This is a genomic window from Pseudomonas sp. 31-12, assembly GCF_003151075.1.
Classification (GTDB): Bacteria; Pseudomonadota; Gammaproteobacteria; order Pseudomonadales; family Pseudomonadaceae; genus Aquipseudomonas.
The window spans coordinates 1,260,920-1,375,198 of sequence record NZ_CP029482.1; the positions used below are offsets into that span (position 1 = coordinate 1,260,920).

A 114,279-nucleotide genomic window follows, 5' to 3' on the forward strand; every position below is an offset into this window, starting at 1 on the left:
CGAGCAACAAGGCGAAGCGCTCATGTTCGGTTCGCCGCAACTGGTCGGGCTGATCACCGCGGCATCGCTGTTTGCGGGACGGTTTGAACAGGCCGGGGATTGCATCGAGCAGTTGTCACGATTCACCCCGCAGCCGTCGGCGATTCTGCAACGGCAACTGATCGCGCGGTGGCAGGCTCAGCAGGGTTGGCTGTTGCATCTGCAGGGGCGGGCAGAGGGCTCACGCGCGCATTTTCTCGATGCGCTGAATGACCTCGGCCCCGAGCTCTGGACTGTGCGCGTGATGTGCTTGTCGGGGCTGACTCAGCAGGCCTTGCTGCGGGGCGAGCTGGATGTCGCTCAGGCGATGAATCGGGAAGCTTTATGCCTGGCGCGTGCACAAGGCTCGCTGGTTTTTGAAGGGCTGCTGGAGCTCGATCATGCGCAATTGCTCGAGCAGCGTGGTGCTCTCCAGCGTGCCGAACTCTTGCTCGCCAATGTTCACCTCATGTTTACCAGGCAGCAGCGCAATGCCGAACCATTGCTTGGTCGATTGGCGTTGCAGCGTGGCCGTTTGAATCTGTCTCAGGGACGGGATGCGCAAGCGGCCGAGTTGTTCGAGAGTGGCTTGCGGATTTGTTTGCGCAACCACGACAAACGGGTTTTGTATGGTTTTCTTGGCCTGGCGCAATTGGCGGCCAATCAGCGTGACTATGACTTGGCGTTTGCTCATCTACGCGACGCTGAGCGGCTGATGCAGCAGCGGCAGAGTCCTGACACCGTTTACCGCGGCGTGTTGTTGCAAATCAGCAGTCATTTCTGGCTACAGCAAGGCCGTCCCGAACTGGCTCGCGAAGCACTCACTCGAGTGCTGCGCCATTATCGTGGTCCGCAAGCGCGGCAAGCACCTCCCGCAACTTTGATGTTGATCGCACGGATCGAATATTTACTGGTGCTGGCGCAAGTTTATCTACACCAGGTCGACGACCCGATGATCCAATTTGAACAAATGCTTGAGCAGTCACAGAGGGCCGCAATCCCGACACTGGAAGTTGAACTGCTGTTCGCATGCACTGAAGGTGCCTGGTTGAAGGGGGACCTGGCTGGCGCCAGAGAATTCTTGCGCAAGGGCTTGAACCTCGCAGAGCGCTGTGGGCTGCGTCAGGCACTTCGTGAATTACAACTGCGTCAGCCGGGGTTACTGTCGTCGCTGGGTATTGCCGAAAATTTCACTGAAAACAGCACAGTGGTCATTGAAATCAATCCACTCAGTCAGCGTGAGTCTGAAGTGCTGAAGTTAATTGCCATGGGTAATTCCAATCAACAGATTGCAGAGCAGTTGTTCATCTCGTTACATACGGTGAAAACTCATGCTCGACGTATTCATGGAAAGTTAGGTGTCGAACGCAGAACTCAGGCGGTTGCAAAGGCCAAGCGATTGGGTTTGCTGGATTGAAGTCGCGTGTTGGTTTGTGACGGCGCTTTTTGCTTTTTTATTGCGATTAAACGTGTGTTGGACGCAGTTGGGTTGCGCGGTGAGGGTTGTTTAATATGCAGAAAAAAGTTTGATGTTTTTATCTTGGGAGAGGGGCGTTAGTGTTTGTTGGTAGAGCAATTGGCATGGTGCCATTGCTGTTGTCAACAAGGATGATTTAGTGAGTTTTAATAACAGTGTGCCTAGTAAACGAGAGATGCGACTGGATTACTGGCGTCAGAGTTTTTCGGAGCAACACGTTCAGCATTTTCTGGGGCTTGAAGCAGCGTTGGTTGAAAGTGAAAAGAATTTGAACGAAGCGTTAGGCCCACGCGCTTCTTTAAAGGCTTATGCACTGAATCGTGTTCGTTCATGGGCACGCATCGCCGCCGGTGTCGAGTGTGAGCCCGACCAGATTGTCGTGACGTCCCGACATACGCTCCGCGTTGCTGGCAAGGAGATCATTCAGGAGGATAAAAGATCGCTGACCGAGTTCGCGATTTTTGGTTTGCAAATTTCGACGCTTCAGGAATTGAGTTTTGCAGGTCCGGTTTACCCGGGGCTTACCAGCGCTGGCCTTCAACAATGGCTTGCCTCGGTCGACATTCGTTCTGACTTCGCCGTGATGATGACTATCGATGCAACCGAGGTTATCAATGAAGCGATGCAAGAGTATTTGGCCAGGCAGATAGAATTCACTCTTTTTTGCGCGAGTGTCGAGCGTGCTTACGAACGCTTGGACGACCACTGGGTGCTGCGATACCTGGCGGGTGATCCGGCATTGTTTGTCCGTGGCGTGGTGTTGCCGGGCACGGGCGCTGCAATGAAAGATCTGTTTGTCATCAGTGAGAGAGGGAACCCGCTGGGGCGAAACATCCTGTATGCGCCCGGTGCTCCCGATGAGAAGGTTTGGCACAGCTTTGACAGTGTCGTCGAGATGGGTAACGCAGTCGGTGATTGGGCCAGCAAGTCTTCGGATTTTATCGATGATCAGGTTGATAGCCGTTTTCGGGATTCGGCTCACTTGTTTTTTCGTGAGCTCGCGGCGAATAAACGCTTCTGGAAAAACGACGATGTACAACTGCGTGAGTTTATCGCGCCCAAGGCGGGACAGCCTTTGTTTGGTGTGGTGTCTGAAAGAATTCGTCGAGACAAAATTGAAGCGATCGAATTGGCCTCGGCAAACTATCGTTATGCGCCTGTCTTCTTGCGGGAGCAGTTTGCTCGACTCAATACCGAACTCAAGGCGTTGTATACCGTTGAGGCGCGTGATCATGCGTTGATTTCGTATTATCAGTTTGCGTACGACTTGATCAAGTATCAAGTTGAGCAGGTGCTGAAGTCTCGGGGGGAACATGTATCAGTTGATCCGGATTTGATAATTGTCGAGTTAAGTTCGACGGAAAAACTGTCTCTGACTTCCATAATTGTCAATGAGCATGTTTTCGACGCCAGAAATGAAGGCAGTGCAAAACCTTCGTACTACCCAAGATTCAGCCTGGCGGAGGGGCAGCCTGAATTCAAGGAGCTGGATATATACGAGTTGTCTTCGTGGTCCAAGGTGTTACGACCAGGTGAAAAATATATCGATATGTTGCGCGCGGTTTATCTGGATTCCACCGAGTTGAGTTACGCGTTCAGGCGCGGTGTTCATCAACAGCGTCAGCTGGCGGAAATGAACCGGGCTGTATTGTCAGAATACTTTCAGCAGCGAATCAACTATGAGCAACGCAATGGTCTTTTCAATTTAATCAGTTCGCTGGAGCATGTGCAGACACGCCATCCGTTGGGCGATTACCCCGCGATGGAAAACAGTATCTACCAGCTTCACCTTGGTCGGCTTCGTCCGGTGGAGGGGGTCTATGTATTCCGGCTCATGACCGCGGGGAAAAACGAGGATTGGTTGTATACCCCGCAAGCTCCGGACGGTTTATGGTTTCGCCCATTCAGCCATTTTGATACGTCGGTTCGTATCAAGGGGTTGAGGGAGTACTACTCTACGCGCGTTCATTTCAGGGATCGGCTCGCGGTCAGCAATTACTTTGATGGACTTGAGGCCTCGACTCGTAGCCTGCCTCCGCCGACATTGGAGCACGACAGTCGGGTCCGAGAGTTCGTCAGGTCTTACGACGACATGATCTGGCGCGTCATCAGGGATGTGGACGCGCAGACGACCAGTCTGGCCGAGATCATTGCGGGCCTGACGTACAACGCTGTCATCAACGCCGCACAGGTCATCAGCCTGATTATTCCTCCTCTAGGGCTCGCGGTCGCCGGAATACAAATCACCAAAAACATTCTTGAAGGCGCGCAGGCCTATCACGATGGGGACAAAAATAAAGCGATCACCCATTTCAAGGACGCATTGATTGATCTGGCCACGTTGGGCTATGGCAAATACAAAGAGCTGGGCAAGGGCGCAATCACCGCAGCGCAAAGAACGCTGATCGACCTCGCGGGTGATGCGAAGACACTTGCAGGCCTGGTTTCTGCAGCCACTGGGCAAGAGGTTCCGCACCAGGTACTGCAGCAAATTGTTCAGGATGTATTGGCCGACACGCAGGGACGGGGCAGCAAAACCATCGTCCGTTAACCCTGCTGATTAATCGCTGATCGGGCTCGCTGCATGGACGGGCTCATGGCCCATCCGCCAACTCACGGCCCGCGTCGCCGCCAGCAATCGCTGCGCCGCCGGGCCGTTTTCGTCGGCGTGAAATAACGAGGTAGGGCCGACAATGGTCATGACCGCCGCGACATTCCCTACTGCGTTGAATACCGGTGCTGACAAGGCGTCCACCCCCGGCATGAGCAAACCATGCACATGATGCAGGCCGCGCTCGCGGATCTGTTCGCACAAGGCCGCATAGGCTTGATCGTCCGCCAAGACGTGCTCGTTGGTGTTTTGCAGTTCCTGATCGCGCAAGTCCACGGTTTCGCGCTTCGGTAGAAACGCGCCAAACACCAGGCCAGTGGACGAGCTGAGCAACGGCAGCACCGAACCCAACTGCGTCACAACCGTCACCGCACGCACTGCCGGTTCGATGTGCACCACGGTCGCACCCTGATTGCCCCACACCGCCAAAAAGCAAGTTTCGTTCAGTTCATCGCGCAACTCGGCCAAGGGCAGGGCGGCAACTTTCAGCACGTCCATACTGTTGAGCGCGGCGAGGCCCACGCGCAGTGCTTCACGGCCGAGTCCGTAATGGTTGGTGGCGGTGTTCTGCTCGGCGAAACCGCTGGCGATCAGCGCCTGCAAATAACGATGAACCTTGCTCGCCGGCATCTGCACGTGTTCGGCCAGGCGCGACAACGAGGTCGAAGGCGACAACTCGGCCAGGGCCTTGAGGATGTCGGTACCGACCTCGGCCGAGCGGACTTTCTGTTTGTCGTTGTTGCGCGGCGTTTCCATGAAGGCAGTCTGATCCCGGGACGAATGGGCGTCTTTATAGCTTGACGGTCAATACCAATCAAATTACGTTATGCGTAATCGAATTACGACAAAAATAACCCGGGCGTGCCGAGACCTCTGCAGCAGAGCGACAGGCCATTGCCTACTCCCTGTTCAGGAGGCTCCATGAACCTCGATTCAACGGCGCCAGCGCTGGCTTATCAGTCAGGCTTCGGCAACGAATTCAGCAGCGAAGCGTTGCCCGGCGCACTGCCCGTCGGCCAGAACTCCCCGCAAAAAGCCCCTTACGGCCTCTACACCGAACTGTTCTCCGGTACCGCGTTCACCATGGCCCGCAGCGAAGCGCGGCGCACCTGGATGTACCGGATTCAGCCGTCGGCCAATCACCCGGCGTTCGTCAAACTGGATCGGCAATTGGCCGGTGGTCCGTTGGGTGAAGTAACCCCCAATCGCCTGCGCTGGAACCCGCTGGACATCCCGAGCGAACCGACCGATTTCATTGACGGGCTGGTGAGCATGGCCGCCAACTCGGGCGCAGACAAACCCGCCGGGATCAGCATCTACAGCTACCGCGCCAACCGCTCCATGGAGCGCGTGTTCTTCAATGCCGACGGTGAACTGCTGCTGGTGCCTGAGCAGGGCCGCCTGCGCATCGCCACCGAATTGGGCGTGCTGGAACTGGAGCCGCTGGAAATCGCCGTGCTGCCGCGCGGTCTGAAATTCCGCGTCGAATTGCTCGACCCGCAAGCGCGCGGCTATATCGCCGAAAACCACGGCGCGCCACTGCGCCTGCCAGACTTGGGGCCGATCGGCAGCAATGGCCTGGCCAATGCCCGGGACTTCCTGACGCCCGTCGCGCATTACGAAAACCTCAAGCAACCGACCACTCTGGTGCAGAAATTCCTCGGCCAATTGTGGGGCTGTGAGCTCGATCATTCGCCGCTGAACGTGGTCGCCTGGCACGGCAATAACGTGCCGTACAAATATGACCTGCGCCGTTTCAACACCATCGGTACGGTGAGTTTCGATCACCCGGATCCGTCGATTTTCACCGTCCTGACCTCGCCGACCAGCGTCCACGGTCTGGCCAATCTGGACTTCGTGATCTTCCCGCCACGCTGGATGGTCGCCGAGAAAACCTTCCGTCCACCATGGTTCCACCGCAACCTGATGAACGAATTCATGGGCCTGATCAAGGGCGAGTACGACGCCAAGGCCGAAGGTTTCGTGCCCGGCGGCGCGTCGTTGCACAGCTGCATGAGCGCTCATGGCCCGGACGGCGAAACCTGCACCAAGGCCATCAACGCCGAACTGGCGCCAGCGAAAATCGACAACACCATGGCGTTCATGTTCGAGACCAGCCAGGTGCTGCGCCCGAGCCGTTTCGCCCTGGATTGCCCGCAACTTCAACCTAATTACGATGCCTGCTGGGCCACGCTGCCCGCCACTTTCGACCCGACCCGGAGATAACCCATGACTCAGACTTCCATCACTCGTAGCTGGGTTTCTTCCGCCAACGGTCATGCTGACTTCCCGTTGCAAAACCTGCCACTGGGCGTGTTCAGCGTGAAGGGCTCTGCACCGCGCAGTGGCGTCGCCATTGGCGAACACATTTTTGATCTGGAAGCGGCGCTGGACGCCGGCCTGTTCGAAGGCCTCGCAAAAACCGCCGTAGAAGCCACCCGTGGCGGTCAGCTGAATGCGTTTTTCGAACTGGGCCGTGAGGCTCGCGTTGCTTTGCGCGAGCGTCTGCTTGAACTGTTCGCTGAAGGCAGCACCCTGCACGGCAAGATCGAAGCCCAAGGCGCAAAGCTGCTGCCACTGGCGGCAAACTGCGAGATGCACCTGCCGGCGAAAATCAACGATTACACCGACTTCTACGTCGGTATCGAGCACGCGCAGAACGTCGGCAAACTGTTCCGCCCGGACAACCCATTGCTGCCGAACTACAAGTACGTACCGATCGGCTATCACGGTCGTGCCTCGACCATACGCCCGTCCGGCACCGACGTTCGCCGTCCGAAAGGCCAGACCTTGCCAGCCGGTCAGACCGAGCCGACCTTTGGCCCGTGCGCACGCCTGGATTACGAACTGGAACTGGGCATCTGGATCGGTCAGGGCAACGAGATGGGTGACTCGATCGCCATTGGCGACGCGGCCGATCACATTGCCGGTTTCTGCCTGCTCAACGACTGGTCGGCGCGGGACATCCAGGCCTGGGAATACCAGCCGCTGGGGCCGTTCCTGTCGAAAAGTTTTATCACCAGCATCTCGCCGTGGGTCGTGACAGCCGAAGCGCTGGAGCCGTTCCGTCGTGCTCAACCGGCGCGCCCGGAAGGCGATCCGCAGCCGCTGCCGTACCTGTTCGACAAGCGTGATCAAGCCTTGGGTGCTTTCGATATCGAGCTGGAAGTGCTGCTGCTGACCGAAGGCCTGCGCGAGCAAAAACTGCCGGCCCATCGCCTGACGCTCAGCAACGCCAAACACATGTACTGGACCGTGGCGCAAATGGTCGCGCACCACAGCGTCAACGGCTGCCAGTTGCAGGCCGGTGACCTGTTCGGTTCGGGCACGTTGTCGGGACCGGAAAACGGTCAGTTCGGCAGCCTGCTGGAAATCACCGAGGGCGGGAAAAAGCCGATCGAGCTGGCGTCGGGCGAGGTGCGCAAGTTCCTTGAAGACGGCGACGAAATCATCTTGCGGGCGCGTTGCAGCCGCGACGGTTTTGCCTCCATCGGTTTCGGCGAATGCCGCGGCAAAGTCATCGCGGCGCGCTAAGAGGATCGGCTCATGGAGCTCTACACCTACTACCGTTCGACGTCGTCTTACCGGGTGCGCATTGCGTTGGCATTGAAGGGCCTGGATGTCCAGGCGCTGCCGGTCAATCTGATCGCACCGCCGGGTGGCGAGCATCGGCAAGCACCGTATCTGGCGATCAATCCGCAAGGCCGGGTGCCGGCCTTGCGCACCGATGAAGGCGAACTGCTGATTCAGTCGCCGGCCATCATCGAGTACCTGGAGGAACGTTATCCACAGGTGCCGCTGCTGTCCAAAGACCTGGTCGCGCGCGCTCATGAGCGTGGTGTTGCAGCCGTAATTGGTTGCGACGTGCATCCGTTGCACAACGTCAGCGTGCTCAACAAGCTGCGGCAATTGGGTCACGATGAGACGCAGGTGGTGGAGTGGATCGGCCACTGGATCAGCCAGGGTTTGGCGACGGTGGAGCAGTTGATTGGGGATGAGGGGTTTTGCTTTGGGCCGGAGCCAGGCTTGGCGGACGTCTATCTGATACCTCAACTGTACGCGGCCGAGCGGTTCAACATCTCACTTGAAGCGTATCCACGGATTCGCCGGGTTGCGGCACTGGCTGCGCAGCATCCCGCGTTCATCAAGGCACACCCGGCCAACCAGCCAGACACCCCTAAAACCTGACACCGCCATTCCTGTGGGAGCGAGCCTGCTCGCGATGAGGGTGTATCAGTCGACATTCATTTGGCTGATACGCCGCTATCGCGGGCAAGCCCGCTCCCACAGGGGATCTGTGATTAATGGACGATGGAATTGGGCGGCAGATGCCCCAGTCGTTCAGTCAGGCGAATCCGCTGGATCGGGTCGTCGCTGAGCAGCAATGCATGCTCCAGGTCGAAGCGCTCGGCGTTCGGGCAGTCCAGCCGTTGATAGAGGCTGGCCCGGGCCAGGTAATCGGAGGCGTTGGCGTTGCCCAGTTCCAGCACGCGTTCAGCGTCGATCAGCGCGCCGATGTAGTCATCGTGGGAAAGGTGCAACTGGCGCAGGTTGCGTGACAGCCGTTGCAGCATCTGCACCGGTTCGGCGGTCAGCAAATGCTCGGCGTTGATTTTCATGTTCGGGCCGTACTGACGTTGCAGCAATTCCCGGCAATCGTTGGGGTACAAGCGGCGCCCGCCGCACGGGTCCAGCAGGTGATCGGCACCTGGCACCCGCAGCAGGAAGTGTCCGGGGAAGTTGACCCCGGCCAACGGGATCTCCAGGCGTCTGGCCAACTCCAGCGCGATCAACCCCAAGGACAGCGGCTGGCCGCGCCTGAGTTCCAGCACCTTATTGACCAGTGCCACTTGTGGGCGCAGCGGGGTGAAGTCGTCCTGGGCGAACCCCAGGTCATTCATCCGCCGCAACAGCGGCTGGGCCAGTTCGCTCACCGGCAGCATCGGCAAGCCATAACTGACCCGCTGTTGCAGATCGCGAAAGTCTGCCAGCACCTTCTCGGGATTCACCTCTTTGTCATGCTCGGCCGCCATCCACAGCGCCGCCTCGAACAGCGCGGGCGGTGATCGTTGCAGGCAGTCAAAAAAGTGTTGGCGCGGGGTCATCAAAATCTCCGGGCAATGCCTCGTTTTAGCCCCGTCGCCGGCATTCGTCCAGTGCGGCACACATGCGGTATCAGGTTATGTCCGAAAGCCTGCATTGCGGCGCTGCTTATTCCGGTGCGCTTCTGCAATTTTTGGGCGCAAGCCTATACTGGCGACTACAAGAAGTGATTCGGGAGCCCTACGATGTTCGCTCTCATGCAAAGCACTCGCCTTGAATCGCTGCATCTGAGCGTCGACCCAGTCACCGGGTTGAAGGCGGTCATTGCCATTCATAACAGCCGCCTGGGGCCCGCCCTGGGGGGATGTCGTTACCTTGCCTATCCCAGCGACGAATCTGCAGTCGAGGATGCCATCCGCCTGGCGCAGGGCATGAGTTACAAGGCAGCGCTGGCCGGCCTCGCCCAGGGCGGCGGGGTGGCGGTGATTGTTCGACCGGTGCATGTGGAAAATCGTGCCGCGCTGTTCGAAGCCTTCGGCCGCTGCATCAATCAACTCGACGGGCGCTACATCACCGCGATCGACAGCGGCACTTCAGTGGCGGACATGGATTGCATCGCCCAACAGACCCAACACGTCACCAGCACCACCTCGGCGGGCGACCCCGCGCCACACGCCGCGATGGGGGTGTTCACCGGCATTCGTGCCACCGCCATGGCTCGCCTGGGCAGCGATAACCTCGAAGGCCTGCGGGTTGCGATCCAGGGGTTGGGCAACGTCGGTTATGCCTTGGCCGAACAGCTGCACGCCGCCGGCGCCGAACTGCTGGTCAGCGACATCGATCACGGCAAGGTGCAATTGGCGATGGAGCAATTGGGCGCTCATCCGATCGCCAACGATGCGCTGCTCAGCACGCCGTGCGACATTCTCGCGCCCTGCGGCCTCGGTGGCGTGCTCAACAGCCACAGCGTCACTCAACTGCGCTGCTCGGCAGTGGCCGGTTCGGCGAACAATCAGCTGACGCATCTGGACGTGGCCGATCAACTGGAACGTCGGGGCATTTTGTATGCGCCGGACTACGTGATCAATTCCGGCGGGCTGATCTACGTTTCGCTCAAACACCGTGGCGAAGAGCTCACGACCATCACCGCGCACCTGTCGAAAATCGCCTCGCGGCTGACCGAAGTCTTTGCCCATGCGCAGGCGGAAAAACGTTCGCCTGCACGGGTGGCGGACGAGTTGGCGGAGAAAGTGCTGTACCGCTGAATCCTGCTTTTACTCCAGACATGAAAAAGGCCCTGAGCCATTCGACTCAGGGCCTATTCAATTCGGGCATTGCTTACTTCGGTGTCTTGGCGGCTTTAGCTGGCTTGGTCGGCTCAGCGGTGGCAACTTCTTCAACCGGTTCAGACGTTTCAACCACTTCGGCCGGCGCATTCAGCAGTTCGGACAACGCATCCGGCTGGCTCTTGAATGCCTTGGCGAACACATCGCGATTCTTCGCCATGTAGATCCCGGCTTCTTCTACCTGCTGTTCGGTCAGGGACGGAACGGCTTTCTGCAACACTTCAGCCAGCAACTCAGCCAGTTCGAGCATTTTGTCATGACGGTCAGCTTCGGCTTTATCCATGAACAAGCGCTCCAGATCTCGGCTGCTGCGGTATACCACTTCGACGGCCATTCACCACCTCACATGCCTTCACATTAGTTGTCTGTTTCGACCACTGTATTTATATACAGCGAAAAGGATAAGCGAATCCCTGCGCTTTGGGTAGTGGCTTTTCAATGTAGACCGAAATCAGGGTTTGTCAGGTGGACCGAGTTGCTCCCTTCGCGAGCAGGCTGGCTCTCTCAGGTGCGACCAAACGCCACGGAGCGCGTTTTAGAGCATCTCGCCATCATGTGGCAGGCGCCTCTGGCCTTTTTTCTGCATGCAGAACAACCGTCACGTCAAACCCGCATCATCCGCTCGAACCGAGCTAAGGAAGAATCACCGTGAAAATCAACTGGGCCGAGAAACTGCGGCAGAACGTGCATCAATTGGCCGAGTCCCTGGGCAACCTGTTCGTCGAGACCTTCCATTACCTGGCGTTGTTCGCCATCGGTGCAGTGACCGCGTGGGCGGCGGTGATGGAATTTCTCGGGATGATCGAAGAAGGGCACATCAAGATCGATGACATCTTGCTGCTGTTCATCTACCTGGAACTGGGTGCGATGGTCGGGATTTACTTCAAGACCAACCACATGCCGGTGCGCTTCCTGATCTACGTGGCAATCACGGCGCTGACGCGACTGTTGATTTCCAACGTCTCGCACCACAACCCGCCGGACCTCGGCATCATTTACCTGTGCGGCGGGATTCTGCTGCTGGCGTTTGCGATTCTGGTGGTGCGTTACGCTTCGTCGCAATTCCCTTCGGTGAAGATCGAACACCCGCAACGCAAGGTCGGTGCGGGTTCCGGTGAACATCCCGAAGTGGAGAAGGGCGAAATCTAAAGTCCCATGGTGGGGCGGGGCTTGGCTTTGACTTGGGGTGGCGGCAGGTTGCGATTGTCGCCATCGGTCATGGCTTCGAGGATCGACATGGCGCTATGGCCCTGTTCGATGGCGATGCCGAACTGAATGCTTTGCACCAGGCGCTTGAGGCGCTTGGGGTCATTGCGCTGTTCGGCGCTGATCATCCGCTTGGCAACCACGTGGCCGCTGTTGGACAGGGTCAGCATGATGCGGCCGTCCAGCCCCTGAATGCTCAGGTTGATCTGATAGTCCGCTGCAAAGGCATCGGTAATGAGCTGAAAAGGGTTGTCCATGATGCGTCACCGCCTGATTGAACGTGCAGTTGTTGACCGGCCACGATCAGGTTGGTTCGCATTACCGGACCATTGGCAGGCCGCTCGCTGAGGTTTTCAAAAGTCCTTTTGCCTCAGACAAGACTTAGCAAGGGCCATGCCGAGAAAATTGTCGAACAATGATCACGGCAAAAAAGAGGCGGGCACTGAGGCCCGCCTTCTTTTGGCCTGCCCGATTCAGGGCAGGAATGAGTAGATGATCGCAGACAGTGCAATCAAACCGATCAACACCACGAACACGTTCGACGCCTGACCCGAGTACTGGCGCAAGGCTGGCACGCGATGGATGGCGTACATCGGCATCAAGAACAACAGGCAGGCAATGATCGGCCCGCCGAGGGTTTCGATCATGCCGAGGATGCTCGGGTTGAACGTCGCCACGGCCCAGCAACTGAGGATCATGAACAGCGCAGTGATGCGGTTCAGCCAACTGGCAGACATCACCCGGCCACGGCCGCGCAGGCTTTTCACGATCAGGCCCTGAAAGCCTTCGCTGGCGCCGATGTAATGGCCGAGGAAGGATTTGGTGATTGCCACCAGCGCAATCAGCGGCGCAGCGTATGCGATGACCGGCGTCTGGAAGTGGTTGGCCAGGTACGACAGGATCGAGATGTTCTGCGCCTTCGCCGCCGCCAAATCAGCCGGGGACAGCGCCAGCACGCAGCTGAAGCAGAAGAACATCACCGTCACCACCATCATGGCGTGGGCGATGGCAAGAATGCCGCTGCTCTTGCGTTCGGCCTGTTCGCCGTAACGCTGTTTCTGGTCAACGGCGAACGCGGAAATGATCGGCGAATGGTTGAAAGAGAACACCATCACCGGGATCGCCAGCCACAAGGTTTTGAAGAACAGCGGCAGCGGCATGCCTTCGCTGGCGGTGGCGAAGAACGCGCCGTTCCAGTTAGGGATCAGGCTGACTCCGAGCAGCAGCAACGCCGCGACGAACGGATAAACCAGCACGCTCATGCATTTGACGATGACGCCCTGGCCACAACGCACGATGGCCATCAGACCGAGAATCAGCACCAGCGACAAAATCGCCCGCGGTGGCGGGGCGATGTGCAGTTGATGCTCCATGAAGCTGCTCAAGGTGTTGGTCAGCGCCACGCTGTACACCAGCAGAATCGGGAAGATCGCAAAGAAATACAGCAGCGTGATCAGCTTGCCGGTGCCAATGCCGAAGTGTTCTTCCACCACTTCGGTGATGTCTCCGGAGCGACCGGACAGCACGAAGCGGGTCAGGCCCCGGTGAGCAAAGTAGGTCATCGGGAATGCCAGCACCGCCAGGATCAGCAGCGGCCAGAAACCACCCACGCCCGCATTGATCGGCAGGAACAGCGTGCCAGCGCCGATGGCCGTGCCATAGAGGCCGAGCATCCAGGTGGTGTCGTGTTTGCTCCAGCCTTTGGTAGCGGCTGCGGTGTCGCGTTTGAGTTCTACAGCTGGGTTATCGGCAGCAGGTGTACGTACATCGGTCATCGTTTGGCCTCGTTATTGTTCTTGCTCGGGCTCACGGTTACGGGCGGTCAGGGAATGCTCCTCAGCACTCCACCCAGCTGACAGCCAGGCCGCCCCGTGAAGTCTCTTTGTATTTGTCGTGCATGTCGGCGCCGGTATCGCGCATGGTGCGGATTACCCGGTCCAGGGAAATAAAGTGTTTGCCGTCGCCGCGCAGGGCCATTTGCGTGGCGTTGATCGCCTTCACCGCTGCAATCGCATTGCGCTCGATACACGGCACTTGCACCAGGCCACCGACCGGGTCGCAGGTCAGGCCGAGGTTGTGTTCCAGGCCGATTTCGGCAGCGTTTTCCAGTTGCTCGGGCGTGGCGCCGAGCACATCGGCCAGACCGGCAGCGGCCATGGCGCAGGCGGAACCGACTTCACCCTGGCAGCCGACTTCGGCACCGGAGATGGACGCGTTTTTCTTGCAGAGTATCCCTACGGCCGCCGCGCCCAAAAAGAACGCGACAACGTCATCGTCCGACGCGTCCGGGTTGAATTTCATGTAGTAGTGCAGCACCGCCGGAATGATCCCCGCTGCGCCGTTGGTCGGTGCCGTCACCATGCGCCCGCCCGCGGCGTTTTCTTCGTTCACGGCGAGGGCGAACAGGTTCACCCACTCCATGGCCGACAGCGTGGACGTGATGACATTCGGCTTGCCGATTTCCAGCAGGCTGCGGTGCAATTTCGCCGCGCGGCGCGGAACATTCAGACCGCCGGGCAGGATGCCTTCGTGACGCAAGCCTTGCTCGACGCACTCACGCATCACCGACCAGATGTGCAGCAAGCCCTGACGGATCTCGGCTTCGCTGCGCCAGGCCAGCTCGTTGGCCAACATCAACTCGGAAACCCGCAGGCCGTGCTGGTTACAGAGCTTGAGCAGTTCGCCAGCGCTGGAAAAATCGTAGGGCAGCACCACGTCGCTGGTCGGCGCGATACCGGACTCGGCTTCCGCCGCTTCGATGATGAAACCACCGCCAATCGAGTAGTACGTTTGCTCCGACAACTCTCCGGTTTCGCCGAAGGCTGTCAGGGACATGGCGTTGGGGTGGTAGGGCAAACTCTCGTCGAGCAGCAGGAGATCGCGTTGCCAGTTGAAGGCAATGGTTTTGTTGCCGGCCAGAGACAACTCGCCGGTTTCGCGCAGGGTCTGGATGCGGCTGTCGATGGTGGTCGGGTCGATGCTGTCCGGCCATTCGCCCATCAGGCCCATGACGCAGGCGCGGTCGGTCGCGTGGCCGACGCCGGTGGCCGAAAGGGAGCCGTACAGACGGATTTCTACCCGACGCACGGCGTCCAGCAAACCCTGGTCAATCAGTGCCTGGGCAAAGGTCGCCGCGGCGCGCATCGGGCCGACGGTGTGGGAACTGGACGGACCGATGCCGACTTTGAAGAGATCGAAAACACTGATAGCCATGCTAAAGCCTATACAAGCAATGGAAGAGAAATCGCTGCCATTTTTGTAGGACAAGCGCAATGTCGGCGATACTGCCTACCTCGGTCCTACGTGACCAACGAAACTTCCTAAGACAGCCTTTAGCAGGACTAAACAATGAGTCGCCAATTGCACGCCCAGACATACGTCTGGCTGCACGTGTTTTCCTGTGCCGCGCGGCACTTGTCGTTCACCCGATGTGCTGAAGAGCTGCACATCACGCCGGGTGCGGTCAGTCAGCAAATCCGTCAACTGGAAGAACGGTTGGGCTTTCGCTTGTTTCACCGCCGTGCCCGCGGTGTGGAATTGAGCGCCGAGGGCCAGCGACTGGCCATTACGGTCAACGAGGCTTACGGCAACATCGATGCGGAATTGCGACGACTGGACGCGGGAATGATCAGCGGGATTCTGCGGGTGCGGTCTATTCCATCGTTCCTGAGCAAGTGGCTGACCCCGCGCCTGCCGCGCTTGCAGCAGCGCTTCCCGGACATTCAGTTGCGCCTGGTGGCCGAGGACAGCAGCGTGCCGTTGCACGAAGGCGACTTCGATTTGGCGATCGACTTGAATGACGGCAGTTATCCCGGGTTGTTATCCACAACCCTGCTCGACGAACAGATCTTCCCGGTCTGCGCCCCGAGTCTGCTACGCGGCCGGCCACCGCTGCACGGCCCGGCGGGCCTGGTGCACTTTCCCCTGCTGCACGACATCACCGCCTGGCGCGGCAGTTACGAGTACGCGGAATGGGAGTTCTACCTCAATGCCATTGGCTTCGAGGGCGCGGACGTGCGGCGCGGGCATACCTTCAATCGCAATCACCTGACCATCGAAGCGGCGATTGCCGGCATGGGCGTGGCGATTGCGCGGCGAACCTTGCTGAATGACGAGCTGGAGCGAGGGACGTTGATCGTGCCGTTTGGCCTGGCGGTGCCCAATCACAAGCGTTACGTGCTGCTCTATGCGCCAGGCGCGCTGAGCCATCCGGGTGTGCGTGCGGTGCATGACTGGTTGGTAGAGGAGGCGGGGATCTTTCGGAGTCTGCACCCATTGGCGGAGCGGCAGATGTGAGCAATTGCGACTAAAGAGAGGGGCGACCCAACTCCCGACCTTAACAGCGCTTTTGGCCGTTGTCCGGCTTTTTTTGCGAATCCATATTTATCTTTTTCTAGGGGTTGAAATGTTCTGCGCGCAGACCGATTGTGTAAGTAAGAGGTCACGGTGATGACGCCCAAGGGCCAGCCGATGCGCCTCTCGCGAGCTAGCTGAAATAAGGGATGAACTATGCAAATCCAAGTCAACAGTGATAACCATATTCAAAGCAGCATCCGACTGGAGGAGTGGGTACGTACTACCATTGAGAGCACGCTCGAACGTTATGAAGAGGACCTGACACGCGTCGAGGTTCATCTGCGGGACGAGAACGGCGACAAGCCAGGTCCCCATGACATGCGCTGTCAGCTGGAAGCGCGGCCAAAAGGCCACCAACCGATTTCTGTCACTCATAAAGCCGACACCCTGGAGCAAGCGATCGACGGTGCGGCGGAAAAGCTCGAACATGCGCTAGAGCATCTGTTCGGCAAACTGCGGGGCAAACCACGTGCCGCTGTTGTGCCATTCGAACGAGTCGCTGCCGATGCGCTGCTGGAAGACGAGTTTCTCGAGAACGAACAGGCTGCTCAAAACGGCTGAAGCCTGATTCACTTTTTACCTTCCCACTGAAAACGGGCCTGCTAATGCAGGCCCGTTCTTGTTTACGGTGTTCACCAGAATCTCTGGCTCCACGATTACCTGTGGCGAGGGAGCAAGCTCCCTCGCCACAGGGGCTACGACAATCTCAAGTGATGTCGACAGTAATCAGAAAGCCACCGAGGTCTGCACATAAACCGTTCGCGGTTCCCCCACGTACTTGCCCTTGTTGTTGTCATCGAACGAGCGGGTGAAGTACTGGTGGTTGAAGATATTCTTCACCCCCACCGCTACATTCAAATCCGACAACTTCGGCCCGAAGTCATACGCCGCTCGGCTGCTGAACAGCATGTACCCGGGAATCTTGCCCGTGCTGCCGTCAGCGCTTTCTGCCGGAGTGTTGGCGTTGTCGGCAAACTGGTCGCTCTGATAGCTGCTGTCCAGATTCAGCTTCCACGCGCCTTCGGTGTAACCCACGCCAAGGGTGCCTTTGTGTTTCGAAGAGAACGGCACACGATTGCCCTTGTTCGGTCCGTCTTCGCGGATGGTCGCGTCCACATAGGCGTAAGTGGCGTACACATCGAAGCCGGCCAGTGACGGGCTCAAATCATCCAGCGAATAGTTGATGCTGCTTTCGATCCCTTGATGACGCGTCTCGCCGCGGGCGATCACCGAGTCATTGGTCTGATTACTTTCGTACTGATTGTCGAAGTTGATCAGGAACGCGCCGATTTCCGCTCTCAACGCACCGTTGTCGTAACGGGTGCCCAGTTCCCAGGTCCGCGCCTTTTCCGGTTTGACTTCGCCGCTGGTCACCCGGTTAGGCATCTGGCTGTATTGCACGCTGCCGAACGAGCCTTCGGTATTGGCGTAGAGATTCCAGGAGTCCGTCACGTGATAGAGCACGTTCAGCGCCGGCAGCGCGGTGTTGTAATCGCCTTTGTATTTCACGTTGGTCAGGTTGTTGGTCTGCTGCGAATCGATCATCTCGTAGCGAATGCCCGGCGTGAGTGTCCACTTGCCGATGTCGATCCGGTCATCAAGGAAGAACGCGTTGGCCTCGGTGCCCCCCCGGGTGTCGCGATCATTGCGGCTGTTAGTGGTCGGGTAGGTATTGTTGGCAATCGGCTCGCGGTAACGCAGTTCGTGGCCGGCTTCGTTGATGTAGCGATAGCCGATACCGACTTCATGGCTGGTCGGGCCGAGGTCAAAGCCTTGGGCGAAACGGGTTTCCAGGCCGCGTACCCAATACTCGCGCGGGGACAGCGACAGGAACGTGCCCTGATCCAGATAACCACTGCGCAGGGTTTTGGTGAAGAAGGTGTTGGCGGTGAATTCGCGACGGTCTTCCTGATAGCGATAGCCGAAGTTGAACATCGTCCGGCGGCCCCAGAACTGGTCTTTCGGGCGGGTCGACTGGTACGGGTCGGCATCGTAATCGGCGACGTTCAAGCCGCCGGGCATGTCGGCCTTGCCTTCGTAATACTGAGCCATCGCGTTGAAACTGTTGGCGTCATCGAGCTGGTATTTGCCCTTGAGGATCAGGTCGTCGATTTCGGTATCGCTGCGTTCACGCCAGTCGCCACCGCGGGTGCCGGAATACAACAGCGCGCCGCCCAAGCCGTTGTCGGCGGTGCCGCCGGCCAGCAAGTTGCCGGTGGTTTTGAAGCCGTCGTGGCTGGAGGACGGGCTGGTTTCGGTCTGGAAGCCCCCTTTCACCGTTGGTTCATCGGGAATCGCGCGGGTCACGAAGTTGACCACGCCGCCGACGTTCTGCGGGCCGTAACGCACCGCGCCGCCGCCGCGCACCACGTCCACCGCGTCCATGTTGCCGATGCTCACTGGCGCGAAAGACAACTGCGGCTGGCCATAAGGTGCGAAGGGCACCGGGATGCCGTCCATCAATACAGTCGAGCGTGAAGCCAGGCGCGGATTGAGCCCACGAATGCCGAAGTTCAGCGCCATGTCATGGCTGCCGGTGCCGTTGTTGTCCGGCGCGTTCACGCCGGGGATGCGGTTGAGCACGTCCTTGGCCTGGGTCGCGCCCTGGCGCTCGAACTCCTCGCGGCGGATCACATCACGTGCGCCAGGATGCTCGAAGACGTTGATTTGCGCGGCGTCACCGAGCCAGTCGCCGACCACTTTCGAGGTGTCCAGCTCCAGCGCAGTGTCGCCCACCGGTTGCAGGCTGAAGGCATTGTCGCCCTCGGCACGCGCTTGCAGGCCGGTGCCTTCGAGCAATGCGTCCAGGCCCTGCGACGGGGTGAAGTTGCCTTCCAGTCCACGACTCTGCACACCGCTAGTGACTTGCGAACCGAAGGTAATCAACACGCCGGCTTCACGGCCGAACTGGTTGAGTGCGCTTTCGAGCGAGGACGGTGCGATGTGGTACGGCTTGGCATCGGCGGCGAACGCGAGCGGCAGCGCGCCGAAGCTCAAGCTGGCGCCGAGCAAGAGGTGGCGCACGGTTCGGGCCAGCGGAGTGAGGCGGGTGGGGTGCATGGAGGACGATCCTGAGAAGGTGGAATCAAGGGGGCTTTCCTTCTCTGTCACGCCAGATCTGAAAAACGGCTCACATTGGATGAATTTATTTGCTGGGCTGACAATGGCCGGCTTTTGTGGCGAGGGAGCTTGCTCCCGCTGGCTGCGAAGCGGCCCCAAATTTACGACTGCTGCGCAGCCGAGCGGGAGCAAGCTCCCTCGCCACAGGTAAGGTGTCTCGCTCCAGAATTACACCTTCGCTTCGACGGTCACCCAATACCGGGTAAAGCGCTTCACTTTCACCGGCAAGCTGATTTCCAGCAGATCCAGAATCCGTTCGCTGTCGGCCAGCGGATACGTCCCGGAAATCAACAGATCCGCCACCTTCGCATCGCAATTCAACTGCCCGCGACGATAGCGGCCGAGCTCGTCGAGAAAATCCCCGAGGCGCATGTGGGCGGCCACCAGCATGCCGTCGGCCCAGGCGCCGCTGTTGGCCTCCAGCGGCAGCGGTTTACCCACGCCGCGCGGGCCGAAACCCAATTGCCGGGCGGCAGGTAAAACCAGTGGGGCGCCATCGTTCGGCATCAACTCGACTCTGCCCTCGAACACCGCCACCTGGGTGTGATCAGCAAACTGCCGCACGTTCAATCGTCCACCTTGCGTGGTCAACACGCCCTGCGCGGTCTGCACCTGAAACGCCTGGGTCGCGGTCAAGAGCAGTTCGCCCTCCAGCAAACGAATCAGCCGTTGCGGGCCCTCCACCCGCACATCCGCCGAACTCGCGGTGTTGAGCTGCAACTGATTGCCTGCGCCGAGCGCCACCTTGCGCCGCTGGCCGATGGGGCTGCGGTAATCAGCGAGCAACGGCGGCAGCACGTTGTGTTCGCGCATGCCCCAGGTGACCGCGGAACCTGCGCCGAGAATCAGCAGCAGTTTCAACGCCTGACGTCGGCTGCCGGACTTCGGCGCATTGAGCGCCGCGTGGGCCAGCGGCGAAGACAAACCGCGAAGACGCTGATTGACCCGCTGGATATGTTCCCACGCCCGTTGATGCTCGCTGTGCCCATCGTGCCATTGCTGCCAGGCCTGTTGCTGGCGCGGGTTCAGCGGGTCTTGCTGCATTTCCATCAACCAGTGCACGGCCTGTTCGGCGACTTGGGAAGAAAAGTCCGGAGTACCGTTCATAGCGCGAAATAGCAGCGCATGGCTGCTTTACTCAAGTGGCGTTTGACCGTGGCAATGGAAATGCCCAGTTCCGCCGCGATCTGTGGATAAGTCAGGCCATCGACCTGCGCCAGCAGAAAGGCGCGTTTGACCAGACGCGGCAAACCGTCCAGCAACTGATCCAGCTCCATCAGGGTTTGCAGGATGATCGCCCGTTCTTCTTCGGACGGCGCGTACACCTCAGGCATTTGTGCGAGTGCTTCGGCGTAGGCGCGTTCCAGATCATGGCGACGGTAATGGTTGAACAGCACGCGTTTGGCGATCGTGGTCAGGAATGCTCGCGGCTCGATGATCTGCGGTGTTTCCCGGGCGGTCAGCACGCGAATGAACGTGTCCTGAGCCAGATCCGCCGCACTGTCCGGGCAGCCAAGCCTGCGCCGCAACCAACCGGTGAGCCAGTTGTGGTGGGCGTGATAGAGGATTTCGACGGGATTGGCGGGCTGCAACAGAACCACTCCGACACAAACGGATACGTTAGAGAACAAGAATTGTTCGCATTGTAGGGGTGTGCAATGCCCCCGGCAATCGGAACTGTTTTGCGTATGAGAATATTTATCATTAATATTGCGCGCTTGCTGGCCCGTGACTTTTACGCGGCCTCACCCGGTTTCAAGGTCGAAACATGAAAGGCAAAATCAGCACGCTTCCCGTTTCCTATCGATTGGCCGTCACTTCGCGAGTGCTGGCTGCGGTGTTGGGCGGCTATATCGTCGCGGCGCTGGCCAGTGTCAGCCTTAGTTTGTGGTTGCCGATGGCCCGCGCCGAAGCGGTGGTGACCGGGATGATGATCTCGTTTCTGGTCTATCTGGTCGCGGTGCTCTGGTGTTTTGCCTGTCGCAGCGCGTGGCAGGCCTGGTTCGGGTTGATCGTTCCGGGTCTGGTGCTGACAGCTGTTTCAGGGTTGGCGTACTGGATGGGCCACGCATGAAAGAAGGATTTCGTCAGGCGATGGCCTGGTTGCACACCTGGGCCGGGTTGACCTTCGGCTGGTTGCTGTTCGCGATTTTCCTGACCGGTACGCTCGCCTATTTCAAGGACGAGATCAGCCACTGGATGCAGCCCGAAATACCGGCGCGTTCGGTCACTGCCGAAACCAGTTTGACGCTGGCGCAACACTATCTGCAGCAGCACGCCCTGGGCGCCTCACGCTGGCTCATCGATTTGCCGAGTGCCCGAGAGCCTGGCCTGTCGGTGCGCTGGCAGCAGTCGCCGCCCAATCCAGGCGAGCGCGGCCGTTTCACTGAAAAACTGCTCGACCCGCAAACCGGCGCCGAAGTGCAGGGCCGCGAGACGATGGGCGGCGACTTCTTTTATCGCTTCCACTTCCAGTTGCAAATGCCTTATCCGTGGGGCCGCTGGTTGTCGACCATCGCGGCCATGGTGATGTTCATCGGCCTGATCACCGGGATCATCACCCACAAGAAAATCTTCAAGGACTTTTTCACCTTCCGCCCGCGCAAAGGCCAGCGCTCATGGCTGGACGGGCACAACGCCGTGGGCGTTCTGGTGCTGCCGTTTCACCTGATGATCACCTACAGCAGCCTGGTGATTTTCATGTCGATGGTGATGCCGGCGAGCATTCTGGCCTCGTACAAAGGGGATGTCCGGGCGTTTTTCGACGATGTGTTTCCAGCCTCCAGTACACCGGAACTGGCGGGAAAACCGGGGCAGTTGGCCCCCATGGCGCCACTGTTGGAACGGGCACGCGAGCAATGGGCGGGCGGTCGTGTGGAGCGCTTGACGGTGAACAATCCTGGGGATGCAAACGCCTCGGTGGTGCTGGTGCGTGACGGCGCGGATCGGGTGGTGCATGACGCGGGCAGCGCGGTGACGTTCAACGGCGTGACCGGGCAACAACTCAGCGCCACACCACAGCAACCGATGCCGATGGCGATTGCCGGCAGTTTTTATGGTTTGCACATGGGCCATTTTGCGAGCCCGGTGTTGCGCTGGTTGTACTTTATTTTCGGTCTGGCGAGCACCGCATTGATCGGCACCGGGCTGGTGGTCTGGCTCGGCAAGCGCCAGCTCAAGCATGCGAAAAGCGCCGTGATGCCCTTCGAACTGCGGTTGGTGGAAGTGCTGAACATCGCCAGCATGTCCGGGCTGGTGGTCGCAGTGGCGGCGTTCTTCTGGGCCAATCGGTTGCTGCCGGTTGAGATGGCCACTCGGTCGGATTGGGAAGTGAACAGCTTCTTCATCGTCTGGGGCTTTAGCGTGATTCACGCGGTGATCCGCCGTGGTCGCACGGCGTGGGTCGAACAATTGGCGTTGGCCGCGGTGCTGTTCTGCGGCGTGCCGCTATTGAACGCGCTGACCACGCCGTACCACTTGGGTGTGACGCTGGCTGAAGGCGACTGGACGCTCGCCGGGTTCGATCTGACGTGCCTGGGCAGTGGCCTGTTCCTGGCCTGGGCTGCCTGGAAAATGCAGCGTGTCGGGCAGACCGTTCGCATTGCCAAAGAACGCGCCCGACCGATCACGCTTGAGCAGAAGGTGAACTGAATGTTGCTGGCCTTGCTGCTGTGCTACGGCGGATTCACCGCGCTGTGTTTATCGATGGATCGGCATCACGTCGACCTGCTGGGGCGCAAGTCGTCGGCCCAGCGGCGTAAAGCATTCAAGCTGAGCGGCTGGTTGCTGCTGACGGTTTCCTTATGGGCGGCGGTGTCGCAAACCGGTTGGGGCCTCGGGTTGGTGGAGTGGTTCGCGGTGTTGATGCTCAGCGCCTTGCTGCTGGTGTGGTTGATGCCGTATCGCCCGCGCCTGGCCCTGGCGTTGGCCGGGTTGAGCCTGCTCGCCAGCCCCGTCGCCGTGTTTGCGCAATGATGATCACCAATCCACCTGAATCACACGATGAAGAGCATCGCGGTGCCCGTGCGCATTTTCTTCAGGTGTTCCTGTCCCAGCGTTCGCAGATGGAAGCGCTGGTGAGTCGGCGTGTCGGCTGCCGAGCGACCGCCGCCGACCTGGTCCAGGATTTGTTCCTGCGGTTCTGGCGGCGGCCGCTGGTGCAGGTCGAGGAGCTCAGCACTTACCTGTTGCGTTGCGCCGGCAACATCGCCATCGACCATTTGCGCAGCGAAGGCACGCGGGTTCGGGTCAACGAAGGCTGGATGCCGGATCAACCGGACAGCCAGGGCAGCGAACCACAAGCGGCACTGGAGGCGGGCAACGATCTGCGTCACGTCGAAGCGGCGTTGCGCGCGTTGCCGGAGCGCACCCGGCAAATCTTTCTGCTCAACCGCATCCACGGGCGCAAATACGCCGAGATCGCCAAGGCCATGGGCCTGTCCCAAAGCGCCGTGGAAAAACATATGATGCGCGCCCTCGATGCCTGCAAGGCCAGCCTGCAGGAACCGCCAACGCGCACGCCAAGGAAAGCACCGTGAATCAGCTTGACCGCGTCATCCCGACGCCCGCTCAGGAGCAGGCCGCGCTTGCCTGGCTGAGCCTGCTGCACGACCAGCCCAGCGGCGGCGATCAACTCACGTTCAGCCGCTGGCTGCAGGCTGATCCCGCCCACGCCGAGGCTTACGCCCAGGCGCAAGTGCTGTGGGAATTGAGCGAAGAGCCGGCGCGAACCTTGGCCGACGAAGACGCGTTCGCCTTGCAGGGTTACCTCAGTGCCATGAACCGGTCCCGCCGCACCCGTGTGCGGCGCTGGACTGGCGCGCTGGCCATGGCCGCGTGCCTGGTGTTGATGATCGGCCTTGGCGCAGGTTGGCAGCCGACGCGCTGGATCGATGATCTGGGGGCGGACTACGTGTCTGCACCGGGGGAAATTCGCACCGTGACGCTGGCCGATCAGTCGCAAGTCACGCTGGATGCCGACAGCGCCATCGCCGTGGATTTCAGTCGCGGTGAGCGCCACGTCCAGCTGCGTCGCGGTGCCGGATTTTTCAGCGTGACCCACACGGGCGATCCGTTTGTGGTGGACGCTGAAAAGGGCCAGGCGCGGGTGCTGGGCACGCAGTTTGAAGTGCGCCTGCAACCCCATGGCGCGCAGGTCACGGTGCTGTCCGGGCGGGTCGGTGTGACCGCGGACAAGCACGCCGAGCAGCAGGTTCTGAGCGCTGGCCAGCAAGTGGCGTATGGCGAAGGCTCGGCGGAAAAACTGCATGCCGTCGACAGTGAAGCGCAGTTGGCGTGGCGTCAGGGCTGGCTCAATTACTACAAGGTCACCCTGGCCGAGGTGGTGCAGGATTTGGGGCGGTATTACCCGGGGCGGATTGTGTTGCTCAATGATGAACTGGCGGCGCGGCGGGTGAGTGGCAGTTTCCCCAGCAAGGATCCGCAGGCGGTGTTGAGTTCGTTGCAAGGTGTGTTGGGGTTTGAGCAGACCAGCGTTTTGGGGCACCTGATTATTTTGCGGTGAGGCTACCGGCGTCTTCGCGAGCAAGCCCGCTCCCACAGTTGGAATGCATTCCCCTGTGGGAGCGGGCTTGCTCGCGAAGGCGCCAGATCAAACACCACTGAGCCCCAACTAAATTATTTTCAAAATTATGGTGAGGTAAACCCGATCCCCATCCGTGTAGTGACTGAAACTGCGAGTCATTCGCATCCCGTAGGTTCTACACAGGTCATTGAGCAATGAAGTCCAGGGCAAAATCGGGTTCGGTCAAACAGTGGTTGGGTGCTTCTGCACTGTGTATCTCGGCGTTGGCCTTGCTGCCATCGAGCGTCGCATCCGCCGCTGAGGCGGCCAACACGCAGCCGCTTACGCAGTTCAGTTTTGCTATCGCTGCCAAGCCGCTGCCCCAGGCCTTGAGCGACTTCAGCAGGGTCACTGGCATCAGCGTGGTCTACACCGATGAAGCGCCGTACGGTCTCACCGCCCCGGCGGTCAATGGCCAGTTGAACGCCGAGCAGGCCCTGCAGCGTTTGCTCGGCGGTTCGGGTTTCACCTTCCGCCGTAGCGACGCCCACACCCTGGTGCTTGAACCGCTGCCCACCGCCGGCACGTTGAATCTGGGCACCACCACCATCAACTCGGTGGCCGATCAAACCATGAGCTATCAGCCGCCGCCCACCAGTTCGGTGATGCGCTCGTCGGCCTTGCTCCAGGAAATCCCGCAGACCGTCAACGTCATCCCGGCCCAGGTGATTCGCGATCAGGCACCGCGCAATCTGGATGACGCGCTGGCCAACGTCAGCGGCATCACTCAGGGCAACACGCTGGCGAGCACCCAGGATTCGGTGATGACCCGCGGCTTCGGCGACAACCGCAACGGCTCGATCATGCGCGACGGCATGCCGATCGTGCAGGGCCGAGGCATGAACGCGACCGTGGACCGGGTCGAAGTGCTCAAGGGCCCGGCCTCGCTGCTGTACGGTATTCAGGACCCGGGCGGCGTGGTCAACATGGTCAGCAAGAAACCCGAACTGGAGCAATACAACGCCCTGACGCTGCGCGGTTCGACCTACGGCGACGGTAAAAACGGCAGCGGCGGCGGCCTCGACAGCACCGGCGCCCTTGGTGATTCCGGTTTCGCTTACCGCATGGTGCTGGACCACGAAGACGAAGATTACTGGCGCAACTTCGGCACTCACCGCGAGACGCTGGTGGCGCCGTCGCTGGCTTGGTTCGGCGAAAGCACCAAGCTGTTGTTCTCCTACGAACACCGCGAGTTCCTGACCCCGTTCGACCGCGGCACGGTCATCGACCCGCGCACCAATCACCCGTTGGACATCTCGCGCAATGAGCGCTTGGACGAGCCGTTCAACAACATGGAAGGCCGCTCGGACCTGTACCACTTCGAGGCTGATCACGAGCTCAACGACAACTGGAACGCCCACTTCGGCTACAGCTGGAACCGTGAAACCTACGACGCCAGCCAAGTGCGCGTCACCGCCATCGACACCCGACGCGGCACGCTGACCCGCAGCATGGACGGCACCCAGAACGCGATCAGCACCGACCGTTTCACCACCGCCAGCCTTGAAGGCAAGGTGAACGCGCTGGGCATGCAGCATGACCTGGTGTTCGGCGTCGATGACGAATACCGCAAGATCTACCGCGAAGACCTGATCCGCCAGAGAAGCCTGAGCACCTTCAGCTACGTCAACCCGGTCTATGGCCGCGAGGTCGCCGGCACCACGGTCAGCCCGGCGGACAGCGCGCAGACCGATGAGCTGCGCAGCGATTCGATCTTCCTGCAGGACTCGATCCACCTCACCGATCAATGGATTTTCGTCGCGGGCGCACGCTTTCAGGAATACGACCAGTACGCCGGCAAAGGCGTGCCGTTCCAGGCCAACACCGACAGCAACGGCCAAAAGTGGGTACCGCGCGCCGGTCTGGTCTATCGCTTCACCGATGAACTGTCGTTCTACGGCAGCTACACCGAATCGTTCAAACCCAACTCGACCATCGCGCCATTGAGCGGCAGCAGCACCGTGCTCGACGGCAGCGTGGCGCCGGAAGAGGCCAAGTCCTGGGAACTCGGCGCCAAGCTCGACATGCCGGGCCGCGTGACCGGTAACGTCGCGCTGTTCGACATCAAGAAACGCAACGTGCTGGTGGCCAACTCCGAAGGTCCGGTGACGATCTACAGCGCCGCCGGCGAAGTGCGCTCCCGTGGTCTGGAAGTGGACTTGACCGGCCAGCTCAGCGATCGCTGGAGCATGATCGGCAGCTATGCCTACACCGACGCCGAAGTCACCGAAGACCCGGTTTACAAGGGCAAAAAACTGCAAAACGTCGCGAAGAACAGTGGCTCGTTGTCGGCGGTCTATGACTTCGGGACCATTGTCGGCGGCGATCAATTGCGGGTCGGTGCAGGCGCGCGGTATGTCGGCGAGCGGGCGGGTAATGCCGTCAACGATTTCGACCTGCCGAGCTACACCGTGGCCGATGCCTTCGCGACCTACGACACCAAGGTTGAAGGGCAGAAGGTCAAGTTTCAGCTCAACGTGAAGAACCTGTTTGACCGCACGTACTACACCTCGGCGGCGAGCCGGTTCTTTGTGTCGATGGGGGATTCGCGTCAGATTTCACTGTCCAGCACGTTGGAGTTCTGACCGAAAACCGCGTCATCGTTCTTCGCGAGCAAGCCCGCTCCCACAGGGAAACGCATTCCAAATGTGGGAGCGGGCTTGCTCGCGAAAGCGGCCTCCCAGCCACTGCAGATCTGCAGTTCTAACGCAAAAACGCCTGACGATATTCCCCAGGCGTCCCACCCAAAACCTGCCGAAACCGATTGGTGAAATGACTTGCACTGGCAAACCCGCACGCCAATGCAATCTCCCCCAGAGGCTGCGAAGTCGAACGCAACAACTCCTGCGCCCGACTCAATCGCCGCGCCAACACATACTGATGCGGCGGCAAGCCAAAGCTCTCCCGGAACATCCGCGCGAAATGATATTCCGACAGCGCACACAGCGCCGCCAATTGACCCAGGCTGATCGCCTCGGCCAATTGATTGTCGATGAACTCCACCAACTGCCGCCGCTGATGCGCCGCCAGTCCACCCTTGAGCCGCAAGCCCTCACGCATCCCGACCTGGCCGAGCAACACGTGGCTGAGCATTTCGTGAGCGAGGCTGCTGGTGAGCAAGCGCTCGCCGGGTTCGTCCCAGTTGAGCGTGAGCATCTGCCGAAAGCGCCGGGCTTGTGCCGGGTCATCAAGAAAAGTCGCTTCGCGCAATTGCAGTTCGCGCGGCTCGCGGTCCAGCAGCGTGACGCAGCCGAGGGCGAATTGCTCGGGGCTGAAATACACGTGGGCCAGGCGAATGTCGCCGTTGATTACCCAGCCTGACTGATGCTCGGCCGGCAGGATGCACAGCTTGTCCGGGCCGCCCTTGGTGCCGGGCTGGTCGCGACGGAAAGTGCCGGTGCCGCCGGCGATGTAGCAGGACAAGGTGTGGTGGCTTGGCGCCTCATAGTCCTGGGCATCGTGATGGTTGCTCCACAAGGCTGCAGCCATGCCGTCACCGAGCTCGGCGCTGTGCTCGAGGCGAGCATTGGGCGAGCGGTTGAGGGCTTGAAAGACTTGCAGGGTTTCCAGTGCGGGCATGATCGCTTTCTCTCCGACGCCTTGCATCCTACTCCGTAGACTTTGCGCTGCCAGCCTCTGCCACGACAAAAGCGCAAGTTTATGCAAGTGCGCCCACGATCAGCGCAGCACACTGGATCCCTAATCAGGCAATGCACTGTGGCGAGGGAGCTTGCTCCCGCTTGAGTGCGCAGCACTCACAATAACTGGAGAAACTTGCCAGGATGGGGCCGCTACGCAGCCCGGCGCGAGCAAGCTCGCTCGCCACACCGCATTGCCCATTCCGGAGCTGTCGCCATGAACCTTTCGTTGTACTTGTTGACCGTGCTGATCTGGGGCACCACCTGGATTGCCTTGAAATGGCAGCTGGGCGTGGTGGCCATTCCCGTGTCGATCGTCTATCGCTTCGGCCTTGCTGCGCTGGTGCTGTTCGTCCTGTTGCTGCTCAGCCGACGCCTGCAAGTGATGAACCGTCGCGGGCATTTGATCTGTCTGGCTCAGGGACTGTGCCTGTTCTGCATCAACTTCATGTGCTTCCTGACCGCCAGTCAGTGGATACCCAGCGGTCTGGTCGCCGTGGTGTTTTCCACCGCCACGTTGTGGAATGCACTCAATGCGCGGGTGTTCTTCGGCCAGAAAATCGCCCGCAACGTGTTGATGGGCGGTGCACTGGGTTTGTTCGGCCTTGGCTTGCTGTTCTGGCCCGAGTTGGCCGGTCATACCGCCAGCCCGGAAACCTTGCTCGGCCTGGGTTTGGCGCTGCTCGGCACCCTGTGTTTCTCGGCCGGCAACATGCTCTCGAGCCTGCAACAGAAGGCCGGTTTGAAGCCGCTGACCACCAACGCCTGGGGCATGGCGTATGGCGCTGCGATGTTGTCGGTGTGGTGCCTGGTCAGGGGCATTCCATTCGACATGGAATGGAACGCGCGCTATATCGGCTCGCTGCTGTACCTAGTGATTCCGGGTTCGGTCATCGGCTTCACCGCGTACTTGACGCTGGTCGGGCGTATGGGGCCGGAGCGAGCGGCCTATTGCACCGTGCTGTTCCCGGTCGTGGCACTGAATGTCTCGGCATTTGCCGAAGGTTATCAATGGACCGCACCGGCATTGGTCGGGTTGGTGTTGGTGATGCTGGGCAACGTGCTGGTCTTTCGCAAGCCCAGGGCGCGAGTGTTGCAGCGGACTGGCAATCTGGTCTGACAAATCTGGAGGTCGAGCGCGTTACTGTTCAGCGCTCAATCTTTAATGCGATATACATCAGTAACGGCAACATGAAATCGACAATATGCCGAGCCCAATCCTTGGCATTCCATGTTTGCGATCTATCCATGTCGAACCATTCGACGCCCACGACCTGCAAACAGACGTAATAGATGAATAAACCGATCAATAGACCCATTATCGAGAATTTTTTTGCTTCATGGAATTCGCAGGCCGACGCATGCAGTTTTCGATAAAGGTGATAAGTGCCGACCAGGCAGTAAACGGTGTAGGTCACTTCGAGGGTGATGATGAGCCAGTAAATGCGATGGTGCAGCATGGGCGAAGTAATGGCCCGGTAGGTTGTTCGTTCATTGTTGTTGGTCGTGTCCATGCTCAGGACATGGGCAACATATTCGTAGTTCGTGGTGTAGTCGGTGAAGTTGCTATACATCACCAAAAGTCCAAAAAAGCTTATATAAGCCATCAGTGCAATCTTGCTGATTCTGATGATCTTTTCAGTTGTGTAGTTGTTCAAGTTGATGGTTCTCCATGTACATAGTCCGGGGTCGGGCAAGTAAAGGAGAGTCTAAAGTGCTTAACTTTTTTTCGTCGGTTGACTGAATTGCAAGTTGTGTAAAGAAACGGGCAGACACTTATAGTGTCTGCCCGTTTTAGTCAGCCTTTCCAGACTTGCGGATTGACCAGATCCTGTGGCCGCTCGCCCAGCAGAGCGCTGCGCAGGTTACCCAGCGCGCGGTTGGCCATGGCTTCGCGGGTTTCATGGGTGGCGGAGCCGATATGCGGCAATGTCACCGCGTTTTTCAGCTGGAACAACGGCGACTCGGCCAGTGGTTCTTTCTCGTAGACGTCAAGCCCCGCGCCGCGAATGCGGTTGTTTTGCAGCGCTTCGATCAGGGCAGGTTCATCGACGACCGGGCCGCGGGCGATGTTGACGAGGATGGCGCTTGGCTTCATCAGGGCCAGTTCGCGGTGGCTGATCAGGTGTCGGGTTTTTTCGCTGAGCGGGACGACCAGGCAGACGAAATCGGCTTCGGCCAGCAGTTCGTCAAGGCTGCGGAATTGCGCGCCGAGTTCTTGTTCCAGCTGAGTCTTGCGGCTGTTGCCGCTGTAGAGGATCGGCATGTTGAAGCCCAGGCGACCTCGACGGGCAATGGCGGCGCCGATGTTGCCCATGCCGACGATGCCCAGGGTTTTGCCGTGTACATCGCAGCCAAACAGCGGTGCGCCGACGGTGGCTTGCCATTGGCCGGCCTTGGTCCAGGCATCGAGTTCGGCGACGCGGCGGGCGCTGCTCATGAGCAGGGCGAAGGCCAGGTCGGCGGTGCTTTCGGTGAGGACGTCTGGGGTGTTGGTCAGCATGATCCCGCGTTCGTTGAAGTAGGCAACGTCGTAGTTGTCGTAGCCGACGGAGACGCTGGAGACGACTTCGAGTTTGGCGGCGTTTTCCAGTTGCGCGCGGCCGAGTTTGCGACCGACGCCGATCAGGCCGTGGGCGTGGGGCAGGGCTTCGTTGAATTGGGCGTTGATGTCGCCGTTTTTCGGGTTGGGGACGATGACGTTGAAGTCTTGCTTGAGGTGTTCGACCATTTCCGGGGTGACGCGGCTGAAGGCGAGGACGGTCTTTTTCATGGGAGGAGGGCTCGTCGGGGCTTGGTGAATGCCAAGCACGCTAACATTCTTCTCCGTTGTTGTGCGAGTCTGCGGATTGACCGGGAGTTTCTGTGGGAGCTGGCTTGCCAGCGATGGCGGCCTTCGGGCCGACCATGTTGTGGTTGACCGGGTACATATCCATTCCTGCGGTTACGGCGGCTGGCGGTTTCGCCCTTACGGCGACTCACTTTTTTTTCAAACGCCAAAAAAAAGTAAGCAAAAAAAGGCTCGCCCCAAACGTCCGGCCCCTCGCCTGGGCTCGGCGTTCCTTCGCTCCGGTATCCATCCGGGGACACTGCCCTCCGGTCTGCTTCGCGACGACCTACATGCAGCGTGTTCGACTGCGTCGAACGGCGCTGCGCGCCACTCCCCGGATGAACACCTCCACTCAGCCTCCCGACGGGGCGGGTGGATCAAGATCAAGAGCTGCAGGCGAGCTAACGCTCGGCCTGATGAGTGGTGAGAAGCGCTTGGTGTACGCCGATCCATTGTGGGAGCTGGCCTGCCAGCGATGGCGGCCCGACAGCCGACCAATATCTTGCAGGTATACACCAAACCCCTGTGGGAGCTGGCCTGCCAGCGATGGCGGCCTGACAGCCGACCAATATCTTGCAGGTATACGCCGAACCCCTGCGGGAGCTGGCCTGCCAGCGATGGCGGCCTGACAGCCGACCAATTTCTTGCAGGTGAACACCAAACCCTGTGGGAGCTGGCTTGCCTGCGATGGCGGCCTGACAGCCGATCAATCTCTTGCAGATGTACGCCGAACCCTTGTAGGAGTGAGCCTGCTCGCGATGGCGGAGTGTCAGACGACATCAATGCTGGATGTCAGACCGCCATCGCGGGCAAGCCCGGCTCCTACAGGTATTAGCTGTGTGGCGCAGGTTTTGGTACTGCGACGTTATCCAGCATCCGGTTCGCTGCCAGTTCGGCCAGCATTACGATCTGTTGAATGGCCATTGCCTTGTGCCGGTGCGGGCCTTCCAGATAGTCCGCGAAGTCGCTCGCCATCACGCTGGCCTGGGCCAATGACTCGCAGGTGTGGGCCAGCAGGTCTTCGTCTTTGATGTCCGGTGCGATCAAAAACATCGTGCTGGGTTTGCGGTTGGCAGGGGATTTGAGGGCGGCGGGGTTGAGGTAGTGATCCAGCGCGCGTTCAGCGGCGTCGTGGAATTTTTTGGAATCGAGGGATTCGTAGGGGGAAACGTCATCGGTTTCCGGAGGATTCGGAGTTTCTTTAATCATTTGGCAAAGATCCTTAGAGTCGAGGAGTTGCCACTTTTCGTTTTCCAGACGAAAGGGTGGCAGCTGTACGCGGACTGGAAAAACCGAGAAAGGATCAAACCCGGCAGACCCGAAGGTCTCCCACGTACAGCCGCCATAACTCAAATCGCGGTGCTGAAAAAGCGCCGCATTATGTCATGCGCTGTGATCCTTCTTCGGGTTTTCCAGACCCGATCGCTGAAATGCCAGCGACCCACAAAGCCTACCCATTTCCCGTCCGACCCAACAACCGACAGAACCCGTCGGAAACATTCCCCAAAATCACCGCGTCTGTAGGACTGTGAAATCAGTTCGCCACCCGACCCACCCAGAAGGGGCGGGCAGATCAAGATCAAAAGCTGCAGGCGAGCTAACGCTCGGCCTGTTGAGTGGTGAGAGGCGGGTGTATGCCGCGCTCTTGTAGGAGCGAGGCTTGCCCGCGAAGGCGGCCTGACAGCCGACCAATCTCTTGCAGATGTACCCAATTCAATTGTGGGAGCGGGCTTGCTCGCGAAGGCGGTGGATCAGTCGATATCAATGTTGAATGACCCGCTTTCGCGAGCAAGCCCGCTCCCACATTGGGATTAGCCGTGCGGCTAAGGTTTTGGTATGGCGACGTTATCCAGCATCCGGTTTGCGGCCAGTTCAGCCAGCATGACGATCTGTTGAATGGCCATTGCCTTGTGCCGGTGCGGGCCTTCCAGATAGTCCGCGAAGTCGCTCGCCATCACGCTGGCTTGGGCCAATGACTCGCAGGTGTGGGCCAGCAGGTCTTCGTCTTTGATGTCCGGTGCGATCAAAAACATCGTGCTGGGTTTGCGGTTGGCAGGGGATTTGAGGGCGGCGGGGTTGAGGTAGTGATCCAGCGCGCGTTCGGCGGCTTCGTTGAGTTTTTTGGAATCGAGGGATTCGTAAGGGGAAACGTCGTCGGTTTCCGGAGGGTTCGGTGTTTCTTTGATCATAAAAAATTACTCGATATGGGATTAATCGAGCTGCCATTTTCGTTTCCAAGCGAAAGGGTGGCAGCCATGCGCGGTCTGGAAAACCGGATATCCCACCAAAACCGGCAGACCCGAAGGTCTCCCGCGCACAGCCGCCATAACAAGGAATTGCGTGCAGAAAAAAGCGCCGCAGTATGCCATGTGCTGTGATGGGAATATCAGGTTTCCAAGCCTGGCCGCTGATTTTGCAGCGACCCACAAAGCCTACCCATTTCCCGTCCGACCCAACAACCGACAGAACCCGTCGGAAACATTCCCCAAAATCACCGCGTCTGTAGGACGGTGAAATCAGTTCGCCACCCGAACCCCGCCCAGACTCCCACTCAATTCATACGCCACCAATTCCGCCTGATGCGCCGCCAGTATTTCCGGCAGTGACCCGCGCAAGTACTCGACCCACGTCTTGATCTTCGCGTCCAGGTACTGCCGCGACGGGTAGATCGCATACAGATTCAGTTCCTGCGAGCGGTAGTTCGGCATCACTCGCACCAGCGTGCCGTTGCGCAAGCCTTCGATCGCCGCGTACACCGGCAACACGCCGACGCCCATGCCGCTGATGATCGCGGTTTTCATCGCGTCAGCCGAGTTCACCAGGAATGGCGAGCTGTTGATGGTGACCATTTCCTGGCCTTCCGGACCGTCGAAGGTCCATTTCTCCAGCGGGATCACCGGGCTCACCAGACGCAGGCACGCGTGGTTGAGCAAGTCGCTGGGTTTGTGTGCGCAGCCGTTGGCTTTCACATAAGCGGGCGAGGCGCAGACGATGCTGTAGGTGATGCCCAGGCGCTGGGAGACGAAGCCCGAGTCCGGCAGTTCGCTGGCCAGCACGATGGAGACGTCGTAACCCTCGTCGAGCAAGTCCGGCACGCGGTTGGCCATGGTCAGGTCGAAGGTCACGTCCGGGTGAGTCTTGCGATAGCGGGCGATGGCGTCGATCACGAAGTGCTGGCCGATGCCGGTCATGGTGTGCACTTTGAGCTGCCCGGCCGGGCGCGCGTGGGCGTCGCTGGCTTCGGCTTCGGCTTCTTCGACGTAGGCCAGGATCTGCTCGCAGCGCAACAGATAGCGCTTGCCGGCCTCGGTCAGGGCGATGCGGCGGGTGGTGCGGTTGAGCAGGCGGGTTTGCAGGTGGGCTTCCAGATTGGAGACCGCGCGCGAGACGTTGGCCGTGGTGGTGTCGAGTTGCACGGCGGCGGCGGTGAAGCTGCCGGCCTCGGCCACGTAACTGAAGGCGCGCATGTTTTGCAAAGTGTCCATGGGGTGCTCTCGGGTGCGATGGCAAATTGTGACACAAGGTTTCAGAGACTGAGACCCCGACCAAGGGATTATCGCGTTAACGGTAACAAAGATTCACAGGATTCCCAGCTTATCGCCACTAAGACCCACCCCTAGAATTGCGTCGCTGCATGAAACCCTGTGGGAGCGAGCTTGCTCGCGATGGCGGTGGGGCAGGCAGCATCAATGTCAGCCGTAACGGCCTCATCGCGAGCAAGCTCGCTCCCACAAAGATCGCGTTGCCCGCTCTACCAATATCGTGCCTTCTCCATTTCAGGAATTTTCAGCAGTGCCGCGTCGCATCAACAGAGCGCTTCAGACGCTCAGTGTTCTGGCTTTATCCCTGACCCTCAGCGGCTGCATCGGAACCGGAGGAATTGCCCCGCAGGGCCAGGCACTGGAGGCCAATTCACTGGCCACCGACGACGCCATCCAGAGCGCCGCGCAGGACGCTCACTGGCCAACCGCGCAATGGTGGCAGGCCTATGGCGACCCGCAATTGAACCGCTGGATCGACCTCGCCGTGCAAGGCAGCCCGACCATGGCCATGGCCGCCGCGCGGGTGCGGCAGGCCAAGTCCATGGCCGGTATCGCCGAGTCCGCCGAGTCGTTGCAGATCAATGGCGAATCCACCCTCAAGCGCCACAACTGGCCCACGGATCAGTTTTATGGACCGGGCGAGTTGGCCAACTCGACGACCTGGGACAACAACGCCGCGCTGGGTTTCAGCTACGCCCTCGACCTTTGGGGCCGCGAAAGCAACGCCACCGAGCGCGCCGTGGACATGGCGCACATGACGGCCGCCGAAGCGCGTCTGGCTCAGCTCGAACTGCAGAACAACATCGTGCGCGCCTACATCGAACTGTCGTTGCATTACGCGCAGCGGGACATTGTCGAGGCGACCCTGAAACAGCAGCAGCAGATTCTCGATCTGGCGCAAAAACGCCTGAGCGGTGGCATCGGCACCCATTTCGAAGTCAGCCAGGCGGAAGCCCCGCTGCCGGAAACCCATCGCCAGATCGACGCGCTGGACGAAGAAATCGCCCTAAGCCGCAACCAGCTTGCAGCTCTCGCAGGGAAAGGCCCGGGCGAGGGCGCGCAGTTGCAGCGGCCCACGTTATCGTTGGCCGCGCCGCTGAAACTGCCGTCGTCTTTGCCCGCGCAATTGCTCGGCCAACGCCCGGACGTGGTTGCCAGTCGCTGGCAAGTGGCGGCCCAGGCGCGGGGCATCGATGTCGCCCACGCCGGTTTCTACCCCAACGTCGATCTGGTCGGCAGCCTCGGCTACATGGCCACCGGCGGTGGGGCGCTGGAGTTTTTGACCGGCAAGAAACTCAACTACAGCGTCGGTCCCGCGATCTCGTTGCCGATCTTCGATGGCGGGCGCTTGCGCTCGGAGCTGGGCGAAGCCTCGGCCGGGTACGACATTGCCGTGGCCCGGTACAACCAGACGCTGGTCAACGCGCTGAAAAACATCTCCGACCAGTTGATCCGCCGCGAGTCCATGGACAAGCAGCAAACCTTCGCCGCCGAGTCCGTGGCCACCGCGCAGAAGACTTACGACATCGCGATGATCGCGTATCAGCGCGGGCTCACCGATTACCTCAACGTGCTCAATGCGCAGACTTTGTTGTTGAAGCAACAGCAGGTGCAGCAGCGGGTTCAGGCGGCGCGGCTAAGTGCTCATGCTGAATTGGTGACGGCGCTCGGTGGAGGGCTTGGTGCAGGTAACGATGTGCCGGAAGACAGCCGCACCCAGGCACCGAAAACCCCGATGCTACTTAAGTGAACACAAACCCTGTGGGAGCCAGCCTGCTGGCGATTGCGGTGCGTCAGGTGACATCAGCATCGACTGACACACTGCAATCGCCAGCAGGCTGGCTCCCACAGGGATCTCATCTGGCTGAATATCAATGAGCAGGATTCCATGACTCCCTCGCCCGCACCTCTGCGCTGGCTGTATTCCCTTGAATGGCGCCGGGGTTTCTTCGACTGGGCACGCAGTGATGGCGTGACCTGGGTCTACATTTTCAAGGTGCTGATCGCCGCGTTCCTGACCCTGTGGCTGGCGATGCGCCTGGAATTGCCGCAACCGCGCACGGCGATGATCACCGTGTTCATCGTCATGCAGCCGCAAAGCGGCCAGGTATTCGCCAAGAGTTTTTACCGCTTCCTGGGCACTCTGGCCGGGTCGGCGGTGATGGTCGCGTTGATTGCCTTGTTCGCCCAGAACACCGAACTGTTCCTCGGCTCGCTGGCGATCTGGGTCGGCATCTGCTCGGCCGGTGCGGCGCGTTATCGCAACTTTCGCGCCTACGGTTTCGTGCTCGCCGGGTACACCGCCGCGATGGTCGGTTTGCCCGCGTTGGCCCACCCGGACGGCGCCTTCATGGCGGCGGTTTGGCGGGTGCTGGAAATCTCCTTGGGCATTCTCTGCGCCACCGTGGTCAGCGCCGCGATCCTGCCGCAAACCGCCAGCGCGGCGATGCGCAACGCCTTGTATCAGCGCTTCGGTGTGTTCGCCTTGTTCGTCACCGATGGCCTGCGCGGTCGCAGCAAACGGGACGCTTTCGAAGCCAGCAACGTGCGCTTTATCGCCGAAGCGGTCGGCCTGGAAGGGCTGCGCAGCGTCACTGTGTTCGAGGATCCACACATGCGTCGGCGCAACGGCCGACTGAGTCGCTTGAACAGTGAATTCATGGGCATCACCACGCGGTTCAACGCCTTGCACCAACTGCTCGAACGCTTGCGCAGCAGCGGCGCTGACCACGTGGTGGCGGCCATCAAGCCGGGGTTGCAGGACCTGGCGGAATTGCTCGACGGCTTCAGCGGTCGCGCCTTGACCAGCCCCGACGCCGCACGCCTGACCAGCGCATTGGCGATCTACAAGGAGCACCTGCCGACGCGGGTGCGTAGCCTGCGGGCGATCTTTCAGGAGCGCGAGCCGAGCGACGCCGAGCAGCTCGATTTCCACACCGCCTACGAACTGCTTTATCGCTTCGTCGACGAGTTGCACAGTTATGCACAGACCCACGCTTCGCTGGCCGATCACAGCCATGCCCGGGAGCAATGGGACGAGCCCTTCACTCCGCAAACCAACTGGATGGCCTCGGCGGCTTCGGGGATTCGTGCAGCATTCATTCTGGTCGTACTCGGCAGCTATTGGGTGGCGACGGCGTGGCCGAGCGGGGCGACGATGACGCTGATCGCCGCGGCTACTGTCGGTCTTTCTGCCGCGACGCCGAACCCCAAGCGCATGGCATTCCAGATGGCGTGCGGGACTTTCCTCGGGGCGCTGATCGGCTTCGTCGAGATGTTTTTCATCTTCCCGTGGATCGACGGTTTTCCATTGCTGTGCGTGATGCTCGCACCGGTGATCGTGCTCGGCTCATTCCTCACTTCGCGGCCGCAATACGCCGGTGTCGGCCTCGGCTTGCTGATCTTCTTCAGCACCGGTTCGGTGCCGGACAACCTCACCGTCTACAACCCTTACGCGTTCATCAACGACTACATCGCCATGGTGCTCGGCATGCTGGTGTGCGCCGCGGCCGGGGCAATCATTCTGCCGCCGAACAGCCGCTGGTTGTGGCGTCGGCTGGAGCAGGATTTGCGCAGGCAAGTGGTCTATGCAATCAGCGGCAAGCTCAAGGGCCTGGCCTCGAGTTTCGAAAGCCGTACCCGGGACTTGCTGCATCAGGCCTACGGTCTCGCGGTGGGTCAGCCGCAGGTACAACGGGACTTGCTGCGCTGGATGTTCGTGGTGCTGGAGGTCGGCCACGCGATCATCGAGTTGCGCAAGGAACAGGCAATTCTGCCGGTGCATCCGGCCTATGCCGAATCTCAACCGTGGCGCCAGGCAATCCGCGTGATGGGCCGCTCGCTGGTGCGGCTGTTTCTGCAACCGAGCCAGAGCAATCTGGAGCGCGGATTGATTGCGGTCGACCATGCGATCAGTCGCGTGCAGGCCACTGACGAACCCTTTGCACCGCATTTCGACACCTCGGCTTTACGTCGGGTGAAGAGCTATCTGCACTTCATTCGTACGTCGCTGCTCGACCCGCAATCACCGCTCAGCGCCTATGCAACAACCCATTCCCAAGGACTTGAACATGCCTCGTGAAATCGCCTTCCACGGCGTGTACATGCCGACGATGACGCTGATGTTTTTCATCGCCGCGGCGCTGGCCTGGGCGCTGGACCGATTCCTGTCCGGGTTCGACCTGTACCGTTTTTTCTGGCACCCGGCGCTGCTGCGCCTGAGCCTGTTTAGCTGTCTGTTCGGCGCCCTGGCGCTGACTGTCTACCACTGACTCTCTATCTCTGAAGAAAAGGCACCGATGAAAAAGCTTTTCAGCCTGCTCGCCACCCTGTTGGTGCTGGCCCTCGCCCTATGGATCGGCCGCACCCTCTGGGTGCATTACATGGACACGCCGTGGACGCGCGACGGCCGGGTGCGCGCCGACATCATCAACGTCGCCGCCGACGTCACCGGCGAAGTGGTGGACGTGCCAGTGCGCGACAACCAACAGGTGAAAAAGGGCGATTTGCTGATGCGCATCGACCCCGGGCACTACCGCATCGCGGTCAAACAGGCGCAGGCATTGGTGGCTTCACGCAAGTCAACGTGGGAAATGCGCAAGGTCAACGCCCATCGCCGCGCCGACATGGATGCCCTGGTGATCTCCAAAGAAAACCGCGACGACGCCAGCAACATCGCCGACTCGGCCCTGGCCGATTACCAGCATGCCCAGGCGCAACTGGAAGCGGCCGAACTGAACCTCAAACGCACTGAGGTCCGCGCGGCGGTGGACGGTTATGTGACGAACCTCAACGTGCATCGGGGCGACTACGCGCGCATCGGCGAAGCGAAAATGGCCGTGGTCGATATGAACTCGTTCTGGGTGTATGGCTTCTTCGAGGAAACCAAGCTGCCGCACGTGCGGGTGGGCGACAAGGCCGACATGCAGTTGATGAGCGGCGAAGTGTTGAAAGGGCATGTGGAAAGTATTTCTCGCGGGATCTACGACCGCGATAACCCGGAAAGTCGCGAGCTGATTGCGGATGTGAACCCGACGTTCAATTGGGTACGCCTGGCGCAGCGGGTGCCAGTGCGGATTCACATTGATGAGGTGCCGGAGGGGGTGCTGTTGGCGGCGGGGATTACGTGCACGGTGGTGGTAAAGCAGGGTTCCGAATAGCAGGCAGCATTTGGTGAGCTCGCCTGCGCCTTACTTGCCGTCAGGCTTTGCGCAACGCATCGAATTCGGTGTCTGCATGTTGGCCATTGACCAGGAGGATTCCGGCAGTGCCGAACTTTGAGCTGGGCGTCCCGTCGGGATTGAAGATCGCCACAAAACCGTGTTTCATTTCGTCCTGCGCCAGCGCATGGCCGGCGACCAGAATCCGGCCGTTGGACAGGATGTGGCAATCTTTCAGAGCGGTGGAGGCTGTTCCATCGGGCAGTTTTATTTCAACCCGTCCCTCTTTACCGAACGTTTTTACCGGGAAGCCCAGTGCGTCAAATTTGAGAAGCGTTGCTGTTTCAACGTTGAGCAGGGCTGTTACGTAGTTGGCTCCGACGATAATGCTTCCGCCCGCAAGGGTTCTAATCACTGGGGATTCGCCAATGCAGGGATGGCAGCCACTGGTGTTTTTGACGATGACTCGTCCATCGTCACCGAATTTTTTGTCCCAGCTTCCGCGGCTATCAATGCACAGAATCTCTATGTGTGGATCCAGGCAGTCAGGTGATGTTGACCAGCCAACCATAAAGACCCGGCCGTCGCCCACGGCAGTTTTAGTGCCACCGGCATTGCCTGGAGTAGCGAATTTAATCTGCTCCGGATCCCAACTTTCATGACGGTCTCGCGCTATGCGGTGGGGAATATTGGGTAGGGGCTGGGCCATCATGTCGACTCCCTCCTTCATCGAGCTCCAGTTGCCGGGACGAAAACTGATCTCAGATGAGGCATTGAGCCCCTGGCCCATCCTCATGACTCGCCTGTTTTCGGCGCCTCAACTTTGAGCTGATGTGATGGAGGTCGTCTACTGTCAACTCTGACAGGTAGACAAGCGTTAAATTGTGTGTTTCGCGGCTGCAATCCGACGTGCCCGGGTCTTACTGCTTGCAAAACGTCTCATGCAAATGCCGCCAGATCACCGGGCCGGACGCTTGCTTCTCAAACGCCACTGTCGAGCGTCGATCCGAATGCAGCCCCGTCGCATCCGTCTGCCGCTCGCGATAACTCACCACCGCGCCACCGTCGTACAGCGCGATACCCCGTAAATCGCTGAGCTCGATCCTGAAGCCGAGTTTTCTTCCGCCCGCCAGCAGGAACAACTCGTTCAACGCGGCGAAATCCAGCACCCGGCCCAATGGCGAGATCATGGAAAACTGTGGCGAAAAACGCGTTAGCAGGCGTTCAAGCGCGGACTCGTCCTGGTCCTCGGCCAGCCATTGCTCGATGGCGATGTGGGCCTGGATCACTTCGTCGAAGTATTCGGTGTAGTCGGTCATGGTTGTTCCTGAAATTCCGCAGAGATAGTTCAGACGTCATCGCGAGCAGGTTCGCTCCCACAGTTGGAATGCATTTCCCTACGGGAGCGAGCCTGCTCGCGATGACGTCGACTCGGTCTTAGAGTTGACCCTTCAACCCAAACCGCTTCATCAACCCCGCCTCCAGCAACCCTTTAGGCAACAAGCCCGCCAACAACGGCAATGCCCGGCTGCCGTTGCCCAGTCGAATCAGACGCGGTGGCTTACCCTGCTGCACGGCCTTGAGCAAACCTTCGGCAAATTCCCGGGCCGGTGTCGGCTTGTCCTGAGACGCCTTGGCCCGCGCACGAATGCCTTCACGCAACGGCCACCACGGTGATTGCTCGGAAATCAATTGCTCTGCCTCATGCCCGGCATTCTTGGCGAAGCTGGATGCGATTGCACCCGGCTGTACTTCCATCACGCGCACGCCGAACGGCGACAACTCCATGCGCAATGCATCGCTCAATGCATGCACCGCCGCTTTCGAGGCGCAATAGGCGCCGGCAAACGGCGTGACCAATACCCCGGAAACGCTGCCGATGTTGACCACCAAACCCTTGGCACGACGCAGCACTGGAAACAGCGCGCGTGTCACACCGACAACGGCAAACACATTGGTTTCGAACTGCCGCTGCATCGCCGGCACGCCGCCGTCGAGCAGCGGCCCCATGGCGCCGTAACCGGCATTGTTGATCAACACATCGAGGCCGCCATGTTGCTGGTTGATCTGCTCGCTCAGCTGTTCGAGCGCGGCGCCGTCGTTGACGTCCAGTTGCACGGCGGTGAAACCGGCGGCGGCCAGAACAGCCACATCTTCAGCCTTGCGGGCGCTGGCCCAGACTTCGTATCCGGCACCTTTGAACACATCGGCGAGGGCGCGGCCAATGCCGCTGGAGCAACCGGTAATCAACGCAACGGGCATGGCGCGGTCCTTGTGCAAAAAAAATAGGGATCAGTCGGAGAAACTACCCTGCAAACGCTCGGCGCGAAACTCCAGGGTTTGCGGACGATAGCCAGGGCGTAGCGGCGGCAGGGGCAAGCAGTCTTCCCAATTGGCGCCGGCCTGCAGTTCGCCGGGGCCGCGATAGCGCGGGGCGGCGTATTGATTGTCGGCCAGATTCACCGTATCGCCCGGCGCGTACGCGGCAACGCGCCAGCGCAACTCGGTCAGCGGCACATCGTTGCCATTGTTCATGGTCAGCTGCAACGGGCGGTCCGCCGGGCAGTGTTCGGGCGCGTAGGTGATGCGTAACTCCAGGCGCGCCAGTTGCTTGACCTCGCGGCTGTCCATCCAGATCACCCACGTGGCCACCAGACCCAGGCCGATGGCGGCCGCCACAGAGACGGGCAACGCCTTGGCCGGGTAGCGCAGCAATAAAATCAGCCAGGTGATGACCAGCAGGACGCCGATGAACATATTTGAACGCTCCTTGAACTCATGACCACCATCCTACCGAACGGCTGCCGGAATGGACATTCACGGATCAACGGCGATCACCGTTGGTCGGTACTGTAATTTCTGACAGTAGCCAGCCCTGAGCACGCGAAGTTAGATAACCGCAGGCAAACAGGGACGAATCGGCATGCAGGCTGCGGCAGTGGGAATGCACTACAACACCCCCCGATTGTTCGCCGTCGATCCGCGAGGACTGTCGATCCGTTACGTGGATTACTGGCGCGAGGTCGAGGGTGCCCCGGCTCAGGCTCGCATCAACCGCACCTTGCACAATGCCGCTGGGGGCACGGTAAAACAGTGGGATTCACGGCTCTGGCGGCTACAGCAACAAGAGCCGATGGCGCCCGCCAATCTCACGACCGTGCATTCGCTGACCGGTCATCCCGTCTGCACGGTCAGTGTCGATGCCGGCTCACAGACCAGCCTTCTCGGCCCGGCCAAGGAAGTGCTGCAAGGCTGGGACAGTCGCGGTACCCGACGCGAGATTCACTACGACGACCGGCTTCGCCCTGTGGCCGTATTCGAGCACGTTGCCACGCAGCCACCCCGATGTACCGAACGTATGGAATACGGTGGCGCCGATCCGGTTAACCGCGATCGTAATCAATGCGGGCAGTTGATTCGTCAGGACAGTCCCGGCGGGACCGTGCTGTTCGAGGCGTTTGCGATCGCCGGCCAATGCACCCGGCACATTCAGCACTTCACCCTTGACGCCGTTGCACCGGATTGGCCGGAGCCGATAGCCGATCGACAAACACTGCTGGAGCCGGGCGAGGGTGCCGTTTCGACGTGGCGTTACGGGCCGCTGGGGAATGTGCTGGAAACGGTCGATGCCCGGCAGAACTGCCAGGCCTTCGCCTTCACCCTTGATGCCCGGCTACGCCAAAGCGCCTTGAAGCTGGCCGGCAAAACCACTTGGCAAACACTGGTCAGCGAGATCGAGTACAACGCCGACGGACAGACCCTGCGCGAAGTCGCGGGTAACGGCGTACGAACAATGCTCACGTATGGCCCCGAGGATGGTCGCCTGCTGGAGCGGCGAGCGGACAGTGATCGCGCCGGATTGCTGCAGCATCTGTTCTACAGCTACGACCGAATGGGCAACGTGCTGAGTATCGAAGACAAGGCACTGCCGGTGCGCTACTTCAACAACCAGCGTATTGATCCCGTCAGTCGCTTTATCTACGACAGTCTTTATCAGTTGATCCGGGCGTTTGGCTGGGAGGCGGGCGGTCCCAACCAGGGGCCGGAATCGGTCGGTCGTACTGATCCGGCAGCGGTCAGCAATTACCAGCAGACCTACCGCTACGACGAGGGCAGCAACCTGCTGAAGTTGACGCATGTCGGCGCACAAAACCCTGGCCGTGAATTGACCGCCGCGCGTTACAGCAATCGCTGCCTGCCCTGGCGCAACGGTGTGCCGCCGACGGAAGAGGACATCGCCGCTGCATTCGATGCCAACGGTAATTTACTGGAGCTGGACCCGGGGCGGTTTCTGACCTGGAATCTGCGTAATGAACTGGCGTCGGTCTGCCCGGTGGAACGCGCGTCCGGGCGCAATGACTGTGAGCTCTATCTCTACGATGGCGGCGGTCAGCGGGTGCGCAAAATTCGTTCGTTGCAGACCAATGCCCGGACCGTGACCGCCGAAGTGCGCTACTTGTCGGGGCTGGAACTTCGCACCGACAGCGGCACAGGGAAGGTGCGACAGGTCATCACCGCGCAGGCCGGGCTCAATAGTGTTCGGGTGCTGCATTGGGAAAGCGCTCCACCGTCAGGCGTCAACGATCAGTACCGCTTCACCCTGATCGATCACCTCAACTCCTGCAACGTGGAACTGACCGACGATGCGCAAATCATCAGTCAGGAAACTTACTACCCCTTTGGCGCAACAGCTTGGTCTGCCGGCCCGAACGACACCGATGGGGATTACAAAACAGATCGGTATTCGGGGAAGGAGCGAGATGCGACGGGGCTTTATTACTACGGGTACCGCTATTACATCCCGTGGTTGCAGCGTTGGCTGAATCCAGATCCGGCGGGGGATGTCGATGGTCTGAATTTGTACTTGATGGTGTTGAACAATCCGATGACGTTCATTGATTCATTCGGCCTGCAACACGATGTAGTGGGGGACTACGAAATCGAAGTTGGCACGTTTCTACGGATCGGATTGAAAGTTAAGGCAATGGTCGCAAAAGTCGTGATGTTTGACGAAAAAACTGAAAAGTACAAACCCAGCTCAGGGTTCAAAGCGGTGGAAGTGGGGGTGGACGTTGAATACGCCGTTGGCAAGGATGAGCTGAAACGCAGCTTGAAGGAGTACAAGCGTGTGTTCAAACATGCGTCGAGGATGTTTCCGGATTCCAGCTCCGGAGAGACCCGGGTGAATCTGGAGCTTGGGGAAGCGATCTCTTCCAACATGTTGGAGTTGGCGGAGTCGGTTTTTCAGAAGACCCAGACTATCGAGCCGGATTCTGGAAGTGCCAGGCCACAGAAAGTCCACGAGAACAGGTTCTTCGCAATTCTGAAAAAAGAGGACAAGCTGAAATCTGCGGGAACCAGGCAAATCTACGCAATCGCGGCGATTTCCACCACGACGAGCAAGGGGGCTGCCAGCAATGATACTGAGGCAACGGTAGAGTTCTTGGTGGCTAACCCAGCCTCTCAGCTGACGGCGAACGAACTGAGAATAGCCGCGGACGCCGGGGTCATGTCGAAAGAGGTCTCGAATGTACGAGGCGTGGGCAACTTTTTGACACTCAAATCGTTGAGCAAGATAAACAAGGCCAGCAAGGTGGTAAAAATCAAAACGCATGCAATCAACCCAAGGTCAGCAGCCATTGCCTCGAGATCGGGTGCCAAATGGAAGGGATAATAAAAAAAGCCCCCACCCAACCCGCTGCGGATAGGGAAAACGCAGCGGACTGGACGGGGGCTTCTGGTTTTGCTTAACGCTTACTGCGCGATGGTTTTCACCGACACGCCGCGTTCGATCGGGGTGGAGCGACCGTAGATATCTTCAAAGCGCTCGATATCGTCTTCGCCCAGGTAGCTGCCCGATTGCACTTCGATGATCTCGAGTGGAATCTTGCCCGGGTTGCGCAGACGGTGAACCGAAGCGATCGGGATGTAGGTCGACTGGTTCTCGCAGAGCAGGAACACGTTTTCGTCGCAGGTTACTTCGGCGGTGCCGCTGACCACGATCCAGTGTTCGGCGCGGTGGTGGTGCATTTGCAGCGACAGGCACGCGCCCGGCTTGACCGAGATGTGCTTGACCTGGAAACGGCCGCCCATGTCGACCGAGTCGTAGGAGCCCCACGGACGATAGACTTCGCAGTGGTTCTGGGTTTCGGTGCGGCCCTGTTCGTTCAGGGTGTTGACCATTTGTTTTACGCCTTGGACCGAGTCCTTGTGGGCGATCATCATGGCGTCCTTGGTTTCGACGACCACGATGTTTTCCAGGCCGATCACCGACACCAGTTTGCCGTTGCCGTGGATCATGCAGTTTTTGCTGTCCTGAATGACCACGTCGCCTTTGGTGACGTTACCGTTGACGTCTTTGTCATTCACTTCCCACAGCGACGCCCAGCAACCGACATCGCTCCAGCCGGCGGTCAGCGGTACGACGCAGGCGCGCTGGGTTTTTTCCATTACCGAGTAGTCGATGGAATTGTCCGGGCAGCAGGCGAACGTGGCTTCGTCGATGGTGACGGTGTCGGCATCCTGTTCGCTGCGCTCAAGCGTCAGCAGGCAGGTGTCGTAGATGTCCGGATCGTGCTTTTTCAGCTCTTCCAGGAAGCGGCTGGCGCGGAACAGGAACATACCGCTGTTCCAGAAATAGCCGCCGGACTGGACGAACTCGGTGGCGCGTTTCACGTCCGGTTTTTCGACGAAGTGCGAGACGCGGCTGACGCCTTCGGGCAGCAGCGAGTCGTTGGTGGACTTGATGTAGCCGTAGCCGGTTTCCGGTTTGGTGGCCGGTACGCCGAACAGCACCATTTCGCCGTTTTCGGCCGCGACGGTGGCCAGGGCCAAGGCGCGTTGCAAGGCTTTCTGGTCGTCCAGTACGTGGTCGGCCGGCAGCACCAGCATCAACTCGTCACGACCTTCGTTGACCAGCATCATCGCGGTCAGGGCCACGGCCGGCGCCGTGTTGCGGCCGAACGGTTCCATCAGGATGCGCTGGGTTTCCAGTTTACGGTTGGTCAACTGCTCGTTGACGATGAAGCGGTGGTCTTTGTTGCAAACCACGATCGGGGTGTCCATGCCTTCAAACACCAGGCGTTCCAGGGTTTGCTGGAACAGCGTGTGTTCGCCGGTCAGGGCGAGGAACTGTTTAGGGAACTGCTTACGGGAAAGCGGCCAAAGACGTGAGCCGCTACCACCTGACAAGATCACCGGAATCATGTTGTTACTCCTTGAAAATCGTATGGGTCAGAGCTACTGCGTTCTGTCGTTTCACTCTTGTTCTTATTCCGTGTCCCGACTGACATCCCGGTCCTTGTGGGAGCTGGCTTGCCTGCGATGGCATCACCTCGGTCTGTCTGCTGTACCGAGTCGTCTGCATCGCGGGCAAGCCCGGCTCCCACAGGGGGCGGGGTCAACCGGGAAAATGTGTTAGCGCGTCGAAACCGGGCGTTTTACCCAGACTGGCGACAGGCTGCTGCCTTTGCCTGTGACGTACAGCACGGCGGCTTCACCGCGTTCCAGGGCAACCGGTTTCACGTCGCCGACTTTGGTGGCGCCGTCATACAGGGCCAGGCTGACTTTGACCGGGTTGATTTCACGCTCGCCACGGCCCTTGGCCGCTACGGACGGAACCACTTCGGTCTTGCCGTCAGCAGTTTTCAGGGTCAGGGCCTTGTCGCTGAGGTTCTGTACGCGAACCAGGGATTTCTGCTTGTTCTTGAACGGCGGCTCTTCGATCAGTTGCGGCGCGCCGCTGGCGTTGTTGACCAGGGTGTAATAGTGGTCGCCGGCCAGTTTCACCGGCAGCGTCTGGCTGCCGACCTTGGCGCTGTAGTCGCCGCCCGGCATGAAGCTGAAGTCGGTGCTGGACAGCGGCGCGACTTCGGCCAGGTTGGTGCTGCCGACGGTGGCGCTGACTTCAGCGTTACCGGCGTTGTAGACACGGACGAAGCTCGAACCTTTCGGTGCAGTCGGGCCGTAGAGTGCAGCGTCACCAGCAAAGGCGGACATCGATAACACGCTCATGCCAGCAACAAGTGCAAAGGTCTTGGCGAGACGGCGAGGAGTAGTAGTGAAAGTCATGGTAGTACCTCTCTCTTTCAGTTTTGCGCCCGGTCGGGCGTCTCGGATTTAGTGTTTGCGGCTACGTTTTGTTGGCGGGCGCCGGCTTCTTTGAGCTCTGCGACCCACTGCGGGTCGGCGTCGCCGATTTCGTTGTTCACAGGCAGATAACGTTCAGGAAACTCCCAGATCAGCACCTGTGGCGGGCTGTTCTTGAAAGCATCACTTTTCAGGTAGCTGAGCATCGGCAGAATCGGGCCGTGGCCGTCTTCGGCGTAATTGACCACGTCGCTGTTCAGCGCTTGTTTCAGCGCACCGACGAAGTTCCAGTTCGGGTTGGCGCTGTAGCTGGTGCCGATCAGGGCCACCGGCACTTCAGTGTTGGCGAACAGCGCGTCATCACCGGCAGGCTGGTCTTGCGCGACCACGGTGTTGCGCTTTTGCAACGGTTCGGTCTTCGGCATCAGGTTTTCGAACAGCGGGTCCAGCGGCAGGAACAACCGCAGGTCGCCCTTGTGCGTGACTTTCTCCGCAGGTTCAGTGACGAAGCGTTGCGGCTCGCCGCTGAGCGGGGTCTTCTCGGCAATGGTCTTGGCCAGAGTCTCGGCGGCGATTTGTGCGCCTTCCGGGGTCCAGTGAGTGTCGGTTCGCAGGAACACTTGCTGACCGTCGAGCTTGGCGTGGAGCATCGGACCGAACAGGTCGGGCGCGATGATCTTGTTGGCCGCCACACGAGCGTGGAAGTCTTCATAGAGGTTGGCGTGAATGCTCGAAGGCTTCACTTGGCCCAGGTGTTCCGGGTACAGGCGAGTCTTGGCCGGCACGATCGCCATCACCAGTTTCACGCCTTTGGCCTTGAGTTCCTGACGTACGCCTTCTACGAGCGCGTAGTTGCCTTGCAGGTTCAACTCTTCGTTGACGATCGGGTTGAATTCTTCATCGCTGTACAACCATTGATCGCGGCCGAGCACGACGCCCGGACGACCTTCGTTGAACAGTTTGAAATCCAGCGCAGCCCAAAGGTTGGTGCCCAGGCGCTTGATCGGGAACTCTTCGTCGTAATGCGTTTCCACGGCTTTGGCCCAGCGGCCATTGAGCACTGTCGCGTCGGCGTTGGTGCTGAAGCCGAAGAAGCTGCGCGTCGACCACAGGCCCAGCACCAGCAGGGTCACCATGAACAGGGCGATGTAGAAGATACGTAATGAGCGGGTCATGGTCAGATCCCTCAGAACTGGAAGTAAAGGAACGGCGAGAAGCTTTGCGCCGAGAGTTTGAAAATCGAGGCGATGAACAGCACCAGGACCAGCGTGCGCATCACGTAACGGGACCAGTCCGCCGTCCAGTAGGCCGGTTGCACGGTGGCTTCAACGCCAACGGTGTAGCCAGGCTCATGGATGCTGGTCGGGTTGTCGCCCGGTACGGCTTTGATCATTCCTGGCGTGGCAGCGGCAGGGCCGTCGGCCTCGACGTTGACCACAGGCTTGGTCTTCTCAGGCGGCAGGTTGCTGTAGAAATCGCGGATGCCGAAGAACGCCAGGGTCATGTAAGCCACCACCAGGGTTGCCACTTGCAGGCCGGTGAGGCTGGCCGCGTTGAGTTCCGACAGTGACCATTCACCGAAGCTGAACATCGCGCCGTACATGCGACCGGCGACGTGCAGGTTTTCCGAGCGGAAGATCACCCAGCCCATGACCACGAGCAGGAAGGTCAGCGCCCAGCGGATCGGGTTGATGCTGCGTGGCGACGTGTTCAGGCCCAGGGCTTTTTCAATCGCCAGCCACATGCCGTGCCACGCACCCCAGATGATGTAGGTGATGTTCGCGCCGTGCCACAGACCACCGAGCAGCATGGTCAGGAACAGGTTGCGATAGGTCATCAGCGTGCCTTTGCGATTGCCGCCCAGCGTGATGTACAGGTAGTCACGCAGCCAGGTGGACAGGCTGATGTGCCAGCGCCGCCAGAACTCGGTGATCGACTGGCTGATGTACGGCTGTTTGAAGTTTTCCATGAAGCGGAAACCCATCATCAAGCCCAGGCCGATGGCCATGTCGCTGTAGCCGGAGAAGTCGAAATACAACTGCGCGGTGTACGCCAGCGCGCCGAGCCAGGCATCGCCCGTGGTCGGGTTCTGCAAGGCGAAGCAATGGTCGGCGACCACCGCTAGGGTGTCGGCGATGAAGACTTTCTTGATGAAACCCTGCATGAACCGCGTGGCACCTTCGGAGAACTTGTCGAGGGTGTGGGTGCGGTTGTTGAACTGGTCGGCGAGGTCGCGAAAACGCAACACCGGGCCGGCAATCAGGTGCGGGAAGATCGCCACGAACGCCGCAAAGTCGATCAGGTTGCGCGTTGCCGGCGTGTCGCCACGGTAGACGTCGATGATGTAGCTGATGGACTCGAAGATGTAGAACGAGATCCCGATCGGCAACAGCACGTGGGTCAGGATGAACGGCGAAAGACCCACCGACGTCATCATCGCGTTGATGCTGTCGACGCCGAAGTTGGCGTACTTGAAGTAGCCGAGGATGCACAGGTCGACGCCCACGCCGAGCAGCAGCCAGCGCTGGGCCGGTTTGGTCCGAACGCCTGCGGCGCCGACTTTGAGGCCGATCCAGTAGTTCCACAGCGTGACGGCGGCGAACAGCGCGAGGAAGTCCACGCGCCACCAGGCATAGAACACATAGCTGGCGAGCAGCAGCAGCAGGTTGCGATAGCGTATTCCGCTTAAGTAGTACATGCCGAGAAAGATCGGCAGGAACAAAAACAGGAACACGTTGGATGAAAATACCATCCCGGTCTCTCCATGTTTAACCAACAGTCAAGGGCCAACGGCCCCCCCAAACCCCCCACCGAAAACCGGAGGGCTAACTCACAAAACTCAAACTCGACACTGACCCTGTGGGAGCGGGCTTGCCCGCGATAGCGGTGGGGCAGTCGACATCATGTTGAATGTCAGATTGCAATCGCGGGCAAGCCCGCTCCCACAGGGTTTTGTATTGGTTCTAGGAACCTTTTTTGCCTTTCTCGTTGGCCGGGTCGTAGACCTTGGTCAGGTCACCCCCGAGGCGGAAGGTCTTGAACGGCTGCATCTCGTGTTTTTTCTCGAGCACATCCGGCGAGCAGGTGTAGAGCGTGCAGAACGGTTCCAGCCAGGCGAATTTCGAATCGACCTTGAGGTCGGTCATGTCCTGTTCTTTACCGTTCTTCTTCTCGAATTCGTCCGGGTCTTCTACCCCCGATAGCACTCGATCACCCAGGCGTTTCAGCGCGCCGTTGTTTTCCTGGCGCAAATCCACACCGTTGACCTGCGCAAAACTGGCGATCATCGCCAGCGGCGGCAGGGCGTAGTTGTGATAGGCGAGGGCGCGTTGCTGGCGCTTGAGTTCGTTGGGCAGGAAACCCTGGGCGTCAATTTGATTGGCGGCGACCTTGAATTCCTTTACCGACCAGTCGAACAGGTCGCGGCGGTTGGTGGCGATGGACGTTGCCATCACCGACCAGGCGGACCAGTACGAGTGGTTGTTGGTTTTTTCCAGCGGCAGGTTGTCCCAGTCGCTGACCACCTGATCCGCCATTTTGCTGAACCAGGCTTCAATCAACTGCGACTCTTGCTGATGGTTGGCCAACGGATGCGAGTCGGAGAACTTCAGGCGCAGGTACGAAGACGCCATGCTGCCCAATGCCCATTTGCGCATGGACTTGCCGGTGTGGTTGAAGTCCTTGGACATCAGCGCGTCGGCCTTGGCCCACGCGGTCAACCAGTTCAGGGTGCATTCCAGTTGTTCCGGACGACCGTCACGCATGAACTGCATCACGCGCTTGCTGGTGCCGCGCTCAATCTTGGTGATGTCGGCGGTGGTGTCGCGGAAGGCTTTTTCCGAGGCTTCGTTCAGGGTCGAACGGGCCTTGTCGGAGCCTTCGTACTTGCTGCGAAATTGCAGCGAACCGGTGTACGGCGTCGGCACCGCATCACAGCCTTCGCTCTTGTCGCCGGTTTTGACTTTTTCAATCGGCGCGAAGTAGCCCTGGGGCGGACGCAGGGGCGCGGCGGCCTGCGTGGCGCCGGCGAACATCGCCAGCGTCAGCAGTGACGGTGCGAGTAATCTTTTCAAAGTTCGGGTTTGCATAATTGCCTCATTGCCCGGCCGAAGCGGTACGCTGCCCAGCGCCAGGGAATACGTTGCGTTTGCAGATTTTCGCTTCGACTTTCTGTGGCGTGGCACCTGCTTCAGGGCCCTGGATTTCGACGGCCAGCAAATTCTGCGTGGCCCAGTCTTCGTCCGTACGCAACTCAAAGGCAAAGCGCCCGTCGGTGTCGGAAGTTTCCGGTTTTTCGATTTTGATGTCCTCGTGGCGACCGTTCATGTACCAGAGGGTGGCTTGCAGGACTTTCACCGACGCATCGGCGAACTGGATGTCGACCTGGTGACTGCCGTTTTGCAGGTTCAGGTTCTTGCTGTTGACCATTAATTCGTTCTTGCCCGGTTTCAACGTGGTGCTGCCGGTCATCTGTGCATCCTTTCCTTCGCAACCGTTGTCCAGCAACGCCATCATCTGGCGGTAGGTGGTTTCCTGGTCTAGGCGATAGAGCGGCGAGAATTCCCAGATCAGAATCTTCGGCGGCTTGGTCTGGAACTCTTCGCTGCCCAGGTACTGCAGCATCGAACCTTCCAGGCCACCACCGGGGAACGCCACGTTGAGGATGTCGGCGCCGATGGCCTCTTCGAGGAAACCGGCGAAGTTGTAGTTCTTGCCACTGTGGCTGGTGCCGACCAGGGTGATCTCTGGATTGCCGGAGTCACTGAACAGGTCGCCGTCGGCGGCTTCGCCCTTTGGCTCGGTGGTGAACTGATCCATGTACTGGATCGCGTAGCTGGTGCCACAGAGTTGACCGGCCATGTTGTGTAATGTTCCGGTCTTGCCCATGCGACCCGACTTATGGCTCTCGAACTCGCGCTTGGGAATGTCCGCGAACTCAGGCAATTGCTTGATTTTCTCGCCGACGATTTTCGCTGTGCGCTGGGCGCCATACGGCGTCCAGTGTTGGTCGCCGCGGAAGTAGAAGTCGTGGGCCGGCAGGGTGTCGGGCAGCGATTCATTGGTCAGCGGCGACAGGTCCGGCACCACATAACCCATGGCGGCGAAACGGCCGAGCATGGTCTTGTAGTTCTTCAGCGCCTTGTCGAAATCGAACTTGGCTTTGTCTTCCGGATTGAGCTTGTTGCGGTTCACCAGGCCACGGGTCGGCTGGTAAACGACGACCAGTTCCACGCCTTTGCTCTTGAACGCATCGTGCAGTTCTTTCATGCGTTTGTAGCCGGCGGGGGTGGTGTCGAATTCGGTGCGCAAGTCTTCTTGCGTACGGAACAGCCAGTCGCCCTGAGCCTGCACCAGCGTGGTGAAGTTCTGCTGGTAGCGCGTGGTGTAGTTCTTCGCGTCGTGAGCTTCGGGGCACAGGTTGCAGCACGGTTCGGCGCTGAAGCTGGGCGCCTTGACTTCATCGGCACGGACGCCGGCGCTGGCCGCGAGAATGCCGGCGGTCAGGGCCGACAGGCTGAGTAATTTGATCAAGTGTGGGTGCATAAAATTATCCTCAGTCCTGCATTTCGGTCTGGCGTTCGACAGGGTCGATCAGCACGGCTTTCTGCTGGCGCACCAGCAGGTCGAGAATTTCATCCTGGCGCTCGCCAAGAATCCCGTTGAAGCTGATGCCGCTGGATTTGGTCGGCGCGAGCATGGACACGCGATACAACTCGACGCTCAGCGGCGAGTCGATGGACAGCGGTCCGCTGCCGTTGCCGGCCAGTTCGCCGCCGACGATGATCAGCGACACCTGGGCGTCGAACGGGTCGAGCTTGATGTCCCGGTCGGTGTCGCTCAGGTCCTTGATGTGGCCGTAGACGCCGGTCAGACCGTTGGCCATGGCGAGGTTTTCGTAGAGGCGGATGTTCACGCTGTTACGAATACGGATGCCGTGGCGACGGTTACTGATCACCTTGTTGCCGTAAATCAGATTGTCGCCACTCTCGTAGAGAGTGATGCCGTCCGTGTGGTTCTTGTAGATCTCGTTGTAGGCGATCAGGTTGTTCACGCTGTTACGGTCGATCACCAGGCCCGACAACTTGTTGTCGTAGCTGCGGTTGTTGAAGATGAAGCTGTTGTTGACCTCACGGGAAATAATGATCCCGTGCTTCTTCTTGGTCCCGTACACCGTGTTGTCGGCAATGATCAGACCGTGGGAACGGTCATGCGGGTCGATGCCGTAGACGATGTTGTCTTTGTAGGTGTTGCCCTTGACCACGAAGTCTTGGGTTTCGTAGCAGTAGAAGCCGTACCACATGTCCGAGAACTCGGAGCCGACGATCCAGCCCGTCGGTTCAGGACGCTTGAGGACCTTGGCCATGTTCGGCGTGTACTGGGAAATACTCACGCCGTAGGACTTACTGTTGGCGTAGCCGAAACTGGCGATCTTGCTGTTGGCGATGTAGGTCTCGGTGCCGCCCCAGGACAGCAGGAACGGACGAAATTCCTTCGGCGACTTGAAGGCCGCCGGGCCGTTTGCCTTCTCGCTCCAGCCAGTGATTTTGGTATCACGCACAAACAGCTGGCCGTCGTTGACCAGGAACGAACCGGACTCTTGGGACAGGCGCAATTCCTGGGTCTGCTTGTCGATCTCCAGGATGCCTTTCTCACCCACCACGATCGGCAACTTCGCCAGGAACACGCCCGGCGAAGTTTCGCTGAAGTACTGCTTGGGTACTTTCTTGGCCAGATCCTTGAGGTTCATGTAGCCGTCGTCGATGAAAATCGCCTGAGGGATACCGTGCTGACGCACTACCCATTCGGCCATCTTGTTATCGCCGCCGATGAAGTCCTTCAGCGCGTTTTCCTGCATCATCCGGCGCACGCTGATTTTGCCGGCCTTGGTGCGCACGACTTTCGCGGCGATGGCTTCGGCGGTATAGCCGGAGGTGTCAGGCAGTTTCGGCGCAGCCAGTTCCAGCGGCTCGGTCGGCGCGCTGCTGACGGTGTAGGTCTTGGCCTGTTGCAGACCCTTGGCGATGGTCGCCGGCTGCCCTTTCTGCACGGGCGCTGACGGCTCCGCCGTGGCGAAGGCCGCCGAACTTGCCAGCAGCATCGCGCCGGCCAGCAAGGTCAACGAGCCTCTCTTCGGACTGTTCATGTCAGGAACTCCCTTCGCGGTTCGCATCAGAAGCGCCAGATCACGTCGATAAACGCGCGGTGCATGTACGAGTCGACGCCTTTGCCATACGCATCGCCCGGCTTGAACACACCGCCACGCAAACGCACGAGGGCCGAAGGCTCATCGATCGACTGACTCAGGGAGGCCGGCAGCAGGCCTTGCTTGAAGTACTTGGTGACGACCACGTCCATTTCCTGGCCGAGGTCTTTGTTGCCATCTTCCAGTGGCAGGGACGTGCTGGAGAGCACGGCGCCGGTCACGTCGTCGGTGTCGTTCTGCACGGCGTTGATGCCGTTGCTGCCGACCGGCTTGTTGCCGTCGACGCGCCAGAATTTGTGGTAGATCACGCTGGCGTCGTATTCGTCGTTGAGCATCCACGAACCGAACAACGTCGCGGTCTGCATGTTGTTCATTTCGCCGCGGAAGGCTTCGCCGAAACGGTGAACCCGCGAGCGAGTACCGGTGTAGTTCGAGCGGTTGCTTTCCAGACCGTTCTGTTCGTAATCGGCACTGGCGCGGGCATAGGCTGCACCGACTTGCCATTGCGGATCGAGGCGCAGACGCACGCCCAGGTCAGTGGCCCAGCCATCGACGTTACCGCTGGTCTTGGCTTGTGCCGGCGGAGTGCCGTCGGCGTTCAGCGGGTTGACCGTGTCGCGGTCGCCGCTCATGCCGGTGACGCTGCCCCAGTAATTGACGGTGTTGGTGTTGCGCCAGTTGTAGGCATCGCTGTCGGCGGTGAGGCCGATCCAGCTGATGTCGCCGTTCTCTTTCTTGTCCAGAGAATCGGCAGGAACTCCTGGCTCTGGATAGTCGAGCTTGCCGTCATCGTGGGTGTGATGACCGCGAATGCCGACCCAGTTGCCCGGCGTCCACTGATACGCCGCATCGGCGTAGGCGTGCAGGCGATCCTTGTCTTTGGGCGCCAGCTCGGTGAGGTCGGTGCGGTATTCGCTGAAGCGTTCGGCGACACCGGCGTTGGCGCGCAACAGGGTGGTGTCGAAGGTCCAGTTCAGGGCTTCAATGTTGGTGTCGCGCCATTGGCCGTCGTCGTTGCGCAGGCGTTGACGACCGAGCTTGAGGATCTCGCCAGGGTACGGCGTCAAGCCGCTGTAGCCGACCCAGAACTCGCGCATCGCCAGGTAGTTTTTCTTGCTCTTGCGATCACCGTTGTCGGTGGCCTGGGTGCCGTCGCTGTCGGACTGCTGAAGGGTGTCGGTCTCGATGATGTCGGTGGACGTCACCGCCTGACCCATCGCGTATCCGCTCCACGCGCCGCTCTCGCCGTAGATCCAGGGACGCAGGTCGAGGCCGACGCCGTTGACGTCGCCGCCGCTCGCGGTACCCAGGTCGGTATCGTCTTCGGACTGGGCAGTGATTTTCACGTCCAGGCCGTAGTTCTGGTTTTCAGTCAGGGCCGCCAGGGTCGGGCACGACCACAAGAGGGCGAATGACAGGCCGATACCGGCCTTAACGAATGGATTCAGCTTCATAGGGATTCCTCGCCGTCTTCTTCTTGCAGGGCGTGCAGTTCCAGCGTGTTCTGGCTCAAGGCACCACGAACGGCCTGTTCTTGTTTCAACAGACGTTGGGCCTCGGCGAGCTGGGCAGGCGGCAGTTGCGCTTCGAGTGTTTGTGCAAGCTCGGTGGCTTGCGGGGTGTTCTGCGCCTTGGCCAATTGGCTGAAGACGTAAGCGTTAAGCGGGTCGGGCTTGGTGCCCTTGCCTTGGGAAAACAGTTGGGCAATGGCGAAGTCGGCGCTGTTCTGGCCGTTACGCGCAGCCTTGAGCAGGTGGTCCAGCGCTTTCTGCGAATAAACCTTGCCCAGGTAACCGCGACGGTAGATCTGGCCGAGGTAGTAATCGGCGGCCACTTCTCTGTCGACGGCTTTCTTGAAGTGTTCTTCGGCGACCTTCGCGTCGGCCGGGACCATTTTGCCTTCGTAGTAGAGCTTGCCCAGCAACAGTTCGGCACGCGGCTGGTCAGCGGCGCGGCCGTTGTCCAGGTACTTCATCATCGTGTCGACGTCGCCCAGTTCCGGGAAGTCGTAGAGCAATTGCGCGAGGCTGACCCAGGAAGCGGGGTAGCCCGGAGCGATGCTTTCGAGCAGCGTCTGAGCGGTTTTCTCGTCGGTCTTGCCCAGGGTCGCATCGCCCAGCACGCGCGCCACACTGTCGACACGTTGAGCGGTGACCGTGCCGCGAGCATGAGCGGCTTGCATCTGCTTGATCAGCTCGGCCTGTTGCTCAGGCTTGGCCTGTTTCTGATAGACCGTGGCCAGTTCGACGTAGCAGATGTCGGTGGTGGTCAACGCGGCTTTGCAGATGGTTTCGACTTCGTCCAGGTGTTGGTCGTAAGTGCCTTGGGTGCGATACAGCAGCACTTGAGCCAGGCCCGCTTCCGGTTTGCCATCGGCGCGCCATTGGCTGATCTGCTGTTGGGCGTTGACGTTGGGGAAACTGTGCGGGTATTGCAGGTACAGCATTGCCAGCGGGATCAGGGTGTTGCCTTCGCCAGCGGCCGAGGCTTTTTTCAGCAGGCCTTCGGCTTCGTGCTGTTCGGCTTCGGTAGACCCCGGCTTGGCCACCAGCAGGCGACCCAGGCGAGCCTGGGCTCGCGGCGAAACGCTGGCCGCGGCGCGGTAAGTCGCCTCGGCCTGTTTGATTTGTGCCGGGTCACGGCTGTCGACCTGGATATCGGCCAGGCCAACCTGTGCTTCGCTGTAACCCAGGTCTGCCAGTTGCTGATAGTTCTGCGCCGCCAGCGCGGTGTCGCCGCGCTTGAGGGCTTCGTTGGCCAGGCGTTGGTCGGGCAGGCCGGCGCAACCGGCGAGGCTTACGGCCAGGGCCAAAGCACACACCGTACCCATGTGGGAGCCAGCCTGCTGGCGATTCAAGTGACTCGGTCCATCAGACAAACCGCGGCGATCCCATCGCGAGCAGGCTCGCTCCCACAGGGACTGCGGTGCGTTCAAGATTTTTGAGATAGTCACGGGCATGTCCTCTGCTTAAAGACCGGAAGCCATGGCTTTGTCGATCAGCCAGTTCAGGTTCGGACCACGGGAGCTGTTCACTTCAACCGGGCGACCGGCGAATTTGCTGTCCAGTGGCTCGTCCGGCTGAATCAGTACACGGATGTCGGAGGAAAGGTCGGCGCTTTTCAGGCTGGTGCTGCTGACGATCTTGCCGCTGCGGGTGGTGTCTTCGCCGGCAATCTGGAAGCTGACCGTGCTGCCTGGACGCACATCGGCGAACTGGCGATAGGTGAAGCGTGCTTCAACGTTGGCTTCGCTGTTGCGCGGTACCAGTTGGAAGATCACGTCGCCTTTGCTGGCGTACTGACCATTGGCGACCAGTTGCTGGGCCACGGTGCAATCGCACGGCGACGTCAGGGTGCCGGTCATTTGCTTGCCGAACAGCTCTTCAACCTTGGCCGGTTGCAGTTGATTGTCGTCAAGGTGGCCCTTGAGCACATCGAGCATGCTGGTGCTGAACGTCGCGAGCGGAGCGCCTTTGGCGGCAACGCCGTCAGCCTTGATCAGGCTCTGCACGGTGCCGTCGCGCGGCATGGTGATGTTCATGCCCGGCACGCTGACCAGACCGGCCTGGGCGTGGCTGACGAAGTACATGCCGTACACCGACTTGAAGATGAAACCGAACGCCGCCAGGCCGACGATGAAAATCGCCAGGCTGAACGTCACGGCGCGCAGACGACCGAACGCGGTCATGCCGTGGCCGCCGTCCTTCATCTTGCGCGCCTTGGTGAAGTTGTCGCGCTGCAAGGTCGCCAGCACTTCACCCATGCTGACGATGTCGCCGGCCAGGTGCGAAGTGATCAAGTGACGCAGGGTCGAAATGTCTTGTGGTTCCAGGTTCTGGAACTGGCAACCGGCACGACCGGTCTGGCGATCGAAGGAGCGCACTTGCAGCTCCACGTCCATGGCCAGGCCGAGGTTATCGATGACGAATTGCAGGCGAGCCTTGTACACGTCGCCGATTTTCAGCGGCAGTTGACCGGCGTTGAAGGCCAGACCGCCAGCGGAGAGGTCGATCACTCGAGCTTCCATCGGGGTCCGGTCGGGACCGAAGAAACGCAGCTTGGCCGGGATTTTCACTCGGGCGTGTTGGCGCTGGGCTTCTGACTCATGCACTACGTTGGCGTTGACGGCGGTATTCATAGGGGCGTTTTCCTGGTTAATTCAATAAGGGGGCGGTCAGACCATCATCAGCAGCACGGCAACAAAGATGCTGCCGGCGGAGAAGGTCATGGTCCGAGACGACCAGGTGTTGAACCAACGTTGAAAGCTGGCGAGATCACGGGTCAGGGAAGTGGGCTGGCGAGTCCAGGACTGTTGGTCGAGGCGGAAGAACACGTAGATCTTCACCAGCGCGCCAACGATCTGGTTGTAATAGAGAATCGCCGGGTAGGCCGGGCCGATCCGGTGACCGGACAACGACAGCAGCACGGTCAGGATCAGGCGGGTAATGCCGATCCACAGCAGGTACACGAGGATGAACGCGGTGCCGTACTTGAAGCTGGCGATCAGTGCGACCGTCAGGCCCAGCAACGAGGTCCACATCGACACGCGCTGATCGAACAGCACCACCGAGGTGAACAGGCCGAGGCGTTTAACCCCCAGGCCCAGGGCGCGGGCGTTCTGGCGCAGGTTGTTGCCGTACCAGCGGAACATCAGTTTGCGACTGGCCTTGATGAAGCTTTTTTCCGGTGGATGCTCCACGGTGTGGATCGCGGCGTCCGGCACGTAGAACGTGTCGTAGCCCAGGCGCATCAGGCTGAACCAGCTCGACTTGTCGTCACCGGTCAGGAACTTGAAGCGGCCCAGGCGCCAGTGTTGCAGCGAGTCGCTTTCCACGTCGGCGATGAAGTCCGGGTTGGTGACCACGGTCGCGCGAAACACCGACATCCGGCCGGTCATGGTCAGTACGCGCTTGGACAAGGCCATCGAGCACATGTTGATGTGGCGCTGGGCGAATCGCAGTTTGTGCCATTCGCTCATGATGTAGCCGCCGCGCACTTCACAGAACTCGTTGGTGGTCAGGCCGCCGACATTGCCGAACAGCTGGAACCACGGCACGGTCTTGAGCACGGTGCCCTCGGCGAGCACGGTGTCGCCATCGATCACTGCAACCACTGCGCGGTCGTCCGGCAGGTGGCGGGAGATGGCGCGGAAACCGTAGGCCAGGCCATCACGCTTGCCGGTGCCGGGAATGCGCACGAAGTCGAGCTTGACCCGATCCGGCGGATTCATCTTCGTCCAAAGGCTTTTCACCAGCTTCTCATCGGACATTTCCACGATGGAGCACACCATGGTGGTCGGCAGGCCGCAGTCGATCGCTTCGCGAATGACGGAGGCGTAGACCTGTGCGGTGGTCAGCGCATCGATACGGAAGCTTGTGACCATCAGAAACACATGGGACGGGTTTGCCGCGTCACCCAGCTTGCGCACTTTGCGCCGCAGGTGCGGGTAGACCACGTACAGGAACAGCATCCCGCGCACAAAGTGCGTGGCGCCCATCGAGTAGCGCCAGATGCCGATGAAACCGATGAGGAAGATAAAGTCCTTCGAATCGGAATCGAATGTGGACGCAGGCAACGCCATGGCGATGCCCATCAATAAACTTAGGTAAAACAGCCAACCGGCGGCCTGAAGTAGGCCGTGCTTTAGCCTGTGCATAATCTGCATCCGTCTCTATCTCGGGCGAGCCTGTGGGGTGGCCCGATGGGGTTAAGGCAGGCGAAAAAGCCGGGAGGGTTGCGGGCTTTGTGAGCACCGCAAACCCTCCCGATACCGCTTGTTACCAGCAGATGCCTTCGGTACGGCCACTGACGCTGGTGGCTTTAGACATGAAGCCGACCAGGTCGACGACTTGCTTGCCGTGCGGAGCGTTCTGCGCCAAGGCGCGGAATTTCTCGTCACGGTTGCCGAGGATGATCACGTCGGAGTTGGCGATCACGTCGTCGAAGTCAGCGTTGAGCAAGGACGAGACGTGAGGGATCTTCGACTCGATGTAATCCTTGTTCGCGCCGTGGACACGGGCGTATTCGACGTTGCTGTCGTAGATGCTCAGGTCGTAACCCTTGCCGATCAGCATTTCCGCCAGATCAACCAGCGGGCTTTCACGCAGGTCATCGGTGCCGGCCTTGAAGCTCAGGCCCAACAGGGCGACTTTGCGTTTGTCGTGGCTGGAAACGATGTCGAAGGCGTTCTGCACCTGCGATTCGTTACTGCGCATCAGCGAGTTCAGCAAAGGCGATTCCACGTCCAGTGCACCGGCGCGGTAGGTCAGGGCGCGCACGTCTTTGGGCAGGCAAGAGCCGCCGAACGCGAAGCCTGGGCGCATGTAGTACTGGGACAGGTTCAGTGTCTTGTCCTGGCAGACCACTTCCATCACTTCGCGACCGTCGACACCGCACGCCTTGGCGATGTTGCCGATCTCGTTGGCGAAGGTCACCTTGGTGGCGTGCCACACGTTACAGGTGTACTTGATCATTTCGGCAACGGCGATGTCCTTGCGGATGATCGGTGCGTCGAGCTCTTCGTACAGCGATTGCAGAACGTCGCCCGAGGCCTTGTCGAACTCGCCGATGACGGTCATTGGCGGCAGGTCGTAGTCGGCGATCGCGGTGCTTTCGCGCAGGAACTCAGGGTTCACTGCAACGCCGAAATCAACGCCGGCTTTCTTGCCGGAGCAGTCTTCGAGGATAGGGATGACAACGTTTGCGACCGTGCCTGGCAAAACGGTGCTGCGAACCACGATGGTGTGGCGGGTGGTCTTGTCACGCAGGACAAAACCGATCTCGCGGCACACGGCTTCGATGTAGTTCAGTTCCAGGTCGCCGTTCTTCTTGCTCGGCGTACCGACGCAGATCATCGACAGGTCGGTGTCACGAATCGCCTCGGCGAAGTTGGTCGTGCCGCGCAATTTGCCCGTCTCGATGCCCTTCTTCAGAAGTTCGCCCAGACCCGGTTCAACGATCGGCGATTTGCCGGCGTTGATCATATCGATTTTGTCTTTGGCAACATCGACGCCTACGACGTCATGGCCCCGTGCAGACAGGCAACCGGCACATACTGCGCCGACGTAACCCAAACCAAATATGCTGATGCGCATCGCAATTACCTCTGTGTTTTATCAAGCCATTACATGGCCGGAGTTAATGGTGTTCAGCGGTATAGTGCACTCGGAAGTGCGGCTTACAGGCGCCACAGTGCCGCGTGCAGGCATACAAAGTTCCGAGTGTCTAAATAAGTGCACTCAAGGGGTGCGCAACTAGGCCTTATTATTCTGATGTGCCCTGTTATGCAGCCGATCTTCTAATCAGAGGACCGTGAGCAAAGGTCTTGCGCGCTCAATGCCAGGCCAGAAGCCCGTAAATCAAGCGGTTGGGTGCTCAGATGAGCACGTTTATAGGGGCGCAGCCTTGGCCTTGAAGGGGATATTAATAAGCGTATCTCCTGTCCTTTATGTGTTGCCCAAATCAGAGGCCCAGTCTGCGGAAGTTAATGTGACAACTTCGCTACGTGGCGCTCTTCTCTGCGTAAGTTATCTCGTACATACATTGAGAAAATCGTTACCGGTGGTATGAGCTACGCATTTGGACATAGTTCCTGTCCGCCCATCGCGAATTCTGAAATTTCTTGAAATATTGAGAAAGATGGCACTGCTCTCAAACTGATAGCACTTACCGTTTGGCCCTTTATATATAGGCTTATTATCGACCCCGATAGTTTTGTGCCACTACCGAGAAAAATTTTCAGTGCCACTACTGAAAAAAATCATCAAAGTCGAGTGAAACTAAAGTTAGAAAATCGGGTGATGGATTTATGGCGCCAATAAGTCGGCGAATAAGGCGGGGGATTGTTGGACGATCAGACGGTGGCGCACGACGCTTTTCTGCTGTCGTGCACCAACCGGGAGCTTACTCGGGCGCGTGATCGCGCAGGAATACCAGATGGTCCGGTTTAGACTGCTCGGCACTGTAGCGATAGCCTTGAACGTCAAATTTTTTGAGGTCTGCCGGGTCGTTGACGCGCTCTTCAATGACGAAACGGCTCATCATTCCCCGCGCTTTTTTCGCGTAGAAACTGATGATCTTGTATTGACCGTTCTTCAAGTCCCTGAAGTCGGTATTAATGATGCGTGCGTTCAAGGCACTGCGTTTGACCACCGAGAAGTATTCGTTGGAGGCCAGGTTCAGCAATACGTCGTCGCCCTGATCGGCCAGGGCTTCGTTCAGCCATTCGCTGATCCGCGTGCCCCAGAACGCATACAGATCCTTGCCACGGGCATTTGCCAGTTTGGTGCCCATCTCCAGACGATACGGTTGCATCAGGTCCAGCGGGCGCAACAGACCGTACAGGCCTGAAAGCATGCGCAAGTGTTGTTGCGCGTAATCGAAATCGGCTTCGCTGAAGGTTTGCGCGTCGAGTCCGGTGTACACGTCGCCCTTGAAGGCGAGCAGCGCCTGCTTGGCGTTTTCCGGGGTGAACGCGGGCGTCCAGCTGCCGAAACGTGCGGCGTTGAGGCCGCCGATCTTGTCGGAGACGTGCATCAACTCGCTGATCTGCGCTGGCGTCAGGTCGCGCAACTGCATGATCAACTCTTGGGAATGGTCGAGGTACTGCGGCTGGGTAAAGCGCTGGGTCGCCGGCGGTGTTTCGTAGTCGAGGGTCTTGGCGGGGGAAATCACCATCAGCATGAAGTCGTCTCCTTTAATCGTGGGCGCGATTCTAGGGGGTTGGGCCGGTTGACTCCAGCTATCAAGTCCATAGGTGATCGGCGGTTTGACTGTATGGGCTTTTGTGGCGAGGGAGCTTGCTCCCGCTCGATCGCGAAGCGGTCGCAAGATTGCTGCGCAGGTTTCACCTGAAGGAATGAGGTCGCAGGTTTGGGGCTGCTTCGCAGCCCAGCGGGAGCAAGCTCCCTCGCCACAATGGGTTCGGTGCTGCTGCGGGAATGTGGGCTGGATCAGCTATAGTGCCGCGCGGGTTTTGTTATGGAGACATCCCTTTGCGTATCGTTTTTCTATTTTCGGCGTGGCTCTTGAGCTTCGGTGCCATGGCGGCGCCTGGCGACGTGGCGACGCTTGATCGCAGCACCTGGCCGGAACAGCTCAGCAGCCCGACGCTGTTCGACGTCGCATCACGCGCCGAAATCCTCATGTTCGCGCGGGTGCTGCTGGCCAGCGAGTCGCTGGATGAACCGGCCCTGGCCCAACGCCTGGGCCTGCGGAAAATCAATCTGGAGGCCGTCAACAACCTGCGCCAGCGCCTGTGGCAGCGCCTGTTCACCAACTATAACTTTGCCCAGCAGAGCTGCGATCAGGATGCTTCCTTCTGTTTTCTCGTCGAGGACATGGACACCCTGCGCCAGCAAGCGGCCAAGTTTCAGGTCAGCGACGACAGCTACTACATCAAGTGGTCGGAGCCGAGCCGGTTGTTCCACGCCCAGTATCTGGACGAGCAACTGCGCAAGGCGGCACTGTCCCCCCAGAGCAGCAGCGAAGTCGATCGTTTTGGCGACTATGAGCGCAACGGCGACGAGATGCATGACCGGCTGTTTTTGCTGACCTTCGACAGCGCCGCCAATGTCATGCCGGACAACACCGGCTGGGTCACGGAGTACCTGCGCAAGTCGAACATGAGCGGTACGTTCTTCGTGCTGGGCAAAGACATCCAGGCGCGTCTGGCCGAGCGCTCGGTGGCCAGTCTGCAAGCGACGTACTCAGCGCAGTGCATCGGCGTGCAAGGCTGGGAGTTTCGTTCCCACAGCCACTGGCAAGACTGGCAGGACTCGGTGCGCCGCAGCGTCGAGCTGGTCAAAAGCAAACTGCCGGAGAACTACGTGCCGCTGTTTCGTCCGCCCGATGGCCAGCGTCGTTCGGACGCCGAAGGCTTCTTCAAGGCTCAGGGTTTGCAGGTGGCGCTTTGGGACATTGATGCCCAGGACGGCGCCGGCAAACTCAAGGGCAACCCGAGTGCGCAACGCGTGTTGACGTTGATGCTGCTGTGGCGACACGGGGTGATTAACTTCAATGTGAAGCAGGATGCAGTGAAAACGGCGATGCCTTGGCTCATCACGCAAACGGCGCAAAGCGGGATCGGTTGGGAGGACTGTCAGGACGCGTTTCGCTGAAACCGTAAAAAGCCCGGAATCATTGGGTATGAGGGCGCAGCGGGGTGATTTTTGTGCAGAATTCGATGCAGGCGGACTTCCGACTTTAACGGGGTGATGGCCATCCGCCTAGTGCTATTGGTCACTCTGAAAAATAAACTTCAAAAAAGCGTCAAAGTACTTTTTTCTGTCATGGGTTTTGGAGTATTACGAAGACAGACCGCCGAAACCTGCACCACAGGTGGCGTCTTCCAAGACCCAACTATGGATGCAGTTCACTTGAGTCCCAGCAGGTGAAATTCGGTAGTCACTTCGAGGCGCAGCACCGCCAAGGTATTGCGTCGAATGGCTCCCACAAAGGTGACCGAGTATGGATGATCACGGACGTAGTTCTTCCTCCAACCAGCCAATCCTTTATGTACTCGATACCAACGTATTGATTCACGATCCAAACGCCCTTCTTAACTTCGAAGAACACCACGTTGCCATCCCGATGACCGTGCTTGAGGAGCTGGATAAGCTCAAGAGCGGGCATCACAGCGTGGCTGCGGAATGCCGTCAGGCGATTCGCCTGATCGACAAGACGTTGGGCGACGCCAGCCCAGAAGACGTCGAGCTCGGTGTACCGATCCAGCGCGGCAAGAGCGGGCCCAAAGGTTTGCTGTCAATTCTGATGAGCAAGCGTGCCGAACCGAACATCATTCTTCCCGAACACCTGAACGACAACATCATCATCAACCAGTTGATTGACCTGCACGCGCGCGAGCCGAAACTGCCCGTGGTGCTGGTCACCAAAGACATCAACATGCGCCTCAAGGCCCGGGCGTGCGGGATCGCGGCCGAGGACTACAGCACCGACCAACTGGTTGACGACGTATCGCTGCTGCCCAATGGTTATCACAACATGGACGGCTCCTTCTGGGATCGCGTGAAGAATGTCGAAACCCGTCAGGATCACGGTCGCACCTGGCATCAGGTGCAGCTGATCGACAACCTGCCGGCTGTGCATATCAATGAGTTCATCATCGACGAACAGGGTTTTGTCGGCTGGATCAAGGAGATCGAGGAGGACCGCCTGCTGATTCTCGACCTGCATCAGGAACCCCTGTTGCACCAGGAAGCCTGGGGCCTGAAACCGCGTGACATCTATCAAAGCCTGGCGCTGTATGCCTTGCTCGATCCGGATATCCACCTGGTTAACCTGACCGGGGCCGCCGGCTCGGGTAAAACCATCCTGGCCCTGGCGGCGGCGATCGAGCAGACCATGGTCAGCAAACGCTACCGCCGGATCATCGCGACGCGCAGCGTGCAGGGCCTGGACCAGGAAATCGGTTTCCTGCCCGGCACCGAAGCGGAAAAAATGGAGCCTTGGCTGGGCGCCATCACCGACAACCTCGAAGCCTTGCACATGGATGACGAAAACACCCATGGCAGCGTCGATTACATCCTCAGCAAAGTGCCGTTGCAGTTCAAATCCCTCAACTACATTCGAGGCCGCAGCTTCCAGCAGAGCCTGATCCTGATCGATGAATGCCAGAACCTGACCCCGCACCAGATGAAAACCATCATCACCCGTGCCGGCGCCGGTTCCAAAGTGGTGTGCCTGGGCAACCTGGCGCAGATCGACACTCCTTACCTGTCCGCGACCAGCTCCGGGCTGACGTACTTGACCGAACGCTTCAAGGATTTCCCCAACGGCGTACACATCACCCTGCAAGGGGTGCCACGTTCGATTCTGGCCGAATACGCCGAATCGCATTTGTAACCACGTCACCAGTACCGGGCGGCCCCAAAGCCGCCCGGTTTTTTTATGCCCGACACAAAACCCCTGTGGGAGCGGGCTTGTGGTGATCGGATAATCTTGCGTGCGGAAAATTGACCCGCAGGTTTACAATCGACGCTCCTGATCAGGAGTAACCCCGTGCTGACTCATCTCGATTCCCAAGGTCGCGCCAACATGGTCGACGTCACCGAAAAAGCCGTGACGTTCCGTGAAGCGACCGCCCAAGCGCTGGTGCGCATGCAGCCCGAAACCCTGCAGATGATCGTCAGTGGCGGTCACCCTAAAGGTGACGTGTTCGCCGTGGCGCGCATTGCCGGCATTCAGGCGGCGAAGAAGACCAGCGATCTGATTCCCCTGTGCCATCCGCTGATGCTCACCGGCGTCAAGGTCGAGCTCAGTGCCGAAGGCGATGACACCGTGCGCATCGTCGCGCGTTGCAAGCTGTCCGGGCAGACTGGCGTCGAGATGGAAGCGTTGACGGCCGCCAGTGTCGCCGCGCTGACTATCTACGACATGTGCAAGGCCGTGGACCGTGGCATGACCATCGAAAGCGTGCGGCTGCTGGAAAAACTCGGCGGCAAGAGCGGCCATTTTCAGGCAGATCAACCATGAACCTCACCGTGAAGTTTTTTGCCCGCTACCGCGAAGCCCTCGGCGTTGACTCGGTCAAGGTTGAAGGTGATTTCGCCACCGTCGACGATGTGCGTGCGCTGCTGGCTCAACGTGACGGTGCCGACGTGTTGAGCGAGCAGAACCTGATGTGCGCGCGCAACGAGGACCTTTGCCAACTCGACGAGCCGGTGACTGACGGTGATGAAGTGGCGTTCTTTCCGACCGTGACCGGGGGCTGACATGGCGATTCGCGTGCAGTCCACGGCGTTCGATCCGGGTGCTGAAGTCAATGCCATGCACGCCGCCAATGTCGGTGTTGGCGCGGTGGTGAGTTTTGTCGGTTACGTGCGCGACTTCAATGACGGGCTCGATGTGGCCGGGATGTTTCTCGAGCACTATCCGGGCATGACCGAAAAGGCTCTTGGCAAAATCGCCCTCGAGGCTGAGCAGCGCTGGCCGCTGTTGAAGCTTGAAGTGCTGCACCGGATCGGCGCCCTGGAACCGGGCGAACCGATCGTCTTCGTCGGCGCTGCGAGTGCCCACCGCCAGGCGGCTTTCGACGCCTGCGCCTTTGTCATGGACTACCTGAAAACGCGTGCGCCGTTCTGGAAGAAAGAAAACACCACTGACGGGCCGCGTTGGGTCGAAGGGCGTGACAGCGATCATGCGGCGGCGGATCGCTGGAAGCAGTGATTCCTGCGGCGTCTACAAGTACGCCTTCGCGGGCAAGCCCGCTCCCACAGGTTTTGTGTCGTGAACAGATTATGTGAACAACGTAAAAACTGTGGGAGCGTGGCTTGCCCGCGAAGAGGCCATCAGCAACACCAAAAATCCCAATGACCCACCGCCCGACCACTGGCCGGCACATCTTCATTTTGCCCGATTGACGACCTATACATTAAAGTCCAGTATGGAATTATAAGTACAAAAAAGGCGTTCCCCTGTTCCAGCTTTGTCTTCTGTCTTGCCAAACCAACAACAACCCGCGAGAGAACGAACATGAAGAAATTCCCCCTCATCACCGGTCTGGCGCTCAGCCTGTTGGCGTGCAGCTCTCTGTTCGCCGCTGACAACACCCTGCGCATCGGCATCGAAGCCGCTTATCCACCGTTCGCCTCCAAGACCGAAAAAGGCGAGATAGTCGGTTTCGACTACGACATCGGCAATGCCCTGTGCGCGCAGATGAAGGTCAAGTGTGTGTGGGTCGAAGGCGAATTCGACGGTCTGATTCCTTCCCTGAAAGTGAAGAAAATCGACATGGCGCTGTCGTCCATGACCATCAACGAAGACCGCAAGAAGTCGGTCGACTTCACTCACAAGTACTACTTCACCTCATCACGCCTGGTGATGAAGGAAGGCGCGGCTGTGGATGACCAGTACGCCAGCCTCAAGGGTAAGACCGTCGGTGTGCAGCGCGCCACCACCACCGACCGTTACGCCACCGAGGTGTTTGAGCCGAAGGGCATCAACGTCAAGCGCTACGGCAACAACGAAGAAATCTACATGGATCTGGCAGCCGGTCGCCTCGACGCCATTTTTGCCGACACCATTCCGCTGAGTGACTTCCTGGCGATGCCGCGTGGCAAGGGCTACGCGTTTGTCGGGCCGGAGTTGAAAGATCCGAAGTACGTGGGCGAGGGCGCCGGGATTGCGGTGCGCAAAGGCAACAGTGAGTTGGTTGCCAAGCTGAACACGGCCATTGATGGCATTCGCGCGAGTGGCGAGTACCAGAAGATTTCCGAGAAGTATTTCAAGTCTGACATCTACGGCGACTGATCAACCGCATCGCGAGCAGGCTCACTCCCACATTGGAATGCGTTTCTCCTGTGGGAGCGGGCTTGCTCGCGAAGGGGCCCGATTAAACAACACACCTCTCAGGACTTAACCCTTCAATTCCTTCAAATGCTTGTAAACCGTCGCCCGCCCCATGTTCAGCACATTGGCCACGTAGTTCGAAGCACTTTTCCCCTTGAAGGCCCCCTCGGCGTGCAACGCCAGCACCAGCTCGCGTTTGTGGTCGCGCGTCAACACGTTCAGGCTCAGCTGACGTTCGCGCAGCCAGGCGTGCAGAAAGGTATTGATCCGCTCCTGCCAGTCATCACGAAACAGTGAATCCGGCTGCGGGATCAGCTTGCTCGGCGACAGGAACAGATCCAGCGCCGCTTTCGCGTTCTCAAACAGCGAAATATTCAGGTTGATGCACAGCACCGCCAGCGGATGACCTTCGCTGTCGCGCAAGACGCTGCTCAGGCTGCGAATCTTCTGGCCATCCCAATTCAGCTTTTCGTACGGCCCGATGTTCCGTTCGCTGACATCGTCGCTGAGCATGTCCTCCAGCGCCGAGTCGTCACCGATCTCCCGCTTGGACAGGTTGTTGGCGATGTAATCGACCTTCTGCGTGCGCAGGTCATGCAGCACCACTTCGGCGTGGGGGAAGAACAGCGTTGCGATGGCGTCGGCGATCGCACGGTAGTTGTCCAGAGAGGTGTTATCCACAGCCGGGTCTTTTTCAGGTGCGTTCATACAGTGGAACTCCAGGCAGCGTCAGCGCCCTGCAAAAAGGGCGCTGGAAGTTTGCCGCAATCGTGTCGACACGTCACCTGAGGGCGACAATCAGCCCAGGCGAGCAGGGGAGAGCATCTCGGCGTCCAGGCCGAAACGGCTGAGCTGATCCGGCAAGGCTTCACCGCGTACCAGCGCAGCGCTGGCCTGGCCCATGGCGGGTGAAGTCTGGATGCCGTAACCGCCCTGTGCCGCGACCCAAAACAGCCCCGGCACTTGCTGATCGAAGCCACTGATCAAATCGCCATCGCTGACGAAGCTGCGCAGGCCGGCCCAGGTGCGGGTCGGGCGGCGGATGGTCAGGGTGGTGGCTTCTTCTATCTGGTAGATGCCCATGGCGATGTCCAGCTCTTCAGGCTGCACGTCGTGTGGTTCCACCGGGTCGGCATTGGCCGGCGAGCCGAGGAACATCCCGGCATCGGGTTTCATGTAGAACGATTCGTCGAGGCTGACCAGCATCGGCCAATGGTGGATGTCCACGCCCTCGGGGCCGGCGAAAATGAACGCCGCACGCCGCTTGGGTTGCAGGCCCAGCGGCTTGGCGCCGGCCAGCTCGCCGATCTTGTCGGCCCATGCGCCTGCCGCGTTGATGATGACCGGTGCGCTGAAGGTCTGACCGCTGGTTTGGACCTGCCACAGGCCTTCGGTGTCACGGTTAAGGCCCAGCACTTCGCAGTCGGTATGCACTTCGCTTTTATTGCGTCGGATGCCGCGCAGGTAACCCTGGTGCAGGGCATCGGTGTCGATGTCGCTGGCGGTCGGATCGTAGATCGCGCCGTGGACTTTTTCCCGGCGCAGGATTGGCAGGCGTGCGCAGGCTTCGTCGGCGCTCAGCAGTTGCATCTCCGACACCGTGGCCTTGGCGCTCATGTATTGATTGTTCAGCTCGGCCGGGTCGCCGGTGAAGTCCACGGTCATCTCGCCGCGTGGGGTCAGCAGCGGGTGTTCGCAGAAACCGGCTGGCGGCGCGTCGAAGAAATCGCGGCTGGCCTGGGTCAGTGCCCGCACCTGCGGTGTGCCGTAAGCGGCGGTATACAGCGCAGCGGAGCGTCCGGTGGAGTGATAAGCCGGATGGGACTCGCGTTCGAGCACAATCACCCGGGCGTGCTGCGACAGCCAGAAACCGGTGGAAGCGCCGGCAATCCCGCCGCCGATGATGATGAAGTCTGCCTGGCTCATGAACGTCTCCTGTCGAGCGCAAATACCGAAATTGTAGAGATCCATTGTGGGAGCGGGCTTGCTCGCGAAAGCGGTGTGTCAGTCCACTCATTGGTGAATGTCAGACCGCATTCGCGAGCAAGCCCGCTCCCACAGGATTTAGGTGTCAGGGCTGCAAGCGGTAGATGGCATTGGCCAGCGCGATGTCTTCCAGGCCCAGGCCGATGGAGCGGAAGAACACATGGCGGTCATAGCCGGGGCGTTGGACTTTTTCGCTGAGCAGATCGGGCAGGTCGCCAACGATGGCGTTCTTGTCCCAGCCATGTTGTTCCCCCGCAATCAGCATTTCACCCGCCGAGCCCGGCGTGGTCTGACGATAGTCGCAGAACACCTGCATGTCGTTGAGGCTCTGCGGTGGCACTTCGTGGGCGCGAGGGGCGTTGGTGCTGATCGAGGTGATCAGCGCCGGTTTGCTCAAGCTGGAGGGATCGATCACCGGGCCGGCGGACGAGGTGCAAAGCATGATCACGTCAGCGTCCCGGATCGCCGCTTCGCGACTGTCGGCGATGGTCAGGCGCGAATCGAGGCTTTTGAGCTGTGCCAGCGTTTCAGGATTCTTATCGCTCAGGCTCGGCGAGTAGAGGCTGATGCTCTGCCAGTCACGAAGACCTTTCACGTAATGCAGGTGTGCCTGTGCCACCTTGCCGCTGCCGATGATCGCCAGGCGTTGCGCCTGTAACGGGGCGAGGGCATCGACGGCGACGGCAGTGGTCGCGGCCGTGCGAGCGGTAGTCAGTTCGCCGGCATCGCAAAGCAGCAACGGCTGGCCGGTCCGCATCGACATCAACAACGTCCAGGCGGTCACCAGTGGACCTTGCTCGCGCACGATGTAAGGCGATGTCTTGACCCCGTACACGCCGTCTTCAGCCAGCACGCCCAAGTAATTGATGAAGTCGCCGGCGCCCTGGGGAAAATCCACCAGCTGTTGAGCCGGTTGCACCGCTTGCCCGGCGGCCAGGTCGCGGAACAGCTTGCGCAGGATCTGTGGCACGTCGATCTGCGCCAGCAGCTCGCGGGCCTGGGGTTGGGTGATCACGTAAGGCGTACTGGACATGGTCGGCTCCGAGCGCTGCAATTAAACTAATTTGTCCATTATGGACTTTTAGTTGTATCGAGCAATATCGGGACGAAAAAAAAGCGCAGTCCGTTTCCGGCTGCGCCTCTTTCAGCAAGGGCCCGGGTTACGGGCGCTTGCGCTCAACCGCCCGCAGTAGATGCGTCGGCGGCGTTTCACAGCTGATTTTCCGACCCAGCAACGCCTCGATAGACGGTAGCTGGTAGGAGTCGTCTTCACCGGCAAAACTGATGGACACGCCATCGGCGCCAGCACGACCGGTACGACCGATGCGGTGCACGTAATCGTCCGGGACTTCCGGCAGGGTGAAGTTGATCACGTGGCTGATGCCGTCGATGTGGATGCCGCGACCGGCCACGTCGGTGGCGACCAGCACGCGAATCTTGCCTTCGCGGAAACCTTCCAGGGTCTTGATGCGCTTGTGCTGCGGCACGTCGCCGGACAGTTGCGCGGCGTTGACGCCGTCACGCACCAGGCGTTCTTCGATGCGCCGCACTTCATCCTTGCGGTTGGCAAACACCATCACCCGCTCCCAACCGTTGTCGTTGACCAGGTTGTAGAGCAGTTTGTATTTGTCGGCACCGGCAACGGCGTAGATGTGTTGCTCGACGTTTTCGCTGGCCACGTTCTGTGATTCGATCTCGACGATCGACGGGTCGGTGGTCCATTGCTTGGCCAGGTTCATCACGTCTTCGGTGAAGGTCGCGGAGAACAGCAGCGTCTGACGCTCGTTCTTCGGTGGCGTCTGGCGAATGATCTGACGCACTTGCGGGATGAAACCCATGTCGAGCATTCGGTCGGCTTCGTCCAGCACCATGACTTCCACCATGTCCAGATGCACGTCGCCGCGCTGGTTGAAGTCGAGCAGGCGACCCGGAGTGGCCACGAGAATGTCGCAGTGACGGGCTTCGAGGTGCTTGAGCTGCTTGTCGAAATCCATGCCGCCGACAAAGGTCATGACGTTGAGGCCGGTGTACTTGGTCAGGTCGGCGGCGTCCTTGGCGATCTGCACCACCAGTTCGCGGGTCGGCGCGATGATCAGCGCCCGGGGTTCACCCATGTAGCGTTCCTTGGGTGGCGGTGTTTCCAGCAGCTGGGTGATGATCGAGATCAGGAACGCAGCGGTTTTGCCGGTGCCGGTCTGGGCGCGACCGATGGCGTCTTTGCCGGCGAGGGTGAAGCCCAGCACTTGCGCCTGGATCGGCGTGCAATACGGGAAGCCCAGGTCCTGGATGGCGTGCATCAGTTCCGGAGCGAGTTTGAAATCGTGGAAACGGGTTTTGCCTTCCTGGGGTTCGACGGCGAAGTCTTCGAGTTTCCAGGGGATGACTGGCGCTTTGGGTTTTGGTTCGCGGCGCGGTTTTGCCGGTTTCGGCGTTTCACTGCGCGGTGGTTCGGCGGCAGAAATATCGACAGGTTGGGCGGCCGGTGTGGTCACTGGCTCGTGTTTCGGTGCCGCTACGGTTGCGGTCCGGCCAGGCTGATTACCGTCGGTGCGGTGGCTGGGGATGTGAGACGGAGCGCTGGCAACTGGCGCGAGCTGCTCAGTCTCGCTTTTACCGAACATTTTCTTGAGTGCTTTGAGCACGGTCATCTCATCAATTGGTTAAGGAATATACGCCGGCCAGTGTAATGCAAGAATCGGGCGCGGCGTAGTGGGATGGATCAATGGGTAGCTTTTAGCGCAAACGCTCGGCCAGCCAGACGCCGATGTCGCGAATTTCCTCGGGTAACACTTCGTGGCCCATTGGGTATTCCTGCCATGTCACGGTGACACCATGCTGCTTCAAAAACTCGTAAGCGGTGCGACCCATGGCGTTTTGAACCACGTCATCGTACTGGCCGTGCAAAGACAGTACGGGAATGCGCTGCTGGCTGGCGGAAAGCTCCAGTTCATTGCTGAAGGTCGGTGCATAAGTGGAGAGGGCAAGTACGCCACCCAACGGCCCCTGCCATTTCAGGAAAGCGGTGTGCAAGACGACAGCGCCGCCTTGGGAAAAACCTGCCAGAAAAATCCGCGAAGCGTCTATTCCGCTGGCGCGCTGCTCTTCGATCAAGTCGAAGACTCTCTGCGCCGACGCTTCCAGCTGCTCACGGCTGATCGCGCGCGCCGGGCTCATGGCCAATATGTCGTACCAGCTCGGCATCTCGTAGCCGCCGTTGATGGTCACGGCGCGGGTCGGTGCCTGCGGGAGAACGAAGCGGGTGGTCAGCAGGCTTTCCTGCAGGGCTTCGGCCACTGGCAGGAAGTCGTAGCGGTCGGCGCCCAGGCCGTGCAGCCATATCACGCAGGCGTCTGCGGGCTTTACGGGTTGAAGAATCAAGGGCTCGGTCATGGCTGCTCCAATGTTGTGCGTGCGCTCTCAATGAGTGCGAGAGATGAGTGCGCGTCTGGTTGATCCGTTAAGAAGATGTCGCAAGGCTACAAGTTTTGCTATTGACCTGTCGCCGAACGGCTTCGGCGAGCGGTCTGGTACGGGCTTTGCTATGGGAAAGCCTGTACTGAAAATCCCACGCCTGTCGGTAACACTATCAGGCCATGGTGGTAGGTGGGATAGCAAAAGAATCCGGTGATGGATGTTCGCCAGTGGCCGCTACGGGCTTCGCGAACGTGAAAGGGCTACCGCCCGTTCGGCCGATTGGTGAGAAGTGAGTAATCCATGATGTGGGTTTTCTCCTACTAGACTCATAGCGCAGGTCCTACGTCGGTTGACCCCAAAAAAAGCCAACACGGGTCGACTACGCCTCATAAGGGTGCGACAGGACTCAAGCTCCGACACAACAAGAGCAAAACTGGAGGTTTGAATGAAGATGTTGAAATCCACCCTGGCCATCGTGACTGCAGCCGCAGTACTCGGTGTCAGCGGGTTCGCTCAGGCGGGTGCAACCCTGGATGCAGTGCAGAAGAAAGGTTTCGTACAGTGCGGTGTAAGTGACGGTCTGCCGGGCTTCTCGGTTCCGGACTCCACCGGCAAGATCGTGGGTATCGATGCTGACTACTGCCGCGCTGTGGCTGCTGCCGTATTCGGCGACGCGACCAAGGTCAAATTCAGCCAGCTGAACGCCAAAGAGCGCTTCACCGCGCTGCAGTCTGGCGAAATTGACATTCTGTCGCGCAACACCACCATGACCAGCTCCCGTGACGCGGGCATGGGCCTGAAGTTCCCGGGCTTCATCACCTACTACGACGGCATTGGCTTCCTGGTAAATAGCAAGCTGGGCGTCAAGAGTGCCAAAGAGCTCGACGGTGCGACCATCTGCATCCAGGCCGGTACCACCACTGAGCTGAACGTTTCCGACTACTTCCGCGGCAACGGTCTGAAATACACCCCGATCACCTTCGACACCTCCGATGAAAGCGCCAAGTCGCTGGAATCCGGTCGTTGCGACGTACTGACCTCCGACAAGTCCCAACTGTTCGCTCAGCGCAGCAAGCTGGCTTCGCCGAAGGACTACGTGGTTCTGCCGGAAACCATTTCCAAGGAACCGCTGGGCCCGGTCGTGCGTAACGGCGACGACGAGTGGTTGGCCATTGTTCGCTGGGTAGGCTACGCCATGCTCAACGCTGAAGAGGCTGGTGTCACTTCCAAGAACGTCGAAGCCGAAGCCAAGGCCACCAAGAATCCGGACGTCGCACGTCTGCTGGGTACCGACGGTGAATACGGCAAAGACTTGAAAGTGAAGAAGGACTGGGTCGTCCAGATCGTCAAGCAAGTGGGTAACTATGGCGAAGTGTTCGAGAAAAACCTCGGCAAAGGCACTCCGCTGGAAATCGACCGCGGGCTGAACGCCTTGTGGAACGCTGGCGGCATTCAATACGCACCACCAGTGCGCTGATGGTTCTATCACCCGGTGGGCCAACCACCGGGTGATGTTCTGTTCCATTACATCCGGGGCACTTCATGCAAAATTCAATCGGCGCACCAAAGCAGAGGCTCAGCCTCAGCGATCCCAAAGTGCGTGCGTGGCTATTTCAGATCATCACCATTGTGGCGGTGGTCTCCATGGGCTGGTATCTGTTCGATAACACCCAGACCAACTTGCAACACCGGGGCATTACCTCCGGCTTCAGCTTTCTGGAGCGCAGTGCCGGTTTCGGCATCGCTCAAACCCTGATTGACTACACCGAGTCGGACAGCTATGCCCGAGTGTTTGTCATCGGCCTGCTCAATACGCTGCTGGTGACCTTCATCGGGGTCATCCTGGCGACGCTCCTCGGTTTCATCGTCGGCGTTTCACGCCTGTCGAAGAACTGGATCATTGCCAAGCTGGCGACTGTTTATGTGGAAGTCTTCCGCAACATTCCGCCGCTGCTGCAAATCCTGTTCTGGTACTTCGCGGTGTTCCTGACCATGCCAGGGCCACGCAACAGCCATAACTTCGGCGACACCTTCTTCGTCAGCAGCCGCGGCCTGAACATGCCTGCCGCGTTGACCGCGGATGGTTTCTGGCCCTTCGTGGTCAGCATCGTCGTGGCCATCGTCGCCATCGTGCTGATGAGCCGCTGGGCGAACAAGCGCTTCGAAGCGACTGGCGTACCTTTCCATAAATTCTGGGTTGGCCTGGCGCTGTTCCTGGTGATCCCGGCACTGTGCGCACTGATCTTCGGCACGCCGGTGCACTGGGAAATGCCCAAGCTGCAAGGCTTCAACTTCGTTGGTGGCTGGGTGCTGATCCCGGAACTGCTGGCGCTGACCCTGGCCCTGACCGTGTACACCGCGGCGTTCATCGCCGAGATCGTGCGTTCGGGCATCAAGTCGGTCAGCCACGGCCAGACCGAAGCGGCGCACTCGTTGGGCCTGCGCAACGGTCCGACCCTGCGCAAGGTGATCATCCCGCAAGCCCTGCGCGTGATCATTCCGCCGCTGACCAGCCAATACCTGAACCTGGCGAAGAACTCCTCGCTGGCGGCCGGTATCGGTTATCCGGAAATGGTGTCGTTGTTTGCCGGTACGGTGCTGAACCAGACCGGACAGGCGATCGAGGTGATTGCCATCACCATGAGCGTGTACCTGGCGATCAGTATCAGCATCTCCCTGCTGATGAACTGGTACAACAAGCGCATTGCGCTGATCGAGCGGTAAGGAAAAGCGCATGAGTACTCATACTTTCAAACCTGACATGCCACCACCGAGCAGCAGCATCGGTGTGGTGGCGTGGATGCGCGCGAACATGTTCTCCAGTTGGCTCAACACCCTGCTGACCCTGTTCGCGTTCTATCTGATTTACCTGGTGGTCCCGCCAATCCTGCAGTGGGCGATCCTGGACGCCAACTGGGTCGGCACCTCCCAGGCCGACTGCACCAAGGAGGGCGCCTGCTGGGTGTTCATCCAGCAGCGTTTCGGCCAGTTCATGTACGGCTACTACCCGCCGGAACTGCGCTGGCGCGTGGACCTGACCGTGTGGCTGGCGGTCATCGGCGTGGCACCGTTGTTCATCTCGCGCTTCCCGCGTAAAGCGGTGTACGGGCTGAGCTTCCTGGTGTTGTACCCGATCATTGCCTGGTGCCTGTTGCATGGCGGCGTTTTCGGCCTGACTCAAGTGGCGACCAGCCAATGGGGCGGCCTGATGCTGACCCTGGTGATCGCCACCGTCGGTATTGCCGGTGCGTTGCCGCTGGGGATCGTGCTGGCGCTGGGCCGTCGTTCGAACATGCCGGCGATTCGCGTGGTCTGCGTGACCTTCATCGAATTCTGGCGCGGCGTGCCGTTGATCACGGTGCTGTTCATGTCCTCGGTAATGCTGCCGTTGTTCCTGCCCGAAGGCATGAACTTCGACAAACTGCTGCGGGCGCTGATCGGCGTGATCCTGTTCCAGTCGGCCTATGTGGCCGAAGTGGTGCGTGGCGGTCTGCAAGCGATTCCCAAAGGTCAGTACGAAGCGGCCGCAGCGATGGGCCTCGGTTACTGGCGCAGCATGGGCCTGGTGATTCTGCCGCAAGCCCTGAAGCTGGTGATCCCGGGCATCGTCAACACCTTCATTGCGCTGTTCAAGGACACCAGCCTGGTGATCATCATCGGCCTGTTCGATCTGCTCAACAGCGTCAAGCAAGCCGCCGCCGACCCGAAATGGTTGGGCATGGCCACCGAAGGCTATGTGTTCGCGGCCCTGGTGTTCTGGATTTTCTGTTTCGGTATGTCGCGCTATTCCATGCATCTGGAACGCAAGCTCGACACTGGCCACAAGCGTTAGGAGTTCTGTAATGAGCGAAGCAATCAAAAAGCCTGTGAGCCCTGAAGGCATTATTCAGATGCAGGGCGTGAACAAGTGGTACGGCCAGTTCCACGTACTGAAAGACATCAACCTGAACGTCAAGCAGGGCGAGCGAATCGTCCTGTGCGGCCCGTCAGGTTCCGGCAAGTCGACGACCATTCGTTGCCTCAACCGTCTGGAAGAACACCAGCAGGGCCGCATCGTGGTCGATGGCGTGGAATTGACCAACGACCTCAAGCAGATCGAATCGGTCCGCCGTGAAGTCGGCATGGTGTTCCAGCACTTCAACCTGTTCCCGCACCTGACCATCCTGCAGAACTGCACGCTGGCGCCGATGTGGGTGCGCAAGATGCCCAAGCGCCAGGCCGAAGAAATCGCCATGCATTACCTGGAGCGCGTACGCATTCCGGAGCAGGCGCATAAATTCCCGGGGCAACTGTCGGGCGGTCAGCAACAGCGTGTGGCGATTGCCCGCGCGCTTTGTATGAAACCGAAAATCATGCTGTTCGACGAACCGACTTCGGCACTCGACCCGGAGATGGTGAAAGAGGTTCTGGACACCATGATCGGCCTGGCCGAAGACGGCATGACCATGCTCTGCGTGACCCACGAAATGGGCTTCGCCCGCACCGTGGCCAACCGCGTGATCTTCATGGACAAAGGCGAAATCGTCGAGCAGGCTGCGCCGAACGACTTCTTCGATAACCCGCAGAATGAGCGGACGAAGATGTTCTTGAGCCAGATCCTGCATTGATTGGCACTTGGCAGTGAAATAAACCCGGACAGTGTTCCGGGTTTATTTTTGCCTGGAGTTCAGGGTCTCAGGACAGGTCCTGTTTCAGAATTCGGTCCGATTCAGCTCGATGTTTCCTTGCGCTCAAGCGCCAGACGTACCGCTCGAAGTGCATTGAGGCGCCCGTATCCATAGTAATGACTATGACCTGCCTGATCATATTGACCGAGCGGGCCATCGTCGACATGGCCGATCTTGTCGCAACAATCAGCGAGGATTTGTCGGACAGCTTCGCGATCAAGTGCTTGATTGACTCCCAATATCAGCGCTGCCACGCCTGCTGCACCTGGACAGGCACTGGAGGTTCCACTGAACGATTCGGTGTAGGCCGCATTGTCTGGATCTGCAAATTTCCCGCTCAGGTCCGTGGTGCGAATGCCTCGGGTTTGCGGGATCGAGGTCGCGGGTTTGAATTTTGGATCCGGGTGCGGCTGGTCTCCGCTCGGAAAGGTGCACCAGAGCGCTTTGCCGTAATCGCTGTAGGCGCTGCGTCGGCTCTGGTCATTGCAGGCACCGACGGCAATGACCATGGGATGGCTGGAATACCCATCGTTATCCACGCATTCATTCCCGTTGCCGGCACCAAAAAAAATGACGCAGCCTTTTCCGTTGCGCCCCTTGGTCGCTGCATACTCAATGGCCAGTCGCGTGCTTGCAGCCAGTGGAAACACTTGGGTGTGCCGGGGGTCGGTGGGGTCGGCCCAATGACCTTCTGCAGGACCCCAGCTACAGGAAATGATATCGGCGCCCTTATCGGCGGCCCAGAAAAATGCGTCGGCTTCTGCCCGTGCGCCCAAAGGTTTGGTGAGCTTCAGCGGCATAAGGCTGGCCCGAGGGGCAACGCCGCTGGCGCCGGTGTCGCCATTGGCGCAGGCGACACCGGCGGCGGCTGTGCCGTGACGTTCATGGGCGTTTTTCGGCCGTGGGCCTTGCTTGGCATTACGGCGATCAAAGTTTTGCGCCCCGACGACTTTGCCGCATCCGGCAAATTCGGGATGGTCGATATCAAAGGCGTCGTCAATGACCGCGATGACAATACCTTCACCCTGAGTCAGGTCATGGGCCGCTTCAACGTTGGCGCTGGCATCGATGTGCGCCTGATAGGTCACGGTGGTCTTTTTCAGGTGCCACTGATTGTTGTGGATCGCCCGACGTTTTCCCTGGCGCAATATTTCCGGATGACAGTAATCGATGTCTTCGCGCTGGAGCAGCTCAAGTGCGAATGAGCACACCTTGGTCCCGCAGCAATGGCTGTGATGAACGAAAAAGGCATTGGTCGCGTAGGGGACCTGCTGTTTGATGGTCAGCCCCAGCTCATCGAGTATCACGAGACACTGAGTCGAGGTGAGTTGATCAATAAATTTCAAAAAGATGTTTTCGGTGTAGAGAACAGGCTCCTGAGTGTGAGGATCGACCAGCACACTGCCGGCAAAGCGCAACTCCGGCAATTCACGCAACAACGCTTTGCGTCTGGATAAATCCGTATTTTTAGGCAGTTCGAAAACCTGCACGTCGGCGTCCTCGATGTGGTGCAGCAGATGACCGCCCGCCAGTGCGTGACAGGCTTTTTCGCATCCCATTATTGCGCCGATATCCTTTCCCTCCCGGCCGCGCACGGCGAGCAGTTGCTGACTTTTTGTCAGAAAAAAAGAAGGGCTGCCCTTCTTGCCGAAGTTGACTTCTTCCATGCGGTTTCCATTCCCTCTAGTGCAACGTGCCGAGCGAAACGCCCGCTCATCAATCTGCGAAATTCTGACGACAGGTTGCTGCAGTGGCTGTCAGCTCATTTCGTTGAAGGCGTAGGAAATTGCTCCGCGAATGAAGAGCTTTTTCGCTTCTTCCTGTGGAAATGCTTGCACGCTGTGTCGAGGCTCCACCTGATCCGCCGTTACTTGTGGGGGCGCACGATGTTGACTAACATGTCAGAAAATTCATCCTATGATTGGATGAAAGGGCGAATCCTATGGCAGAAATTTCTCTACTCGTTAAGCGATCCCTGGTCGATCAGGCCCTGGATCAACTGCGTCAACGCATCAACGACGGCGCCTGGCAGGTTGGCCAGCGCCTTCCTACTGAGCCAGAGCTGTCCGCCGAACTGGGCATCAGCCGCAACACCGTGCGTGAGGCCATGCGCGTACTGGCGTTTTCTGGGTTGATCGAAATTCGTCAGGGTGACGGCAGTTACTTGCGGGCGGTGATCGATCCGCTGGATACGATGAAGGCGTTATCGCGCTGCTCCCATGAACAGGCCCGGGAAACCCGGCACATTCTGGAAGTCGAGGCCATCGGCCTGGCCGCGCTGCGTCGAACCGACGAAGACCTGGTGGCATTGCGCGAAGCATTGGGCGTCAGCGGCAGTCACTACCACGGTGATCTCGACAGCTACATTGCCTGCGATCTGGTGTTCCACCGCCGCCTGGTGGACGCCGCACACAACCCGACCCTCAGCGAGTTGTACCGCTATTTCTCCAGCGTTGTCGGCGCGCAATTGCGTCAGACCCTGAGCGTCACGCCCCGCCGCCAGGAAGTGTTTGACCTGCACATCGAACTGCTTGACGCCGTCGAGCAACGCGACCCGGAACGGGCCAAAGCCCTGTCGAGGCAGTTGATCAATGAACCTTGAAACCGAGAACGCCATGTCCACCAGCAACCGCCAGATCACCGAAGCCAAACGCACGGCGGAGCTCGAAGAGCTGCTGATCGATGCCGAGGCCGATGACGAACAAGTCCAGCAAAGTCACCCGATTCTGCGGCGGCCCTGGCTGTTGTTGCTGGGCTTGATTCTGGTCGCACTGAACCTGCGACCGGCGCTCTCGAGCATGGCGCCGATGCTCAGCGAAGTCTCTAAGACCCTCGGTTTGTCGGCGGCGCAAGCGGGGTTGCTGACGACGTTGCCAGTGCTGTGCCTCGGTTTGTTCGCACCGCTGGCGCCGATCCTGGCGCGACGTTTCGGCGCCGAGCGCGTGGTGCTGGGGATTTTGTTGATGCTGGCCGGCGGGATCATCCTGCGCAGTTCATTCGGTGAAATCGGCCTGTTTGCCGGCAGCGTGCTGGCCGGCGCGAGCATTGGTGTGATCGGCGTTTTGTTACCGGGTATCGTCAAGCGCGACTTCCCGAAACAGGCCGGGACCATGACCGGCGTGTACACCATGGCGCTGTGCCTGGGTGCGGCGATGGCGGCCGGCGCGACGGTGCCATTGAGCGAGCATTTCGATAAGAGCTGGGCCTTGGGGCTCGGGTTCTGGGTGGTGCCCGCGTTAGTCGCCGCGATGTTCTGGCTGCCACAAGTGGGCGGTCAGAAACACGGCGCGCATAACGTCGCGTATCGGGTTCGCGGCCTGTTGCGTGATCCGCTGGCCTGGCAAGTTACGTTGTACATGGGCCTGCAATCATCGCTGGCATACATCGTCTTTGGCTGGTTGCCATCGATCCTGATCGGTCGTGGACTTACGCCGACCCAGGCCGGCCTGGTGCTGTCGGGCTCGGTGATTGTCCAGTTGGCCAGTTCGCTGGCAGCGCCCTGGTTGGCCACCCGCGGCAAGGATCAACGGCTGGCGATTGTGGTGGTCATGCTGCTGACTCTCGGCGGGCTGTTCGGCTGCCTTTACGCACCGATCGAAGGTCTGTGGGGCTGGGCGATCCTGCTCGGTCTGGGGCAGGGCGGTACGTTCAGCCTGGCACTGACCCTGATCGTGTTGCGCTCGCGGGATTCGCACGTGGCGGCGAACCTGTCGAGCATGGCCCAGGGCTTCGGTTACACCCTGGCGTCCATGGGGCCGTTCGCGGTCGGCATCGTGCACGACTGGACCGGCGGCTGGAACGCCATCGGCTGGATCTTCGGCGTGATCGGCCTCGGCGCCATCCTCGCCGGCCTGGGCGCCGGGCGTTCGTTGTACGTTCAGGTGGTCAGCGAAAAGGTCTGACTACAGATACACAACGTCCAGCGTTGCCGAGCCGTCGAGTTGCACATCGGTGCTCAGGTCCAGTTCGGAAGTGGGCGAGATGACGGTTTCAAGGGTGACCCGGCTCGTCAGGCTCTGGATGGCAATCGGGCCGGCGTTGCTGCCGGCCACGTTGGTAAACCCCAGGTAACTTCTGGCGCCAATCGGAATGGAGCGGCTGTTCGATGAACTCCAGGCTATGCCACCTATGGTGGAGTCGGTTCGAAACACTTGAGACCAATCGTCCACCACGGTGCTGGCCGGATCGAAGTTCAGCGAATACAGGCCGACTTTGTTGCCGCTGCTGTCGTGGTTCAGACCGTAGTAAATCTCGCTGTTGACGATGGCCGAACCGTCGCGATTGTCGTGCATCATCAGAGCGAAGCGCGCGGGCGCATTGCACTGGACGCTGAGGTCGAGCGTCTTGTCGCGCAGTCGCGTTCGTTTGTCCACGCTAAGGTCTTGCCGGGAGATTTTTCCGTAGTCGACGAGGCCGCTGTTGGACAACGTCGGCGAGCAGGCGAGCGGGGTGATAATGCCTTTGACGGTCAGGTCAACGGTAGACGCCGCCAACGTGTGGGTGGCGGTGCTGATCAGTAAGGTTGTCGCGAGTACGGCGTAGTAACTGTTCATTTTTTTAAAATCCGTTTCGTTGATTTTATCCTGCTCGTGTCAACGCTCGGTCGAGCCCGGCAGTCGTCCTGGCCGACGTTCGCTTTGACCGGTGTTGCAATCCGGGCAGCTCAGCGCGTTGACTCAGAGGAGGTAGTTTATTTCCAGCGTCATGAAGCCATCGATGGGCACTTCCTCATTCAGGGTCAGGCCGTCGGCGCGAGCGATTTTGGTGTCGATCTGCAGAAGTGTTGAGAGATTCTTTACGGCAATAGGTGTGGTACCGCCGATAGCACTTGTCGCCAGGAGCTCATTCGAACTGATCTTGGAGGTACGGGCCCAGCTTCCCCCGCCATCCCTCGATCGAATAGCGTCTACACGCTGACCATCCGCTTGAAGGTTTCCAATATACGGCCAGAAATAACCCAGCTTTTCTTCTGCATGAGTCAGTCCCAGGCCGAAGAAAAGAGGTGAACCGGTCTGTGTGTCGGGTCTGTTGTCGATAGATTTGAGCGCGTACACGGTCGGCTCATCGCAGGTCACGTTGAATTGCATATAGTGTTGGCCAACCGTCGTGTACAGGGTTGGGTGGAGGTCTTTTGCATGGATTTTTGCCGACCTCGATGTGTCCACCGTCGGCAAGACTGGGTATGCATGCGTTAGGCGTAATGGTGCCGGTGACGCTCAGGTCAGTGCTCGATGCGGCGAAGGCGAGGGGGGAAGTCAGGACGATGAACGCCATCGTCAGCGCGTGTGGAAAACTTTTCATGGGACAGGTTTCGCTATGGTGGGTCAGCGGAATCAGTCCTTGCCCGAGGCGTGACCCCGGGCAAGGTCGGCTACGGGGTTATGGGTACAAGACTTCGAGGGTGACCGAGCCGTTGATAGCGACTTCGTTAGAAAAGTCGAGCGAGTCGGCGCGGGCGATGTAGGTCCTTATCTGTAAACCTGTCTGGAAATCCTTGATCGCTATCGGGGTGTTTGGACCACCGACGGTGGCGAATGCAGAAATGGCTTTAGGTATCAACCCTGGAAAGGCTCCCCATGTGCCGCCATTGTTGTTAGAGAATATGGGCATTACGGCAGTACCATCGCCCAGTGGGGCCACGAACCTTGTGTCGATGTAGCCGATCTTTTGGTTTACGTCGCCATTGATAAGGCCCAGACCGAATCCAGCGCCCCCATCCGCATCCGAACCATCCCGGTTATCGATTGGTTTCAACCTGAACGCTATCGCCGAGTCGCAATTCACGGTGAGTTGCAATGTCTTATCTGTCAGTCTCGTTTGCTTGTCCTGATTCAAATCCTTCGACGAAATTTTGCCATGATGCACGTTCCCGCCTTCGGACAGCAGCGGTACGCAAGCATTGGGCGTAATGGTGCCGGTGACGGTCAGGTCAGTGCTCGATGCGGCGAAGGCGAGGGGTGAAGTCAGGACGATGAACGCCATCGTCAGAGCGTGTGGAATTTTTTTCATGGGACAGGTTTCGCTATGGTGGGTCAGCGGAATAAGTCCTTGCCCGAAGCGTGACCCCGGGCAAGGTCGGCTACGGGGTTATGGGTAATCGATTTCGATGGTGACCGAGCCGTCGATAGCGGCATCGTTAGACAAGTCGAGCGAGTCGGCGCGGGCAATTTGGGTGAGCACCCGAAGGTCGGTTACCAAATCCTTGATGGCTATCGGCGTGCTAGGGTCCGCGACAGCACCAAATGCAAAGAGGGCGTTATGCTCCAACCAGCGGCTTGCAGACCAAGTGTCGCCATTATTTTTCGAATGTATGGGGAGTACGGCTACACCGTCCGCCAGTGGAGAATAAAATCCTGCATCGACGCTGCCGAGCCGTTGATCACCATTGACAAAGCCAAGGCCCAGCGTATTGCTCCCAGTAGCGGAGCCAAATCTGTTATCGATCGGCTTCAACCTGAACGCTATTGCAGAGTCGCAATTCACGGTGAATTGCAATGTCTTTTCGGCCAGATTTGTGACTTTGTCCTGATTCAAATCCTTCGACGAAATTTTGCCATGATGCACGTTCCCGCCTTCGGACAGCAGCGGTGTGCAAGCATTGGGCGTAATGGTGCCGGTGACGGTCAGATCAGTGCTCGACGCGGCTAGCGCATAAGGCGCCACGCTGATCAACGCGGTGGCGGAGAGTGCTGCAAAGTACTTTTTCATCATGGTTTACTCACTTCTATTGTTGTGTGTCCTGACTGCTCCGAGGTGCTCAAGTGCGCCGCGGATTCAGCAGGATCGGGTTGGGTATTACAGGTAAATAATCTCGATCGTCCCCGCGCCATCGAGGTCGATGGCGCTGCTCAGATCCAGGCTGTTGGTGGGGGCGATGACGGCGTCCACGGTCACCGTGGTGCTGAGGTTCTGGATCAGCGCCGGGCCGGCCATGCCGAGGTTGTCGGTGAAGCCCAGGTAGCGGCTTTTGCTGATGGGCGCAGAGGCGGAGCCGGCCGTGCTCCAGGCCATGCCGCCGGTGGTGGAGTCGATCAGGTGCAGGCGCGCGAGGCTGTCGGCGCTGGTGCTGGCCGGGTCGACATTCAGCGAATACAGGCCGATGTTGTTGTTGCGGTTGTCCTTGCCGAGGCCGTAGTGAATGTCGCTGTCGACGGTGGCCGAGCCCGAGCGGTTGTCGTGCATGATCAGCGCGAACGAAGTGGGCGCGTCGCAGCCCACCCTCAGATTCAATGAGCGTGGCGGCAGGCGAGTGCTTTTGTCCGCGCTCAGGTTATTTTTCGACAGGGTGCCGAAGGCGACCACGCCGCCGTTGGACAGCACCGGTTCGCAGGCCGCCGGCGCGAAGCGGGCGCGCAAGGTCGCCTCGCGGGTGCGCCCGGCAGCGACGGCGTCGAACACGCCGGTGGTCTCCCAGGTGACCGCGTCGCGCACCTGCATCCCTTGCTCTTGAACCCAGGCAGTCAGCTCAAGTTGTGCGGAAAAAGTTCGACCGTGCAGCGGCACGCCGCCCTGCACCGGAACCACGCCGTGCGCCGGCCGCCAGATCAGGTTCGATGCCGTGACGGCAGGCGGCTGGCCTACACCGGCAATCAAGCCGATCTCTACCGGTTGGCCATCCAGCACCGCGTCGCGAACGCGCACCTGATAGCTGCCACGTTCGGCAAAGTGAAAGCGTTCGGCCGTCGCCGCCATGGCCCGATAAAACACGCTCATGTCGGTGGGTTGCGAGCAGCGCAGGCTCAGGCTCAGCTGACGTTCGCCGAGGTTGCGTTCGGGGGCCGAGTCGGGACGTATCGCCCGGTTCATCAGCCCGTAATCCAGCACAGGCTGGCTCAGATTGAACTGGCATTCATCCGCAGACGCCTGGGCGAACGGGGTGAAAGCGCTCAGCGCCAGGGGCAGCAGCAGGTAGCGGGGCAGGTTCATGAAAATCATCCTCAAAGGGCTCGGCACTTGGCGGGGGCTGTTTCGTAATACGCGTTGGTGTCGGCGTCCGCCGGCAGCTCGAAACGCAGTTCGCAACGCTCCAGCCCCGGTGCGCTGATCCACAGCGCGCGGGTGTCGAGGACGTTGGGCAGAAACACCAGGCCGCCGTCCTGCACCAGGGTGACGAACTCGCCATCCTCGGTGTTCACCGCCGCGCCGCGGGGCAGGGGCGCACCGTTGGCGGTGGTGGCCTTGAGCAGGGCGCGGCGGGTCAGGGTGAGGCCGAATTCGATGGAGTCGACAGCACCGCGACCGGCCGAAATCACCGCCAGCCCGTTGTGAATGTCGGCATTGCGCGGCAGGGTCTTGGTGTCGACTTCCACCGCGCTGCGGCCGTAAGCCGCCACGTGTGGGATGACGGCCTGACCTTGCCAGTCGGTCCACACCGGACCGCTGGGCGTCGACACTTTGATGGCGCCCATGTCGCCCACCGACAGCAGGGCAAAGGTGTCGCTCACCGGGTAAGGCGAGAGCGTCACGCCGCCGCCATGCAGCACGACGCCACCGCGGGCACTGGCCTGATAGCTGGAGCGTTCGGCATCGTCGCGGGTGTAGTTCAGGTCCAGTTGGGTGTAGCGCGGCAACAGTGAAACGCCGGCGGTGGTCTGCACTTCCTTGTCGCGGGTGTCGTGCTCGACGCCGACCCGGTAGGCCAGTTGATCGTTGATCTGTTCATTCAAACCCACACCGCTGCGGTATTCGCCAGCGGAGCTGCGCACCCAGGTGCGCGCCCGGCGGTTCTCGCCCAAGGGAATGCTGAGGTTCAGGTAGACGCTATCGTCGTTGCGGTTTGCGCCGCTGACTTGCCATTCCGCCGTGGCCGAAACCGACACACCACCGATGTTGGTGCCCCAGGAAGCGAGGGCGCGGCTGCTGCTTTGGCCGTCGAACGAGCTCGATCGGCTGACGCCGCCGCTGAACGCGCCGACCCACGGGTGGGACCAGGACAAGGCCGCGCTTTGCTGGTCGCGGTAGCGGGATTTACTGTCGTCGGAGGTGTTGTCGAACACCGCGTCTTGCAGTTCACGGTAGCCAAGGGTGCGGTAAGAACTGCCGGCATTGAACGCCCACTGCTCGCTTAAACGGTGCGATGCGCTCAAGTCAGCCTGAAGCCCCTGGCTAGCTTGCCGGCCCCCGGCGTCGGCACCGGTGAGCGTCGCTTGAACCTGGGTAACGGGCGATGGCAGCAGGCCGACGCTGACGCCTGCCGCGCGGTAATCGGCGGCACCGGTCAGGCCTGCGCTGAGCAACACTTGCGGCGTAAGTGCACCGCTCCAGCCGCCGCTGAGCACCCACGGATCGCCACCCTGTTCGTCACCGGTACTGCGCACCTGGCCGGCCGCCAGCGAATAACCGGGCGCCGGCAAACCGATGCCGAGCATCGCGGCCGGCACGGTAAAGCTGCGCTCACTGCCATCGGCTTCCTTGATGGTGACTTCCACGTCGGAGCGGGTGCTGAGCCGGCGTACATTGGTCAGGGCAAACGGCCCGGCCGGCACCACCGTGGAATGGATCAGCGCACCGTTCTGCCGAACTTCGACCTGCGCCTGGCTGTTGGCGATGCCTTCAATGACCGCGCCTTGGCCTTCGATCTGCAGCGCTTCCTCATTCAACACTTGCACGCCAGTGATCTGCGCGCCGGCCAGCACCGGGTTGTACAGATTGATCTGGCCCGCTTGCAGCACCGCTTCGTGGCTGGCAAACGTGCGTTGGGCGTAGGCGGCGATGTGCGTGGTGCGGGACACGTCGTCCTGCCAGGTCTGCACCTGACGGCTGCGCACGATCCAGTCACCGGCGTTGAAACCTGCTTCGGTATTGGCCGAGGCGAAGCTGCTGGTCTGATCGCCGAACTGGCTGCGCAAACCGCTGACGTCGTAGTTGAGCAAACCGGCGATGCCTCCGGTTTGATAACCCGAGAAATCCCGGACAGTGGGGCGTATGGCGTCGGTGGGTACGATCAGTAACAGGGCAAGGCTTGTCGGATCGGGGTCGATGACGGTCTGCGGCGAAGTACCGAGGAAATCGTGGCACTGACTCTCGGCCAGCAGACGGTCCGGCACATTCAGGTTGGCCGCATCCAGCAGCGCGCGATCGAAGCACAACGCGCCTTCGCGATCGAAAGTGACGTCGACCCGGCCATGGCTCTGGCCATTGACCGTGAGCGTGACGGGGTGCCGGCCTGCCGAGAATCGCGGCGTTTGCATCAGCACCGTCGCCAGCGCCGGATCGATGCCGCGCTGAAGCAGTGTGTTTTGGTCGAACGATGCCGGCACAGGCACATTACCGTGGGCGTCGACCACCATCAGCGAATTGCTCAGCAGCAGCGCGACCGTGGTCCACCGCCCAGGGAGAGGGCGAGCGGCGGTCTGAACAGCGGGCAGGGCTTCGCCATCACGGTAAATCAATACTGTGTTCATTGGGTTCACTTGAGTTATGCCGGCGTGCTGACCGATTCGCTGTGGCTCAGACACGCCTCTGACGACGGCTGAAGGGTCGTGGCCTCGAAACAGACGCTCACTGTTCCTTCATGAGCGCTCTCAGGGTGGATTTCAGGATTTGATCGGGGCCTCGTAATGCGGCACCGCGAAACCGTAGACCGTCGCCGGTTGAAAACGCACTTGCGTCGCGGCCCCCTCAGGCGCCTTGACGCTGATGTGCTCACCGGGCAACACATAGGTTTTCGGCAACATCGCGCCGCCCGCTGACGGCAGCAATTGCACTTCCTGGCCCAGGCGTACGACATAAGGCGTGTCGTTGCGCACGGTCAGTTGACCATCCTGCAGCGACCATTGCAGGTCGGTCCACGGCGTGCGGTTGGGTGCCAGCCCCTTGGGATGAATAATCAGCGGCAGATTCTGACGCACCGTCACGCCGACGCGGGCATGCCCGGCTTCGGCGGCGGGTTTTCCTTCAGGGATACCTTCGAAGATCACCCGCTTCAAACGCTGGGTAAGCAACGGTTTTTCGGTTTGAAGAATGAAGCGCACCAACTGGGTTTTCGAGGCTTCGACGCGTGCCAGAGGAGGTGTCACAAACACCAGCGATTCGTTGTCCTCGGCAATGTCTTCGATGGTGACATGCATCAGCGCCAGGTTGGCATCGGTGTTGGTCACCGTCACGGAAGCTTCGCCGTCGGCCTCGTTGACGATGACCACCGAAGTGTTCGGGACCATTCCGTCAGCCTGGGCCTGGGTCGCCAGAAACAGGGCGAACACAGCGATACCGCCATGCAGCAGATGGCGCGTGTGGGATAAAAACATCGTCATGACATGTCTCGTTGAGTGTTCGGAAAAAGGGGCCGGCTATACCGGCCGGTCGGTCAATAATTGAGCTGTACGGTGACGTGCCCGTCGATGGGGACTTCATCGGTCAGGGTCAGGTCATTCGCGCGAACGATAGTGGTGACGGCCGACAGCCTGGTGTGCAGGTCTTTGATGGCGATCGGTGTGCCCGGGTCAGTCGGCATTGCAAACGCGGTCAGGCCGGCATGCCCCAAGTAGGGCGACACTCGCCAGCTGGCCCCATCGTTACTGGACATGATGGTTTTCACCGGGAGGCTGTCTGCTATGGCATCGAACAAACCAAACGCCACGCTGCCCAGGTTCTGGTCATCGTTGATGACGCCCAGGCCGTGGTGGCGCGGGTCAATGGCGGACGAGCCGTCGCGGTTATCGACGGTCGTCAGGGTAAACAGCGTGGCGCCTTCACAGTTCACGTACAGGTACAGCGTGCCGGTTTCCAGCCGTGTGGGCTGGTCCGGATTCAGGTCTTTTGCCGTCACTTTTCCGTGGTGGACAATGCCGCCACTGGAGAGGATGGGGGTGCAGGAATTGGGGGTGATCAGCCCGGTGACGCTCAGGTCGGTGCTGCTGGCGGCAAGGGCCATGGGCGCGCAGGCGATCAACAGCGGGACCGATAGAGCAAGGGAGCATCTGTCCATGATGGATAGTCCTTTGGTTGAACGGGCAAGGCCGTGTATCAAGCGTTGCCCTGTAAATGGCGGCGCGTTACAGGTACATGATCTGGAGAGTGGCCGAACCGTCGATATTGACTTCATCGGTGAGCGTCAGACCGTTGGTGGGCGCTATGCCGGTACGCACCTGGAGATCAAGGAGCAGGTCTTTTATCGGGATCGGCGCAATCACCGTTCCAGTGGCACCGACTCCCCAGATGTTGTTCACCCCCCAGAACCCTACGCCTTCCTTCACCCAGGTTTCTCCGCCATTACTGGAGAGAATGGCTTGGGCGTTGACGGCGTCAGCCATCACATTCCTCGGGATCACTCGGAAGTTACCCAGCTTCTGGTTGGTGTTGATCAGCCCCAGGCCAAAATAGCTTGAAGCCGTTCCCGTGCCGGATCGGTTATCGGTTGGCGATAGGGCAAATGTGGTCGGAGCGTCGCAGTTCACAGCCATTTGCAGGACGATTTGCGGCAAATAGGTGACTTTGTCGGGACTGAGGTCTTTCACGGAAATCTTGCCGTGATTGGCAATGCCGCCGCTGGACAGGATAGGCGTACAGGCGCTAGGCGTGATCACGCCTGTAACAGTCAGGTCAGTGCTGGATGCAGCGAAAGCGGACGACGCGCCAGTCAGCAGCAACGCAGCGGTCAGGAGGGATAAATGTTTGGTCATGTGATGAAGTCATCCTTGATGAAGAGTGTTGGGAATTGCCCTGTTCGAACAGGGCGCAATCTATCGATCGAGGTAGCCAGGCGGAATGCAACAAATACGAAAACGGGCTGCCCGGTGAATGAAAAGGTGTTGTGGGTTTCTGGCTGTCATTTTTCGGACTGTTGTCCGTAGTCCTTCGGTGCGGCCTGCGTAGCTTAAAAATGTAGGGCAGTTCTCTTTGTTTTATAGGAGAAAGGACAGGTCCCTGAATACATTGGGCGAGGCAGTCAACCGGTCAAGATTGGTCGTTGTGGTCGACACAGGACGGCGCTATTTTTCGCGCATTCCAGTCACCAAACAGGAAAATTCCGACAATGCGCGTAATCATCGCTGACGACCATCCGGTCGTTCGTATCGGCTTGCGGATGCTCATCGATCTGAGCAAGACATGTGTGGTCGTCGGGGAAGCCGAGGGTCCCGACAGCCTGTCGAGCCTCCTTTCAACCACGCCTTGCGATCTGTTGGTCACGGATTTCTCCATGCCGGGAAACCTGCAGGTCGATGGATTGAAGATGCTGAGCATGGTGCGACGTCGCTACCCGTCGACGGCGATCATTCTGGTCACGATGTTTGCCAACGTCACGACGCTGAGGGCGGCCTTCGCTCAAGGCGTGATGGCAATCATCGCCAAAGGCTCGTCGGCGAAGGAACTGCCGATGGCAATCAAATCGGTAAGCGAAGGGCAGCGGTTTGTCAGCGAGTCCTTGCGCGCGACGCTGGTTCAGGCAGACGCAGAAGCTCAGTCGAGTTCACCTGCGCTGTCGGCCAAAGAACATGAAGTGGTAAGAATGCTCGCCAGCGGCATGACCGTCAGTGAAATTGCCGGCTTCTTCAAACGCAGCGTGTCGACGATCAGTAAACAAAAAAGCATGGCCATGCAGAGGCTGGGCATTTCCACGGATGTTGATCTCTTCGCTTATGCCCGGGACAACGGCATGGTGCATTAGGTGTCGGCGCACCTCAGGGTATTCCCGCCACGAATGCCGATAGTGTTCCGCGCATTTGTTGACTATCGTGCAGGCAATCCTTCAAACGTTCGGAGCCTGCCCATGAGTGATGCCAACCGCGCATTGATCACCCAGTTCTACCAAGCCTTTCAGCGGCTGGATGCCGAGGCCATGAGCGCCTGCTATACCGACGATGTGCTGTTCAGCGATCCTGCATTTGGCGAACTGCGCGGCCGCGATGCCGGCGACATGTGGCGCATGCTCACGACTCGGGCGAAGGATTTCTCCCTGACGTTCGATAACGTTCGAGCCGAAGAACGCACGGGCGGCGCGCATTGGGTCGCGACGTACCTGTTCAGCCAGACCGGCAACACGGTGGTCAACGATATTCAGGCGCAGTTCGTGTTTCGTGACGGCAAGATTTGCGAGCACCATGACAGCTTCGATATGTGGGCCTGGTCGCGGCAGGCGCTGGGTTTCAAGGGATTGCTGCTCGGCTGGTCGCCAGCAGTGAGAAATGCCGTTCGCGCTCAAGCCTTGAAGGGGCTGAAGGCATTCCAGGCCAGTCGCTGATAAGATCGCGGCTTGTTTCCTTTCAAGCCTTGATCGTCACGTGAACACCCCGAGCGAATCTCCCGTCATTGCCGCCGAACCGGCACCGGTCAACAAGCCCTGGTTCGTCTACCTCGTTCGCGCGGCCAATGGTTCGCTCTACTGCGGGATCAGCGACGATCCCGTGCGCCGCTTCGCCACTCACCAGAGTGGCAAGGGCGCGCGCTTCTTTCTCTCCAGTCCGGCCGTGGCGTTGGTCTACACGGAAGTTTGTCGCGACAAGGGCGAAGCACTGCGCCAAGAACGCTTGATCAAAAAACTCAAGAAAAGCGCCAAGGAATGCCTGGTCGCAAGCGCTGCCGCAGGCTTATCAACCTGACTGATAAGTGCCCATCAGGCAGATCTGTAGGCTGCCCACGAAATGCGCGCTAAGCTGCGGATTCCTTATCCGTGCGGCGGAGCCGAGCATGTCCGAGTTGATTCTTCATCATTACCCGACGTCCCTTTTCGCCGAAAAGGCCCGCCTGTTGCTGGGTTTCAAGGGGCTGTCCTGGCGTTCGGTGAAGATCTCGCCGGTGATGCCAAAACCTGATCTGACGGCCCTGACGGGCGGCTATCGCAAGACCCCGGTGTTGCAGATTGGCGCTGATATTTATTGCGACACCGCGCTGATCGCCCGTCGTCTGGAGCAGGAAAAAGCCTTGCCGGCGTTTTTCCCGGAAGGTCAGGAAATGATCGCCGCGACCTTCGCCGCCTGGGCTGATTCGGTGGTGTTCCAGCATGCGGTCAGTCTGGTGTTTCAGCCGGAATCCATCGCTGTGCGCTTCGGCAATATGCCGCCGGAAGCGATCAAGTCATTCCTGGCTGATCGCGCCGGGTTGTTCAGTGGCGGCAGCGCTGCCAGGTTGTCGGCCGAGCAAGCACGGCATCAATGGCCGACGATCATGGGGCGCCTAGAGCAGCAGCTTCAGCGCGAGCAGGGTGATTTCCTGTTCGGCGAGCCGTCGATTGCCGATTTTGCGTTGGCGCACTGCCTGTGGTTCCTCAAGGCGACGCCGGTGACTGCACCGCTGGTTGATGCTTATCCGGCGGTTTCTGCGTGGTTAGGGCGGGTGATGGGCTTCGGTCATGGCGCGTCCAGCGAGATGACGTCCGAGGACGCGTTGGCGGTGGCGCGCAATGCCACACCGGCCGCGTTGCCGGATGAGCAGTTTGATGAACCGAATGGTTTTGAAGCGGGTCAGCAGGTGGTGATCGCAGCGACCGACTACGGGGTTGACCCGGTGGCGGGTGAGTTGCTGTTTGCGGGCAGGGAAGAATTGATTCTGCGTCGAGAAGACGAGCGTGGCGGCGTGGTGCATGTGCACTTTCCGCGGTTTGGATTCCGCATAGAAGCGAAGTAGCCTGCTTCACGAATGGTTGGACTGGCTCGAACCTGTGGCGAGGGAGCTTGCTCCCGTTGGGCTGCGCAGCAGACCCAAACTCTTCGCAATGAATGCCTGTTTTGTGAGTGCTGCGCACTCAAGCGGGAGCAAGCTCCCTCGCCACAGGGTTTGAGTAATTCAGATGGGTTGCTTCAGGGCTGCGAGGATTGCATCCGGGTCATACCCGCGAATCAACGTCCCATTCACATCGATAATCGGAATCCCGCCGCCACCCAACGCCTCATAGGCCTTGCGCGCCTCGGCATCCTTTTCGATATCGAATTCCTGGTACGGAATGCCTTTCTGATCGAGAAAGCGCCGCGTCAGTTTGCAGTAGCCACACCATTCAGTGGCATAGAGCACGACACTGGCCTTGGCCTGGGTCTGCTCCGACACCACCTGCGAGGGGTTGAACACCCGCTCGATCTTGCCCCAGTTCTGATAGACCACAACCACCAGCAGGATCAGCAGGCATTTTTTCAGCACGCCGTTCAGCATCAGTTACGTCGCTTGAGCTGATCAGTCAGCTGAGTGGGTAGGCCTTTGATGATCAGCGTGCCGGCTTCTTCGTCGTATTCGATCTTCGAGCCCAGCAGGTGGGCTTCGAAGCTGATGGAAAGGCCTTCGGCGCGGCCAGTGAAGCGGCGGAACTGGTTCAAGGTGCGCTTGTCTGCCGGAATCTCTGGCGACAGGCCGTAGTCCTTGTTGCGAATGTGATCGTAGAAAGCTTTCGGGCGCTCTTCGTCAATCAGCTCCGAAAGTTCTTCCAGGCCCATCGGCTCGCCGAGCTTGGCCTGGCTGCTGGCGTAGTCCACCAAGGTTTTGGTCTTCTCGCGGGCGGACTCTTCGGGCAAATCTTCGCTTTCAACGAAGTCACTGAATGCCTTGAGCAGGGTGCGGGTTTCGCCCGGGCCGTCGATGCCTTCCTGGCAGCCGATGAAGTCGCGGAAATACTCCGACACCTTTTTCCCGTTCTTGCCTTTGATGAACGAAATGTACTGCTTCGATTGTTTGTTGTTCTGCCACTCGGACACGTTGATCCGCGCGGCGAGGTGCAATTGGCCCAGGTCCAGGTGACGGGACGGCGTCACGTCCAGCTGATCGGTCACTGCAACGCCTTCACTGTGGTGCAGCAGCGCGATCGCCAGGTAATCGGTCATGCCCTGCTGGTAATGCGCGAACAGCACGTGGCCGCCCACAGAGAGGTTCGACTCTTCCATCAGTTTTTGCAGGTGTTCCACCGCCACCCGGCTGAATGCCGTGAAATCCTTGCCGCCCTCGAGGTATTCCTTCAGCCAGCCGCTGAACGGATGCGCCCCGGACTCGGCATGGAAGAAACCCCAGGCCTTGCCTTGTTTGGCGTTATAGCTTTCGTTGAGGTCGGCAAGCATGTTCTCGATGGCGCTCGACTCGGCCAGTTCAGAGTCGCGAGCGTGGAGAACTGCAGGTGTGCCGTCGGGTTTTTTGTCGATCAGGTGGACGATGCAATGACGGATCGGCATGGGCTTCTCGGCTGATTGAAGAGAGGAGGGCGTGCTCCCCCAAAAAGTGCCAAGTGTACCGCAACCACTGGTTTTGGCGCGGCTCGAAGGGCAATTCGCAGGCGTGCGGCGGCCCTTATGCAGTTTTTTCCTGTTTTAGAGCAATAAAGCTGACCAAATGGGTAGCTAGAGGCGGATATTTCCCCGTCTCTGTGCTAGTTTTGCCCCGTCTTACGCGAAGTCACTGCGTTAAGCGTGCATTCAGCATTTGTCAGGTCGAACCAAACCCTGATTTCGGTATCTATAACCCCGATCCCGTGGTTATTGGCCGAGGGTGCCAGATCCAGAAGATCGGGCTCGATGGCTGACACTGCACTCTGCAATCCATATGAATTTGATAGGGAAGGAACACTACATGGCTCTTACTAAAGACCAACTGATCGCCGACATCGCTGAAGCTATCGACGCGCCAAAAACCACCGCGCGTAACGCTCTGGACCAACTGGGCCAAATCGTTGCCGATCAGCTGGAAAACGGCGGCGAAATCACTCTGCCAGGTATCGGCAAACTGAAAGTGACTGAGCGTCCAGCCCGTACCGGCCGCAACCCTTCGACTGGCGCTGCCATCGAAATCGCTGCCAAGAAAGTTATCAAGCTGGTTGTGGCCAAAGGCCTGACCGACGCTGTTAACAAGTAAGACGCAGTAAAAAAAGCCGTGCTCCGGAGCGATCCGGGCACGGCTTTTTTGTGTCTGCGATTTGGCGATTGACCTGCAGCACCACTAAACCAATGTGGGAGCGAGCAAGCCCGCTCCCACAGTTGATCTGCGTTGGTCAGTTACCCTTGCGGGCCCAACGTTCACGCCACACCTGCTGCTCGGACTTGGTCTGGAAGGTCCAGGCGACGAAGCGGCTTTGCTTCTGGCCCTGGGACATTTCCACCACCTGGCTTTCCAGAACACCGGCCTTTTTCAGCGCCGTCTGGATCGAAGGCAGGTTTGAAGCCTTAGACACCAGCGTGCTGAACCACAGGACCTTGTGCTGAAAGTGCGCACTCTCGGCGATCAGTTGCGTCACAAACCGGGCTTCGCCCCCTTCGCACCACAGTTCGGCCGATTGACCGCCAAAGTTCAACACGGGCAGCTTGCGTTTCGGGTCGGCGCGGCCCAGGGCGCGCCACTTACGCTCGCTGCCTTTGGTCGCTTCGTCCATCGACGCGTGGAACGGCGGGTTGCACATGGTCAGGTCAAAACGTTCGCCCGGTTCGAGCAAGCCCAGCAGGATGTGCTTGGGATTGCTTTGCTGGCGCAACTGGATGGCTTTGTTCAGCCCGTTGGACTGCACGATGGCTTTGGCCGCGGCTACGGCCGTCGGGTCGATTTCCGAGCCGAGGAAGTGCCAGCGGTAATCGCTGTAGCCGATCAACGGATAGACACAGTTGGCGCCCATGCCGATGTCGAGCACCTTGACCGGCGCACCGCGCGGGATTTCGCCGTCGTTGACGCTGGCCAGCAGGTCGGCCAGGAAGTGCACGTAATCGGCACGGCCCGGCACCGGCGGGCAGAGGTAATCGGCTGGAATGTCCCAGTGAGCAATACCATAGAACGACTTGAGCAGCGCCCGGTTGAACACCCGCACCGCATCCGGGCTGGCGAAGTCGATACTTTCCTTGCCGTACGGGTTGATGATCACGAACTTCGCCAGTTCCGGCGTGGTTTTGATCAGCGCCGGGAAGTCGTAGCGACCCTGATGGCGATTGCGCGGGTGCAGGCTGGCCTTTTCACGCGGCTCAACGGCTTTGGCCGGGGTCGCGGTGTCAGGCTTCTTGCGCGCAGGTCTTGGTGTGCGGGGGGCGTTCATGGGCGTGGTCGATTCGGGTATGGCTGAAAGTGGCGGGTATTGTCCCACATCTTTGCCTGAAAAACGGAACGCTGCTCCTGTAAATGCGGGGGCGGGATGTCGATCGCCCCTTATTTGTAGAATTAGAATAATAAGCGAGCTGGTTATTTCCTATCGTGTTGAGAACCTGTTAGTTCTTACAGTAGACGTCATTTTTGAGGATGTTATTTTTTATCTGGAGGGTTACGGCCTCTATCTATGGATAATTCTAAAAGGACGTCGGATATGAAAAGTGTTTTTCTAATGGCTGGCATGATGATGGTGTCGGCAAGTGTGTTGGCTTTTGAAGGGGCTCCCAAAGAGAATAATCCTCCTGGTGTTGTTGAAACGGAGTCAGAGAAGGGTGTCAATATTTACCGTCTGGATGATGGTGATGAGTTCGGTTACGCCAGCCCTCTGACTATTGCTCCCGGTAACTCGTCTTTCCGCAGTGGTACATTGGTTGATATTCAAAATCGAGGCACGAAGCCTACGACTGTGAATGTAGCTAATACTAATTTGAGTGCTCCACTTGCGGTTCCTGGAAAGTCCAATGCGCAGTTCAAGTTCGACGGGGGTAAGTGGGAAAGTATGGGGGTTCGTCTAGAGAGTGATCCTCTTCCCTCTGGTGCTCGCCCTAGTGGTCAACAGAAAAACCCTCCTGCAAGTAATTAGTGAAGTTGGTTGCTAACTGCTCGATTGACGTGCCGGACTCGGAAGTAACTGTAAATCTGTTTCCAGGCCGGCATTTCTTTTTAGACTTTTTCAGGTTCCAGTTATTTGAACGTCAAAATGTCGATTCAAATATATGCCAGTTAGTGTGACTGCCGGGTATGAACAAAAAATGTGAGTCCACCAATAGTGTGCCATGTCACCAAAAAGCATAACGCTAAATGAAGTTACTTCGAGCAAGTCTCCGCTGCTGTCAGATCTGACAGTAGACGTAATTTTTCAGGGTGCTATTTTTTAATTCGAGAAGAACTAATTTCCTCTCTCTCGTATTTAAATGACTAATAAGGATATTTGACATGAACGCGTTTTTGGTAATGGCTGTCGCTCAGCCTGATGGTTCAGAATTCTTCCCTCTCGATAAATCACCTTGAGTTTTTGCAAGTCGTTGTAAAAAGCCGACGTATCGTCGAAATCCGGCGTAAACAGGATCCTGTTTGAACTGCGTGATGCAGAGGGTACGGTACTGGTCAGCTACGACGTGCAAGCAGAAACGATGAGGCATCATGCCTACACTGCCTATGGCGAACATTCCTCAGACGAAAAAGATTCATTGCTGGGTTTCAACGGTGAGTACCGAGACGCCGAAAACGATAAGTATCCGCTCGGTCAGGGGTATCGCTGGTATGCCCCGGATATCTATCAATTCCATGCCCCGGATGGTCTAAGCCCCTTCGGCGAGGGTGGTCCTCACGCCTATAGATACTGCAACGCAGACCCTGCCAACCTGCAGGACCCAGTGGCCACGTCGGTTCCGGCGCGGTGAACAGCGGATTACGCAAAATTTGGGGCGATCGCACGCCTGGACCTCTCAACTTGGGCAAGGACGGGGCATTGATGACCGCGATTCTCTGGTCGGGCATTGGTGTATTGACGGCGATAATGTCAGGAGGGGCGTCATTATTGTTGACGTCCGCACTGGTCGGCCTGGCTATTGCTGCGTCTGCCACCGCCATAGCTGCAGTGGTTGTTTCCGACACCAATCCCGAGCTTTCGGCAATTCTAGGGTGGGTGTCACTGGGGTTGACTGTCGTTGGTGGTGTGGCGACGTTGCTCATGAAAGTCGGGCAGCTTGCTCTTTACCTGGCCCGTTCTGGCATAGAGGTTGCCAAAAAACTTATCGATAAAGGCACGGTTAGTTTGGTGTCGAGTCTCAAACGGTTGAGTCTGTACCGTGGCAGCGGAAAATTGCCTGCGCAGATCATTCAAAGCGGGACGAAAAGAATCGATAGAGTCGTCACACATTTCGCTGACGACGCGTTGATTCCATTTGACAAATCCCTCTTCGATGGCAAGTTCCTGATAAAGCAGGGGGAGCCGCTCAGCTCTTTGATGTTGGTGATGCAAATACGCTCATTTGTTCTATCACTGGCGTACTGGCAAATCTCGGGGTGTTTGAGTCTGACCGGGATAATTTCATCAACTCAAACACCAATAACTTCACGTGGTTGCCTTGGGGCCATTTCAACATAGGCCGTCCTTGAATCGGACACTTAAGTCATCGGTGTGTGGTTCGTCGACAAAATGTGGGGGCGCTCGCCTTGGGCGGGTGTTCCCACAGTGCCGAATTTGCGTAGGGCTCGACAAGAAACGTCTTGCCCCATCAGCGCAAGGATCTTATTTGTACAAGTACCAACAGGTTTAAATCTTAAAATGTCCGATTAGAAGCAAAAAATGCCAGCCAGCTTAACTGACTGGCATTTTCGCCAATGTCCCTTCTTACGCCATTGCCCTTTACAAACTGGCAATCCGCGCATGCTGCTCGGCCAGCTTGCCCAAAGCCTGTTCAGCTTCAGCCAGTTTGGCGCGTTCCTTCTCGATAACTTCGGCCGGAGCCTTGTCGACGAAACCGGCGTTCGACAACTTGCCTCCCACCCGCTGAACTTCACCCTGCAAACGCAGGATTTCCTTGTCCAGGCGTGCCAGTTCGGCGTCTTTGTCGATCAGGCCAGCCATCGGCACCAGCACCTCCATCTCGCCGACCAGTGCAGTAGCGGACAGCGGTGCTTCTTCACCGGCAGCCAACACCGTGATCGATTCGAGGCGCGCCAGTTTCTTCAACAGGGCTTCGTTCTCGGTGAGACGACGCTGATCTTCGGCGCTGACGTTTTTCAGGAACAGGTTCAATGGCTTGCCCGGACCGATGTTCATCTCGCCACGGATGTTGCGCGTGCCGAGCATCAGTTCCTTGAGCCACTCGATGTCGTTCTCGGCCGCCGGATCGATGCGCTCTTCATTGGCCACCGGCCAAGGCTGCAGCATGATCGTCTTGCCTTCGATACCGGCCAGCGGCGCGATGCGCTGCCAGATTTCTTCGGTGATGAACGGCATGAACGGGTGCGCCAGACGCAACGCGACTTCCAGTACACGAACCAGCGTGCGACGGGTGCCGCGCTGACGTTCAACCGGGGCATTTTCATCCCACAGCACAGGCTTGGAGAGTTCCAGATACCAGTCGCAATACTGGTTCCAGATGAACTCGTACAAGGCTTGTGCGGCCAGGTCGAAACGGAACTGGTCGAGCTGACGGGTCACTTCGGCTTCGGTGCGTTGCAGTTGCGAGATGATCCAGCGATCTGCCAGCGACAGTTCGTAGGCTTCGCCGTTCTGGCCGCAGTCTTCGCCCTTGTCCAGAACATAACGCGCGGCGTTCCAGATCTTGTTGCAGAAGTTGCGATAGCCCTCGACGCGGCCCATGTCGAACTTGATGTCGCGACCGGTGGACGCCAGCGAGCAGAAGGTGAAGCGCAGGGCGTCGGTGCCGTAGCTGGCGATGCCGTCGGCGAACTCGTCGCGGGTCTGCTTCTCGATCTTCTTCGCCAGTTTCGGCTGCATCATGCCGGAGGTGCGTTTTTGCACCAGGTCTTCGAGCTCGATACCGTCGATGATGTCCAGCGGGTCCAGGACGTTGCCCTTGGACTTGGACATCTTCTGGCCTTGGCCATCTCGCACCAGACCGTGAACGTAAACGGTCTTGAACGGAACCTGCGGCGTGCCGTCTTCGTTTTTCACCAAGTGCATGGTGAGCATGATCATCCGGGCAACCCAGAAGAAAATGATGTCGAAACCGGTCACCAACACGTCGGTGGAGTGGAATTTTTTCAGGAATTCGGTCTGCTCAGGCCAGCCCAGGGTGGAGAAGGTCCACAGGCCCGAACTGAACCAGGTGTCGAGAACGTCGTTGTCCTGTTGCAGCGCAACGTCCGGGCCGAGGTTGTGCTTGGCGCGGACTTCGGCTTCGTCGCGACCGACGTAGACTTTGCCCGACTCGTCGTACCAAGCCGGAATCCGGTGACCCCACCACAACTGACGGCTGATGCACCAATCCTGGATGTCGCGCATCCACGAGAAGTACATGTTTTCGTATTGCTTGGGCACGAACTGGATGCGGCCGTCTTCAACGGCGGCAATCGCAGGCTCGGCCAGTGGCTTGGTCGACACGTACCACTGGTCGGTCAGCCACGGCTCGATGATGGTGCCAGAACGGTCGCCTTTCGGCACTTTCAGGGCGTGATCGTTGACGCTGACCAGCAGGCCGGCGGCGTCGAATGCGGCAACAATTTGCTTACGGGCTTCGAAACGGTCGAGGCCGGCGTATTCCGCCGGGATCTTGCCGTCGATGCTTTCGTTGAGCGTGCCGTCAAGGTTGAACACCTGACAGGCCGGCAATACAGCGGCGTTCTTGTCGAAGATGTTCAGCAGCGGCAGGTTGTGGCGCTTGCCGACTTCGTAGTCGTTGAAATCGTGGGCCGGGGTGATTTTCACGCAACCGGTGCCGAATTCAGGATCGCAGTAATCGTCGGCGATGATCGGAATGCGGCGACCGACCAGCGGCAGCTCGACAAATTTGCCGATCAAGGCTTTGTAGCGCTCGTCGTTCGGGTTCACCGCGACGGCGGCGTCGCCGAGCATGGTTTCCGGGCGAGTGGTCGCGACGATCAGGAAATCGTTGCCTTCAGCGGTCTTGACGCCGTCGGCCAGCGGGTATTTCAGGTTCCACAGGAAACCTTTCTCGTCGTGGTTTTCCACTTCAAGGTCGGAAATTGCCGTGTGCAACTTGGTGTCCCAGTTGACCAGACGCTTGCCGCGATAGATCAGGCCGTCTTCGTGCAAACGAACGAACGCTTCTTTAACGGCTTCCGAGAGGCCGTCGTCCATGGTGAAACGCTCGCGGCTCCAGTCCACGGACGAGCCGAGGCGGCGGATCTGACGGCTGATGTTGCCGCCGGACTGATCCTTCCATTCCCAGACTTTCTCGAGGAATTTTTCGCGGCCCAGGTCGTGGCGATTCTGGCCTTGGGCTTCGAGTTGGCGTTCCACCAGCATTTGCGTGGCGATACCGGCGTGGTCGGTACCCGGCTGCCACAGGGTGTTGCGACCCTGCATGCGGCGGAAACGGATCAGGGCGTCCATGATCGCGTTGTTGAAGCCGTGACCCATGTGCAAGCTGCCGGTGACGTTCGGCGGCGGGATCATGATGGTGTAGGACTCGCCCGCGCCTTGCGGGGCGAAGTAATTCTCAGACTCCCAGGTGTTGTACCAGGAAGTTTCAATGGCGTGCGGCTGGTAGGTCTTATCCATGCGCGGCGGGACCCTATTGGCATTTATTCAGGAAAAGCCGGCAAGTATAGCGGGGCATGGGGCGCAGGGCGAGCGAGCAGGTGCCGAGCTGATATCAAAAACTATGTCTATCGGATAGGGGCGGCGTTGCTTGTGTGGCTCAGGAGGGCCTGAGCATTTTAATACTTCAGTTTTTGAGGCGAAGGCTGGCGTTGCGTGCTTGTTGGTTATAAGTAGTTTCTGATTGATTCCATATGGATCTATTTAACTGTTATTTCTGACAGTTGCTGAAGGCTGTGATGAGTATTAGTGTTGAAGGTGATCAGGTTGTTAATTACAACTTTGATTGTGCTAGTCTTTCAACTAAATAACATTTTTATATAGGGAATCTCGATATGAAACGGATGTTGATGGTCGCCGTCTGTATGATGTTTACTGCAAGTGCGTTTGCTGGCGCGCTTACGAGCGCCGAGGTGATGGAGCTGCTGCGTCAAAACCGCAGTGTAGAGGTCTATATGAATGATGCTTCATGGCGTAAAGAAATAAATTTGCCGGATGAAACAAGTCCAGGCAATAACTTTGTTACTGTTGGTAATAATTCATCAAAAAGTACGTTCATTGTTGGTTACAACTTTTCGGTTGAAGTCAAACCGGGAGATATTGTGACAGCTGTATATAAACATGATCAAAAGAAATGGGTAACCGCGAGTAATGAAAAACAACCAGACGGTATGCAGCATGTGTCGCCGCCTGGGCAGTAGTCATCGTTCTTGTCTTGGGCTGCCGGATAAAATCATTAGTCTAGCCCGGAAATAGGTTTTCCCTATTTCGCCCCCACACCCGATGCCCGCATCGGGTGTTTTATATTTCAGCGACTGTCGCGCTGCCTTCTCGCCGCTTAACTTTGATACTGACTGAGCAACCGTTCCATCCGCGCATCCAGCCGGCGCTTGATCTCGGTTTCGATGTGCGGGGCGAAGTCGTCGATTACGTCTTGCATGATCAACAGCGCGGCAGCGCGCAGTTCGCTATCGAGGTGCAGCAAGGCGTCAGGGCCTTTGCTGGCCGCCGGCGCCGTTTGCGCGGCAGGGGCGGGCGGTGTCGGTTCGACGGTCTGCGGCGCGCCGCCGACTGAATCGAACAACATTGGAATCTGTTCCTGGTCACCGTCATTGACCGTGTCGGTCAGCAGTGGCGGTTGCAGGTTGTCATCGCCGAGCAGTTGGCGGATCGACTCGAGGTCGTCCAGCAGGTGCGCGGACTTTTGTTGCGGTTTTGGAGTGTCCATCGGAATGCTCAGAGTCGCTGTAAACGGTGATCTTGCAGAGGATAGCCCTGTTCGCGATAGAAACGGAAACTCTCCCGCGCGGCCGCGCGAATCGTCGGATCTTCCACCACTACTTCCGCCACGCGGGCGAACTTGTTGGCGAATACCGGCACCTTCAGGTCGAGATTGACCAGCAGATCCTGATGCAGACCGCAGTCATCACCCAGGCCCAGGACAATCAGGCTTTCAGGTTCGCTTTCGGCAGGGCCGTGAGGCACGAAGCTTTCACCCTTGAAAGCCCACAAACGTGCATCGAGATCCTCGCGCTGGGCGGCATCGCTGCAATGCAGGTAAATGCGGTGGCCCATGCGCCAGGCTTTCTCGGTGAGCTTGCAGGCGAAATCCAGCCGTGCCGACGGATCGGCGCTGGGCAGGATATAGAAGTCGACTTTGGTCATTGCGGTTCCTGAGCCAGCAGCAGCGTCACCCGAAAGTGACGCCGCCGCGGGTCATCGGTTTCAGGCTTTGGCGCGGTCCAGCAGGTATTGGGTCAGCAACGGAACCGGACGGCCAGTGGCGCCCTTGTCCTTGCCCCCGCTGGTCCATGCAGTGCCGGCGATGTCCAGGTGCGCCCAATTCAGGTTCTTGGTGAAGCGCGACAGGAAGCAGGCAGCGGTGATGGTGCCGGCTTTCGGACCGCCGATGTTGGCGATGTCGGCGAACGGGCTGTCCAGCTGCTCTTGGTACTCATCGAACAGCGGCAGTTGCCAGGCTCGGTCGTCGGCAGCCTTGCCGGCGCTCAGCAGTTGGCCGATCAGCTCATCGTTGTTGCCCAGCAGGCCGGAGGTGTGCGCGCCCAGTGCAACGACGCAAGCGCCCGTCAGGGTGGCGATGTCGATCACGGCTTGCGGCTTGAAGCGCTCGGAGTAGGTCAGGGCATCGCACAGCACCAGACGGCCTTCGGCGTCGGTGTTGAGGATTTCCACGGTCTGGCCGCTCATGGTGGTGACGATGTCGCCCGGACGCGAAGCGTTGCCGCTCGGCATGTTCTCGGCGCAGGCCAGGATGCACACCAGGTTGATCGGCAGTTTCAGCTCGAGCACGGCACGCAAGGTGCCGAACACGCTGGCAGCACCGCCCATGTCGTACTTCATTTCATCCATGCCCAAGCCAGGCTTGAGGCTGATGCCGCCGGTGTCGAAGGTGATGCCTTTGCCGACCAGTGCGTACGGCTTCTCGGATTTCTTGCCGCCGTTGTATTGCATGACGATCAGGCGTGGCGGCTGGGCGCTGCCTTGGCCGACTGCGTAGAACGAGCCCATGCCCAGGTCCTTGATCTTCTTTTCATCGAGGACTTCGACTTTCAGGCTCTTGAACTCTTTGCCCAGGTTCTTGGCTTGTTCGCCGAGGAACGTTGGATGGCAAATGTTCGGTGGCAGGTTACCCAGGTTACGGGTGAACGCCATGCCGTTGGCGATCGCAGTGGCGTGGGCCACGGCGCGCTCGACTTCGGCCTGTGCAGCCTTGATGGTCACCAGAGTGATTTTCTTCAGGGAGCGAGGTTCAGCTTTCTGGCTCTTGAACTGGTCGAAGGCGTATTCGCCGTCCACCAGGGTTTCGGCCAGCAGACGGGTCTTGCCGTAGCTGTCTCGGCCTTTGACCACGACCTCGTCCAGCGCCAGCACGGCATCACTGCCGCCCAGGCCTTTAAGGGTATTGAGGACGCCGGCGATGATTTTGCGGAACGGGCGGTCGCCCAACTCTTCGTCTTTGCCCACGCCGACCAGCAGAACGCGTTCGGCCTTGAGGTTCGGCAGGCTGTGCAGCAACAGGCTCTGGCCGACTTTGCCAGCCAGGTCGCCGCGCTTGAGAACAACGCTGATGGCGCCGCCGCTCAGTTCGTCGAGTTGTTTGGCGACGGCACCGAGCTTGCGGTCTTCGCCGACGGCGACCACCAGAGTGGCGGTCTTCAACGTTTCTGGGCTGACGCTTTTTACAACCAGTTCCATGTCCGGGTCCCTGAATTAATGGTCAACGTGCGCGGGCAAATCGGCGGCGCACAGACGCTTGCTTATAGATAGAAAGACGCAGGTCACGGCCCGCGACAAAGGCCGCAGTTTGAACCTCGCTCACTGCGCCTGACAACCCTCGGTTGTACGATCTTCAACGCATTACCCGCCTGCTTGAGCATGCGCAGTGACAGGCGCACCCAATCACAGGATAATGCGCCAACTTTTTCGGCGGCTCTGCCCTGCGGGCCGTCTGATACGTTTGCTTGTTTGGCCGCCTTAGCCTGACAACCCTGGAGTGTCTGGTTTGATTGTCTTCCGTTATCTGTCCCGCGAAGTCCTGTTGACCTTGAGCGCCGTCAGCGCCGTGCTGCTGGTCATCATCATGAGCGGTCGCTTCATCAAATACCTCGCCCAGGCGGCCTCGGGTCTGCTGGATCCGGGCTCCCTGTTTCTGATCATGGGCTTTCGCCTGCCGGGTTTCCTGCAACTGATCCTGCCGCTGGGCCTGTTCCTCGGGATCCTGCTGGCCTACGGTCGCTTGTACCTCGAAAGCGAAATGACCGTGTTGTCGGCCACTGGCATGAGCCAGCAACGTCTGCTTGCCATGACGCTGTTTCCGGCCACGCTGGTTGCGCTGGTCGTGGCCTGGCTGAGCCTGAGCCTGGCGCCACAAGGTGCCAATCAGTTCCAGCTGCTGCTGAACAAGCAGGATGCGCTGACCGAGTTCGATACCCTGGAGCCGGGTCGCTTCCAGGCCCTGCGCGACGGCACCCGGGTGACCTACACCGAGCAGCTATCGGATGACCGCATCAATCTGAACGGTGTGTTCATTTCGCAAAAAAACATCAACTCCGACAAGAAGGATCGCGGGATTTCCGTGCTGGTGGCCGAGAAGGGCCGTCAGGAAATCCGCCCTGACGGCAACCGCTACCTGATTCTCGACAACGGCTATCGCTACGACGGTAACCCGGGGCAGGCCGACTACCGGGCAATCAAATACGAAGAGTACGGCGTATTGCTGCCCAAGCCGGACGTCAGCGACGAAGTCACCGACCGCGATGCAATGACCACCCGTTCCTTGATCGGCAGCGATGACATTCGTTCGCGCACCGAGCTGCAATGGCGTTTGTCCCTGCCGTTGCTGGTGTTCATCGTGACCCTGATGGCGGTGCCGCTGTCGCGGGTCAATCCACGCCAGGGCCGTTTCCTCAAGCTGCTGCCGGCGATTCTTCTTTATATGGCTTACCTGAGCATCCTGATTGCCGCACGCGGCGCCCTCGAAAAGGGCAAGATCCCGCCGGCGCTGGGGTTGTGGTGGGTTCACGCAATCTTCCTGGCCATTGGCCTGGGCTTGCTCTACTGGGAGCCGTTGCGCTTGAAGATGGCGAGTCGCCGCAGTGCGCTGGAGGTGGCCCGTGGTTAAGCTCGATCGCTACATCGGTAGCAGCGTATTCGTCGCCATCCTGGCGGTGCTGGGGATTATCCTTGGCCTGGCGACCCTGTTTGCCTTCATCGATGAGATGAGTGACGTCAGCGACACCTACACCTTGATGGACGTCTTGAGCTACGTCTTGCTGACCGCGCCCCGTCGTTTGTATGACATGTTGCCGATGGCGGCACTGATCGGCTGCCTGATCGGCCTTGGCAGCCTGGCCAGCCACAGCGAGCTGACGATCATGCGCGCCGCCGGTGTGTCGGTCGGCCGGATCGTCTGGGCGGTCATGAAGCCGATGCTGGTGCTGATGGTAGTGGGTGTGCTGATCGGCGAATACGTCGCGCCGGCCACCGAAGTCACCGCTCAGGCCAACCGTTCCCTGGCTCAGGGTGGCGGCGATGCGCAGAGCGCCAAGCATGGTTTGTGGCATCGCCAGGGCGACGAGTTCATTCACGTCAACTCTGTGCAACCGAACGGTTTGCTGTACGGCGTCACCCGTTATCGTTTCGACAATGAGCGTCATATGCTGTCGTCCAGCTTCGCCAAGCGGGCGAAGTTCGATCAGGATCACTGGCAACTGAGCGACGTCACCACCACGCTGTTCCATGAAAAGAGCACCGAAGTGGTCACCACCCCGGTCGAACGTTGGGATGTTGCCTTGAGTCCGCAACTGTTGAGCACGGTGGTGATGTCGCCGGACACCCTGTCGATCAGCGGCCTGTGGGGTTACATCCACTACCTGGCAGACCAGGGCCTGAGCAACGGCCGTTACTGGCTGGCGTTTTGGGTCAAGGTGTTGCAGCCGCTGGTAACCGCCGCGTTGGTACTGATGGCGATTTCCTTCATCTTTGGTCCGTTGCGCTCGGTGACTCTCGGTCAGCGGGTGTTCACTGGCGTGCTGGTCGGCTTCACCTTCCGTATCGTCCAGGATTTGCTGGGGCCTTCGAGCCTGGTGTTCGGTTTCTCGCCGCTGTTTGCGGTGCTGGTTCCGGCCGGTGTCTGTGCCTTGGCCGGTGTCTGGCTGTTGCGCCGAGCCGGCTGATCAGGGGGGGTCCTCGACCTCGCTGGTGATAAAAAACGCCCCTGTCGCAAGACCGGGGCGTTTTTGTAGGTGCCGTCTGACCTGTGAACGTGACGCTTGCGCCGTGGATCAGGTACAATTCCCGGCTATTTTTCGGCGGGCTATGCCTGCAGCCTTTTTGAGTGTTGATCCGTGAGTGATTTGAGTCATATCCGCAATTTCTCCATCATCGCCCACATTGACCATGGCAAGTCGACGCTGGCCGATCGCTTCATCCAGATGTGCGGCGGCCTTGCCGAGCGCGAAATGGAAGCCCAGGTGCTGGACTCCATGGACCTGGAACGTGAACGCGGGATCACCATCAAGGCCCACAGCGTCACCCTGTACTACACCGCTCGCGATGGCATCAAGTACCAGCTGAACTTCATTGACACCCCGGGCCACGTTGACTTCACCTACGAAGTCAGCCGGTCGCTGGCGGCCTGTGAAGGTGCGTTGCTGGTGGTCGATGCCGGTCAGGGCGTTGAAGCGCAGTCCGTTGCCAACTGCTACACGGCGATCGAGCAGGGCCTGGAAGTCATGCCGGTCCTGAACAAGATCGACCTGCCACAGGCCGATCCGGACCGCGTCAAAGAAGAAATCGAAAAAATCATCGGCATCGATGCCACCGATGCGGTCGAGTGCAGCGCCAAGACCGGCCTGGGCGTCGACGAAGTCCTCGAACGCCTGGTTCACACCATTCCTGCGCCGACCGGCAACTACGAAGATCCGCTGCAAGCGTTGATCATCGACTCCTGGTTCGACAACTACCTGGGCGTTGTGTCCCTTGTACGCGTGCGTCACGGTCGTGTGAAGAAGGGCGACAAGATCCTGGTCAAGTCCACCGGCAAGATCCACCTGGTGGACAGCGTCGGTGTCTTCAACCCGAAACACACTGCCACCGTTGACCTGAAGGCCGGCGAAGTGGGCTTCATCATTGCCGGCATCAAGGACATTCATGGTGCACCGGTCGGTGACACCCTGACCTTGAGCTCCACGCCAGACGTTGACGTGCTGCCAGGCTTCAAACGCATTCAGCCGCAGGTCTACGCCGGCCTGTTCCCGGTCAGCTCCGACGACTTCGAAGATTTCCGTGAAGCCCTGCAAAAGCTCACGCTCAACGATTCGTCCCTGCAGTACACCCCGGAAAGCTCCGACGCCCTGGGCTTCGGCTTCCGTTGCGGGTTCCTCGGCATGCTGCACATGGAAATCATTCAGGAGCGCCTGGAGCGCGAGTACGACCTGGACTTGATCACCACGGCGCCGACGGTAATTTTCGAGCTGTTGCTGAAAACCGGTGAAACGATTTACGTCGACAACCCGTCGAAGCTTCCGGACGTGTCTTCGATCGAAGACATGCGTGAGCCGATCGTGCGGGCCAATATTCTTGTGCCGCAAGAGCACCTGGGCAACGTCATTACCCTGTGCATCGAGAAGCGTGGCGTGCAACACGACATGCTGTTCCTCGGGTCCCAGGTCCAGGTGACCTACGATATTCCGATGAACGAAGTGGTCCTGGACTTCTTCGACCGTCTGAAATCCACCAGCCGCGGCTATGCTTCGCTGGATTACCATTTCGACCGTTACCAATCGGCTAGTCTGGTGAAACTGGATGTGCTGATCAACGGCGACAAGGTCGACGCCCTGGCGTTGATCGTGCACCGGGACAATGCGCACTACAAAGGTCGCCAGTTGACCGAGAAGATGAAAGAACTGATTCCGCGCCAGATGTTCGACGTCGCGATCCAGGCCGCCATTGGCGGACAGATCATTGCGCGGACCTCCGTCAAGGCTCTCAGAAAGAACGTATTGGCCAAATGCTACGGCGGTGACGTTAGCCGTAAGCGCAAGCTGTTGGAAAAGCAGAAGGCCGGTAAAAAACGCATGAAGCAAGTCGGCAACGTGGAAATTCCACAAGAAGCCTTCCTTGCGGTGCTCAGGTTGGATAGTTAGGTCCTATGTCACTAAATTTCCCGCTGTTGCTGGTCATCGCCGTGTTCGTCTGCGGCCTGTTGGCGTTGCTCGATCTGCTGTTCCTGGCGCCTCGGCGCCGGGCTGCCATCAACTCCTATCAGGGGAGCGTCAGCCAGGCTGACATGGTGGTCGTCGAGAAACTGAACAAAGAGCCGCTGCTGGTCGAATACGGCAAGTCGTTCTTCCCGGTGTTGTTCATCGTGCTGGTGCTGCGTTCGTTCCTGGTGGAACCGTTCCAGATTCCTTCCGGCTCGATGAAACCGACCCTGGATGTCGGCGACTTCATTCTGGTGAACAAGTTTTCTTACGGGATCCGCCTGCCGGTGATCGACAAGAAAGTCATCGAAGTCGGTGATCCACAGCGCGGCGATGTAATGGTGTTCCGCTACCCGAGCGATCCGAACGTCAACTACATCAAGCGTGTGGTGGGTCTGCCGGGTGACCAGATTCGCTACACCGCCGACAAGCGTTTGTTCGTCAACGGCGAATCGATTGCCGAACAGCTGGTCGGCTCAGAGCCGGGCACGCTGGGCAGTGCCGAGCTCTACAAGGAAAAACTCGGTGTCGCCGAACACCTGATCCGCAAGGAAATGAGCCGCTACCGCGCCACGCCGGACCATTCGTGGACCGTGCCGGCCGGCCACTACTTCATGATGGGCGACAACCGCGACAACTCCAACGACAGTCGCTATTGGGATGATCCGAGCATTCCCAAGGATCTGCTGGGCATGGTTCCCGACAAGAATATCGTCGGCAAGGCCTTCGCAGTCTGGATGAGCTGGCCGGAACCCAAACTCAGTCACCTGCCGAATTTCTCGCGGGTTGGCCTGATCAAGTAATCACACACGGCGCTGTTGAACACAGCGCCGAATGCATTTCTGGAGCCGCCACAATCGGCGCCGGACGCATGAAAACAATGATATTCAGGACGTAATTTTTGAACACAGCGTTAATTGTCCCAAGCCTGCGCCGCATCACGGCCATGGCGGTGGAATCCAGCCACGAACTCAGCGTGGGTAAACCGTGAGCGTCTCCTTAAGCCGTCTAGAGCGTCAGCTCGGCTACACCTTCAAGGATCAGGAACTGATGGTCCTGGCCCTGACTCACCGCAGCTTTGCCGGGCGCAACAACGAACGCCTGGAATTCCTCGGTGATGCCATCCTCAACTTCGTCGCTGGCGAGGCGCTGTTCGATCGCTTCCCGCTGGCGCGCGAAGGCCAGTTGTCGCGTTTGCGCGCACGTCTGGTGAAAGGTGAGACGCTGGCCGTACTGGCCCGCGGTTTCGATCTGGGCGAATACCTGCGCCTGGGCTCCGGTGAGTTGAAAAGCGGCGGTTTCCGTCGCGAGTCGATTCTGGCCGATGCCCTTGAAGCGCTGATCGGTGCGATCTACCTGGATGCCGGCATGGACATGGCGCGCGAGCGTGTTCTGGCCTGGCTGGCCGGTGAGTTCGAAGGCCTGACGCTGGTCGACACCAACAAAGATCCAAAGACCCGCCTGCAGGAATTCCTGCAATCGCGTGGGTGTGAGCTGCCGCGTTACGAAGTGGTGGATATCCAGGGTGAGCCGCATTGCCGGACGTTCTTCGTCGAATGTGAAATCACCTTACTGAATGAAAAAAGCCGAGGTCAGGGTGTGAGTCGTCGTATTGCCGAACAGGTAGCGGCCGCCGCAGCACTGATTGCCCTGGGTGTGGAGAATGGCAATGACTGATTCAACTGCAACTCGCTGTGGCTATGTTGCCATCGTCGGCCGTCCCAACGTGGGCAAGTCCACGCTGCTGAACCACATCCTGGGTCAGAAACTGGCGATCACCTCGCGCAAGCCGCAAACCACCCGCCACAACATGCTGGGCATCAAGACCGAAGGCGCCGTGCAGGCGATCTACGTCGACACCCCGGGCATGCACAAGGGCGGCGAAAAGGCTCTGAACCGCTACATGAACAAGACCGCTTCGGCGGCGTTGAAAGACGTCGACGTGGTGATCTTCGTTGTGGATCGCACTAAGTGGACCGACGAAGACCAAATGGTCCTCGAACGCGTCCAGTACGTGACCGGCCCGCTGATCGTGGCACTGAACAAGACCGATCGCATCGAAGACAAAGCCGAGCTGATGCCGCACCTGACCTGGTTGCAGGAACAGCTGCCCAGCGCGCAGATCATGCCGATCTCGGCCCAGCACGGGCACAACCTCGAAACGCTGGAGCGTGTGATTGCCGGCTACCTGCCGGAAAACGATCACTTCTTCCCGGAAGACCAGATCACTGACCGCAGCAGCCGCTTCCTCGCTGCTGAACTGGTGCGCGAGAAAATCATGCGCCAGATGGGCGCCGAGCTGCCGTACCAGATCACCGTCGAAATCGAAGAGTTCAAGCAGCAGGGCAAAACCCTGCACATCCATGCCTTGATCCTCGTCGAACGTGACGGTCAGAAGAAGATCATCATTGGCGACAAGGGCGAGCGTATCAAACGCATCGGCACCGAGGCGCGCAAGGACATGGAGTTGCTGTTCGACTCCAAGATCATGCTCAACCTCTGGGTGAAAGTGAAAGGCGGCTGGTCCGACGACGAGCGCGCCTTGCGTTCGCTGGGTTACGGCGACCTGTAACACCGGATCCAGATACACCGAAGAACCCCTGTGGGAGCGAGCCTGCTCGCGATGAGGACCTGAAATTCAACATCACTGTTGACTGACAGACCGCAATC

The 114,279-nt window shown here is 59.3% G+C and carries 101 protein-coding genes and 1 pseudogene (1 of these 102 running past the window's edge); 48 read left to right on the top strand and 54 right to left on the bottom strand.

The features are described from left to right. Nucleotides 1-1,435: the 3' portion of a LuxR C-terminal-related transcriptional regulator gene (locus tag DJ564_RS05735; protein ID WP_109628030.1), read on the top strand. 1,121 nt of this gene lie to the left of the window's left edge; only the last 1,435 of its 2,556 coding nucleotides appear in the window; the start codon falls outside the window, past its left edge; its stop codon occupies nucleotides 1,433-1,435. Nucleotides 1,436-1,634: 199 nt separating this feature from the next. Continuing rightward, nucleotides 1,635-4,046 carry a DUF6543 domain-containing protein gene (locus tag DJ564_RS05740; protein WP_162556174.1) on the top strand — a complete coding sequence of 804 codons (2,412 nt, stop codon included), beginning with the start codon at nucleotides 1,635-1,637 and terminating at the stop codon, nucleotides 4,044-4,046. Nucleotides 4,047-4,055: 9 nt separating this feature from the next. Here the strand turns inward: DJ564_RS05740 and DJ564_RS05745 are convergent, their stop codons facing one another. Next, nucleotides 4,056-4,862, bottom strand: a complete 807-nt coding sequence (locus DJ564_RS05745) for an IclR family transcriptional regulator (protein ID WP_109628032.1) — start codon at nucleotides 4,860-4,862, stop codon at nucleotides 4,056-4,058. Nucleotides 4,863-5,027: 165 nt separating this feature from the next. Between DJ564_RS05745 and hmgA the strand changes: the two genes are divergently transcribed. The 3 genes from hmgA to maiA are packed head-to-tail and all read left to right on the top strand — an operon-like array spanning nucleotide 5,028 to nucleotide 8,294. Further along, nucleotides 5,028-6,332: a homogentisate 1,2-dioxygenase gene (gene hmgA / locus DJ564_RS05750; protein WP_109628033.1), complete on the top strand. Its 1,305-nt coding sequence runs from the start codon at nucleotides 5,028-5,030 to the stop codon at nucleotides 6,330-6,332. A 3-nt stretch (nucleotides 6,333-6,335) separates the two neighbouring features. After that, nucleotides 6,336-7,640 carry a fumarylacetoacetase gene (gene fahA, locus DJ564_RS05755; protein ID WP_109628034.1) on the top strand — a complete coding sequence of 435 codons (1,305 nt, stop codon included), beginning with the start codon at nucleotides 6,336-6,338 and terminating at the stop codon, nucleotides 7,638-7,640. Nucleotides 7,641-7,652: 12 nt separating this feature from the next. Beyond that, nucleotides 7,653-8,294: a maleylacetoacetate isomerase gene (gene maiA / locus DJ564_RS05760; RefSeq protein ID WP_109628035.1), complete on the top strand. Its 642-nt coding sequence runs from the start codon at nucleotides 7,653-7,655 to the stop codon at nucleotides 8,292-8,294. 113 nt (nucleotides 8,295-8,407) lie between these two features. On the opposite strand, the gene DJ564_RS05765 is transcribed toward maiA, so the two are convergent. Next, nucleotides 8,408-9,211, bottom strand: coding sequence for a SirB1 family protein (locus tag DJ564_RS05765; protein WP_109628036.1), 804 nt, complete (start codon nucleotides 9,209-9,211; stop codon nucleotides 8,408-8,410). 183 nt (nucleotides 9,212-9,394) lie between these two features. Between DJ564_RS05765 and DJ564_RS05770 the strand changes: the two genes are divergently transcribed. Next, nucleotides 9,395-10,414: a Glu/Leu/Phe/Val dehydrogenase dimerization domain-containing protein gene (locus tag DJ564_RS05770; RefSeq protein WP_109628037.1), complete on the top strand. Its 1,020-nt coding sequence runs from the start codon at nucleotides 9,395-9,397 to the stop codon at nucleotides 10,412-10,414. 160 nt (nucleotides 10,415-10,574) lie between these two features. On the opposite strand, the pseudogene DJ564_RS05775 reads toward DJ564_RS05770, so the two are convergent. Next, nucleotides 10,575-10,829, bottom strand: a pseudogene (locus tag DJ564_RS05775) (YebG family protein); the annotation flags it as partial. 314 nt (nucleotides 10,830-11,143) lie between these two features. Between DJ564_RS05775 and DJ564_RS05780 the strand changes: the two are divergent. Next, nucleotides 11,144-11,644, top strand: a complete 501-nt coding sequence (locus DJ564_RS05780) for a phosphate-starvation-inducible protein PsiE (protein ID WP_109628039.1) — start codon at nucleotides 11,144-11,146, stop codon at nucleotides 11,642-11,644. Here DJ564_RS05780 and DJ564_RS05785 read toward each other — a convergent pair. From DJ564_RS05785 to DJ564_RS05795, 3 genes are all read right to left on the bottom strand, one after another. After that, nucleotides 11,641-11,958, bottom strand: a complete 318-nt coding sequence (locus DJ564_RS05785; RefSeq protein ID WP_109628040.1) for a DUF3509 domain-containing protein — start codon at nucleotides 11,956-11,958, stop codon at nucleotides 11,641-11,643. The genes DJ564_RS05780 and DJ564_RS05785 overlap by 4 nt on opposite strands. 216 nt (nucleotides 11,959-12,174) lie before the next feature. After that, nucleotides 12,175-13,476, bottom strand: a complete 1,302-nt coding sequence (locus DJ564_RS05790) for an HAAAP family serine/threonine permease (protein ID WP_109628041.1) — start codon at nucleotides 13,474-13,476, stop codon at nucleotides 12,175-12,177. Nucleotides 13,477-13,537: 61 nt separating this feature from the next. Further along, nucleotides 13,538-14,914, bottom strand: a complete 1,377-nt coding sequence (locus DJ564_RS05795; RefSeq protein WP_109628042.1) for an L-serine ammonia-lyase — start codon at nucleotides 14,912-14,914, stop codon at nucleotides 13,538-13,540. A gap of 135 nt (nucleotides 14,915-15,049) precedes the next feature. Between DJ564_RS05795 and DJ564_RS05800 the strand changes: the two genes are divergently transcribed. Further along, the gene (locus DJ564_RS05800) at nucleotides 15,050-15,997 is read left to right on the top strand and encodes a LysR substrate-binding domain-containing protein (protein WP_109628043.1); all 948 of its coding nucleotides are present in this window, start codon (nucleotides 15,050-15,052) and stop codon (nucleotides 15,995-15,997) included. Nucleotides 15,998-16,210: 213 nt separating this feature from the next. Continuing rightward, the gene (locus tag DJ564_RS05805) at nucleotides 16,211-16,618 is read left to right on the top strand and encodes an HPF/RaiA family ribosome-associated protein (RefSeq protein WP_054049780.1); all 408 of its coding nucleotides are present in this window, start codon (nucleotides 16,211-16,213) and stop codon (nucleotides 16,616-16,618) included. A 165-nt stretch (nucleotides 16,619-16,783) separates the two neighbouring features. Here the strand turns inward: DJ564_RS05805 and fecA are convergent, their stop codons facing one another. From fecA to DJ564_RS05820, 3 genes are all read right to left on the bottom strand, one after another. Continuing rightward, nucleotides 16,784-19,117, bottom strand: coding sequence for a TonB-dependent Fe(3+) dicitrate receptor FecA (gene fecA / locus DJ564_RS05810; protein ID WP_109628044.1), 2,334 nt, complete (start codon nucleotides 19,115-19,117; stop codon nucleotides 16,784-16,786). A gap of 228 nt (nucleotides 19,118-19,345) precedes the next feature. Beyond that, nucleotides 19,346-20,284 (bottom strand): FecR domain-containing protein, encoded by a 939-nt coding sequence (locus tag DJ564_RS05815; RefSeq protein ID WP_109628045.1) that lies wholly within the window; start codon nucleotides 20,282-20,284, stop codon nucleotides 19,346-19,348. Then, on the bottom strand, nucleotides 20,281-20,769 hold the full coding sequence (locus DJ564_RS05820) for a sigma-70 family RNA polymerase sigma factor (protein WP_109628046.1): 489 nt from the start codon (nucleotides 20,767-20,769) through the stop codon (nucleotides 20,281-20,283). Before DJ564_RS05820 ends, DJ564_RS05815 begins: the two co-directional genes overlap by 4 nt. 176 nt (nucleotides 20,770-20,945) lie before the next feature. Here DJ564_RS05820 and DJ564_RS05825 point away from each other — a divergent pair, with 176 nt between their 5' ends. The 6 genes from DJ564_RS05825 to DJ564_RS05850 all read left to right on the top strand — a co-directional run bounded on the left by DJ564_RS05825 (nucleotide 20,946) and on the right by DJ564_RS05850 (nucleotide 27,346). After that, nucleotides 20,946-21,251: a DUF3649 domain-containing protein gene (locus tag DJ564_RS05825; protein ID WP_109628047.1), complete on the top strand. Its 306-nt coding sequence runs from the start codon at nucleotides 20,946-20,948 to the stop codon at nucleotides 21,249-21,251. Continuing rightward, nucleotides 21,248-22,828, top strand: a complete 1,581-nt coding sequence (locus DJ564_RS05830) for a PepSY domain-containing protein (RefSeq protein ID WP_109628048.1) — start codon at nucleotides 21,248-21,250, stop codon at nucleotides 22,826-22,828. The genes DJ564_RS05825 and DJ564_RS05830 overlap by 4 nt, the downstream gene beginning before the upstream one ends. Then, nucleotides 22,829-23,152 carry a DUF3325 domain-containing protein gene (locus tag DJ564_RS05835; protein WP_109628049.1) on the top strand — a complete coding sequence of 108 codons (324 nt, stop codon included), beginning with the start codon at nucleotides 22,829-22,831 and terminating at the stop codon, nucleotides 23,150-23,152. Next, complete coding sequence (locus tag DJ564_RS05840) at nucleotides 23,149-23,715, top strand: RNA polymerase sigma factor (RefSeq protein WP_109628050.1); 567 nt, start codon at nucleotides 23,149-23,151, stop codon at nucleotides 23,713-23,715. The genes DJ564_RS05835 and DJ564_RS05840 overlap by 4 nt, the downstream gene beginning before the upstream one ends. Next, nucleotides 23,712-24,701, top strand: coding sequence for a FecR family protein (locus tag DJ564_RS05845; RefSeq protein ID WP_109628051.1), 990 nt, complete (start codon nucleotides 23,712-23,714; stop codon nucleotides 24,699-24,701). Before DJ564_RS05840 ends, DJ564_RS05845 begins: the two co-directional genes overlap by 4 nt. 215 nt (nucleotides 24,702-24,916) lie before the next feature. Then, nucleotides 24,917-27,346, top strand: coding sequence for a TonB-dependent receptor (locus DJ564_RS05850; protein ID WP_109628052.1), 2,430 nt, complete (start codon nucleotides 24,917-24,919; stop codon nucleotides 27,344-27,346). 118 nt (nucleotides 27,347-27,464) lie between these two features. On the opposite strand, the gene DJ564_RS05855 is transcribed toward DJ564_RS05850, so the two are convergent. Further along, nucleotides 27,465-28,340 (bottom strand): AraC family transcriptional regulator, encoded by an 876-nt coding sequence (locus tag DJ564_RS05855; protein WP_109635950.1) that lies wholly within the window; start codon nucleotides 28,338-28,340, stop codon nucleotides 27,465-27,467. A gap of 276 nt (nucleotides 28,341-28,616) precedes the next feature. On the opposite strand from DJ564_RS05855, the gene DJ564_RS05860 reads away from it, so the two are divergent. After that, nucleotides 28,617-29,519, top strand: coding sequence for a DMT family transporter (locus tag DJ564_RS05860; RefSeq protein WP_109628053.1), 903 nt, complete (start codon nucleotides 28,617-28,619; stop codon nucleotides 29,517-29,519). 28 nt (nucleotides 29,520-29,547) lie between these two features. On the opposite strand, the gene DJ564_RS05865 is transcribed toward DJ564_RS05860, so the two are convergent. The 5 genes from DJ564_RS05865 to DJ564_RS05895 all read right to left on the bottom strand — a co-directional run bounded on the left by DJ564_RS05865 (nucleotide 29,548) and on the right by DJ564_RS05895 (nucleotide 34,714). Then, nucleotides 29,548-30,057, bottom strand: coding sequence for a DUF2165 family protein (locus DJ564_RS05865; protein ID WP_109628054.1), 510 nt, complete (start codon nucleotides 30,055-30,057; stop codon nucleotides 29,548-29,550). Between the two features lie 140 nt (nucleotides 30,058-30,197). After that, nucleotides 30,198-31,172 (bottom strand): D-glycerate dehydrogenase, encoded by a 975-nt coding sequence (locus DJ564_RS05870; protein WP_109628055.1) that lies wholly within the window; start codon nucleotides 31,170-31,172, stop codon nucleotides 30,198-30,200. A gap of 888 nt (nucleotides 31,173-32,060) precedes the next feature. Further along, nucleotides 32,061-32,438, bottom strand: coding sequence for a DUF6124 family protein (locus tag DJ564_RS05880; RefSeq protein ID WP_109628057.1), 378 nt, complete (start codon nucleotides 32,436-32,438; stop codon nucleotides 32,061-32,063). A gap of 614 nt (nucleotides 32,439-33,052) precedes the next feature. Beyond that, nucleotides 33,053-33,418: a DUF6124 family protein gene (locus DJ564_RS05890; protein ID WP_109628059.1), complete on the bottom strand. Its 366-nt coding sequence runs from the start codon at nucleotides 33,416-33,418 to the stop codon at nucleotides 33,053-33,055. A gap of 327 nt (nucleotides 33,419-33,745) precedes the next feature. Further along, nucleotides 33,746-34,714: a LysR family transcriptional regulator gene (locus DJ564_RS05895; RefSeq protein ID WP_010463147.1), complete on the bottom strand. Its 969-nt coding sequence runs from the start codon at nucleotides 34,712-34,714 to the stop codon at nucleotides 33,746-33,748. 307 nt (nucleotides 34,715-35,021) lie between these two features. Between DJ564_RS05895 and DJ564_RS05900 the strand changes: the two genes are divergently transcribed. The 4 genes from DJ564_RS05900 (at nucleotide 35,022) to DJ564_RS05915 (ending at nucleotide 39,930) form a co-directional block, all read left to right on the top strand. Then, nucleotides 35,022-36,521, top strand: a complete 1,500-nt coding sequence (locus DJ564_RS05900; RefSeq protein ID WP_109628060.1) for an efflux transporter outer membrane subunit — start codon at nucleotides 35,022-35,024, stop codon at nucleotides 36,519-36,521. Between the two features lie 138 nt (nucleotides 36,522-36,659). Continuing rightward, entirely contained in the window at nucleotides 36,660-38,852 is a 2,193-nt protein-coding gene (locus DJ564_RS05905; RefSeq protein ID WP_109628061.1) for an FUSC family protein, read from the top strand. After that, nucleotides 38,842-39,042 carry a DUF1656 domain-containing protein gene (locus tag DJ564_RS05910; RefSeq protein WP_109628062.1) on the top strand — a complete coding sequence of 67 codons (201 nt, stop codon included), beginning with the start codon at nucleotides 38,842-38,844 and terminating at the stop codon, nucleotides 39,040-39,042. The genes DJ564_RS05905 and DJ564_RS05910 overlap by 11 nt, the downstream gene beginning before the upstream one ends. A gap of 27 nt (nucleotides 39,043-39,069) precedes the next feature. Beyond that, complete coding sequence (locus DJ564_RS05915) at nucleotides 39,070-39,930, top strand: HlyD family secretion protein (protein WP_109628063.1); 861 nt, start codon at nucleotides 39,070-39,072, stop codon at nucleotides 39,928-39,930. Between the two features lie 40 nt (nucleotides 39,931-39,970). On the opposite strand, the gene DJ564_RS05920 is transcribed toward DJ564_RS05915, so the two are convergent. The 4 genes from DJ564_RS05920 to DJ564_RS05935 form a co-directional block, all read right to left on the bottom strand. Beyond that, nucleotides 39,971-40,642, bottom strand: a complete 672-nt coding sequence (locus DJ564_RS05920) for a hypothetical protein (protein WP_162556176.1) — start codon at nucleotides 40,640-40,642, stop codon at nucleotides 39,971-39,973. A gap of 208 nt (nucleotides 40,643-40,850) precedes the next feature. Beyond that, a complete protein-coding gene (locus DJ564_RS05925; RefSeq protein WP_109628065.1) occupies nucleotides 40,851-41,249 on the bottom strand; it encodes a DUF4440 domain-containing protein in 399 nt (132 codons plus the stop codon). 118 nt (nucleotides 41,250-41,367) lie between these two features. Then, nucleotides 41,368-42,192 carry an SDR family oxidoreductase gene (locus DJ564_RS05930; RefSeq protein WP_109628066.1) on the bottom strand — a complete coding sequence of 275 codons (825 nt, stop codon included), beginning with the start codon at nucleotides 42,190-42,192 and terminating at the stop codon, nucleotides 41,368-41,370. Between the two features lie 30 nt (nucleotides 42,193-42,222). Next, nucleotides 42,223-42,687 (bottom strand): multidrug transporter, encoded by a 465-nt coding sequence (locus tag DJ564_RS05935; protein WP_109628067.1) that lies wholly within the window; start codon nucleotides 42,685-42,687, stop codon nucleotides 42,223-42,225. Between the two features lie 166 nt (nucleotides 42,688-42,853). On the opposite strand from DJ564_RS05935, the gene DJ564_RS05940 reads away from it, so the two are divergent. Continuing rightward, on the top strand, nucleotides 42,854-45,604 hold the full coding sequence (locus DJ564_RS05940; RefSeq protein ID WP_178082284.1) for an RHS repeat domain-containing protein: 2,751 nt from the start codon (nucleotides 42,854-42,856) through the stop codon (nucleotides 45,602-45,604). Nucleotides 45,605-45,684: 80 nt separating this feature from the next. On the opposite strand, the gene DJ564_RS05945 is transcribed toward DJ564_RS05940, so the two are convergent. The 13 genes from DJ564_RS05945 to yaaA all read right to left on the bottom strand — a co-directional run bounded on the left by DJ564_RS05945 (nucleotide 45,685) and on the right by yaaA (nucleotide 63,904). Next, on the bottom strand, nucleotides 45,685-47,136 hold the full coding sequence (locus tag DJ564_RS05945; protein ID WP_109628068.1) for a mannose-1-phosphate guanylyltransferase/mannose-6-phosphate isomerase: 1,452 nt from the start codon (nucleotides 47,134-47,136) through the stop codon (nucleotides 45,685-45,687). 210 nt (nucleotides 47,137-47,346) lie between these two features. Continuing rightward, nucleotides 47,347-48,000, bottom strand: a complete 654-nt coding sequence (locus tag DJ564_RS05950; RefSeq protein WP_042932354.1) for an alginate O-acetyltransferase AlgF — start codon at nucleotides 47,998-48,000, stop codon at nucleotides 47,347-47,349. A 17-nt stretch (nucleotides 48,001-48,017) separates the two neighbouring features. Beyond that, nucleotides 48,018-49,193: an alginate O-acetyltransferase gene (locus DJ564_RS05955; protein WP_109628069.1), complete on the bottom strand. Its 1,176-nt coding sequence runs from the start codon at nucleotides 49,191-49,193 to the stop codon at nucleotides 48,018-48,020. Nucleotides 49,194-49,204: 11 nt separating this feature from the next. Then, complete coding sequence (locus DJ564_RS05960; RefSeq protein ID WP_109628070.1) at nucleotides 49,205-50,770, bottom strand: MBOAT family protein; 1,566 nt, start codon at nucleotides 50,768-50,770, stop codon at nucleotides 49,205-49,207. Between the two features lie 211 nt (nucleotides 50,771-50,981). After that, nucleotides 50,982-52,106: a mannuronate-specific alginate lyase gene (locus DJ564_RS05965; protein WP_109628071.1), complete on the bottom strand. Its 1,125-nt coding sequence runs from the start codon at nucleotides 52,104-52,106 to the stop codon at nucleotides 50,982-50,984. A gap of 7 nt (nucleotides 52,107-52,113) precedes the next feature. Then, on the bottom strand, nucleotides 52,114-53,562 hold the full coding sequence (locus tag DJ564_RS05970) for an alginate O-acetyltransferase (protein WP_109628072.1): 1,449 nt from the start codon (nucleotides 53,560-53,562) through the stop codon (nucleotides 52,114-52,116). A gap of 10 nt (nucleotides 53,563-53,572) precedes the next feature. Then, entirely contained in the window at nucleotides 53,573-55,162 is a 1,590-nt protein-coding gene (gene algG / locus DJ564_RS05975) for a mannuronan 5-epimerase AlgG (protein ID WP_109628073.1), read from the bottom strand. A gap of 26 nt (nucleotides 55,163-55,188) precedes the next feature. After that, nucleotides 55,189-56,676, bottom strand: a complete 1,488-nt coding sequence (locus DJ564_RS05980; RefSeq protein WP_109628074.1) for an alginate export family protein — start codon at nucleotides 56,674-56,676, stop codon at nucleotides 55,189-55,191. Continuing rightward, nucleotides 56,673-58,052 carry an alginate biosynthesis TPR repeat lipoprotein AlgK gene (gene algK / locus DJ564_RS05985; RefSeq protein ID WP_109628075.1) on the bottom strand — a complete coding sequence of 460 codons (1,380 nt, stop codon included), beginning with the start codon at nucleotides 58,050-58,052 and terminating at the stop codon, nucleotides 56,673-56,675. Before algK ends, DJ564_RS05980 begins: the two co-directional genes overlap by 4 nt. 138 nt (nucleotides 58,053-58,190) lie before the next feature. Then, nucleotides 58,191-59,360, bottom strand: a complete 1,170-nt coding sequence (locus tag DJ564_RS05990) for an alginate biosynthesis protein Alg44 (RefSeq protein ID WP_109628076.1) — start codon at nucleotides 59,358-59,360, stop codon at nucleotides 58,191-58,193. Between the two features lie 36 nt (nucleotides 59,361-59,396). Beyond that, nucleotides 59,397-60,878 carry a mannuronan synthase gene (gene alg8 / locus DJ564_RS05995; RefSeq protein WP_370654476.1) on the bottom strand — a complete coding sequence of 494 codons (1,482 nt, stop codon included), beginning with the start codon at nucleotides 60,876-60,878 and terminating at the stop codon, nucleotides 59,397-59,399. Nucleotides 60,879-60,999: 121 nt separating this feature from the next. After that, the gene (locus DJ564_RS06000) at nucleotides 61,000-62,316 is read right to left on the bottom strand and encodes a nucleotide sugar dehydrogenase (protein WP_109628077.1); all 1,317 of its coding nucleotides are present in this window, start codon (nucleotides 62,314-62,316) and stop codon (nucleotides 61,000-61,002) included. Between the two features lie 808 nt (nucleotides 62,317-63,124). Beyond that, nucleotides 63,125-63,904, bottom strand: coding sequence for a peroxide stress protein YaaA (gene yaaA / locus DJ564_RS06005; protein WP_109628078.1), 780 nt, complete (start codon nucleotides 63,902-63,904; stop codon nucleotides 63,125-63,127). A gap of 311 nt (nucleotides 63,905-64,215) precedes the next feature. Between yaaA and DJ564_RS06015 the strand changes: the two genes are divergently transcribed. From DJ564_RS06015 to DJ564_RS06040, 6 genes are all read left to right on the top strand, one after another. Further along, a complete protein-coding gene (locus tag DJ564_RS06015) occupies nucleotides 64,216-65,340 on the top strand; it encodes a polysaccharide deacetylase family protein (RefSeq protein ID WP_109628079.1) in 1,125 nt (374 codons plus the stop codon). 349 nt (nucleotides 65,341-65,689) lie between these two features. Then, nucleotides 65,690-67,084: a PhoH family protein gene (locus tag DJ564_RS06020; protein ID WP_109628080.1), complete on the top strand. Its 1,395-nt coding sequence runs from the start codon at nucleotides 65,690-65,692 to the stop codon at nucleotides 67,082-67,084. 156 nt (nucleotides 67,085-67,240) lie between these two features. Beyond that, entirely contained in the window at nucleotides 67,241-67,714 is a 474-nt protein-coding gene (moaC, locus tag DJ564_RS06025) for a cyclic pyranopterin monophosphate synthase MoaC (RefSeq protein WP_109628081.1), read from the top strand. Continuing rightward, nucleotides 67,711-67,953 (top strand): MoaD/ThiS family protein, encoded by a 243-nt coding sequence (locus DJ564_RS06030; protein WP_109628082.1) that lies wholly within the window; start codon nucleotides 67,711-67,713, stop codon nucleotides 67,951-67,953. The genes moaC and DJ564_RS06030 overlap by 4 nt, the downstream gene beginning before the upstream one ends. A gap of 1 nt (nucleotide 67,954) precedes the next feature. Then, nucleotides 67,955-68,407 (top strand): molybdopterin synthase catalytic subunit MoaE, encoded by a 453-nt coding sequence (gene moaE / locus DJ564_RS06035; RefSeq protein ID WP_109628083.1) that lies wholly within the window; start codon nucleotides 67,955-67,957, stop codon nucleotides 68,405-68,407. A gap of 306 nt (nucleotides 68,408-68,713) precedes the next feature. Then, the gene (locus tag DJ564_RS06040) at nucleotides 68,714-69,490 is read left to right on the top strand and encodes an ABC transporter substrate-binding protein (protein WP_109628084.1); all 777 of its coding nucleotides are present in this window, start codon (nucleotides 68,714-68,716) and stop codon (nucleotides 69,488-69,490) included. 105 nt (nucleotides 69,491-69,595) lie between these two features. Here DJ564_RS06040 and DJ564_RS06045 read toward each other — a convergent pair whose 3' ends face one another. From DJ564_RS06045 to DJ564_RS06065, 5 genes are all read right to left on the bottom strand, one after another. After that, nucleotides 69,596-70,237: a transcriptional regulator gene (locus tag DJ564_RS06045; RefSeq protein ID WP_109628085.1), complete on the bottom strand. Its 642-nt coding sequence runs from the start codon at nucleotides 70,235-70,237 to the stop codon at nucleotides 69,596-69,598. A gap of 90 nt (nucleotides 70,238-70,327) precedes the next feature. Beyond that, complete coding sequence (locus DJ564_RS06050; RefSeq protein WP_109628086.1) at nucleotides 70,328-71,455, bottom strand: FAD-binding oxidoreductase; 1,128 nt, start codon at nucleotides 71,453-71,455, stop codon at nucleotides 70,328-70,330. A gap of 145 nt (nucleotides 71,456-71,600) precedes the next feature. After that, a complete protein-coding gene (locus tag DJ564_RS06055) occupies nucleotides 71,601-72,548 on the bottom strand; it encodes an ornithine cyclodeaminase family protein (protein ID WP_109628087.1) in 948 nt (315 codons plus the stop codon). A 127-nt stretch (nucleotides 72,549-72,675) separates the two neighbouring features. Next, nucleotides 72,676-74,163: an ATP-dependent RNA helicase RhlB gene (gene rhlB / locus DJ564_RS06060; protein ID WP_109628088.1), complete on the bottom strand. Its 1,488-nt coding sequence runs from the start codon at nucleotides 74,161-74,163 to the stop codon at nucleotides 72,676-72,678. 85 nt (nucleotides 74,164-74,248) lie between these two features. Next, entirely contained in the window at nucleotides 74,249-74,905 is a 657-nt protein-coding gene (locus tag DJ564_RS06065) for an alpha/beta hydrolase (protein ID WP_109628089.1), read from the bottom strand. A 469-nt stretch (nucleotides 74,906-75,374) separates the two neighbouring features. On the opposite strand from DJ564_RS06065, the gene DJ564_RS06070 reads away from it, so the two are divergent. The 4 genes from DJ564_RS06070 to DJ564_RS06085 all read left to right on the top strand — a co-directional run bounded on the left by DJ564_RS06070 (nucleotide 75,375) and on the right by DJ564_RS06085 (nucleotide 79,536). Next, on the top strand, nucleotides 75,375-76,406 hold the full coding sequence (locus tag DJ564_RS06070) for an amino acid ABC transporter substrate-binding protein (RefSeq protein WP_109628090.1): 1,032 nt from the start codon (nucleotides 75,375-75,377) through the stop codon (nucleotides 76,404-76,406). Nucleotides 76,407-76,471: 65 nt separating this feature from the next. Next, complete coding sequence (locus DJ564_RS06075) at nucleotides 76,472-77,653, top strand: amino acid ABC transporter permease (RefSeq protein WP_109628091.1); 1,182 nt, start codon at nucleotides 76,472-76,474, stop codon at nucleotides 77,651-77,653. 10 nt (nucleotides 77,654-77,663) lie between these two features. Beyond that, nucleotides 77,664-78,761, top strand: coding sequence for an amino acid ABC transporter permease (locus tag DJ564_RS06080; protein ID WP_109628092.1), 1,098 nt, complete (start codon nucleotides 77,664-77,666; stop codon nucleotides 78,759-78,761). A gap of 10 nt (nucleotides 78,762-78,771) precedes the next feature. Next, on the top strand, nucleotides 78,772-79,536 hold the full coding sequence (locus DJ564_RS06085; RefSeq protein WP_007944823.1) for an amino acid ABC transporter ATP-binding protein: 765 nt from the start codon (nucleotides 78,772-78,774) through the stop codon (nucleotides 79,534-79,536). Nucleotides 79,537-79,637: 101 nt separating this feature from the next. On the opposite strand, the gene DJ564_RS06090 is transcribed toward DJ564_RS06085, so the two are convergent. Beyond that, nucleotides 79,638-81,263: a S8 family serine peptidase gene (locus DJ564_RS06090; protein ID WP_109628093.1), complete on the bottom strand. Its 1,626-nt coding sequence runs from the start codon at nucleotides 81,261-81,263 to the stop codon at nucleotides 79,638-79,640. Nucleotides 81,264-81,538: 275 nt separating this feature from the next. Here DJ564_RS06090 and DJ564_RS06095 point away from each other — a divergent pair, with 275 nt between their 5' ends. Further along, on the top strand, nucleotides 81,539-82,198 hold the full coding sequence (locus DJ564_RS06095; RefSeq protein ID WP_109628094.1) for a FadR/GntR family transcriptional regulator: 660 nt from the start codon (nucleotides 81,539-81,541) through the stop codon (nucleotides 82,196-82,198). Beyond that, nucleotides 82,188-83,498, top strand: a complete 1,311-nt coding sequence (locus DJ564_RS06100) for a CynX/NimT family MFS transporter (protein ID WP_109628095.1) — start codon at nucleotides 82,188-82,190, stop codon at nucleotides 83,496-83,498. The genes DJ564_RS06095 and DJ564_RS06100 overlap by 11 nt, the downstream gene beginning before the upstream one ends. Here DJ564_RS06100 and DJ564_RS06105 read toward each other — a convergent pair whose 3' ends face one another. The 9 genes from DJ564_RS06105 to DJ564_RS06145 all read right to left on the bottom strand — a co-directional run bounded on the left by DJ564_RS06105 (nucleotide 83,499) and on the right by DJ564_RS06145 (nucleotide 92,216). Beyond that, complete coding sequence (locus DJ564_RS06105) at nucleotides 83,499-84,149, bottom strand: DUF1120 domain-containing protein (protein WP_109628096.1); 651 nt, start codon at nucleotides 84,147-84,149, stop codon at nucleotides 83,499-83,501. It abuts the gene before it with no gap. A gap of 123 nt (nucleotides 84,150-84,272) precedes the next feature. Then, a complete protein-coding gene (locus tag DJ564_RS06110) occupies nucleotides 84,273-84,683 on the bottom strand; it encodes a hypothetical protein (RefSeq protein WP_256597476.1) in 411 nt (136 codons plus the stop codon). Nucleotides 84,684-84,975: 292 nt separating this feature from the next. Further along, a complete protein-coding gene (locus DJ564_RS06115) occupies nucleotides 84,976-85,605 on the bottom strand; it encodes a DUF1120 domain-containing protein (protein ID WP_109628097.1) in 630 nt (209 codons plus the stop codon). A gap of 78 nt (nucleotides 85,606-85,683) precedes the next feature. Continuing rightward, a complete protein-coding gene (locus DJ564_RS06120; protein WP_371922056.1) occupies nucleotides 85,684-86,307 on the bottom strand; it encodes a DUF1120 domain-containing protein in 624 nt (207 codons plus the stop codon). Nucleotides 86,308-86,391: 84 nt separating this feature from the next. After that, on the bottom strand, nucleotides 86,392-87,522 hold the full coding sequence (locus DJ564_RS06125; protein ID WP_109635954.1) for a DUF1120 domain-containing protein: 1,131 nt from the start codon (nucleotides 87,520-87,522) through the stop codon (nucleotides 86,392-86,394). Between the two features lie 11 nt (nucleotides 87,523-87,533). Then, nucleotides 87,534-89,999 carry a fimbria/pilus outer membrane usher protein gene (locus DJ564_RS06130; RefSeq protein ID WP_109628098.1) on the bottom strand — a complete coding sequence of 822 codons (2,466 nt, stop codon included), beginning with the start codon at nucleotides 89,997-89,999 and terminating at the stop codon, nucleotides 87,534-87,536. A 132-nt stretch (nucleotides 90,000-90,131) separates the two neighbouring features. Continuing rightward, nucleotides 90,132-90,848: a fimbria/pilus chaperone family protein gene (locus DJ564_RS06135; RefSeq protein WP_109628099.1), complete on the bottom strand. Its 717-nt coding sequence runs from the start codon at nucleotides 90,846-90,848 to the stop codon at nucleotides 90,132-90,134. 53 nt (nucleotides 90,849-90,901) lie between these two features. Then, a complete protein-coding gene (locus DJ564_RS06140; RefSeq protein ID WP_109628100.1) occupies nucleotides 90,902-91,522 on the bottom strand; it encodes a DUF1120 domain-containing protein in 621 nt (206 codons plus the stop codon). A 67-nt stretch (nucleotides 91,523-91,589) separates the two neighbouring features. Further along, nucleotides 91,590-92,216, bottom strand: a complete 627-nt coding sequence (locus DJ564_RS06145) for a DUF1120 domain-containing protein (protein ID WP_109628101.1) — start codon at nucleotides 92,214-92,216, stop codon at nucleotides 91,590-91,592. Nucleotides 92,217-92,569: 353 nt separating this feature from the next. Between DJ564_RS06145 and DJ564_RS06150 the strand changes: the two genes are divergently transcribed. The 4 genes from DJ564_RS06150 to DJ564_RS06165 all read left to right on the top strand — a co-directional run bounded on the left by DJ564_RS06150 (nucleotide 92,570) and on the right by DJ564_RS06165 (nucleotide 95,157). Beyond that, a complete protein-coding gene (locus DJ564_RS06150; RefSeq protein WP_109628102.1) occupies nucleotides 92,570-93,202 on the top strand; it encodes a response regulator transcription factor in 633 nt (210 codons plus the stop codon). Nucleotides 93,203-93,304: 102 nt separating this feature from the next. Further along, nucleotides 93,305-93,775 carry a nuclear transport factor 2 family protein gene (locus DJ564_RS06155; RefSeq protein ID WP_109628103.1) on the top strand — a complete coding sequence of 157 codons (471 nt, stop codon included), beginning with the start codon at nucleotides 93,305-93,307 and terminating at the stop codon, nucleotides 93,773-93,775. Between the two features lie 40 nt (nucleotides 93,776-93,815). After that, nucleotides 93,816-94,133, top strand: a complete 318-nt coding sequence (locus tag DJ564_RS06160; RefSeq protein WP_109628104.1) for a GIY-YIG nuclease family protein — start codon at nucleotides 93,816-93,818, stop codon at nucleotides 94,131-94,133. A gap of 88 nt (nucleotides 94,134-94,221) precedes the next feature. Further along, on the top strand, nucleotides 94,222-95,157 hold the full coding sequence (locus DJ564_RS06165) for a glutathione S-transferase family protein (protein WP_109628105.1): 936 nt from the start codon (nucleotides 94,222-94,224) through the stop codon (nucleotides 95,155-95,157). A gap of 159 nt (nucleotides 95,158-95,316) precedes the next feature. On the opposite strand, the gene DJ564_RS06170 is transcribed toward DJ564_RS06165, so the two are convergent. Beyond that, complete coding sequence (locus DJ564_RS06170; RefSeq protein ID WP_109628106.1) at nucleotides 95,317-95,676, bottom strand: glutaredoxin family protein; 360 nt, start codon at nucleotides 95,674-95,676, stop codon at nucleotides 95,317-95,319. Continuing rightward, nucleotides 95,676-96,680: a nucleoid-associated protein YejK gene (yejK, locus tag DJ564_RS06175; RefSeq protein ID WP_109628107.1), complete on the bottom strand. Its 1,005-nt coding sequence runs from the start codon at nucleotides 96,678-96,680 to the stop codon at nucleotides 95,676-95,678. The genes DJ564_RS06170 and yejK overlap by 1 nt, the downstream gene beginning before the upstream one ends. A 394-nt stretch (nucleotides 96,681-97,074) precedes the next feature. On the opposite strand from yejK, the gene DJ564_RS06180 reads away from it, so the two are divergent. After that, a complete protein-coding gene (locus DJ564_RS06180; protein WP_007905514.1) occupies nucleotides 97,075-97,356 on the top strand; it encodes an HU family DNA-binding protein in 282 nt (93 codons plus the stop codon). A gap of 136 nt (nucleotides 97,357-97,492) precedes the next feature. On the opposite strand, the gene rlmF is transcribed toward DJ564_RS06180, so the two are convergent. Next, a complete protein-coding gene (gene rlmF, locus DJ564_RS06185) occupies nucleotides 97,493-98,518 on the bottom strand; it encodes a 23S rRNA (adenine(1618)-N(6))-methyltransferase RlmF (RefSeq protein WP_109628108.1) in 1,026 nt (341 codons plus the stop codon). 264 nt (nucleotides 98,519-98,782) lie between these two features. Between rlmF and DJ564_RS06190 the strand changes: the two genes are divergently transcribed. The 3 genes from DJ564_RS06190 to DJ564_RS06200 all read left to right on the top strand — a co-directional run bounded on the left by DJ564_RS06190 (nucleotide 98,783) and on the right by DJ564_RS06200 (nucleotide 100,738). Further along, a complete protein-coding gene (locus DJ564_RS06190; RefSeq protein ID WP_109628109.1) occupies nucleotides 98,783-99,211 on the top strand; it encodes a hypothetical protein in 429 nt (142 codons plus the stop codon). A 550-nt stretch (nucleotides 99,212-99,761) separates the two neighbouring features. Beyond that, the gene (locus DJ564_RS32765; protein WP_109628110.1) at nucleotides 99,762-100,031 is read left to right on the top strand and encodes an RHS repeat-associated core domain-containing protein; all 270 of its coding nucleotides are present in this window, start codon (nucleotides 99,762-99,764) and stop codon (nucleotides 100,029-100,031) included. Between the two features lie 71 nt (nucleotides 100,032-100,102). Further along, nucleotides 100,103-100,738 carry a hypothetical protein gene (locus DJ564_RS06200; RefSeq protein WP_109628111.1) on the top strand — a complete coding sequence of 212 codons (636 nt, stop codon included), beginning with the start codon at nucleotides 100,103-100,105 and terminating at the stop codon, nucleotides 100,736-100,738. Between the two features lie 261 nt (nucleotides 100,739-100,999). Here DJ564_RS06200 and DJ564_RS06205 read toward each other — a convergent pair whose 3' ends face one another. Beyond that, nucleotides 101,000-103,846, bottom strand: coding sequence for a valine--tRNA ligase (locus DJ564_RS06205; protein ID WP_109628112.1), 2,847 nt, complete (start codon nucleotides 103,844-103,846; stop codon nucleotides 101,000-101,002). A gap of 374 nt (nucleotides 103,847-104,220) precedes the next feature. Here DJ564_RS06205 and DJ564_RS06210 point away from each other — a divergent pair, with 374 nt between their 5' ends. Further along, nucleotides 104,221-104,586 (top strand): hypothetical protein, encoded by a 366-nt coding sequence (locus DJ564_RS06210; RefSeq protein ID WP_109628113.1) that lies wholly within the window; start codon nucleotides 104,221-104,223, stop codon nucleotides 104,584-104,586. 137 nt (nucleotides 104,587-104,723) lie between these two features. On the opposite strand, the gene DJ564_RS06215 is transcribed toward DJ564_RS06210, so the two are convergent. Genes DJ564_RS06215 through DJ564_RS06225 form a run of 3 tightly spaced genes read right to left on the bottom strand, consistent with a single transcriptional unit; the run spans nucleotide 104,724 to nucleotide 107,101 of the window. Beyond that, a complete protein-coding gene (locus tag DJ564_RS06215; RefSeq protein WP_109628114.1) occupies nucleotides 104,724-105,113 on the bottom strand; it encodes a DNA polymerase III subunit chi in 390 nt (129 codons plus the stop codon). Between the two features lie 8 nt (nucleotides 105,114-105,121). Then, a complete protein-coding gene (locus tag DJ564_RS06220; RefSeq protein ID WP_109628115.1) occupies nucleotides 105,122-105,550 on the bottom strand; it encodes a DNA polymerase III subunit chi in 429 nt (142 codons plus the stop codon). A gap of 60 nt (nucleotides 105,551-105,610) precedes the next feature. Then, nucleotides 105,611-107,101 carry a leucyl aminopeptidase gene (locus DJ564_RS06225; RefSeq protein WP_109628116.1) on the bottom strand — a complete coding sequence of 497 codons (1,491 nt, stop codon included), beginning with the start codon at nucleotides 107,099-107,101 and terminating at the stop codon, nucleotides 105,611-105,613. Nucleotides 107,102-107,408: 307 nt separating this feature from the next. On the opposite strand from DJ564_RS06225, the gene lptF reads away from it, so the two are divergent. The 6 genes from lptF (at nucleotide 107,409) to era (ending at nucleotide 114,181) form a co-directional block, all read left to right on the top strand. Next, the gene (gene lptF / locus DJ564_RS06230) at nucleotides 107,409-108,527 is read left to right on the top strand and encodes an LPS export ABC transporter permease LptF (protein WP_109628117.1); all 1,119 of its coding nucleotides are present in this window, start codon (nucleotides 107,409-107,411) and stop codon (nucleotides 108,525-108,527) included. Beyond that, entirely contained in the window at nucleotides 108,520-109,581 is a 1,062-nt protein-coding gene (lptG, locus tag DJ564_RS06235) for an LPS export ABC transporter permease LptG (RefSeq protein ID WP_109628118.1), read from the top strand. The genes lptF and lptG overlap by 8 nt, the downstream gene beginning before the upstream one ends. A gap of 171 nt (nucleotides 109,582-109,752) precedes the next feature. Further along, nucleotides 109,753-111,552, top strand: coding sequence for a translation elongation factor 4 (gene lepA, locus DJ564_RS06240; RefSeq protein WP_090188076.1), 1,800 nt, complete (start codon nucleotides 109,753-109,755; stop codon nucleotides 111,550-111,552). A gap of 5 nt (nucleotides 111,553-111,557) precedes the next feature. Next, nucleotides 111,558-112,412 carry a signal peptidase I gene (gene lepB, locus DJ564_RS06245; protein WP_109628119.1) on the top strand — a complete coding sequence of 285 codons (855 nt, stop codon included), beginning with the start codon at nucleotides 111,558-111,560 and terminating at the stop codon, nucleotides 112,410-112,412. A gap of 184 nt (nucleotides 112,413-112,596) precedes the next feature. Continuing rightward, a complete protein-coding gene (gene rnc, locus DJ564_RS06250; RefSeq protein ID WP_010463056.1) occupies nucleotides 112,597-113,286 on the top strand; it encodes a ribonuclease III in 690 nt (229 codons plus the stop codon). Further along, nucleotides 113,279-114,181, top strand: a complete 903-nt coding sequence (gene era, locus DJ564_RS06255) for a GTPase Era (RefSeq protein WP_109628120.1) — start codon at nucleotides 113,279-113,281, stop codon at nucleotides 114,179-114,181. The genes rnc and era overlap by 8 nt, the downstream gene beginning before the upstream one ends. Nucleotides 114,182-114,279 lie beyond the last annotated feature (98 nt).

Excerpts from the sequence above, each read along its gene's own strand:
- maiA (WP_109628035.1), top strand. The coding sequence starts at position 7,653 with ATGGAGCTCTACACCTACTACCGTTCGACGTCGTCTTACCGGGTGCGC.
- DJ564_RS05770 (WP_109628037.1), top strand. The coding sequence starts at position 9,395 with ATGTTCGCTCTCATGCAAAGCACTCGCCTTGAATCGCTGCATCTGAGC.
- DJ564_RS05790 (WP_109628041.1), bottom strand. The coding sequence starts at position 13,476 with ATGACCGATGTACGTACACCTGCTGCCGATAACCCAGCTGTAGAACTC.
- DJ564_RS06100 (WP_109628095.1), top strand. The coding sequence starts at position 82,188 with ATGAACCTTGAAACCGAGAACGCCATGTCCACCAGCAACCGCCAGATC.
- DJ564_RS06130 (WP_109628098.1), bottom strand. The coding sequence starts at position 89,999 with ATGAACACAGTATTGATTTACCGTGATGGCGAAGCCCTGCCCGCTGTT.
- DJ564_RS06050 (WP_109628086.1), bottom strand. The coding sequence starts at position 71,455 with ATGAGCCAGGCAGACTTCATCATCATCGGCGGCGGGATTGCCGGCGCT.
- fahA (WP_109628034.1), top strand. The coding sequence starts at position 6,336 with ATGACTCAGACTTCCATCACTCGTAGCTGGGTTTCTTCCGCCAACGGT.
- DJ564_RS05915 (WP_109628063.1), top strand. The coding sequence starts at position 39,070 with ATGAAAAAGCTTTTCAGCCTGCTCGCCACCCTGTTGGTGCTGGCCCTC.
- DJ564_RS06110 (WP_256597476.1), bottom strand. The coding sequence starts at position 84,683 with ATGCAATTCAACGTGACCTGCGATGAGCCGACCGTGTACGCGCTCAAA.
- hmgA (WP_109628033.1), top strand. The coding sequence starts at position 5,028 with ATGAACCTCGATTCAACGGCGCCAGCGCTGGCTTATCAGTCAGGCTTC.
- DJ564_RS06190 (WP_109628109.1), top strand. The coding sequence starts at position 98,783 with ATGAAAAGTGTTTTTCTAATGGCTGGCATGATGATGGTGTCGGCAAGT.
- DJ564_RS05860 (WP_109628053.1), top strand. The coding sequence starts at position 28,617 with ATGAACCTTTCGTTGTACTTGTTGACCGTGCTGATCTGGGGCACCACC.
- DJ564_RS05825 (WP_109628047.1), top strand. The coding sequence starts at position 20,946 with ATGAAAGGCAAAATCAGCACGCTTCCCGTTTCCTATCGATTGGCCGTC.
- DJ564_RS06000 (WP_109628077.1), bottom strand. The coding sequence starts at position 62,316 with ATGCGCATCAGCATATTTGGTTTGGGTTACGTCGGCGCAGTATGTGCC.
- DJ564_RS05905 (WP_109628061.1), top strand. The coding sequence starts at position 36,660 with ATGACTCCCTCGCCCGCACCTCTGCGCTGGCTGTATTCCCTTGAATGG.
- DJ564_RS05960 (WP_109628070.1), bottom strand. The coding sequence starts at position 50,770 with ATGGTATTTTCATCCAACGTGTTCCTGTTTTTGTTCCTGCCGATCTTT.
- DJ564_RS06080 (WP_109628092.1), top strand. The coding sequence starts at position 77,664 with ATGAGTACTCATACTTTCAAACCTGACATGCCACCACCGAGCAGCAGC.
- DJ564_RS06075 (WP_109628091.1), top strand. The coding sequence starts at position 76,472 with ATGCAAAATTCAATCGGCGCACCAAAGCAGAGGCTCAGCCTCAGCGAT.
- DJ564_RS05945 (WP_109628068.1), bottom strand. The coding sequence starts at position 47,136 with ATGATTCCGGTGATCTTGTCAGGTGGTAGCGGCTCACGTCTTTGGCCG.
- DJ564_RS06070 (WP_109628090.1), top strand. The coding sequence starts at position 75,375 with ATGAAGATGTTGAAATCCACCCTGGCCATCGTGACTGCAGCCGCAGTA.
- DJ564_RS05990 (WP_109628076.1), bottom strand. The coding sequence starts at position 59,360 with ATGAATACCGCCGTCAACGCCAACGTAGTGCATGAGTCAGAAGCCCAG.
- DJ564_RS06140 (WP_109628100.1), bottom strand. The coding sequence starts at position 91,522 with ATGGACAGATGCTCCCTTGCTCTATCGGTCCCGCTGTTGATCGCCTGC.
- algG (WP_109628073.1), bottom strand. The coding sequence starts at position 55,162 with ATGAACAGTCCGAAGAGAGGCTCGTTGACCTTGCTGGCCGGCGCGATG.
- yejK (WP_109628107.1), bottom strand. The coding sequence starts at position 96,680 with ATGCCGATCCGTCATTGCATCGTCCACCTGATCGACAAAAAACCCGAC.
- DJ564_RS06105 (WP_109628096.1), bottom strand. The coding sequence starts at position 84,149 with ATGAACAGTTACTACGCCGTACTCGCGACAACCTTACTGATCAGCACC.
- DJ564_RS06045 (WP_109628085.1), bottom strand. The coding sequence starts at position 70,237 with ATGAACGCACCTGAAAAAGACCCGGCTGTGGATAACACCTCTCTGGAC.
- DJ564_RS06200 (WP_109628111.1), top strand. The coding sequence starts at position 100,103 with ATGACCGCGATTCTCTGGTCGGGCATTGGTGTATTGACGGCGATAATG.
- DJ564_RS06125 (WP_109635954.1), bottom strand. The coding sequence starts at position 87,522 with ATGAACCTGCCCCGCTACCTGCTGCTGCCCCTGGCGCTGAGCGCTTTC.
- DJ564_RS06155 (WP_109628103.1), top strand. The coding sequence starts at position 93,305 with ATGAGTGATGCCAACCGCGCATTGATCACCCAGTTCTACCAAGCCTTT.
- DJ564_RS05800 (WP_109628043.1), top strand. The coding sequence starts at position 15,050 with ATGAGTCGCCAATTGCACGCCCAGACATACGTCTGGCTGCACGTGTTT.
- rlmF (WP_109628108.1), bottom strand. The coding sequence starts at position 98,518 with ATGAACGCCCCCCGCACACCAAGACCTGCGCGCAAGAAGCCTGACACC.
- DJ564_RS06215 (WP_109628114.1), bottom strand. The coding sequence starts at position 105,113 with ATGGACACTCCAAAACCGCAACAAAAGTCCGCGCACCTGCTGGACGAC.
- DJ564_RS06145 (WP_109628101.1), bottom strand. The coding sequence starts at position 92,216 with ATGACCAAACATTTATCCCTCCTGACCGCTGCGTTGCTGCTGACTGGC.
- DJ564_RS05880 (WP_109628057.1), bottom strand. The coding sequence starts at position 32,438 with ATGATTAAAGAAACTCCGAATCCTCCGGAAACCGATGACGTTTCCCCC.
- DJ564_RS06205 (WP_109628112.1), bottom strand. The coding sequence starts at position 103,846 with ATGGATAAGACCTACCAGCCGCACGCCATTGAAACTTCCTGGTACAAC.
- DJ564_RS06040 (WP_109628084.1), top strand. The coding sequence starts at position 68,714 with ATGAAGAAATTCCCCCTCATCACCGGTCTGGCGCTCAGCCTGTTGGCG.
- DJ564_RS05940 (WP_178082284.1), top strand. The coding sequence starts at position 42,854 with ATGCAGGCTGCGGCAGTGGGAATGCACTACAACACCCCCCGATTGTTC.
- DJ564_RS05830 (WP_109628048.1), top strand. The coding sequence starts at position 21,248 with ATGAAAGAAGGATTTCGTCAGGCGATGGCCTGGTTGCACACCTGGGCC.
- DJ564_RS05895 (WP_010463147.1), bottom strand. The coding sequence starts at position 34,714 with ATGGACACTTTGCAAAACATGCGCGCCTTCAGTTACGTGGCCGAGGCC.
- DJ564_RS05815 (WP_109628045.1), bottom strand. The coding sequence starts at position 20,284 with ATGAACGGTACTCCGGACTTTTCTTCCCAAGTCGCCGAACAGGCCGTG.
- DJ564_RS05850 (WP_109628052.1), top strand. The coding sequence starts at position 24,917 with ATGAAGTCCAGGGCAAAATCGGGTTCGGTCAAACAGTGGTTGGGTGCT.
- DJ564_RS05840 (WP_109628050.1), top strand. The coding sequence starts at position 23,149 with ATGATGATCACCAATCCACCTGAATCACACGATGAAGAGCATCGCGGT.
- fecA (WP_109628044.1), bottom strand. The coding sequence starts at position 19,117 with ATGCACCCCACCCGCCTCACTCCGCTGGCCCGAACCGTGCGCCACCTC.
- DJ564_RS06120 (WP_371922056.1), bottom strand. The coding sequence starts at position 86,307 with ATGATGAAAAAGTACTTTGCAGCACTCTCCGCCACCGCGTTGATCAGC.
- DJ564_RS05935 (WP_109628067.1), bottom strand. The coding sequence starts at position 42,687 with ATGTTCATCGGCGTCCTGCTGGTCATCACCTGGCTGATTTTATTGCTG.
- DJ564_RS06095 (WP_109628094.1), top strand. The coding sequence starts at position 81,539 with ATGGCAGAAATTTCTCTACTCGTTAAGCGATCCCTGGTCGATCAGGCC.
- yaaA (WP_109628078.1), bottom strand. The coding sequence starts at position 63,904 with ATGCTGATGGTGATTTCCCCCGCCAAGACCCTCGACTACGAAACACCG.
- DJ564_RS05835 (WP_109628049.1), top strand. The coding sequence starts at position 22,829 with ATGTTGCTGGCCTTGCTGCTGTGCTACGGCGGATTCACCGCGCTGTGT.
- DJ564_RS06065 (WP_109628089.1), bottom strand. The coding sequence starts at position 74,905 with ATGACCGAGCCCTTGATTCTTCAACCCGTAAAGCCCGCAGACGCCTGC.
- DJ564_RS06170 (WP_109628106.1), bottom strand. The coding sequence starts at position 95,676 with ATGCTGAACGGCGTGCTGAAAAAATGCCTGCTGATCCTGCTGGTGGTT.
- DJ564_RS05765 (WP_109628036.1), bottom strand. The coding sequence starts at position 9,211 with ATGACCCCGCGCCAACACTTTTTTGACTGCCTGCAACGATCACCGCCC.
- DJ564_RS05925 (WP_109628065.1), bottom strand. The coding sequence starts at position 41,249 with ATGACCGACTACACCGAATACTTCGACGAAGTGATCCAGGCCCACATC.
- DJ564_RS06020 (WP_109628080.1), top strand. The coding sequence starts at position 65,690 with ATGGATGATCACGGACGTAGTTCTTCCTCCAACCAGCCAATCCTTTAT.
- DJ564_RS06090 (WP_109628093.1), bottom strand. The coding sequence starts at position 81,263 with ATGGAAGAAGTCAACTTCGGCAAGAAGGGCAGCCCTTCTTTTTTTCTG.
- DJ564_RS06135 (WP_109628099.1), bottom strand. The coding sequence starts at position 90,848 with ATGACGATGTTTTTATCCCACACGCGCCATCTGCTGCATGGCGGTATC.
- DJ564_RS06030 (WP_109628082.1), top strand. The coding sequence starts at position 67,711 with ATGAACCTCACCGTGAAGTTTTTTGCCCGCTACCGCGAAGCCCTCGGC.
- DJ564_RS06150 (WP_109628102.1), top strand. The coding sequence starts at position 92,570 with ATGCGCGTAATCATCGCTGACGACCATCCGGTCGTTCGTATCGGCTTG.
- DJ564_RS06165 (WP_109628105.1), top strand. The coding sequence starts at position 94,222 with ATGTCCGAGTTGATTCTTCATCATTACCCGACGTCCCTTTTCGCCGAA.
- DJ564_RS05910 (WP_109628062.1), top strand. The coding sequence starts at position 38,842 with ATGCCTCGTGAAATCGCCTTCCACGGCGTGTACATGCCGACGATGACG.
- alg8 (WP_370654476.1), bottom strand. The coding sequence starts at position 60,878 with ATGCACAGGCTAAAGCACGGCCTACTTCAGGCCGCCGGTTGGCTGTTT.
- DJ564_RS06085 (WP_007944823.1), top strand. The coding sequence starts at position 78,772 with ATGAGCGAAGCAATCAAAAAGCCTGTGAGCCCTGAAGGCATTATTCAG.
- rhlB (WP_109628088.1), bottom strand. The coding sequence starts at position 74,163 with ATGACCGTGCTCAAAGCACTCAAGAAAATGTTCGGTAAAAGCGAGACT.
- DJ564_RS05745 (WP_109628032.1), bottom strand. The coding sequence starts at position 4,862 with ATGGAAACGCCGCGCAACAACGACAAACAGAAAGTCCGCTCGGCCGAG.
- DJ564_RS06180 (WP_007905514.1), top strand. The coding sequence starts at position 97,075 with ATGGCTCTTACTAAAGACCAACTGATCGCCGACATCGCTGAAGCTATC.
- DJ564_RS06225 (WP_109628116.1), bottom strand. The coding sequence starts at position 107,101 with ATGGAACTGGTTGTAAAAAGCGTCAGCCCAGAAACGTTGAAGACCGCC.
- DJ564_RS05930 (WP_109628066.1), bottom strand. The coding sequence starts at position 42,192 with ATGCCCGTTGCGTTGATTACCGGTTGCTCCAGCGGCATTGGCCGCGCC.
- DJ564_RS05920 (WP_162556176.1), bottom strand. The coding sequence starts at position 40,642 with ATGATGGCCCAGCCCCTACCCAATATTCCCCACCGCATAGCGCGAGAC.
- DJ564_RS05965 (WP_109628071.1), bottom strand. The coding sequence starts at position 52,106 with ATGCAAACCCGAACTTTGAAAAGATTACTCGCACCGTCACTGCTGACG.
- DJ564_RS05980 (WP_109628074.1), bottom strand. The coding sequence starts at position 56,676 with ATGAAGCTGAATCCATTCGTTAAGGCCGGTATCGGCCTGTCATTCGCC.
- DJ564_RS05955 (WP_109628069.1), bottom strand. The coding sequence starts at position 49,193 with ATGACCCGCTCATTACGTATCTTCTACATCGCCCTGTTCATGGTGACC.
- era (WP_109628120.1), top strand. The coding sequence starts at position 113,279 with ATGACTGATTCAACTGCAACTCGCTGTGGCTATGTTGCCATCGTCGGC.
- DJ564_RS05950 (WP_042932354.1), bottom strand. The coding sequence starts at position 48,000 with ATGACTTTCACTACTACTCCTCGCCGTCTCGCCAAGACCTTTGCACTT.
- algK (WP_109628075.1), bottom strand. The coding sequence starts at position 58,052 with ATGGGTACGGTGTGTGCTTTGGCCCTGGCCGTAAGCCTCGCCGGTTGC.
- DJ564_RS06210 (WP_109628113.1), top strand. The coding sequence starts at position 104,221 with ATGAAACGGATGTTGATGGTCGCCGTCTGTATGATGTTTACTGCAAGT.
- DJ564_RS06115 (WP_109628097.1), bottom strand. The coding sequence starts at position 85,605 with ATGAAAAAAATTCCACACGCTCTGACGATGGCGTTCATCGTCCTGACT.
- moaE (WP_109628083.1), top strand. The coding sequence starts at position 67,955 with ATGGCGATTCGCGTGCAGTCCACGGCGTTCGATCCGGGTGCTGAAGTC.
- DJ564_RS05855 (WP_109635950.1), bottom strand. The coding sequence starts at position 28,340 with ATGCCCGCACTGGAAACCCTGCAAGTCTTTCAAGCCCTCAACCGCTCG.
- DJ564_RS32765 (WP_109628110.1), top strand. The coding sequence starts at position 99,762 with ATGAGGCATCATGCCTACACTGCCTATGGCGAACATTCCTCAGACGAA.
- DJ564_RS05805 (WP_054049780.1), top strand. The coding sequence starts at position 16,211 with ATGCAAATCCAAGTCAACAGTGATAACCATATTCAAAGCAGCATCCGA.
- DJ564_RS06220 (WP_109628115.1), bottom strand. The coding sequence starts at position 105,550 with ATGACCAAAGTCGACTTCTATATCCTGCCCAGCGCCGATCCGTCGGCA.
- lepB (WP_109628119.1), top strand. The coding sequence starts at position 111,558 with ATGTCACTAAATTTCCCGCTGTTGCTGGTCATCGCCGTGTTCGTCTGC.
- DJ564_RS05870 (WP_109628055.1), bottom strand. The coding sequence starts at position 31,172 with ATGAAAAAGACCGTCCTCGCCTTCAGCCGCGTCACCCCGGAAATGGTC.
- DJ564_RS05795 (WP_109628042.1), bottom strand. The coding sequence starts at position 14,914 with ATGGCTATCAGTGTTTTCGATCTCTTCAAAGTCGGCATCGGTCCGTCC.
- DJ564_RS05970 (WP_109628072.1), bottom strand. The coding sequence starts at position 53,562 with ATGCACCCACACTTGATCAAATTACTCAGCCTGTCGGCCCTGACCGCC.
- DJ564_RS05890 (WP_109628059.1), bottom strand. The coding sequence starts at position 33,418 with ATGATCAAAGAAACACCGAACCCTCCGGAAACCGACGACGTTTCCCCT.
- DJ564_RS05785 (WP_109628040.1), bottom strand. The coding sequence starts at position 11,958 with ATGGACAACCCTTTTCAGCTCATTACCGATGCCTTTGCAGCGGACTAT.
- DJ564_RS06055 (WP_109628087.1), bottom strand. The coding sequence starts at position 72,548 with ATGTCCAGTACGCCTTACGTGATCACCCAACCCCAGGCCCGCGAGCTG.